The organism is Mesorhizobium sp. B2-3-15, assembly GCF_006442875.1.
GTDB classification, from domain to species: Bacteria; Pseudomonadota; Alphaproteobacteria; order Rhizobiales; family Rhizobiaceae; genus Mesorhizobium; species Mesorhizobium australicum.
In genome coordinates, this window is record NZ_VFVO01000006.1 from 55,775 (window position 1) to 165,943 (window position 110,169).

General features: G+C 63.7%; 119 protein-coding genes, 1 tRNA gene and 1 pseudogene (2 of these 121 only partly in view). 65 read left to right on the forward strand and 56 right to left on the reverse strand.

Annotated features, from left to right (window positions below; genetic code table 11):
• Positions 1-47 carry the beginning of an altronate dehydratase family protein gene (locus FJ954_RS13820; protein ID WP_140618930.1) on the reverse strand. The gene continues 1,459 nt to the left of window position 1, outside the view, so 47 of the gene's 1,506 nt are visible here — the first part of the coding sequence; it begins with the start codon at positions 45-47; its stop codon lies beyond the left edge, outside the window.
• A 206-nt stretch (positions 48-253) separates the two neighbouring features.
• On the opposite strand from FJ954_RS13820, the gene FJ954_RS13825 reads away from it, so the two are divergent.
• The 6 genes from FJ954_RS13825 to gndA all read left to right on the forward strand — a co-directional run bounded on the left by FJ954_RS13825 (position 254) and on the right by gndA (position 6,052).
• Positions 254-1,156 carry a GntR family transcriptional regulator gene (locus FJ954_RS13825; RefSeq protein ID WP_041163317.1) on the forward strand — a complete coding sequence of 301 codons (903 nt, stop codon included), beginning with the start codon at positions 254-256 and terminating at the stop codon, positions 1,154-1,156.
• Between the two features lie 118 nt (positions 1,157-1,274).
• Positions 1,275-1,631, forward strand: coding sequence for a DUF2946 family protein (locus tag FJ954_RS13830; protein WP_015315667.1), 357 nt, complete (start codon positions 1,275-1,277; stop codon positions 1,629-1,631).
• 94 nt (positions 1,632-1,725) lie between these two features.
• Positions 1,726-2,268, forward strand: a complete 543-nt coding sequence (locus FJ954_RS13835) for a copper chaperone PCu(A)C (protein WP_015315668.1) — start codon at positions 1,726-1,728, stop codon at positions 2,266-2,268.
• A 38-nt stretch (positions 2,269-2,306) separates the two neighbouring features.
• Positions 2,307-2,825, forward strand: a complete 519-nt coding sequence (locus FJ954_RS13840) for a YcnI family protein (RefSeq protein ID WP_140661681.1) — start codon at positions 2,307-2,309, stop codon at positions 2,823-2,825.
• A gap of 51 nt (positions 2,826-2,876) precedes the next feature.
• A complete protein-coding gene (locus FJ954_RS13845; protein ID WP_140661682.1) occupies positions 2,877-4,511 on the forward strand; it encodes a copper resistance CopC/CopD family protein in 1,635 nt (544 codons plus the stop codon).
• A 116-nt stretch (positions 4,512-4,627) separates the two neighbouring features.
• On the forward strand, positions 4,628-6,052 hold the full coding sequence (gene gndA, locus FJ954_RS13850) for an NADP-dependent phosphogluconate dehydrogenase (RefSeq protein WP_140661683.1): 1,425 nt from the start codon (positions 4,628-4,630) through the stop codon (positions 6,050-6,052).
• A gap of 57 nt (positions 6,053-6,109) precedes the next feature.
• Here gndA and FJ954_RS13855 read toward each other — a convergent pair whose 3' ends face one another.
• Positions 6,110-7,162 carry a LacI family DNA-binding transcriptional regulator gene (locus FJ954_RS13855; protein WP_140661684.1) on the reverse strand — a complete coding sequence of 351 codons (1,053 nt, stop codon included), beginning with the start codon at positions 7,160-7,162 and terminating at the stop codon, positions 6,110-6,112.
• 402 nt (positions 7,163-7,564) lie between these two features.
• On the opposite strand from FJ954_RS13855, the gene FJ954_RS13860 reads away from it, so the two are divergent.
• The 8 genes from FJ954_RS13860 (at position 7,565) to FJ954_RS13895 (ending at position 15,677) form a co-directional block, all read left to right on the forward strand.
• Positions 7,565-8,803, forward strand: a complete 1,239-nt coding sequence (locus FJ954_RS13860) for an ABC transporter substrate-binding protein (protein ID WP_140661685.1) — start codon at positions 7,565-7,567, stop codon at positions 8,801-8,803.
• A gap of 97 nt (positions 8,804-8,900) precedes the next feature.
• Positions 8,901-9,794: a sugar ABC transporter permease gene (locus FJ954_RS13865; RefSeq protein ID WP_140661686.1), complete on the forward strand. Its 894-nt coding sequence runs from the start codon at positions 8,901-8,903 to the stop codon at positions 9,792-9,794.
• On the forward strand, positions 9,787-10,722 hold the full coding sequence (locus tag FJ954_RS13870) for a carbohydrate ABC transporter permease (RefSeq protein ID WP_140661687.1): 936 nt from the start codon (positions 9,787-9,789) through the stop codon (positions 10,720-10,722). Before FJ954_RS13865 ends, FJ954_RS13870 begins: the two co-directional genes overlap by 8 nt.
• 5 nt (positions 10,723-10,727) lie before the next feature.
• Positions 10,728-11,825: an ABC transporter ATP-binding protein gene (locus tag FJ954_RS13875; protein WP_140619015.1), complete on the forward strand. Its 1,098-nt coding sequence runs from the start codon at positions 10,728-10,730 to the stop codon at positions 11,823-11,825.
• A gap of 55 nt (positions 11,826-11,880) precedes the next feature.
• Positions 11,881-12,627, forward strand: a complete 747-nt coding sequence (locus FJ954_RS13880; protein ID WP_140661688.1) for a sugar phosphate isomerase/epimerase — start codon at positions 11,881-11,883, stop codon at positions 12,625-12,627.
• Between the two features lie 11 nt (positions 12,628-12,638).
• Positions 12,639-13,796 carry a Gfo/Idh/MocA family oxidoreductase gene (locus FJ954_RS13885; RefSeq protein ID WP_140661689.1) on the forward strand — a complete coding sequence of 386 codons (1,158 nt, stop codon included), beginning with the start codon at positions 12,639-12,641 and terminating at the stop codon, positions 13,794-13,796.
• A 134-nt stretch (positions 13,797-13,930) separates the two neighbouring features.
• On the forward strand, positions 13,931-14,977 hold the full coding sequence (mgrA, locus tag FJ954_RS13890) for an L-glyceraldehyde 3-phosphate reductase (protein WP_140661851.1): 1,047 nt from the start codon (positions 13,931-13,933) through the stop codon (positions 14,975-14,977).
• Between the two features lie 295 nt (positions 14,978-15,272).
• A complete protein-coding gene (locus tag FJ954_RS13895; protein WP_015315682.1) occupies positions 15,273-15,677 on the forward strand; it encodes a Fur family transcriptional regulator in 405 nt (134 codons plus the stop codon).
• Positions 15,678-15,694: 17 nt separating this feature from the next.
• Here FJ954_RS13895 and polA read toward each other — a convergent pair whose 3' ends face one another.
• Positions 15,695-18,652, reverse strand: coding sequence for a DNA polymerase I (gene polA / locus FJ954_RS13900; protein WP_181177816.1), 2,958 nt, complete (start codon positions 18,650-18,652; stop codon positions 15,695-15,697).
• 420 nt (positions 18,653-19,072) lie between these two features.
• Between polA and FJ954_RS13905 the strand changes: the two genes are divergently transcribed.
• The 8 genes from FJ954_RS13905 (at position 19,073) to FJ954_RS13940 (ending at position 26,218) form a co-directional block, all read left to right on the forward strand.
• Positions 19,073-20,464, forward strand: coding sequence for a M20/M25/M40 family metallo-hydrolase (locus tag FJ954_RS13905; protein WP_031247689.1), 1,392 nt, complete (start codon positions 19,073-19,075; stop codon positions 20,462-20,464).
• Positions 20,465-20,542: 78 nt separating this feature from the next.
• Entirely contained in the window at positions 20,543-21,163 is a 621-nt protein-coding gene (locus tag FJ954_RS13910) for a ribonuclease D (RefSeq protein WP_140661691.1), read from the forward strand.
• A gap of 13 nt (positions 21,164-21,176) precedes the next feature.
• On the forward strand, positions 21,177-21,380 hold the full coding sequence (locus tag FJ954_RS13915) for a hypothetical protein (RefSeq protein WP_140661692.1): 204 nt from the start codon (positions 21,177-21,179) through the stop codon (positions 21,378-21,380).
• Positions 21,381-21,488: 108 nt separating this feature from the next.
• The gene (locus FJ954_RS13920; protein WP_015315687.1) at positions 21,489-21,743 is read left to right on the forward strand and encodes a GlsB/YeaQ/YmgE family stress response membrane protein; all 255 of its coding nucleotides are present in this window, start codon (positions 21,489-21,491) and stop codon (positions 21,741-21,743) included.
• A 25-nt stretch (positions 21,744-21,768) separates the two neighbouring features.
• Complete coding sequence (locus tag FJ954_RS13925) at positions 21,769-21,915, forward strand: hypothetical protein (RefSeq protein WP_140661693.1); 147 nt, start codon at positions 21,769-21,771, stop codon at positions 21,913-21,915.
• 25 nt (positions 21,916-21,940) lie between these two features.
• The gene (locus FJ954_RS13930; RefSeq protein WP_140661694.1) at positions 21,941-22,855 is read left to right on the forward strand and encodes a hypothetical protein; all 915 of its coding nucleotides are present in this window, start codon (positions 21,941-21,943) and stop codon (positions 22,853-22,855) included.
• Positions 22,856-23,113: 258 nt separating this feature from the next.
• Entirely contained in the window at positions 23,114-25,387 is a 2,274-nt protein-coding gene (locus FJ954_RS13935; RefSeq protein WP_140661695.1) for a transglycosylase domain-containing protein, read from the forward strand.
• A gap of 78 nt (positions 25,388-25,465) precedes the next feature.
• Complete coding sequence (locus FJ954_RS13940; protein ID WP_140661696.1) at positions 25,466-26,218, forward strand: SDR family oxidoreductase; 753 nt, start codon at positions 25,466-25,468, stop codon at positions 26,216-26,218.
• A gap of 95 nt (positions 26,219-26,313) precedes the next feature.
• Here FJ954_RS13940 and FJ954_RS13945 read toward each other — a convergent pair whose 3' ends face one another.
• Positions 26,314-28,098, reverse strand: coding sequence for a cation:proton antiporter (locus tag FJ954_RS13945; RefSeq protein ID WP_140661697.1), 1,785 nt, complete (start codon positions 28,096-28,098; stop codon positions 26,314-26,316).
• A 223-nt stretch (positions 28,099-28,321) separates the two neighbouring features.
• Positions 28,322-28,771 (reverse strand): host attachment protein, encoded by a 450-nt coding sequence (locus FJ954_RS13950; protein ID WP_015315693.1) that lies wholly within the window; start codon positions 28,769-28,771, stop codon positions 28,322-28,324.
• A 380-nt stretch (positions 28,772-29,151) separates the two neighbouring features.
• Between FJ954_RS13950 and cysG the strand changes: the two genes are divergently transcribed.
• The 6 genes from cysG (at position 29,152) to FJ954_RS13980 (ending at position 34,819) form a co-directional block, all read left to right on the forward strand.
• Positions 29,152-30,600, forward strand: coding sequence for a siroheme synthase CysG (gene cysG, locus FJ954_RS13955; protein WP_140661698.1), 1,449 nt, complete (start codon positions 29,152-29,154; stop codon positions 30,598-30,600).
• Positions 30,597-30,890 carry a DUF2849 domain-containing protein gene (locus FJ954_RS13960; RefSeq protein ID WP_015315695.1) on the forward strand — a complete coding sequence of 98 codons (294 nt, stop codon included), beginning with the start codon at positions 30,597-30,599 and terminating at the stop codon, positions 30,888-30,890. Before cysG ends, FJ954_RS13960 begins: the two co-directional genes overlap by 4 nt.
• A 45-nt stretch (positions 30,891-30,935) precedes the next feature.
• Positions 30,936-32,606: a nitrite/sulfite reductase gene (locus FJ954_RS13965; protein WP_015315696.1), complete on the forward strand. Its 1,671-nt coding sequence runs from the start codon at positions 30,936-30,938 to the stop codon at positions 32,604-32,606.
• Complete coding sequence (locus FJ954_RS13970) at positions 32,581-33,345, forward strand: phosphoadenylyl-sulfate reductase (RefSeq protein WP_140661699.1); 765 nt, start codon at positions 32,581-32,583, stop codon at positions 33,343-33,345. The genes FJ954_RS13965 and FJ954_RS13970 overlap by 26 nt, the downstream gene beginning before the upstream one ends.
• A gap of 169 nt (positions 33,346-33,514) precedes the next feature.
• Entirely contained in the window at positions 33,515-34,048 is a 534-nt protein-coding gene (locus FJ954_RS13975) for a DUF934 domain-containing protein (RefSeq protein ID WP_140618888.1), read from the forward strand.
• A 150-nt stretch (positions 34,049-34,198) separates the two neighbouring features.
• The gene (locus FJ954_RS13980; RefSeq protein WP_015315699.1) at positions 34,199-34,819 is read left to right on the forward strand and encodes a DJ-1/PfpI family protein; all 621 of its coding nucleotides are present in this window, start codon (positions 34,199-34,201) and stop codon (positions 34,817-34,819) included.
• Positions 34,820-34,864: 45 nt separating this feature from the next.
• Here the strand turns inward: FJ954_RS13980 and FJ954_RS13985 are convergent, their stop codons facing one another.
• Positions 34,865-35,887, reverse strand: coding sequence for a fatty acid desaturase (locus FJ954_RS13985; protein ID WP_140618886.1), 1,023 nt, complete (start codon positions 35,885-35,887; stop codon positions 34,865-34,867).
• Between the two features lie 89 nt (positions 35,888-35,976).
• The gene (locus FJ954_RS13990) at positions 35,977-36,177 is read right to left on the reverse strand and encodes a hypothetical protein (RefSeq protein ID WP_140661700.1); all 201 of its coding nucleotides are present in this window, start codon (positions 36,175-36,177) and stop codon (positions 35,977-35,979) included.
• 238 nt (positions 36,178-36,415) lie between these two features.
• Here FJ954_RS13990 and grpE point away from each other — a divergent pair, with 238 nt between their 5' ends.
• Entirely contained in the window at positions 36,416-37,048 is a 633-nt protein-coding gene (grpE, locus tag FJ954_RS13995) for a nucleotide exchange factor GrpE (protein WP_015315702.1), read from the forward strand.
• Positions 37,049-37,151: 103 nt separating this feature from the next.
• Complete coding sequence (locus FJ954_RS14000) at positions 37,152-37,784, forward strand: trimeric intracellular cation channel family protein (RefSeq protein ID WP_140618884.1); 633 nt, start codon at positions 37,152-37,154, stop codon at positions 37,782-37,784.
• 79 nt (positions 37,785-37,863) lie between these two features.
• Here the strand turns inward: FJ954_RS14000 and FJ954_RS14005 are convergent, their stop codons facing one another.
• From FJ954_RS14005 to FJ954_RS14035, 7 genes are all read right to left on the reverse strand, one after another.
• Positions 37,864-38,739, reverse strand: a complete 876-nt coding sequence (locus FJ954_RS14005; RefSeq protein WP_041163320.1) for a GNAT family N-acetyltransferase — start codon at positions 38,737-38,739, stop codon at positions 37,864-37,866.
• 241 nt (positions 38,740-38,980) lie between these two features.
• The gene (locus FJ954_RS14010; RefSeq protein ID WP_140661701.1) at positions 38,981-41,275 is read right to left on the reverse strand and encodes a PAS domain-containing hybrid sensor histidine kinase/response regulator; all 2,295 of its coding nucleotides are present in this window, start codon (positions 41,273-41,275) and stop codon (positions 38,981-38,983) included.
• 144 nt (positions 41,276-41,419) lie between these two features.
• Positions 41,420-42,409, reverse strand: coding sequence for an MDR family oxidoreductase (locus FJ954_RS14015; RefSeq protein WP_140661702.1), 990 nt, complete (start codon positions 42,407-42,409; stop codon positions 41,420-41,422).
• Positions 42,410-42,462: 53 nt separating this feature from the next.
• The gene (gene lspA / locus FJ954_RS14020) at positions 42,463-42,960 is read right to left on the reverse strand and encodes a signal peptidase II (protein ID WP_140661703.1); all 498 of its coding nucleotides are present in this window, start codon (positions 42,958-42,960) and stop codon (positions 42,463-42,465) included.
• 13 nt (positions 42,961-42,973) lie between these two features.
• Positions 42,974-43,831, reverse strand: a complete 858-nt coding sequence (locus FJ954_RS14025) for an RNA methyltransferase (RefSeq protein ID WP_015315708.1) — start codon at positions 43,829-43,831, stop codon at positions 42,974-42,976.
• Position 43,832: 1 nt separating this feature from the next.
• A complete protein-coding gene (locus FJ954_RS14030) occupies positions 43,833-44,915 on the reverse strand; it encodes a class I SAM-dependent rRNA methyltransferase (protein ID WP_140661704.1) in 1,083 nt (360 codons plus the stop codon).
• Positions 44,916-45,039: 124 nt separating this feature from the next.
• Complete coding sequence (locus FJ954_RS14035) at positions 45,040-45,528, reverse strand: DUF1772 domain-containing protein (RefSeq protein WP_140661705.1); 489 nt, start codon at positions 45,526-45,528, stop codon at positions 45,040-45,042.
• Between the two features lie 149 nt (positions 45,529-45,677).
• Here FJ954_RS14035 and FJ954_RS14040 point away from each other — a divergent pair, with 149 nt between their 5' ends.
• Positions 45,678-46,115, forward strand: a complete 438-nt coding sequence (locus FJ954_RS14040) for an EVE domain-containing protein (protein WP_140661706.1) — start codon at positions 45,678-45,680, stop codon at positions 46,113-46,115.
• Here the strand turns inward: FJ954_RS14040 and FJ954_RS14045 are convergent.
• From FJ954_RS14045 to sppA, 4 genes are all read right to left on the reverse strand, one after another.
• Positions 46,105-47,070 (reverse strand): ornithine cyclodeaminase family protein, encoded by a 966-nt coding sequence (locus FJ954_RS14045; RefSeq protein WP_140661707.1) that lies wholly within the window; start codon positions 47,068-47,070, stop codon positions 46,105-46,107. The two genes, FJ954_RS14040 and FJ954_RS14045, sit on opposite strands and share 11 nt — an antisense overlap.
• Before the next feature lie 37 nt (positions 47,071-47,107).
• The gene (locus tag FJ954_RS14050) at positions 47,108-47,464 is read right to left on the reverse strand and encodes a hypothetical protein (protein WP_015315713.1); all 357 of its coding nucleotides are present in this window, start codon (positions 47,462-47,464) and stop codon (positions 47,108-47,110) included.
• Positions 47,465-47,514: 50 nt separating this feature from the next.
• On the reverse strand, positions 47,515-47,799 hold the full coding sequence (locus FJ954_RS14055) for an integration host factor subunit beta (RefSeq protein WP_006200394.1): 285 nt from the start codon (positions 47,797-47,799) through the stop codon (positions 47,515-47,517).
• Between the two features lie 79 nt (positions 47,800-47,878).
• Positions 47,879-48,835 carry a signal peptide peptidase SppA gene (sppA, locus tag FJ954_RS14060; RefSeq protein WP_140661708.1) on the reverse strand — a complete coding sequence of 319 codons (957 nt, stop codon included), beginning with the start codon at positions 48,833-48,835 and terminating at the stop codon, positions 47,879-47,881.
• 353 nt (positions 48,836-49,188) lie between these two features.
• Between sppA and lptC the strand changes: the two genes are divergently transcribed.
• The 6 genes from lptC to ptsN all read left to right on the forward strand — a co-directional run bounded on the left by lptC (position 49,189) and on the right by ptsN (position 54,389).
• Positions 49,189-49,902, forward strand: coding sequence for an LPS export ABC transporter periplasmic protein LptC (lptC, locus tag FJ954_RS14065; protein ID WP_140661709.1), 714 nt, complete (start codon positions 49,189-49,191; stop codon positions 49,900-49,902).
• Positions 49,889-50,482 (forward strand): LptA/OstA family protein, encoded by a 594-nt coding sequence (locus FJ954_RS14070; protein WP_015315716.1) that lies wholly within the window; start codon positions 49,889-49,891, stop codon positions 50,480-50,482. Before lptC ends, FJ954_RS14070 begins: the two co-directional genes overlap by 14 nt.
• Positions 50,482-51,294 carry an LPS export ABC transporter ATP-binding protein gene (gene lptB, locus FJ954_RS14075; protein WP_015315717.1) on the forward strand — a complete coding sequence of 271 codons (813 nt, stop codon included), beginning with the start codon at positions 50,482-50,484 and terminating at the stop codon, positions 51,292-51,294. Before FJ954_RS14070 ends, lptB begins: the two co-directional genes overlap by 1 nt.
• Before the next feature lie 200 nt (positions 51,295-51,494).
• Positions 51,495-53,018 (forward strand): RNA polymerase factor sigma-54, encoded by a 1,524-nt coding sequence (gene rpoN / locus FJ954_RS14080; protein WP_140661710.1) that lies wholly within the window; start codon positions 51,495-51,497, stop codon positions 53,016-53,018.
• A 264-nt stretch (positions 53,019-53,282) separates the two neighbouring features.
• Positions 53,283-53,867 carry a ribosome-associated translation inhibitor RaiA gene (raiA, locus tag FJ954_RS14085; RefSeq protein ID WP_015315719.1) on the forward strand — a complete coding sequence of 195 codons (585 nt, stop codon included), beginning with the start codon at positions 53,283-53,285 and terminating at the stop codon, positions 53,865-53,867.
• A 57-nt stretch (positions 53,868-53,924) separates the two neighbouring features.
• Complete coding sequence (gene ptsN / locus FJ954_RS14090) at positions 53,925-54,389, forward strand: PTS IIA-like nitrogen regulatory protein PtsN (RefSeq protein ID WP_015315720.1); 465 nt, start codon at positions 53,925-53,927, stop codon at positions 54,387-54,389.
• Positions 54,390-54,460: 71 nt separating this feature from the next.
• Here ptsN and FJ954_RS14095 read toward each other — a convergent pair whose 3' ends face one another.
• Together FJ954_RS14095 and FJ954_RS14100 are read right to left on the reverse strand one after the other, a co-directional pair.
• Complete coding sequence (locus tag FJ954_RS14095) at positions 54,461-54,718, reverse strand: DUF1150 family protein (RefSeq protein WP_015315721.1); 258 nt, start codon at positions 54,716-54,718, stop codon at positions 54,461-54,463.
• A 64-nt stretch (positions 54,719-54,782) separates the two neighbouring features.
• Complete coding sequence (locus FJ954_RS14100; RefSeq protein ID WP_013893014.1) at positions 54,783-55,208, reverse strand: Hsp20 family protein; 426 nt, start codon at positions 55,206-55,208, stop codon at positions 54,783-54,785.
• Positions 55,209-55,540: 332 nt separating this feature from the next.
• Here FJ954_RS14100 and FJ954_RS14105 point away from each other — a divergent pair, with 332 nt between their 5' ends.
• A complete protein-coding gene (locus FJ954_RS14105) occupies positions 55,541-56,485 on the forward strand; it encodes a nucleoside hydrolase (protein WP_015315722.1) in 945 nt (314 codons plus the stop codon).
• Positions 56,486-56,530: 45 nt separating this feature from the next.
• Here the strand turns inward: FJ954_RS14105 and FJ954_RS14110 are convergent, their stop codons facing one another.
• The 10 genes from FJ954_RS14110 to FJ954_RS14155 all read right to left on the reverse strand — a co-directional run bounded on the left by FJ954_RS14110 (position 56,531) and on the right by FJ954_RS14155 (position 63,766).
• Entirely contained in the window at positions 56,531-56,938 is a 408-nt protein-coding gene (locus FJ954_RS14110) for a hypothetical protein (protein WP_181173958.1), read from the reverse strand.
• A gap of 49 nt (positions 56,939-56,987) precedes the next feature.
• Positions 56,988-57,602 (reverse strand): LysE family translocator, encoded by a 615-nt coding sequence (locus tag FJ954_RS14115; protein ID WP_140661711.1) that lies wholly within the window; start codon positions 57,600-57,602, stop codon positions 56,988-56,990.
• 91 nt (positions 57,603-57,693) lie between these two features.
• The gene (locus tag FJ954_RS14120; RefSeq protein ID WP_140661712.1) at positions 57,694-59,139 is read right to left on the reverse strand and encodes an amidase; all 1,446 of its coding nucleotides are present in this window, start codon (positions 59,137-59,139) and stop codon (positions 57,694-57,696) included.
• 1 nt (position 59,140) lies between these two features.
• The gene (locus tag FJ954_RS14125) at positions 59,141-60,046 is read right to left on the reverse strand and encodes a ribokinase (protein ID WP_140661713.1); all 906 of its coding nucleotides are present in this window, start codon (positions 60,044-60,046) and stop codon (positions 59,141-59,143) included.
• Positions 60,047-60,132: 86 nt separating this feature from the next.
• Entirely contained in the window at positions 60,133-60,615 is a 483-nt protein-coding gene (locus FJ954_RS14130; RefSeq protein WP_140618859.1) for a hypothetical protein, read from the reverse strand.
• Complete coding sequence (locus tag FJ954_RS14135) at positions 60,590-61,108, reverse strand: hypothetical protein (protein WP_140661714.1); 519 nt, start codon at positions 61,106-61,108, stop codon at positions 60,590-60,592. The genes FJ954_RS14130 and FJ954_RS14135 overlap by 26 nt, the downstream gene beginning before the upstream one ends.
• On the reverse strand, positions 61,075-61,467 hold the full coding sequence (locus FJ954_RS14140; RefSeq protein WP_140661715.1) for a hypothetical protein: 393 nt from the start codon (positions 61,465-61,467) through the stop codon (positions 61,075-61,077). Before FJ954_RS14140 ends, FJ954_RS14135 begins: the two co-directional genes overlap by 34 nt.
• 20 nt (positions 61,468-61,487) lie before the next feature.
• The gene (locus FJ954_RS14145; RefSeq protein WP_140661716.1) at positions 61,488-61,958 is read right to left on the reverse strand and encodes a hypothetical protein; all 471 of its coding nucleotides are present in this window, start codon (positions 61,956-61,958) and stop codon (positions 61,488-61,490) included.
• 222 nt (positions 61,959-62,180) lie between these two features.
• Positions 62,181-63,059 carry a bifunctional helix-turn-helix domain-containing protein/methylated-DNA--[protein]-cysteine S-methyltransferase gene (locus tag FJ954_RS14150; RefSeq protein WP_140661717.1) on the reverse strand — a complete coding sequence of 293 codons (879 nt, stop codon included), beginning with the start codon at positions 63,057-63,059 and terminating at the stop codon, positions 62,181-62,183.
• Positions 63,060-63,271: 212 nt separating this feature from the next.
• Positions 63,272-63,766 carry a DUF2244 domain-containing protein gene (locus tag FJ954_RS14155; protein ID WP_023770603.1) on the reverse strand — a complete coding sequence of 165 codons (495 nt, stop codon included), beginning with the start codon at positions 63,764-63,766 and terminating at the stop codon, positions 63,272-63,274.
• 22 nt (positions 63,767-63,788) lie between these two features.
• Here FJ954_RS14155 and nth point away from each other — a divergent pair, with 22 nt between their 5' ends.
• Both nth and FJ954_RS14170 read left to right on the forward strand, forming a co-directional pair.
• The gene (gene nth / locus FJ954_RS14160) at positions 63,789-64,601 is read left to right on the forward strand and encodes an endonuclease III (RefSeq protein WP_140661718.1); all 813 of its coding nucleotides are present in this window, start codon (positions 63,789-63,791) and stop codon (positions 64,599-64,601) included.
• 287 nt (positions 64,602-64,888) lie between these two features.
• Positions 64,889-65,422 (forward strand): GNAT family N-acetyltransferase, encoded by a 534-nt coding sequence (locus FJ954_RS14170; protein ID WP_140661719.1) that lies wholly within the window; start codon positions 64,889-64,891, stop codon positions 65,420-65,422.
• Positions 65,423-65,596: 174 nt separating this feature from the next.
• Here the strand turns inward: FJ954_RS14170 and FJ954_RS14175 are convergent, their stop codons facing one another.
• Positions 65,597-66,367: an IclR family transcriptional regulator gene (locus FJ954_RS14175; RefSeq protein WP_140661720.1), complete on the reverse strand. Its 771-nt coding sequence runs from the start codon at positions 66,365-66,367 to the stop codon at positions 65,597-65,599.
• A gap of 184 nt (positions 66,368-66,551) precedes the next feature.
• Between FJ954_RS14175 and FJ954_RS14180 the strand changes: the two genes are divergently transcribed.
• The 5 genes from FJ954_RS14180 (at position 66,552) to FJ954_RS14200 (ending at position 71,793) form a co-directional block, all read left to right on the forward strand.
• Positions 66,552-67,529: a tripartite tricarboxylate transporter substrate-binding protein gene (locus FJ954_RS14180; protein WP_140661721.1), complete on the forward strand. Its 978-nt coding sequence runs from the start codon at positions 66,552-66,554 to the stop codon at positions 67,527-67,529.
• Between the two features lie 151 nt (positions 67,530-67,680).
• Positions 67,681-68,217, forward strand: a complete 537-nt coding sequence (locus FJ954_RS14185; protein ID WP_140661722.1) for a tripartite tricarboxylate transporter TctB family protein — start codon at positions 67,681-67,683, stop codon at positions 68,215-68,217.
• A 4-nt stretch (positions 68,218-68,221) separates the two neighbouring features.
• On the forward strand, positions 68,222-69,745 hold the full coding sequence (locus tag FJ954_RS14190; protein ID WP_015315738.1) for a tripartite tricarboxylate transporter permease: 1,524 nt from the start codon (positions 68,222-68,224) through the stop codon (positions 69,743-69,745).
• Between the two features lie 15 nt (positions 69,746-69,760).
• Positions 69,761-70,945 (forward strand): CoA transferase, encoded by a 1,185-nt coding sequence (locus tag FJ954_RS14195; protein ID WP_140661723.1) that lies wholly within the window; start codon positions 69,761-69,763, stop codon positions 70,943-70,945.
• Positions 70,942-71,793 (forward strand): citryl-CoA lyase, encoded by an 852-nt coding sequence (locus tag FJ954_RS14200; protein WP_140661724.1) that lies wholly within the window; start codon positions 70,942-70,944, stop codon positions 71,791-71,793. Before FJ954_RS14195 ends, FJ954_RS14200 begins: the two co-directional genes overlap by 4 nt.
• 3 nt (positions 71,794-71,796) lie before the next feature.
• On the opposite strand, the gene FJ954_RS14205 is transcribed toward FJ954_RS14200, so the two are convergent.
• Entirely contained in the window at positions 71,797-72,273 is a 477-nt protein-coding gene (locus FJ954_RS14205) for an NUDIX hydrolase (protein WP_140618841.1), read from the reverse strand.
• A gap of 126 nt (positions 72,274-72,399) precedes the next feature.
• A complete protein-coding gene (locus FJ954_RS14210) occupies positions 72,400-72,708 on the reverse strand; it encodes a hypothetical protein (RefSeq protein ID WP_140618839.1) in 309 nt (102 codons plus the stop codon).
• A 439-nt stretch (positions 72,709-73,147) separates the two neighbouring features.
• On the opposite strand from FJ954_RS14210, the gene FJ954_RS14215 reads away from it, so the two are divergent.
• Positions 73,148-73,729, forward strand: coding sequence for an invasion associated locus B family protein (locus FJ954_RS14215; RefSeq protein ID WP_140661725.1), 582 nt, complete (start codon positions 73,148-73,150; stop codon positions 73,727-73,729).
• A 58-nt stretch (positions 73,730-73,787) separates the two neighbouring features.
• On the opposite strand, the gene coaBC is transcribed toward FJ954_RS14215, so the two are convergent.
• The 3 genes from coaBC to ubiE form a co-directional block, all read right to left on the reverse strand.
• Complete coding sequence (coaBC, locus tag FJ954_RS14220; protein WP_210243318.1) at positions 73,788-75,260, reverse strand: bifunctional phosphopantothenoylcysteine decarboxylase/phosphopantothenate--cysteine ligase CoaBC; 1,473 nt, start codon at positions 75,258-75,260, stop codon at positions 73,788-73,790.
• 88 nt (positions 75,261-75,348) lie between these two features.
• Positions 75,349-76,923: a 2-polyprenylphenol 6-hydroxylase gene (gene ubiB, locus FJ954_RS14225; RefSeq protein ID WP_140661726.1), complete on the reverse strand. Its 1,575-nt coding sequence runs from the start codon at positions 76,921-76,923 to the stop codon at positions 75,349-75,351.
• A gap of 70 nt (positions 76,924-76,993) precedes the next feature.
• Entirely contained in the window at positions 76,994-77,770 is a 777-nt protein-coding gene (gene ubiE / locus FJ954_RS14230) for a bifunctional demethylmenaquinone methyltransferase/2-methoxy-6-polyprenyl-1,4-benzoquinol methylase UbiE (protein WP_140661727.1), read from the reverse strand.
• Positions 77,771-77,903: 133 nt separating this feature from the next.
• On the opposite strand from ubiE, the gene FJ954_RS14235 reads away from it, so the two are divergent.
• The 3 genes from FJ954_RS14235 (at position 77,904) to FJ954_RS14245 (ending at position 80,334) form a co-directional block, all read left to right on the forward strand.
• On the forward strand, positions 77,904-78,878 hold the full coding sequence (locus FJ954_RS14235) for an adenosine deaminase (RefSeq protein WP_140661728.1): 975 nt from the start codon (positions 77,904-77,906) through the stop codon (positions 78,876-78,878).
• Positions 78,879-79,020: 142 nt separating this feature from the next.
• Entirely contained in the window at positions 79,021-79,650 is a 630-nt protein-coding gene (gene upp, locus FJ954_RS14240) for a uracil phosphoribosyltransferase (protein ID WP_015315749.1), read from the forward strand.
• Between the two features lie 120 nt (positions 79,651-79,770).
• Positions 79,771-80,334: a TIGR02281 family clan AA aspartic protease gene (locus FJ954_RS14245; RefSeq protein WP_140661729.1), complete on the forward strand. Its 564-nt coding sequence runs from the start codon at positions 79,771-79,773 to the stop codon at positions 80,332-80,334.
• Positions 80,335-80,340: 6 nt separating this feature from the next.
• Here FJ954_RS14245 and deoA read toward each other — a convergent pair whose 3' ends face one another.
• The 6 genes from deoA to FJ954_RS14275 form a co-directional block, all read right to left on the reverse strand.
• Entirely contained in the window at positions 80,341-81,660 is a 1,320-nt protein-coding gene (gene deoA / locus FJ954_RS14250; RefSeq protein WP_140661730.1) for a thymidine phosphorylase, read from the reverse strand.
• On the reverse strand, positions 81,660-82,469 hold the full coding sequence (locus FJ954_RS14255; protein WP_140661731.1) for a purine-nucleoside phosphorylase: 810 nt from the start codon (positions 82,467-82,469) through the stop codon (positions 81,660-81,662). The genes deoA and FJ954_RS14255 overlap by 1 nt, the downstream gene beginning before the upstream one ends.
• A gap of 13 nt (positions 82,470-82,482) precedes the next feature.
• Positions 82,483-82,875, reverse strand: a complete 393-nt coding sequence (gene cdd / locus FJ954_RS14260; protein WP_140661732.1) for a cytidine deaminase — start codon at positions 82,873-82,875, stop codon at positions 82,483-82,485.
• 65 nt (positions 82,876-82,940) lie between these two features.
• Positions 82,941-83,912 carry an ABC transporter permease gene (locus FJ954_RS14265; protein ID WP_140661733.1) on the reverse strand — a complete coding sequence of 324 codons (972 nt, stop codon included), beginning with the start codon at positions 83,910-83,912 and terminating at the stop codon, positions 82,941-82,943.
• Between the two features lies 1 nt (position 83,913).
• Entirely contained in the window at positions 83,914-85,053 is a 1,140-nt protein-coding gene (locus FJ954_RS14270) for an ABC transporter permease (RefSeq protein ID WP_015315755.1), read from the reverse strand.
• Complete coding sequence (locus FJ954_RS14275; protein ID WP_140661734.1) at positions 85,050-86,582, reverse strand: ABC transporter ATP-binding protein; 1,533 nt, start codon at positions 86,580-86,582, stop codon at positions 85,050-85,052. Before FJ954_RS14275 ends, FJ954_RS14270 begins: the two co-directional genes overlap by 4 nt.
• Before the next feature lie 216 nt (positions 86,583-86,798).
• On the opposite strand from FJ954_RS14275, the pseudogene FJ954_RS14280 reads away from it, so the two are divergent.
• Positions 86,799-87,004: pseudogene (locus tag FJ954_RS14280) on the forward strand (SlyX family protein).
• Between the two features lie 22 nt (positions 87,005-87,026).
• On the forward strand, positions 87,027-87,425 hold the full coding sequence (locus FJ954_RS14285) for a hypothetical protein (protein WP_015315757.1): 399 nt from the start codon (positions 87,027-87,029) through the stop codon (positions 87,423-87,425).
• Here the strand turns inward: FJ954_RS14285 and FJ954_RS14290 are convergent.
• From FJ954_RS14290 to FJ954_RS14305, 5 genes are all read right to left on the reverse strand, one after another.
• The gene (locus FJ954_RS14290) at positions 87,404-87,715 is read right to left on the reverse strand and encodes a GNAT family N-acetyltransferase (protein WP_246677742.1); all 312 of its coding nucleotides are present in this window, start codon (positions 87,713-87,715) and stop codon (positions 87,404-87,406) included. The genes FJ954_RS14285 and FJ954_RS14290 overlap by 22 nt on opposite strands.
• A gap of 35 nt (positions 87,716-87,750) precedes the next feature.
• Positions 87,751-87,879 carry a hypothetical protein gene (locus FJ954_RS32250; protein ID WP_281407723.1) on the reverse strand — a complete coding sequence of 43 codons (129 nt, stop codon included), beginning with the start codon at positions 87,877-87,879 and terminating at the stop codon, positions 87,751-87,753.
• A gap of 94 nt (positions 87,880-87,973) precedes the next feature.
• A complete protein-coding gene (locus FJ954_RS14295) occupies positions 87,974-88,963 on the reverse strand; it encodes a BMP family ABC transporter substrate-binding protein (protein WP_015315759.1) in 990 nt (329 codons plus the stop codon).
• Positions 88,964-89,208: 245 nt separating this feature from the next.
• Positions 89,209-89,532: a hypothetical protein gene (locus tag FJ954_RS14300; protein ID WP_140661735.1), complete on the reverse strand. Its 324-nt coding sequence runs from the start codon at positions 89,530-89,532 to the stop codon at positions 89,209-89,211.
• A 131-nt stretch (positions 89,533-89,663) separates the two neighbouring features.
• Positions 89,664-90,392 carry a DUF2569 domain-containing protein gene (locus tag FJ954_RS14305; protein ID WP_246681068.1) on the reverse strand — a complete coding sequence of 243 codons (729 nt, stop codon included), beginning with the start codon at positions 90,390-90,392 and terminating at the stop codon, positions 89,664-89,666.
• A gap of 372 nt (positions 90,393-90,764) precedes the next feature.
• On the opposite strand from FJ954_RS14305, the gene FJ954_RS14310 reads away from it, so the two are divergent.
• Both FJ954_RS14310 and FJ954_RS14315 read left to right on the forward strand, forming a co-directional pair.
• A tRNA-Ser gene (locus FJ954_RS14310) sits at positions 90,765-90,854 on the forward strand.
• A 270-nt stretch (positions 90,855-91,124) separates the two neighbouring features.
• Positions 91,125-91,427 (forward strand): DUF982 domain-containing protein, encoded by a 303-nt coding sequence (locus FJ954_RS14315; protein WP_140661736.1) that lies wholly within the window; start codon positions 91,125-91,127, stop codon positions 91,425-91,427.
• Positions 91,428-91,547: 120 nt separating this feature from the next.
• Here the strand turns inward: FJ954_RS14315 and FJ954_RS14320 are convergent, their stop codons facing one another.
• Positions 91,548-91,784 (reverse strand): hypothetical protein, encoded by a 237-nt coding sequence (locus FJ954_RS14320; protein WP_015315763.1) that lies wholly within the window; start codon positions 91,782-91,784, stop codon positions 91,548-91,550.
• Between the two features lie 219 nt (positions 91,785-92,003).
• Between FJ954_RS14320 and FJ954_RS14325 the strand changes: the two genes are divergently transcribed.
• The 8 genes from FJ954_RS14325 (at position 92,004) to FJ954_RS14360 (ending at position 101,272) form a co-directional block, all read left to right on the forward strand.
• On the forward strand, positions 92,004-92,723 hold the full coding sequence (locus tag FJ954_RS14325; protein WP_140661737.1) for a Crp/Fnr family transcriptional regulator: 720 nt from the start codon (positions 92,004-92,006) through the stop codon (positions 92,721-92,723).
• A gap of 368 nt (positions 92,724-93,091) precedes the next feature.
• Positions 93,092-93,181, forward strand: a complete 90-nt coding sequence (gene kdpF / locus FJ954_RS14330; protein ID WP_015315765.1) for a K(+)-transporting ATPase subunit F — start codon at positions 93,092-93,094, stop codon at positions 93,179-93,181.
• 20 nt (positions 93,182-93,201) lie between these two features.
• Positions 93,202-94,905, forward strand: a complete 1,704-nt coding sequence (gene kdpA / locus FJ954_RS14335; RefSeq protein ID WP_140661738.1) for a potassium-transporting ATPase subunit KdpA — start codon at positions 93,202-93,204, stop codon at positions 94,903-94,905.
• Positions 94,889-95,128 (forward strand): hypothetical protein, encoded by a 240-nt coding sequence (locus tag FJ954_RS14340; RefSeq protein WP_246681069.1) that lies wholly within the window; start codon positions 94,889-94,891, stop codon positions 95,126-95,128. Before kdpA ends, FJ954_RS14340 begins: the two co-directional genes overlap by 17 nt.
• Positions 95,125-97,218 carry a potassium-transporting ATPase subunit KdpB gene (gene kdpB / locus FJ954_RS14345; protein WP_140661739.1) on the forward strand — a complete coding sequence of 698 codons (2,094 nt, stop codon included), beginning with the start codon at positions 95,125-95,127 and terminating at the stop codon, positions 97,216-97,218. Before FJ954_RS14340 ends, kdpB begins: the two co-directional genes overlap by 4 nt.
• An 11-nt stretch (positions 97,219-97,229) precedes the next feature.
• Positions 97,230-97,793, forward strand: a complete 564-nt coding sequence (kdpC, locus tag FJ954_RS14350) for a potassium-transporting ATPase subunit KdpC (protein ID WP_015315769.1) — start codon at positions 97,230-97,232, stop codon at positions 97,791-97,793.
• 57 nt (positions 97,794-97,850) lie between these two features.
• The gene (locus tag FJ954_RS14355; RefSeq protein WP_140661740.1) at positions 97,851-100,586 is read left to right on the forward strand and encodes a sensor histidine kinase KdpD; all 2,736 of its coding nucleotides are present in this window, start codon (positions 97,851-97,853) and stop codon (positions 100,584-100,586) included.
• Positions 100,583-101,272, forward strand: a complete 690-nt coding sequence (locus tag FJ954_RS14360) for a response regulator transcription factor (protein ID WP_015315771.1) — start codon at positions 100,583-100,585, stop codon at positions 101,270-101,272. The genes FJ954_RS14355 and FJ954_RS14360 overlap by 4 nt, the downstream gene beginning before the upstream one ends.
• Positions 101,273-101,296: 24 nt before the next feature.
• Here FJ954_RS14360 and FJ954_RS14365 read toward each other — a convergent pair whose 3' ends face one another.
• The 8 genes from FJ954_RS14365 to FJ954_RS14400 form a co-directional block, all read right to left on the reverse strand.
• Entirely contained in the window at positions 101,297-102,733 is a 1,437-nt protein-coding gene (locus FJ954_RS14365; RefSeq protein ID WP_140661741.1) for an MFS transporter, read from the reverse strand.
• Positions 102,734-103,135: 402 nt separating this feature from the next.
• The gene (locus FJ954_RS14370) at positions 103,136-103,618 is read right to left on the reverse strand and encodes a DUF992 domain-containing protein (RefSeq protein WP_140618787.1); all 483 of its coding nucleotides are present in this window, start codon (positions 103,616-103,618) and stop codon (positions 103,136-103,138) included.
• Between the two features lie 91 nt (positions 103,619-103,709).
• A complete protein-coding gene (locus FJ954_RS14375; protein ID WP_023770564.1) occupies positions 103,710-104,186 on the reverse strand; it encodes a DUF992 domain-containing protein in 477 nt (158 codons plus the stop codon).
• A gap of 208 nt (positions 104,187-104,394) precedes the next feature.
• Positions 104,395-105,237 (reverse strand): tetratricopeptide repeat protein, encoded by an 843-nt coding sequence (locus FJ954_RS14380; protein ID WP_127275461.1) that lies wholly within the window; start codon positions 105,235-105,237, stop codon positions 104,395-104,397.
• A 140-nt stretch (positions 105,238-105,377) separates the two neighbouring features.
• Complete coding sequence (gene rpsU, locus FJ954_RS14385) at positions 105,378-105,644, reverse strand: 30S ribosomal protein S21 (protein WP_010911429.1); 267 nt, start codon at positions 105,642-105,644, stop codon at positions 105,378-105,380.
• Between the two features lie 175 nt (positions 105,645-105,819).
• Positions 105,820-106,206: an SET domain-containing protein-lysine N-methyltransferase gene (locus FJ954_RS14390; protein WP_140661742.1), complete on the reverse strand. Its 387-nt coding sequence runs from the start codon at positions 106,204-106,206 to the stop codon at positions 105,820-105,822.
• Positions 106,207-106,333: 127 nt separating this feature from the next.
• A complete protein-coding gene (locus FJ954_RS14395) occupies positions 106,334-107,092 on the reverse strand; it encodes an SDR family oxidoreductase (RefSeq protein ID WP_140661743.1) in 759 nt (252 codons plus the stop codon).
• A gap of 102 nt (positions 107,093-107,194) precedes the next feature.
• Positions 107,195-107,569: a DUF2568 domain-containing protein gene (locus FJ954_RS14400; RefSeq protein ID WP_224583250.1), complete on the reverse strand. Its 375-nt coding sequence runs from the start codon at positions 107,567-107,569 to the stop codon at positions 107,195-107,197.
• A gap of 197 nt (positions 107,570-107,766) precedes the next feature.
• Between FJ954_RS14400 and FJ954_RS14405 the strand changes: the two genes are divergently transcribed.
• The 4 genes in view from FJ954_RS14405 to FJ954_RS14420 are tightly spaced (at most 11 nt apart) and all read left to right on the forward strand, a layout consistent with a single transcriptional unit that may run on beyond the window.
• Positions 107,767-109,020 (forward strand): sarcosine oxidase subunit beta, encoded by a 1,254-nt coding sequence (locus FJ954_RS14405; RefSeq protein WP_140661744.1) that lies wholly within the window; start codon positions 107,767-107,769, stop codon positions 109,018-109,020.
• Between the two features lie 2 nt (positions 109,021-109,022).
• Positions 109,023-109,445: a hypothetical protein gene (locus FJ954_RS14410; RefSeq protein WP_041163669.1), complete on the forward strand. Its 423-nt coding sequence runs from the start codon at positions 109,023-109,025 to the stop codon at positions 109,443-109,445.
• An 11-nt stretch (positions 109,446-109,456) separates the two neighbouring features.
• On the forward strand, positions 109,457-109,753 hold the full coding sequence (locus FJ954_RS14415; RefSeq protein WP_015315781.1) for a sarcosine oxidase subunit delta: 297 nt from the start codon (positions 109,457-109,459) through the stop codon (positions 109,751-109,753).
• Positions 109,750-110,169 carry the 5' end (the start) of a sarcosine oxidase subunit alpha gene (locus FJ954_RS14420; protein ID WP_140661745.1) on the forward strand. 2,574 nt of this gene lie beyond the right edge of the window, so only the first 420 of its 2,994 coding nucleotides appear in the window; its start codon is at positions 109,750-109,752; its stop codon lies beyond the right edge, outside the window. The genes FJ954_RS14415 and FJ954_RS14420 overlap by 4 nt, the downstream gene beginning before the upstream one ends.

The following is a 110,169-nucleotide window of genomic DNA, read 5'->3' on the forward strand; positions in this document are numbered from 1 at the left end:
GCGACATTGTCGGCGGGGGACAGAAGAATGGTATTCGAGACGTTCACGGGCGGTTTCCTGGGTGATCCTGGGATGCGCGGATTGACACGCGCCTGTTAAGAGTTAATGTCTTTTATCGTGAAAAAACAGTTTTGCGTCAATTGTTTTTTCACGGCGGTTCCGCCCTGGGTAAGTGGTGGCGCTGCAGACGATGGAACGTCATATTGCGCTTCAAGCCGGCCGCCGCAAGCGCTGGCGTGCAACGGGTCAGGGGATGTCGAAGAGCAACAACGTCTACAAGGACGCCTATAACCGTTGTCTGAGGCTGCTCGATGAGACGCGCAGCCTGCCTTCGGAACCGGAACTTGGCGCCTTGCTGGGAGTCAGCCGCACGACCGTGCGCAGCATCCTGGCGCGCATGGAAGAGACCGGGCTGATCGCCTGGAACAAGCGCGCCAAGACGGTGCTGCGCGATCCACGTTCGGATGATTTCTTTCCCGAGGAAGAGACCGACACGCTGGCCGAGATCATCGAACGGTCCTTCATGCGCAGGCTGCTGGCCGGCGGCGCCGAGGCCGGCATGCAGATCAACGAGCTCGAACTGGCGCGCGAGATCGGCGTCGGCACCACCAGCGTACGCGAGTTCCTGATCCGCTTCTCCCGCTTCGGCCTGATCGAAAAACGCCGCAACAGCCATTGGGTGCTGAAAGGCTTCACGCGGGCCTTCGCGCTGGAACTGACCGAGATCCGCGAAATGTTCGAATTGCGCTCGGCCGCCGCCTTCACCGCGCTGCCGCAGGACAGTCCGGTATGGAGCGATCTCGATCGGCTGGAAGGGGAACACCGCGTTCTGGCACGCGAGATCGCGACGCGTTTCAATGAGTTCTCGGAGCTGGACGAGCGCTTGCACCGGCTCATTCATCGCGCCTCACGCAACCGCTTCATCGTCGATTTCTACGACGTCATCGCCATGATCTTCCACTACCACTACCAGTGGAACAAGGCGCAGGAACGCGAGCGCAACGAAGTCGCGATCGGCGAGCATCTGGCCTATATCGAGGCGCTCAAGTCGCGCGATCTCGGCAAGGTCGATGCCGCCTGCCGCAAGCACCTGAAGTCGGCCCGCCAGACATTGCTGACCTCCATCCCGGAAAGCCGGCCATCCCAAAAGAACTGATCCTGCCGTGTTGCCGCAGCATGGAATTGCCGATTTTCGACCTCTGGCTGCCGTGGTAGGGATAGTCATCGATCGTTTGAAGAGGCAAATGGTGAACCGCCGGGAGAGACGCTGGAGCATGCCGGTCGCGCTTGTCGCGGCCTGTCTGCTGTTGCTCCAGTCGACACTTGGTACGTTCGCCTTCAGCATCGGGCCTGATACCGCGCAGCTCGATGCCTTCGGCAACGTCATCTGTACCCATGACGGCGCCACACAGCTTCCCGGCGGCGACCAGCACCCGTCCCATCCGCCGGCCTGCTGCACACTCGGCTGCAGCATGTTTTCGCCGGCCTTTGCGCCGCCGGCCGATGCCGGGCTTGCGCTTGCGTCCCTTTCCTTCGAGACCGTCGCCTTCGTCTTCCCGGCGACCACGCATCTCGACTTCGCCCGCGAACGCTCCCCATCGAACCCGCGCGCGCCGCCATTGGCGGCTTGAGCCTGCTTGCTTGCGGAACCTTTCGCGAGCGTACTCATCCAAGATCAAGCATTCGCGACCGGCGACGGCGCGATCATCACGTCATGGAGCAACCATGTCCCATTCTTTCCGTATATCGGCGGGCACTTTGTTCGGCCGCACCCTGTCTCGCTTCAAAGCCGATCTCGGCATTGCCGCGTTGGCCCTCGCGCTTGTCTTCCTGGGCGCCCAGGCCGTCCTGGCGCATGAATTCAAGGTCGGCGATCTCGAAATCGAACATCCCTGGTCGCGCGCCACGCCGGCCGGCGCCAAGGTGGCCGGCGGCTATTTCACCATCGTCAACAAGGGCAGTACACCAGACCGGCTGCTGTCGATTTCCTCCGACGTCTCGGAAAAGGCCGAGCTGCATCAAATGGGCGTCAAGGACGGCGTCATGACCATGCGGCCGGTGGATGGTGGCCTGGAAGTCCCGGCAGGCGGCAAGGTGGCGCTGGCGCCGGGAGGCTACCACCTGATGTTCATCGGCCTGAAGCGGCAACCCAAGCAGGGTGAAAAATTCGCCGCCACACTGACCTTCGAGAAGGCCGGCACGGTCAATATCGAGTTCGCCGTCGAAGGCATGGGCGAAATGGGCGGCATGGACGACCACGCCAATTGATCGCGCCGATCACCAATTTTGAAATCAGAGGGACCATCATGAACAAATATCTTTTGGCGGCCGGCGCGTTTCTCGTGCTGGGGACAAATGCCGCCTTCGCGCACATCACGCTGGAGACCCAGGAGGCGGCAGTCGGCTCGACCTACAAGGCTGTGCTGCGCGTGCCGCATGGCTGCGACGGCAAGGCGACGACGGCCGTGCGCGTGCAGATCCCGGAAGGGGTGATCGCGGTGAAGCCGATGCCGAAGCCAGGCTGGACGCTGCAGGCCAAGAAGGGCAAATATGAAAAATCCTACCAGCTCTATGGTCAGGCGGTTGCCGATGGGGTCAAGGAAATCGACTGGAGCGGCGGCAATTTGCCGGATGAATTCTACGACGAGTTCGTCTTCCGCGCGACGCTGACGGCCGACCTGCCCGTCGGCCAGAAGCTGTACTTCCCGGTGGTGCAGGAATGCGGCGATGCCGCGGCCCGCTGGATCGAGATTCCGGCGGCCGGACAGGATGAGGACGCGCTGGAGAACCCGGCGCCCGGCATCAAGCTCACGCCGAAGAAATAGCTTTTCTCCCTGGCGCTCTGCCTGTCGGAGCGCCGCATCCCATGGCACGGCATGATCGCAATACCTTCCTGGATGGTCGATACGAACAGCAAGCTCGTCGGCTGGATTGCCGGCGGGCTGCTCGCCGCGGCCATGGCGCTCATCGTCATGGCCTCGACAAGCCAGGCCCTTGCCCATGCGGCGCTGATCAAGACCGATCCGGCCGACGGTGCGGTGCTGGCGCAGGCCCCGGCGCGGTTCTCGCTGACCTTCAGCGAGCCGGTCTCGCCGCTGGTGCTGACGTTGGTGATGCCCGACGGCACCCCGGTTCCGCTGACCGACTTCCGTCTCAGCGACCAGACGGTCGAGATCGACAATCCGCGGGCGCTCAAATCCGGCACGCATGTGCTGAGCTGGCGTGTCATTTCCGCCGACGGCCATCCGGTCGGCGGCTCGCTGCTGTTTTCCGTCGGCGCGCCAAGCGAGCCGCCGGCCGTCTCCGAGGCGATTGACTGGCCGTTGCGGTCGGCGATCTGGATCGGCAAGGTTTTTCTCTACATAGGCCTTTTCCTCGGCATTGGCGGCGCGTTCGCCTTTGCCTGGCTGGCCGGGGCTGGCCGTGCCGGCCAGCGCTTTGTCGCGGCCGCGATCTTGTGCGGGCTGGTGGCGGCACCCTTGTCGCTGGGCTTTCAGGGTCTCGATGCGCTGGGGGCGCCGCTCTCCCATCTGGCGCAGCCGGTGATCTGGCGCACCGGGCTCGGCACCAGCTTCGGCTGGACGGTGCTGATCGCCCTGGTCGCCTTGGGACTTGGCCTGCTGTCGCTGGCCGGACCGCGCGCGGCCGCCAGGCCGCTTGCCCTTGCCGGGCTGGCTGGCGTCGGCGTCGCGCTCGCCGCCAGCGGCCATGCCAGTGCCGCCGAACCGCAATGGCTGACACGGCCGCTGGTCTTCGTGCATGGCGTCGGCATCGCTTTCTGGGCGGGCGCCTTGGTGCCGCTCGGCTTCGCGCTGAAGCGTCAAGCGGCGGGCGCCGTCGAATTCCTGCACCACTTCTCATGGGCAATCCTGCCTGTGGTGGCCTTGCTTGCAGCGGCAGGCATCGTGCTGGCCGTGATCCAGGTGCAGATACCCTCGGCGCTGCTCGACACAGCCTATGGCCGGCTGCTGCTGGTCAAGCTCGTGCTGCTGGTCTTCCTGTTCACCCTTGCAGCAGTCAATCGCTGGAAGCTCACCGCTTCGGCCGAGGCGGGAGCGACCGAGGTGCAACGCAGGCTCACCCGCTCGGTCGGCGTCGAAGTGCTGATCGTGCTGGCGATCTTCGGAGTCGCCGCGGGCTGGCGCTTCACGCCGCCGCCACGAGCACTGGCGATCGCGGCGACGCAGCCGGTTTCGGTCCACATCCATGCGCTGCAGGCGATGGCCGATCTCAGCATCACGCCAGGCCATGCGGGGCCGGTGGTCGCCTCGATGATCATCATGACCGGCGATTTCGGACCGCTCGACGCCAAGGAGGTGACGCTGGTGCTGTCGAAGCCCGATTCCGGCATCGAACCGCTGAAGCGCGCGGCGACCAGGCCCGGCGACGGCAGCTGGCGTGTCGACAACCTCATCATCCCGGTACCCGGCCGCTGGATGGTGCGCATAGACATCCTGGTCTCGGACTTCGAGATGGTGAAGATCGAGGCGCCGGTCGACATCAGACCGTAACGTCCCAGCTACACAATCGGGCGAGGCGGTTGACGCGGGCCTGAAGGGCCGTCAATCATTCAAGCAACAATGAGCGCAAGCTCGAAAACACCAGATCCGAAAGCAGGGAAGAAACGATGGGAAAAGCCGAAATCGGCCTGATCGGCCTTGGCACTATGGGCTCCAACCTGGCGCTGAACATCGCCGAGCACGGGCACCGCATCGCCGTCTTCAACCGCACAAGGGCACGCACCGACGCTTTCGTCGAGAATTCCGGTGCGCTCAGGGACATGGTCGTCCCCTGCTACAGCCTGGAGGAACTTGCCGCCGCGATCCGGCCGCCGCGCCCGATCATCATCATGGTGCTGGCCGGCAAGCCGGTCGATGAGCAGATCGAAGCGTTGCGTGGCGTGCTGTCCGACAACGATATCGTCATCGATGCCGGCAATGCCAATTTCCGCGATACGATGCGGCGCTTCTCCGAGCTCTCTGGCTCGGGTTTGACCTTCATCGGCATGGGTGTCTCCGGCGGTGAGGAGGGCGCGCGCCACGGACCCTCGATCATGGTCGGCGGCACGGAAGACTCCTGGAAGCGCGTCGAGAAGGTGCTGACCGCGATCTCCGCCAAGTTCAAGGAGGAACCTTGCGCCGCATGGCTCGGCACCGACGGCGCCGGGCATTTCGTCAAGACCATCCATAACGGCATCGAATATGCCGACATGCAGATGATCGCCGAAATCTACGGCATCCTGCGTGACGGCCTGGGCATGGGGCCGAAGGAGATCGCCACGGTATTTTCCAACTGGAACAAGGGCCGGCTCAATTCCTACCTGATCGAGATCACCGCCAAGGTGCTCGCCGCCGACGATCCGAAGACCGGCAAGCCGGTGGTCGACATCATCCTCGACCGCGCCGGCCAGAAGGGCACCGGCAAATGGTCCGTCATCGAGGCGCAGCAGCTCGGCATTCCGGCGACCGCGATCGAAGCGGCGGTGGCGGCGCGCGTGCTGTCGTCGATCAAGGACGAGCGGCAGGCGGCGGAAAAAGCCTATGGCAATATCGGCGTGGCCAGGATTTCCGGCGACAAGGACGCGCTGCTGAAAGACCTCGAACTGGCGCTGTTCGCCGGCAAGATCGCCGCCTACGCGCAGGGCTTCGCGGTGATGAGCGGCGCTTCGAAGGAGTTCAACTGGAACCTGCCGATGCCGACGATCGCCAAGATCTGGCGCGCCGGCTGCATCATCCGCTCGCAGATGCTCGACACGATGGCCGAGGCTTTCAGTGGCGGCGCTTCCACCAACCTGCTGATGGCGCCTGCCTTCATCAGCCTGATGCAGGAGGCGCATCCGTCGCTGCGGCGCGTCGTGGCGAGGGCTTCCGAAGCCGGCGCGCCGGTGCCTGCACTGTCTTCGGCGCTTGCCTATTTCGACAGCTACCGCCAGGGCCGCGGCACCTCGAACCTGATCCAGGCGCAGCGCGACTTCTTCGGGGCGCATGGTTTCGAGCGCATCGGCGAGCAGGGTGCGTTCCATGGGCCGTGGGGCAGCGGCGCGGCTGGCTAGATCAATTCCAGGAAGATTGCGTGGCGGTTTTCCGTCCTGAATTGCGTAAAAAGGAGTCTATTCACCGAAGCGCCGATAGGCCACGACGCCCTTCGGTTCGCTCAGGCTCTGCAGCGAGCCGGGCGCGGCGCCGCCGATCCAGCCGAGCACCGAGCGGGCGAGTTCGGACCCGGCCAGGCGGAAGTCTTCGTTGACGACCAGCAATTCATGCCTGAACAGATGCAGCAGTTCCGACGACTGCTTCGACACCACGTCGACGTCGCGGCCGAGCTTGAGGCCGGCGTCCTCGATGCCGGCGACGATGGCGAGGGTCGCGGCGGCGGCGCTGCTGACGATGCCGTCCGGCCTGATGTCGCGCCGCATCAGCTGCGCGGTCCTCGTCCTGATCTGTTCGATCGAATGGTCGATCGAAACGGTGTTGAAGGGCACCTCGCTGGCGCCGACTTCGCTCAGCGCATCGGCAAAGCCGTCGACCGTGTGGCGGTAGTAGCTCAAACCCACCGGTGGCGTCACCAAAGCGAGCCGGCGGCGGCCCAGGCCGGCGAGATGGCGCACCGCCTCGGCCGCGAAGGCGTAATTGTCGAAATCATGATAGGGATGCACGAGCCCCATATCGGTGCGGCCGTGGGTCGCGAAGGGAATGCCGCGCTCCAGCATGTAGCGGGCGCGGGGATCGTTCGGCTGCGTGCGCGAAATGATGACGCCGTCGGCCGAGCCGGTCTCCACGAGATAGCGCACCGGATCCAGCGGATCCTGCGAGCGCGAATAGGGCGTGACGATCAGGTGGTAGGGCGTGTCGGCGATGACTTCCGTGACGCCATAGATGATGTCGGAAACAAAGCTCATGAGTTCGTGCTCGGTGTTGAGCACGAGGCTGATGACATTGGTCTTGCCGGTCCTGAGGCGCACGCCGGCGCGGTTCGGCCGATAGCCGATCTGCTTGGCCACGAGCTGGACTCGGCGCCTGGTCTCGGCGCCGATCTCGGGCGCGTCCTTCAAGGCCCGCGAGACGGTGGTGACGCCGAGCCCGGTCATGAAGGCAAGCGTCCTCAGCGTCGGCCGCTCCTGTGCCGTCGCCTCGTCATCCCTGGCCATGCGCTGTCTGTTCATCCGTCCCGCCCATCAGGCGCATAGCAGCCGCCGGGCAGCCCGGCAATGTTGCGGCCGCTCCCCATGGCGCGTCACCTGCAGTGGAAGTAGTATACTGAAACGTTACAGCTTGTCACGGTCGGTGTAAACGGGCGCGGGCGGACGCAAAAAGACGCCGTCAACCGCGAGGCGAAAAAGCGTTGGGATTCAGAGGGAAGCGTGCTCTTGGCAAGTTTCTTGCTGCTTTTGCCTAGAGAGCGGTGCAGTTTTGCATATTGCGTCGCACAACGCCGCGGCAGCGAGATGATTTTGTTCGCAGCTCGAAAAATGTCAAAGTGACATTCTGCCGGAAGGGGTTGCGTATGGTCTTCAATTGCCGTATCGAAAATCTGTAACGTTTCAGATTTCTGGGAGGAAGCCGAAATGCGATACAAATTCCTGACCGCTGCCTTTGCCGCGACGGTTGCTCTCAACTTTGCCGGGCCGGCGGCCGCGACTGATCTGGAAGTCACCCATTGGTGGACCTCCGGCGGCGAGGCGGCGGCGGTCGCCGAACTCGCCAAGGCATTCGACGCCACCGGCAATCACTGGGTCGACGGCGCCATCGCCGGATCCGGCGGCACGGCGCGGCCGATCATGATCAGCCGCATCACCGGCGGCGATCCAATGGGGGCCACGCAGTTCAATCACGGCAGGCAAGCGGAAGAGCTGGTTCAGGCTGGCCTGATGCGCGACCTCACCGATGTCGCCACCAAGGGCAAGTGGACGGAAGTGGTACGGCCCAAGAGCCTGCTCGATTCTTGCACCATCGACGGCAAGATCTATTGCGTGCCGGTCAACATCCATTCCTGGCAGTGGCTGTGGCTGTCGAACGCGGCGTTCGAGAAGGCCGGCGTGCCGGTGCCGAAGGACTGGAACGAGTATGTGGCCGCCGCCCCGGCGCTGGAGAAGGCAGGCATCGTGCCGCTCGCGGTCGGTGGGCAGGCCTGGCAGGCATCAGGCGCCTTCGACGTGCTGCTTGCCGCGGTCGGCGGAACCGACACCTTCCTCAAGGTCTACAAGGACAAGGACGCCAAGTTCGCAGCCGGTCCCGAAGTCGCCAAGGTGTTCAAGGCGGCCGACGATGCACGCAAGATGGCCAAGAACACGAATGTGCAGGACTGGAACCAGGCCACCAACATGGTCATCACCGGCAAGGCCGGCGGCCAGATCATGGGTGACTGGGCGCAGGGCGAGTTCCAGGTCGCCGGCAAGACCGCCGGCAAGGACTACACCTGCCTTCCCGGCCTCGGCCTGAACGAGGTCATCGCAACGGGCGGCGACGCCTTCTATTTCCCGCTGCTCAAGGACGCCGACAAGGCCAAGGCGCAGGAGGTGCTGGCCGAGACGCTGCTCGATCCCAAGACCCAGGTCGCCTTCAACCTCAAGAAGGGCTCGCTGCCGGTGCGCGGCGACGTCGACCTCAACGCGGCCAATGACTGCATGAAGAAAGGCCTCGCCATCCTGGCCAAGGGCGCGGTCATCCCGTGGACGGACCAGCTGCTCTCGCAGGACAGCCAGAAGCAGAAGGAGGACCTGTTCTCGGAGTTCTTCGCCAAGCCCGACATGAGCCTCGAAGAGGCGCAGAAGCGCTTCGCCGACATCATCGCTTCGGCTGATTGACGACCGACGAGCCGCCCGCTCCCGACCTTGCCAGACAGGGCCGGGAGCCAAGGCGTGCTGACTTTCCGCCCTTATCCGATCCAGCACGGCTGTACCGATGAGCAAGAGCGAACGCCCGAGCCAACTCTTCCGCAATCTCAATGCGAAGGTCGCTTCGATCCCGATGATCCTCACCGCAATGGTGGTCTTTGTCGGCGGCACCGCGTGGACGGTGCTCTATTCCTTCACCAATTCGAAGCTGCTGCCGCGGCTGAATTTCGTCGGGCTCGACCAGTATTACCGGCTGTGGGCGACGCCGCGCTGGCTGATTTCGATCGAGAACCTCTTGATCTACGGTGTGATCTCACTGGTGTTCTCGCTGGTGATCGGTTTTCTGCTGGCGGCCCTGCTCGACCAGAAGATCCGTTTCGAGGACACGTTCCGCACCATCTTCCTCTACCCCTTCGCGCTCTCCTTCATCGTCACCGGCCTTGTCTGGCAATGGCTGCTCAATCCGGATTTCGGCGTCCAGGGCGTAGTACGAAGCCTCGGCTGGGCCAGCTTCGATTTCAATCCGCTCTACAATTCCAGCATCGTCATCTACGGCATATCGATCGCGGCGCTTTGGCAGGGTACAGGGCTGATCATGTGCCTGATGCTGGCGGGCCTGCGCGGCATCGACGAGGACATCTGGAAGGCCGCACGGGTGGACGGGATTCCCATGTGGAAGACTTATCTGTTCATCATCATCCCGATGATGCGGCCGGTGTTCATCACCACGCTGGTGATCATCGCGTCGGGCATCGTCAAGGTCTATGACCTCGTCGTCGCGCAGACCAGCGGCGGGCCGGGCATCGCCTCCGAAGTGCCGGCCAAATACGTCTACGACTACATGTTCTTCGCCCAGAATCTCGGCCAGGGCTTTGCGGCCTCGACCATGATGCTGCTGTCGGTGATGATCGTCATCGTGCCGTGGGCCTATCTCGAATTCGGAGGCCGCAAGCGTGTCTGATCATGCCGTCTCCTTGTCCGCCACGTCGTCAAACCTCCGGGCTGGCGCCTCCGGCCCGAGCGGACCAAAGCCGCGGCACGTGTTCTCGCGCCGGAACATTTTCCTGTACGGCACGCTCATCGTGGTGGCGCTCTACTATCTCCTGCCGCTCTATGTGATGGTCGTCACCTCGCTGAAGGGCATGCCGGAGATCCGCCTCGGCAACATTTTCTCGCCGCCGCTCGAGATCACCTTCGAGCCCTGGGTCAAGGCGTGGTCGCAGGCCTGCACCGGACTCAATTGCGACGGGCTCTCGCGCGGGTTCTGGAATTCGGTGCGCATCACCGTTCCCTCGGTGATCCTGTCGATCGCAATCGCCTCGGTGAACGGCTACGCGCTGGCCAACTGGCGCTTCAAGGGCGCCGACACCTTCTTCGTCATCCTGATCGTCGGCGCCTTCATTCCCTACCAGGTGATGATCTATCCGATCGTCATCATCCTGCGCGAGATCGGCCTCTATGGCAGCCTTACCGGCCTGGTGATCGTGCATTCCATTTTCGGCATGCCGATCCTGACGCTTCTGTTCCGCAATTATTTCACCTCCATGCCGGAGGAACTGTTCCGGGCGGCGCGCGTCGATGGCGCCGGCTTCTGGGGCATCTACCTGCGCATCATGCTGCCGATGTCACTGCCGATCTTCGTCGTCGCCGTCATCCTGCAGGTGACCGGCATCTGGAACGACTTCCTGTTCGGCGTCGTCTATACGCGCCCCGACACCTATCCGATGACGGTGCAGCTCAACAACATCGTCAATTCGGTGCAAGGCGTGAAGGAATACAACGTCAACATGGCCGCCACCATCCTGACCGGGTTGGTGCCGCTGATCGTCTATTTCATTTCCGGCAAATTGTTCGTGCGCGGCATCGCCGCCGGCGCGGTGAAAGGGTGATGGCGATGGCGGCGAACGGCACCAGCGTTTCGATCCAGGACCTGTCGCTGAACTTCGGCGCGGTCTCGGTGCTGCAGACGCTCAATCTCGATGTCGCCGAAGGCGAGTTCATCGTGCTGCTCGGACCCTCCGGCTGCGGCAAGTCGACCTTGCTCAACTGCATCGCCGGCCTGCTCGACATTTCGGAAGGCCGCATCTTCATCAAGGGCAAGAACGTCACCTGGGAAGAGCCCAAGGACCGCGGCATCGGCATGGTCTTCCAGTCCTATGCGCTCTATCCGCAAATGACGGTGGAGAAGAACCTGTCCTTCGGGCTGCGTGTCGCCGGCATCGCCAAGGACGAGATCGCCAAGCGCATCGCGCGCGCCGCCGAGATCCTGCAGATCGAGCCGTTGCTGCAGCGCAAGCCGGCGGCCCTTTCCGGCGGCCAGCGCCAGCGCGTGGCGATCGGACGGGCGCTGGTGCGCGATGTCGACGTCTTCCTGTTCGACGAACCGCTGTCCAATCTCGATGCCAAGCTGCGTTCGGAGCTGCGCGTCGAGATCAAGCTTCTGCACCGCAAGCTGCAGAACACGATGATCTATGTCACCCACGACCAGATCGAGGCGATGACCCTGGCCGACCGCATCGCGGTGATGAAGGGCGGCGTCATCCAGCAGCTCGACGCGCCGCAGACCATCTACAACCGCCCGGTCAACCGGTTTGTCGCCGGCTTCCTCGGTTCGCCTGCGATGAATTTCGTCGAGGGGCAGCTGGAGACCGGCACGACGGCGGTGTTCAAGACCGGGGATTTGACCATACCGCTCGAGCGCTATGGCTTCGATGGCGCCGGCAACAAGAGCGGGCCTTGCGTGTTCGGGATTCGCCCCGAGCACGTTGCCTTTGGCGAGGCCGCGAATTCCATGCCCTTCGCCACCGATGCCGCCGTCGAGATCGTCGAGCCGATGGGCTCCGATACGCTGGTGTGGACGAAGCTCGGCGGCCGCATTTTTTCCTTCCGTGTCGAGGCGGAAAAAACGCTGCGCAATGGCGACCCGATCAGGATCGGCTTTGATCCTGCCCGCGCCTCGCTGTTCGATACTCCATCCGGCAACCGCATGTAGCTCCCAAGAAAACCATCCTCCCAAGGACAATCCCCAAGCAGAACGGACAGAGACGATGAACTGGTCATTCCAACTTTACAGCGCCCGCAATTTCTTGCCCTGGACCGATGTGCTCGAAATGCTCGGCAAGCTCGGCTACGCCGAGGTCGAAGGGTTCGGCGGCGTCTATGACGATCCCAAGGCCTTCCGCGCCGAGCTCGACAAGAACGGCCTTGCCATGCCGACCGGGCATTTTTCCATCGATGCGCTGGAGAATGATTTCGACGGTGTGCGCCGGATCGCCGAAACGCTCGGCGTCAAGCTTTTGATCTGTCCCTATCTGATGGCCGAGGACAGGCCATCCGACGCCGCCGGCTGGCGCGGCTTCGGCGAGCGCCTCGCCAAGGTCGGCGAGGTCGCCTCGAAGGCGGGCTATGGCTTCGCCTGGCACAACCATGATTTCGAGTTCAAGACACTCGCCGACGGCTCGGTGCCGCAGGACCATATCCTGTCGTCCGCGCCCAATATAGGCTGGGAAATGGACGTCGCCTGGGTAGTGCGCGGCGGCTCCGACCCGCTGCCCTGGATCGAAAAGCAGGGCCAGCGCATCGTCGCCGTCCATGTCAAGGACATGGCGAAGGCGGGCGAGGGGCTGGATGAGGATGGCTGGTCGGATGTCGGCCACGGCACGATCGATTGGGCCGGCCTGATCAAGGTGCTGCGGGCCAAGAGCGCGGCGAAATACTTTGTCATGGAACAGGACAACCCCAACGATATCGAGCGCTTCGCCCGCCGCTCGATCGCAACTGTCAAGAGCTACTAGGAACAACCACCATGGCAAAGAAGCTGGGTACTGGGAAATTGGGTGTTGGCGTCATCGGCTGCGGCAACATCTCGAAGGCGTATTTTTCGCTGGCGCCGTTGTTTCGCGGCATCGAGATGCGCGCCTGCGCCGACATCAACATGGACGCGGCCAGGGCGCGGGCGAAGGAATTCAAGCTGCGCGCCGAGACCGTCGAGGATCTGCTCAAGGCCGACGATATCGACATCATCGTCAACCTGACCATTCCGGCCGTGCATTACGAGGTGTCGAAGCAGGTGCTCGATGCCGGCAAGCATGTCTATTCCGAAAAGCCGTTCGTGCTGTCGCTCAAGGAGGGCCAGGACCTCAAGGCGCGGGCCCAGAAGAGGGGGCTGCGCATCGGCTCGGCGCCGGACACGTTCCTCGGCGGCGCGCACCAGCTGGTGCGCGAACTGATCGACGAGGGGAGGCTTGGCAAGATCACCAGCGGCACCTGCCACGTCATGGGCCACGGTATGGAGCATTGGCACCCCAATCCCGACTTCTTCTTCCAGCCCGGGGCGGGACCAGTGCTCGACATCGGACCGTACTACATCACCAATCTGATCCAGCTGATCGGGCCGGTGAAGCAGGTAGCGGCCTTCGCGACGACCCCCGCCAAGGAACGGACCATCAGCTCAAAGCCGCGCGCGGGCGAAAAAATCCCGGTCAACACGCCGACCACCATCCATGGCCTGCTGGAATTCGAGAACGGCGCCGTGGTGACGCTGAACACCAGCTGGGATGTGTGGGCTCACGGCCACGCGCCGATGGAACTCTATGGCGAGGCCGGGACGGTGTTCGTGCCGGATCCGAACTTCTTCGGCGGCGACGTGCGCTTCACCGAAGAAGGCAAGCCGGTCAAGAAGCTGCCGAAATGGAAGCATCCGCTTGGCGTTCCCAATGAGATGCATGGCCAGGGCATGATGGCCAATTACCGCACGGCGGGCCTGGCCGACATGGCGTTGGCGATCGCCGAAGGGCGGCCGCACCGCTGCTCGATGGAACTCGCGCTGCATGCCGTCGATGTCATGACCGGCCTCCTGCGCTCCGGCGAAACCGGCAAGTTCGTCGCCATGCAGACCACTTGCGAGCGTCCGGCCGCGCTTGGCGTCAAGCAGGCCAAGGAGCTGCTGGCCAAGAAGACGTAGTCGCATGGATTATCGATAATTTTGCCTTACCCCTCTCCCCGTTCCTCCGGGGAGGGGGTAAAGGATGGGGTACGGGCATGCTCATCGCCTCTGCGATGACGGTGCCCTGTCCGTTCAAATTCGAGGATTTCCCCATGCCCTATATCGCCGCTGAAAACCGCTACGAGAAAATGATCTACAACCGCTGCGGTCGGTCCGGCCTCAAGCTGCCGGCGATCTCGCTCGGGCTGTGGCACAATTTCGGCGACGACACGCCGCATCGGACCAAGCAGGCGATCGTGCGAAAGGCCTTCGATCTTGGCATCACCCATTTCGACCTCGCTAACAATTATGGGCCGCCGCCCGGCTCGGCCGAGACGGCTTTCGGCGAGATACTGCGTACTGATTTTGCCGCCTATCGCGACGAACTGATCATCTCGACCAAGGCCGGCTACGAAATGTGGGCCGGCCCCTACGGCGAATGGGGCGGGCGCAAATACATGCTGGCCAGCCTCGACCAGAGCCTGAAGCGGATGGGCCTCGACTATGTCGACATCTTCTATTCGCACCGCTTCGATCCCGATACGCCGCTCGAAGAAACCATGGGCGCGCTCGACCATGCGGTGCGTTCGGGCAAGGCGCTCTACGCCGGCATCTCGTCCTACAATTCGCAGCGCACCCGCGAGGCCGCCGACATATTGAGGCAACTCGGTACGCCCTGCGTCATCCATCAGCCGAGCTATTCGATGCTGAACCGCTGGGTCGAGGAGGACGGACTGCTCGACACGCTCGAGGGGCTCGGCGTCGGCTCCATCGTGTTCTCGCCGCTGGCGCAAGGCATGCTGACCGACAAATATCTCGGCGGCATTCCCGATGGCAGCCGGGCCTCCCAAGGCAAGTCGCTCAAGACAGCTTTCATCAACGACCGCACCATTGCCAACATCAAGGCGCTCAACGCGATCGCCGGCAAGCGCGGCCAGACGCTGGCCCAAATGGCCTTGGCCTGGGTGCTGCGCAGGGGCCGGGTTACTTCGGCGCTGATCGGCGCCAGCCGGCCCGAGCAGGTCGAGGATTGCGTCGGGGCGCTGAAGGTGCTCGACTTCAGCGACGCCGAACTGGCCGAAATCGATACATACGCGCGCGAGTCCGATATCAACCTGTGGGCTGCTTCCGCCGAACGCAAAGGCCCGCCGAGGAAATAGCTGAAGCCGGCTGGCGGAATTGCTCGCGCCGGCCTTCGCGGATGAAGTCAAGTCAGGGCGTGGCCGGCCTCCCTGAGGCGGCGTTGATCGCCGCATGGGTCGGCAGGCCAAAGGTGCCGGGCACACCCTTGGCTACCCTCGTCGAGATTTCTGCCAATATGCCCGCGCGTCATCGATCGGCCCGGGACAACAACAGAAGAGTAGCAAAGACGGCGGTTCGTCGCTATCTGAAAGGGATCGGGCCGTTTGCACGCCGGACAGCCCGCCAACAGCGCAGGACAAGTGGAACAGGACCATGGCGGCAAGGGATGTGCTGACGAAAAACCAGTTGTGCGTGCTCGAGAAACTCGAGATCGCCAGCGGGCCGCTCAGCGCCTACACCTTGCTCGATCAGCTTCGCGAGCGCGGTTTTCGCGCCCCATTGCAGGTCTATCGCGCGCTCGACACGCTGGTGAAATCAGGTTTCGTGCACCGGCTGGAAAGCATTAATTCCTTCGTCGCCTGCGCCGAGCCGCACGACCATAGCCACTCGATGACCGCCTTCGCCATATGCGATACTTGCGGGCAGGTGACCGAAATGTCCGATCACGACGTCGATCACCGGCTGAACGAATGGGTCAACTCGACCGGCTTCGCCGCCAAGAAGGCGGTGATCGAATTTCGCGGGACCTGCGCGAAATGTTTGGCGCAAGCGGCCTGAGGGCCTTCGCCAGCGCGTCAGTGTGCCTCGTCCCAGTTGCTGGCGGCCCGCGCGTCGACATGCAGCGGCACCGACATCGAGACCGCCGGCATCGCCGCGTTTTCCATGACATGGCGCACGACGGGGATCGTCGCCTCGACTTCGGCCTCGACCGTTTCGAAGATCAGTTCGTCATGCACCTGCAGGAGCATGCGGGCCGACAGCTTGGCCTTGTCCAAGGCTTCCTCCATGCGGATCATGGCGCGGCGGATGATGTCGGCGGCGGTGCCTTGCAGGCGGGCGTTGATCGAGGCGCGCTCGTTGAACGCGCGCAGCGACGGGTTCGAGGACCTGATGTCGGGATAGTGGATGCGGCGGCCGAAGATCGTTTCGACGAAGCCGTGCTCGCGGGCATAGGCCTTGGTCTCCTCGATATAATCGCGGATGCCGGGAAAGCGCTCGAAGTATTTCTTGATGTAGGCGCTCGCCTCCTCGCGCGGGATCGACAGCTGGTTGGCGAGACCGAAGGCCGAGATGCCATAGATGATGCCGAAATTGATCGCCTTGGCACGGCGGCGCACTTCCGACGGCATACCCTCCACGGGCACGTTGAACATTTCAGACGCTGTGATGGCGTGGATGTCGGCGCCATCCGCAAAGGCCTGCCGCAATTGCGGGATTTCAGCGACATGGGCGAGCACGCGCAGTTCGATCTGGCTGTAGTCGGCTGACACCAGCCGGAGGTTCTTGTCGGTGATGAAGGCGGTCCGGATCTTGCGGCCTTCAGCCGTGCGCACCGGAATGTTCTGCAGGTTCGGGTCGGAAGACGACAGACGGCCCGTCGTCGTCGCGGCGAGCGCGTAGGAGGTGTGGACGCGTTTCGTGTCGGGATTGACGAAGCCGGGCAGGGCGTCGGTGTAGGTCGATTTCAGCTTGGTCAGCTGGCGCCAATCGACGATCTTACGCGGCAGTTCGTGCCCTTCCGCGGCAAGGTCTTCGAGCAGCTGCGCCGAGGTCGACCACTGGCCGGTCTTGGTCTTGGAGCCGCCGGGCAGGCCCATGCGGCCGAACAATATGTCGCCGAGCTGCTTGGGCGAGCCGATGTTGATGCGCTCGCCGATGAGCAGGTAGATTTCCTCCTCGAGCCGGGCCGCACCTTGCGCCAGTTCCCCCGACAGCCGCGACAGGATCTGCCGGTCGACCGAAATGCCGCGCTGTTCCATGCGCGCCAGCACCGGCACCAGTGGCCGCTCCAGGCGTTCATAGACCGAGACCAGGCCCTTGGCGGCAAGCCGGGGCTTCAGCACCCGCCACAGCCGCAACGTCACGTCGGCATCCTCGGCGGCGTGAGCGGTCGCCCTGTCGATATCGACCTGGTCAAAACCGACAGAGTTCTTGCCGGAACCGGTCACGTCCTTGAGTTGAAGGGGTTTATGGCCAAGCCATTTGTCGGCAAGGGCATCCATGCCGTGGCCATGCGGCGTGCCGGCGTCGAGCACGTAGGAGATCAGCATGGTGTCGTCGAACGGCGCGACATCGATGCCGTAGCGGCTCAGGATGACCAGATCATATTTCAGGTTCTGCGCGATCTTCAGCACCGACCTGTCCTCGAACAGGGGTTTGAGGACCGCCAGAGCCTCGCGAAGCGGAACCTGGTTTTCGAGCGTGCCGCCGCCAAGCAGGTCGCCATTGCCGCTCTTATGGGCGAAGGGAATATAGCCGGCGCGGCCAGGCGCTGTGGCCATGGCCAAGCCGATCAGTTCGGCCTGCATCGGATCGGTCGAGGTGGCCCTGACGTCGAAGGCAGCGATACCGGCCTCCCGCGCCTCCGCGACCCAGGCTTTCAGCGTCGCGATATCGCGGATGCACTGATAGGCCGCGGTATCGATCTTGGCGGTCGCCGCTCTCTCCAGCCGCAATGCGGCCAGGAGGGAAGGGGTGTCACCTTGTTTTGGCGTCTCCGTCGTCTCGATTTCAGCAGCCTGGCCAGGCTCGGAGCCCGTCCCGTTCCGGGCAACGGGCGGTGTTCCGGCGCCGACATCGGGGCCATGGGCGTTATCGGCGCGTTCGACGGGCACCGCGACGGCCTGGACGTCGCCGGCCTCGGTGCCGGTCGCTTCCGCCACACGGCGCGTCAGCGAGGTGAATTCCATGGTCTTGAGGAAGCCGATCAGCTTTGGTCCGTCGGGGGCATGCAGGACGAAATCGTCCAATCCTTCTGCCACCGGCACATCGTTCTTCAGCGTCACCAGCTGGCGCGAGATGCGCGCCTTGTCGGCGTTGGCGATGATCGATTCCCGCCTTTTTTCCTGCTTGATCTCGCCGGCGCGGGCGAGCAATCCGTCGAGGTCGCCGAACTGCTCGAGCAGTTGCGCCGCGGTCTTTGGCCCGATGCCGGGCACGCCAGGCACATTGTCGACTGAGTCGCCCGTCAGCGCCTGCAGGTCGATCATCTTTTCCGGCGGCACGCCCCATTTCTCGACGACTTCGGGGATGCCGATCTGCCGGTCCTTCATCGGGTCGTACATGCCGACGGTTTCGCCAACCAGCTGCATCAAGTCCTTGTCGGAGGAGATGATGGTGGTGTCGCCGCCGGCCTCGCAGGCCAGCCGGCAATAGGTGGCGATGAGATCGTCGGCCTCGAAGCCTTCCATCTCGATGCAAGGCAGGTTGAACGCCCTGGTTGCCTGGCGGATCAGGCCGAACTGCGGGATCAGATCCTCCGGCGGCGCCGAACGGTTGGCCTTGTATTCGGGATAAAGGTCGTTTCGGAAGGTTTTCGAGGAATAGTCGAAGATGACGGCGAAATGCGTCGGCACAATGCCCACATCGGTGTTGCGGGCGTCCTGCATCAGCTTCCACAGCATGTTGCAGAAGCCGGAAACGGCACCGACCGGCAGGCCGTCCGACTTGCGGGTCAGCGGCGGCAGCGCGTGATAGGCGCGGAAGATGTAGCCGGAGCCGTCGATGAGAAAGAGATGATCGCCTTTTTTCATGCGGGCAGGGATAGCGCGGCGCGATGGCTTGGTCCATGCCAAAGACAGCGCCAGATACAACACCCTGACAGATCGCGACCCTGACGGATCAAAGGCATACAGGCCCGCTCACGGGCACGTTACAAAAGTGTAACGTTGACGCCCTTGAATCGCCACGTTCACAGACCCAAATACACGTCATCGGCAGTTTTCGCCGAAGTCCGGAGCAAGGCCCGTCCCCCGCCTATACCGGACAATTGCGGCAGCCTATCCCCCCTCTCCGGGCTGCCGCATCGTTTCGAGTAAAAGGCCGCCGTGGTTCCCCCTCCACCACGGCGGCATTTTTTTGCCCGCGGCGGCCATCCGGGTCGTGGTCCAATCGTCCCGGGCTTTTCGTTTCGCCGCTCTGCCTTTACGGTTCCGACACTGAACCGAAAGGCTATGCAAATGTCCGCAGTCTCCCCCGTCCTCGACCGTCTCGACAAGAATCTCGACCAGAGCCTGGAACGGCTCTTCGGCCTGCTCGGGATCAAATCGATCTCCACAGATCCAGCCTACGCCGCCGACTGCCGCAAGGCGGCGGAATGGCTGGTGGCGGAACTCAAACTGATCGGCTTCGACGCCAGCGTGCGCGACACGCCGGGCCACCCGATGGTGGTTGCGCATCATGATGGGCCGGCTGGCGCGCCGCATGTGCTGTTCTACGGCCATTACGACGTGCAGCCGGTCGACCCAATCGAACTGTGGGAAAACGATCCCTTCGCCCCCGCGATCAAGGAGGTCGGACCTGGTCACAAGATCATCACCGGGCGCGGCTCGGCCGACGACAAGGGCCAGCTGATGACCTTCGTCGAGGCATGCCGTGCCTGGAAACAGGTGCACGGCAGCCTTCCGTGCCGGGTCACCATCCTGTTCGAAGGCGAGGAGGAATCCGGCTCGCCCTCGCTGAAGCCGTTCCTCGAGGCCAATGCCGAGGAGCTCAAGGCCGACTTCGCGCTGGTCTGCGATACCAGCATGTGGGACCGCGACACGCCGTCGATCTGCGTCGGGCTACGCGGTCTGGTCGGCGAGGAGATCACGGTGAAGGCCGCCGACCGCGATCTGCATTCGGGCCTGTATGGCGGGGCTGCCGCCAACCCGATCCGCATCCTAGCCAAGGTACTGGCCGACATCCACGACAAGGACGGCCATATCACCATCCCGGGCTTCTATGACGGCGTCGAGGAAACCCCCTCGCAGGTGCTGAAATCATGGGAGACGCTGGGCGAGACGGCCGAGACCTTCCTTGGGCCTGTCGGCTTGTCGATCCCATCGGGCGAAAAAGGCCGCTCGGTGCTGGAACTGACCTGGGCGCGACCCACCGCCGAATTCAACGGCATCATCGGTGGCTATACCGGCAAGGGTTTCAAGACGGTCATCGCGGCGGAAGCCTCGGCAAAGGTCTCGTTCCGCCTTGTCCACAAGCAGGATCCGGCCAAGATCCGCGCGGCCTTCCAGAAATTCGTCAAGGAACGCATCCCGGCCGATTGTACGGTCGAATTCCATGCTCATGGCGGCTCACCGGCAATCCAGCTCTCTTACGACTCGCCCTTCCTGGCCAAGGCCAAGACGGCGCTTTCCGACGAATGGCCAAAGCCCGCGGTGACGACCGGCAGCGGCGGCTCCATTCCGGTGGTGGGCGACTTTCAGACCTATCTCGGCATGGAATCGCTGCTGGTCGGGTTCGGCCTCGATGACGACCGCATCCACTCGCCCAACGAGAAATACGAGCTCAGCTCCTTCCACAAGGGCCAGCGCTCCTGGGCGCGCATTCTGGATGCGCTGACACGCTGAGCGCGGAAAACACGTTTTCTTGTTGATTTTTCACCGGATCGCGGCGAGGACGGGTAACGCCGCGACCCGGAGAAAACGATGAGCGATATCCGCTTCCATAAAAACGATCTGCCCGACCTTTCGCATTACGATGTCGCGGCGGTGGCGATCGATACGGAGACGCTTGGCCTCAACCCGCACCGAGACCGGCTCTGCGTGGTGCAGATCTCGCCTGGCGACGGCAGCGCCGATGTCATCCAGATCGCGCCGGGCCAGAAGGAAGCACCAAACCTGGTCAAGCTGCTGGCAAACGACAGGGTGACCAAGCTGTTCCACTACGGTCGCTTCGACCTCGCCGTGCTCTACCATGCGTTTGGCGTGATGGCCGAGCCGGTGTTCTGCACCAAGATCGCCTCGCGGCTGACGCGCACTTACACCGACCGGCACGGGCTGAAGGACATCTGTTTCGAGCTTCTCGGCATCGGTCTGTCCAAGGCGCAGCAATCGTCGGATTGGGCGGCCGAAACGCTGTCGCCCGAACAGCTCGAATACGCCGCCTCCGATGTGCTCTATCTGCATCGTTTGCGCGATGCGCTGGCGGGACGGCTGGCGCGCGAGGGCCGCACGAAGGAGGCGGACGCCTGTTTCCGCTTCCTGCCGACGCGGGCCAAGCTTGACCTGATGGGTTGGGACGAAGAGGATATCTTCGCTCACAGCTGAGAAAAGGGATGAGATGGCGGACAGAAAACCGATATCGAGCGCGCCGACCGATGGCTCCAAGGTCACCGTCACCTGGAAGGACAGCGACGGAGTCCTCAATGAATCCTTAGCGCAATACCGCGACGGCGGCTGGTGGGTCTACACCGACAGCCATACGCAGAAGAAGGTCGAGCCGACCAGCTGGCGGCCCGCTGCCAGCGACGACGACGACCAGTGAGCGCCGCTGGCGAGGCCGGCTGCTTTCGACTAGCCTGAAGCCGTTGATATCGGGGCCGATTCGGAGCCTTCCGCTCCGCACCCGCCCTCTTGCACGGAGGAACCCGCCATGGGCGTCGAAAGCCTTCTCGTCTTCATCCTCATCGGTGCCATCGCCGGCTGGCTCGCCGGTCTCATCGTTTCGGGTTTCGGCTTCGGCCTGATCGGCAACATCATCGTCGGCATTATCGGCGCGTTCATCGCCGGCTGGCTGTTTCCGCGCATCGGCTTCTCGATCGGTGGTGGCATCATCGCCTCCATAATCCACGCCACGATCGGCGCCATCATCCTTTTGGTTCTGGTCAGGGTGCTGAAACGAGCCTGAGGTTCGGCACGACAAAAGGCGCGCCATGAAGCAGAATACGCTCTATCTCATCATTGGCGCGCTCATCGTCGTGGTCGTCGCGCTGGGCGCCTACGTCTACCGCGAGCAGGCCAGGCCGAAAGGCGTCGAACTCAAGATCGACGACAAGGGCATTTCAATCCAGCAGAACTGAACCCGCCGGGATCCAGGAGCGTGACATGGGGGCTTCCGACGCGTGGCAGAGCGGAGAGCGGCCCAGGATTACCGTGGCGGAATGGGAGAGGCTGAACCGGCCGCCACGACGCGAGGCGTTGCTGCGCTATTACTGGCGGACTTTTCGCTTCCTGAGGACATCCGCGCCGGTTAGCGAATTGCAGGGACGACAGCAATCGTTCCGTGACGCGGTCGTCGCTAGCGTTGCCTTCAACCGGCCTGATGTGATCGCATGGCAGATCCACCTCGTGCGCCGACACCTGGCCGAGCACGAGAGCTATATCGTCTTCGACAACAGCAAGAAGGAGGAGGCGAGGGAAGCCATCCGCGACCTCTGCCTGCGCCAGCACGTCCCCTATGTAGCGTTGCCGAGGAACAGGCTGACGGTCAGCAGATCGCACGGCCAGGCGCTCAACTGGATCGTGCGCAATTTCATGACCGGCTTGGCCCCGAAGGTCTTCGGCTTCATCGACCATGACATCTTTCCGACGGAATCTTTTTCAATCCGCGACCGGCTGAAGGGCAAGAGCGTTTACGGCAGTGTCCGGCGCGACACTCCGACGCCGGGCGGCTGGTTCTTGTGGCCCGCCTTCTGTTTTTTCGACGGAAGCCTGTTGCGGCAGCGGCTGGATTTCGCGCCGAGCTACAAATTCCGTATGGACTCGGGTGGCGGCAACTGGCCGCTGCTCTACCGCACGATCGACCAGGCGCTGGTCAGATTTACCGAGAACAAGTTGCTGCGCTGCGGCGAGGGCGATGACGAGCACGAGGATTTCTTCATGTCGGTCGACGGCTGGCTGCATGTAACCAATGCCTCGAACTGGCGAAGGCAGCCGGTTGACAGGCGCGAACAACTTGTCGCCTTGTTGCGGCAAGCTGCGGGTCCTGACCATCTGGATGTGAAGTTCGAGCCGATCTAGAAGGGTCGGGGTCCGTCGACCGCTCGAACAATGTCGTTGCGGTCACCTGCGAGGAGCAGGCGCTGGCCTTCTATCCGCCGGCGTCGATTGTCGGAACGGCAGGCTCGGGGATCGAGCCAGGCTTCGGAGAGAAGAGGATTAACAAATTCCTAACGGAATTCAGAGGTTTGGCCGAAGGCCTGCTTAACCCGCCCTTAAATCGCCGCATCTACTCTTCAACCCGAGCGCCATTGGCACCGGGGACATCAAGCGCAGCGCATGGCGAACCGCAGAGACAGTCGCATCGAGCCCAGCTTCGAGGGACCGCCGCGAGCGAGATCCCAGACGGGTCTTTCGGTGAGCGAGGAGGACCGCGTCGTGCCGAGCAACCGCAAAGCCTCCGCCAAACGCAAATCATCGAAGGCGAAATCGTCGCGGGGGAGGCGCGGCGGAGGCGGGCGCGGGCTGTTCGGCGTGCTCGGCCGGCTGTTCTACTGGTGCTTCGTGCTCGCCATCTGGGGCGGCATCGCGGTGGCCGGCGTCGTCATCTACTATGGCGCCAAGATGCCGGCGGCCACGACCTGGTCGATTCCCGATCGTGCGCCCAACATCAAGATCGTCTCGGCCGATGGGCAATTGCTGGCCAATCGCGGCATGAGCGGCGGCGAGGCGGTCGGCCTGCACGAAATGTCCCCCTATATCCCCGAGGCGGTCATCGCCATCGAGGACCGCCGTTTCTATTCGCATTTCGGTGTCGATCCGATCGGCCTGTCGCGCGCCATGGTCACCAACCTCATCGGCGGGCATTTCTCGCAAGGCGGTTCGACGCTGACGCAGCAATTGGCCAAGAACCTCTTCCTGACGCCGGATCGTACGCTGGAGCGTAAAGTGCAGGAGGTGCTGCTGGCCCTATGGCTCGAGCACAAGCACAGCAAGGACCAGATACTCGAAATGTACCTCAACCGGGTCTATTTCGGCTCCGGCGCCTATGGCGTCGAGGCGGCCTCGCGGCGCTATTTCGGCAAGAGCGCGCGCGACGTCACGCTGTCCGAAGCCGCCCTGCTTGCCGGCCTCTTGAAAGCGCCCTCGCGGCTGTCGCCGGCGCGCGATCCCAAGGCCGCCGAGGAGCGTTCGCAGCTGGTGCTCGGCGCCATGCGCGAGGAGGGCAAAATCAGCGAAAAGGAGCTGAAAACGGCGCTCAGCGCGCCGGCGACGCGCTCGCCATCCTACTGGACCGGTTCGGAAAACTATGTCGCCGACACCATCATGGAAGAATTGCCCGACCTGATCGGCGACGTGCGCGGCGATATCGTGATCGATTCTACCGTGGACCTGAACCTGCAGAAGCTCGCCGAAAAATCGATCCGCCGGCTGATCGACGACAGCGGCAAGAAGCTCAACGTCACCCAGGGCGCGCTGGTGTCGATCGACGATTCCGGCGCGGTACGCGCCATGGTCGGCGGCTACGACTATTCGACCAGCCAGTTCGACCGTGCCTCGGAGGCGCGCCGGCAGCCGGGCTCGGCGTTCAAGCCGTTTGTCTATATGGCGGCACTTGAGGCCGGCCGCACGCCTGACAGCATCCGCAACGATGCGCCGATCAAGATCGGCAACTGGACACCGGACAATTACGGCGGCAAGTACTTTGGCAAGGTCACCTTGGCGACAGCGCTGGCAAAATCGCTGAACTCGGTTGCCGCGCAGCTGACCATGGAAGTCGGCCCGAACGCGGTGGTGGAAGCCGCGCACCGCATGGGCATCCAGTCCGACCTGCAGGCCAACACCTCGATCGCGCTCGGCACCTCGGAAGTGACGCCATTGGAGCTGACTTCGGCCTATGTGCCCTTCGCCAATGGCGGCTACAAGCCGGACATCCATTTCATCCGCCGCGTGACGACGTCAGACGGCAAGGTGCTCTACGACAGCGCCGGCGGCAGCGCACCGCGCGTGATCAAGCCCGAGATCGTCGGCATGATGAATTCGATGATGACCGGCACGGTCGAGGTCGGCACCGCCAGGAAGGCGGCTTTCGCCTGGCCGTCGGCCGGCAAGACCGGCACCAGCCAGAATTCGCGCGACGCCTGGTTCGTCGGCTACACCGCCAATCTGACCACCGGCGTATGGTTCGGCAATGATGACGGCACGGCGATGAAGAAGGTCACCGGCGGCGCGCTGCCGGCGCAGGCCTGGCACGAGTTCATGGTCGCCGCGCATGAGGGCTTGCCGGCGCGGCCGCTGCCCGGCACCTGGAAATCGACGCCGGCCGACACCATCGTCCCGGACGAGATTCCCTCGGCCAGCAACAACCAGCCGGCACCGGTTCCGTCGGCGTCCGTCGGCCAGCAGGCGCCGGCCGCGCAGGCCGCGACACAGGCGACGCCAGCGCCGGTCCGTGCGGCGCGGCCTGCCCAGACCGTCGATGCCGATGGCTTCGATATGCCGGCGGATGACGGCACCACCGCTTCGGTCGGACATCCGGTGCCGCCAGGCAGCGTCGGCGGTCGGCTCAAGAAACGGCAGACGTCGATCCTGGATATCCTTGGCGGCGGCTGAGCAGCCGGCTGGCGGCGTCAATCCGCCTCTCGCCACCTCGGCGGCATTCGGCTACATGTCCAGCCCGGAGACCGCGACATGACCGAGACCGACACCAGAAAAACCATCGTGCTGACCGGCGCCAGCCGCGGTATCGGCCATGCCACCGTCAAGCGCTTTTCGCGCGAGGGCTGGCGCGTCATCACCTGCTCGCGCCAGGCTTTTGCCGAGGATTGTCCGTGGCCGGCAGGGCCGGAAGATCACATCAAGGTCGATCTCGCCGACCAGGAGGATGTCGGCATCGCGGTCTCGGAAATCCGCCATCGGCTGGAAGCACATGGTGGCCAGTTGCACGCGCTGGTCAACAATGCAGGCATTTCGCCCAAGCTCAAGGACGGCAACAGCCGCATGAACTCGATCGACACGCCGATGCATGTCTGGCGCGACGTGTTCCAGGTCAATTTCTTCGCGCCGATCATGCTGGCGCGCGGCCTATTCAAGGAATTGGCGGCGGCCAAGGGCTCGATCGTCAATGTGACGTCGATCGCCGGCACCCGCGTGCATCCCTTCGCCGGCACCGCCTATGCGACGTCGAAGGCCGCGCTCGGCTCGCTGACGCGCGAGATGGCGCATGATTTCGGCCCGCACGGCATCCGTGTCAACGCCATCGCGCCAGGCGAGATCGACACCGCGATCCTGTCGCCGGGCACGGAAAAAATCGTCGAGACCATCCCACTGCGGCGCCTGGGCACCACGGCTGAGGTCGCCGACATCATCTTCTTCCTGTGCTCGAGCCAAGCGTCCTACGTGACCGGCTCGGAAATCCACATCAATGGCGGCCAGCACGTGTGAACTGGTCGAGCCAAGGCCCGCTAATCTGGCCAGGGTGACAACAGCCTTCGCAGTTCATTCGTGGCTTGATCAACGCGCCTGTGGGCAGCGCCGGCTTAGGCAGCGGACGGTTCAGCGACCCGCGGCTTGTGGCCAAGCACCTCTTCGACAATGCCGCGCGCGATCTCGCGTTCGCCCATGATCACCGTATCGGCGCCGAGCCCCTTGAGATGCTCGACCTCGGCATCCGAATGGGCGCGGGCGACGACGTTGATGTTGGGATTGGCGGCGCGTGCCCGCAGCACGATCTGGCCGGCCTCGAACGCGTTGGGAATGGCAAGGATCAGCCGCGTGGCGCCTTCGGGATTGGCGGCGGCGAAGACTTCGGCGTTGGCGGCGTTGCCGGCGACGGTTTCGATGCCGTCCGTTTTCAGCTTCGCCAGCGTCTTGTCGGCATCCTCGATGACCAGGAAAGGCCTTGCTGCTTCTTTCAACGCGGCGCGGACGAGGCCGCCGACGCGGCCGTAGCCGATCAGGATAGCATGACCGGTGAGCGCCGTCCTTGGTGGCGGGCCGTCTTCCTTTTTGGGCGCTACGGCGACCGAGGCGACATGGCCCGGTTCCGTCGCAGGGGCAACCGGCTTGGCGTCCGCCGGCGGCGCCGTCCTGGCGGCGCGGGCCTCGAGCCACGGCTTCATCCAGTCGATGACCAGGAACATCAGCGGGTTGAGCACGATCGACAGGATGGCGCCGGCCAGGATGAGGTCCCGTCCCTGTTCGGGCAGAAGTTTCAGCCCGACGCCGAGTTCGGCCAGGATGAAGGAGAATTCGCCGATCTGGGCAAGGCTGGCCGAAATCATCAAGGCCGTGGCCAGCGGATAGCCGAAGGCGACGACGATGACGAACGCCGCCAGCGACTTGCCGATGACGATGATGGCCAGCGTCGCCAGGATCGGCAGGCCGTTGCTGAACAGGCTGAGGGGGTCGAACAGCATGCCGACGGAGACGAAGAACAGCACCGAGAAAGCATCGCGCAGCGGCAGCGATTCTTCCGCGGCGCGGTGGCTGAGCTCGGATTCGCTCATGATCATGCCGGCGAAGAAGGCGCCCAGCGCCAGCGAGACGCCGAACAGTTTTGCCGCGCCGAAGGCGACGCCGAGCGCTATTGCCAGCACCGAGAGACGGAACAGTTCGCGCGACCCGGTATGGGCGACATAGTGCAGGATCCAGGGAATGACCCTGCGGCCGACCACCAGCATGACGACGACGAAGGCGGCGACCTTCGCCAGCGTGATGCCGACGACACCCCAGATGCCGTAACTGGCCGGCAGCGCCAGCAGGCCGCTCGAATGGGCATCGGCCTGTTCCTGGCCGCCGAGTACGCCGGCAAGGGCCGGCAACAGCACCAGCGCCAGCACCATGGCCAGATCCTCGACGATAAGCCAGCCAACGGCGATGCGGCCGCGCTCGGTCTCGATCAAGCGGCGTTCCTGAAGCGCGCGCAGCAGCACCACGGTCGAGGCGACCGATAGCGCCAGGCCAAACACCAGGCCCGCGCCCATCGACCAGCCGAGCATCCAGGACAGCCCGGCGCCGAGCGCCGTGGCAAAGCCGATCTGGACAATGGCGCCCGGCACGGCAATGGCGCGGACCGACAGAAGGTCCTTCAGCGAAAAATGCAGGCCGACGCCGAACATCAGGAGGATGACGCCGATTTCGGCCAATTCGTTGGCAAGGCCGGCGTCGGCGACAAAACCGGGTGTGTTCGGCCCAACCAGCACGCCGGCCACGAGATAGCCGACCAGTGGCGGAATGCGGAACCGATTGGCGAGGGCGCCGAAGACGAAAGCCAGCCCCAGACCGGCGACGATGGTGGCGATAAGGGGCGTGTCATGCGGCATTGTCTATGGAGCGCCTTTCAAGCCAGCGATGTCGGATATGCGCCGCCCTAAGCCGCCGCCTGTTTGCAATATGGTGGACGGGGGGTCGGCGATGCAACCCGCAAAGCCGCGAATCAACGTCGAGACGGCAAAAACCTGACCGGCAGCTGAGTGACTGCCGGTCAGGTGCTTGGGTTCAGTGGCGACCGTGCTGCGACCCGATAGGCGCCTTCGCCGCGCGTGGTCAGGCTGCCTGCAGCAATGCCTCGATCTCGAAAATGGCGTGGTTGGTCATGGTCTTCGGGATTTCGGCCGTCACCTTGTCGCCAACCTCCTTATGCAGCTTCTTGCGCATCGCGCCGAGCACCATGGGCGGGGCGACAAGCACAAGACTGTCGAATGCACCCTCATGTGCAAGCTTGTAGAGGCGGGCGGCAATCTCCTCGGCGAAGCGTTCCTTGCCGATGCGATGCCAGTCGGTCTCCTCGACCGCGCTGCGATGCACGGATGGGCCGTCATTGTATCGACCGGGGCTGTCGCTTCCCTGTTCGCGTGTGGGCGGGTTCTCCTGTTCCATCACCTGCACGACTTCAAGGTTGGGAAACTTGGTGTCGCCGGCGTTCTTGAGCAGGAGCGCCTTTTCGCCGTCGGCCACCAAAACCCAAATGCCATGCTTCAGTTTGATCGTGTTCATAGGGACGCTCCTTGTTGAGTGGTGGCTATACCGGGAACGCATTTTGACCCGTCAACGTTCCACCCGAACGGAGGACCGAGTGGCCGTGCAGACAGGCGCTGAAGACGAAATCACCACCGGACGACTTTAATCTACTGAATTGGTAGAAATTAGAAAAAACTGTTTTGTGGGATCGGTCGCCGGCAGCTAAAAGTGCCTGAAATCAAGGCGCGTTTCAGCAGCCCGGGCGCTCCCGGTGCATGGGCATGGAATATTTTTCTCCTGCCCTTCGCGGTTGCAGAAAAGCGATTGCCTGCCATCACCGGATGCGCGAGTGCTTTGCTTCTGCTTTTTTACGCTTGGGCGTAAAACTGCGACCCTGTTCCCGGATCTGCTTTGTCATGTCGCAAGCCACCACCAAGCTCAACGCCTTCCCCGTCTTCATGCGGGTCGAGGGCGAAGCCGTGGCCATTGTCGGCGGCGGCGAGGAGGCTTTGGCCAAGGCGCGGCTGATCGCCCAGTCGAGCGCGGTCCTGCACTTCATCGCTGGGGATGCCGAACCGGATCTGTTGGCCTTCATCGCCGAGACGGGCGCGAACCATATGCCCGGCGCGTATGATGCTTCGCAGCTTGAAGGCGCCGTGATGGTGTTTGCCGCCAGTGGCGACGAGGCGCTCGACCGTCGCGTCGCCGCCGACGCGCGCCGGCTGGGCATTCCCGTCAATGCCGTCGACCGGCCGGACCTCTGTGATTTCTTCACTCCGGCGCTGGTCAACCGCGCACCGGTCGCCGTGGCGATCGGTACCGAAGGCGCGGGCCCCGTGCTTGCCCAGATGCTGCGCAGCCGCATCGAACGCATGCTGTCGCCCTCGCTCGGGCCACTGGCAGCGCTTGCGGCGTCGTTCCGCAATGCCGCCGAGAGATTGCCCAGGGGCAATGTACGTCGCCGTTTCTGGAGCGACTTCTTCGGCGGAGCGCCAGCACGCGCCGTCGAGGCCGGCGAATTTTCACAGGCGCGCGAAGCCGCCACCGATCTGCTGTTGTCCGACGCGCCCATTCGCGGCCACATCGCCCTGGTGGGCGCCGGTCCCGGCGCCGAGGACCTCCTGACCCTGCGGGCGCATCGTCTGCTTATGGAGGCCGATGTCATCGTCCATGACGCGCTGGTGCCGGAGGCGATCGTCGCCATGGGCCGCCGCGATGCCGAGCGCCTGCCGGTGGGAAAGCGCAAGGGCTGCCATACCAAGAGCCAGGCCGAAATCAATGCGCTGCTGGTGGATCTCGGCCGTCAGGGCAAGCGCGTCGTGCGGCTGAAATCGGGCGATCCGCTGGTGTTCGGCCGCGCCGGCGAGGAGATGGCCGCGCTTCGTGACGCCGGCATCGCCTATGAGGTGGTTCCAGGCGTCACAGCGGCCTTTGCCGCTGCCGCCGATTTCGAACTGCCGTTGACGCTGCGCGGCGTTTCCTCCTCGATGGTGTTCACCACCGGCCACGATCTCAAGGGCAATTCACTGCCGGATTGGGCCAAGCTCGCGATTTCCGGCGCTACCGTTGCCGTCTACATGGGCCGCTCGGTCGCGGCCGAAGTTGCTGGCCGGCTGATCGAGGCGGGCTTGTCGCCGGACACGGCGGTCGCCGTGGTCGAGAATGCCAGCCTCGCCAATCGCCGACGCTTCCACGGCACGCTTGCCGACCTGCCGTCGCTGGAAGCGGGCGCCGATCTGTCGGGCCCGGTCATGACCATCATCGGCGACGCCGTCGCCGGCGCCAATTTCGAGCGGTCCGAGCCGCTCGCGGCACACAGGCACGAGAGCGTGCCCGTAGCAGCCGCCGAGGGAGTTCAGCCATGAAGATACTGACCGCCAATCGCCTCGGCGACGGCATTGCCGTGTGGTACGCCGATGGCGGCTGGGCCGAGACGGTGGACCATGCGGACCTTGCCCACGACAAGGCGGCCGAGGATCGGCTGGAGGCGATCGGCGCCAAGGCCCATGCCGACAATGAAGTGGTCGACGTCAATCTGATCGACGCGGACATCGTCGACGGCGTTGTCGAGCCGGTGCGGCTGCGCGAGAAGATCCGCGCCGCTGGCCCGACCATCCGCAACGACCTCGGCAAGCAGGCCGAGCGGGCGGCATAGCCAGGACACCAGGTGAACGGGCGGACGCGCCCTGAAAGACGAAGCATGTACCGTTACGATGAGTTCGACCACGATTTTGTCCAGGCCCGCGTCGCCGAGTTCAGCGACCAGGTCGAGCGCCGGCTGTCCGGCGAGATCACCGAGGACCAGTTCCGGCCGCTCCGGCTGATGAACGGTGTCTATCTGCAGCTGCACGCCTACATGCTGCGCATCGCGGTGCCCTACGGCACGCTGAACGGCAAGCAGTTGCGCATGCTCGGCCACATCGCCCGCAAATACGATAAGGGCTACGGCCATTTCACCACGCGCCAGAACATCCAGTTCAACTGGCCGGCGCTGTCGGACATTCCGGCGATCCTGGCGGACCTGGCCAGCGTGGAGATGCACGCCATCCAGACCAGCGGCAACTGCATTCGCAATGTCACCGCCGATCATTTTGCCGGGGCTGCCGCCGACGAGGTCGCCGACCCGCGTCCCTATGCGGAAATCCTGCGGCAGTGGTCTTCGGTGCATCCGGAATTCTCGTTCCTGCCGCGCAAGTTCAAGATCGCGGTGACGGGAGCCGAGCGCGATCGCGCCGCCATCCAGACGCACGATATCGGCCTGCACCTGAAGAAGAACGCCGCCGGCGAACTCGGCTTCGCCGTCTATGTCGGTGGTGGCCAGGGCCGCACGCCGATGGTGGCGAGGAAGATCCGCGACTTCTTGCCCGAAGCCGACCTTCTCTCCTACTGCACGGCGATCCTGCGCGTTTACAATCTCTATGGCCGCCGCGACAACAAATACAAGGCGCGCATCAAGATCCTGGTCCACGAGACCGGCGCAGAGGAAATCACCCGCCAGGTCGAGGCCGAGTGGCAGGAATTGAAGGACGCGGAGCTGAAGCTGCCCGAGGCGGACATCCGCGCGATCGAGGCCTATTTCGCACCGCCGGCGCTGACCGGGCGGCCGGACGGCGACGCTGCCGTCAAGGTGGCGCGGCTGGATTCCAAGGGCTTCTCGGACTGGCTCGACCAGAACGTGGTGACGCACCGCCACCCCGACTACGCGGCGGTGACGATCTCGCTCAAGGGTATCGGCGAGGTGCCGGGCGATGCGACCGACAGCCAGATGGAAGCGGTCGCCGACATTGCCGAGAAATATGCCTTCGACGAGCTTCGCGTCAGCCACGAGCAGAACCTGATCCTGCCGCATGTGGCGCGTGCCGACCTCAAGGCGGTCTATGACGCGCTGGTCGACATCGGGCTGGCGACGGCTAATTCCAACCTGATCTCGGACATCATCTCGTGCCCGGGCCTCGATTATTGCGCGCTGGCGACGGCACGCTCGATCCCGATCGCACAGGAAATCTCGCGCCGCTTCGCCTCGCTGGAGCGGCAGCGCGAGATCGGCGAATTGAAGCTGAAGATCTCCGGCTGCATCAATGCCTGCGGCCACCACCATGTCGGCCATATCGGCATCCTCGGTGTCGAGAAGAAGGGCTCCGAACTCTACCAGGTGACATTGGGCGGTTCGGCCGACGAGAACACTTCGGTCGGCGAGATCATCGGCCGTGGCTTCTCTTCGGAAGAAATCACCGACGCCATCGAGCAGATCGTCGACACCTATCTCGGCCTTCGGCTCAACCCGCAGGAAAAATTCATCGACGCCTACCGCCGTGTCGGTCCCGCGCCGTTCAAGGAGGCGCTCTATGCTGGCGAAGCCAAGGCCGCTTGACCATATTGCCGATGCCGATGACGGCATCGCCGCCAAAGCGGCGGGGTTTGACGCGCTCTACGGTCATCTCAGCCCGATCGAGATCATCGAACGATCGGCCAACGATCTGTTTCACGACGAGATCGCCGCCGTGTCTTCGTTCGGCGCGGATTCGGCAGTGCTGCTGCATATGATCGCCAAGATCGACCGCACGCTGCCGGTCATCTTCCTCGATACCGGCAAGCATTTCGAAGAGACGCTCGGCTATCGCGACGCGCTGGTCGCCGATTTCGGATTGACCAACATCCGGGTGATCAAGCCGGACGAAGCGGCGCTCGAACGGATCGACCCGACCGGCAATCTGCACCAGAACAACACCGATGCCTGCTGCGACGTGCGCAAGGTCGAGCCGCTGGCACGTGGCGTCGCACCCTTTCGCGCCTGGTTCACGGGCCGCAAACGGTTCCAGGCCTCGACACGGGCCGCACTTCCGGTGTTCGAGGCGGTCGGCCCTCGCATCCGCATCAATCCGCTGGCGCACTGGACGACGTCGGACCAGGCCGACTACATGCGCGCGCATGCGCTGCGCGAAAACCCACTGGTCGCCTATGGTTATCTGTCGATTGGCTGCTTTCCCTGCACGCAGCCGGTGCAGCCGGGCGAGGATGCGCGCAGCGGCCGCTGGGCCGGCCACGCCAAGACCGAGTGCGGCATTCACCTGTCGGGACTGGAAGTGTCGCTGACCGACGCATCACTATAGGGTATGTTGCCATTCAGGTGAGGCCGGGCTGCAAACGGCGGCTTCCTGCGCTTCCGGTGCTCACGGACTTCAAGTACGTTCCGCTCCGGTTCTCGCAAGCCGCCGTTTTCGACACAGCCTGACCTGAATTTCAACACACGCTCGAACTCTTCGAATTTTAGGAATTTTGATGACTGGACCGACGACACCGGAGACACGGCTCTGGACCCCGGAGGGTTTTCGCGAGGACGAGTGGAGCCATGCCGAGAGCGCCGACGCGCTTTCCGGCAATGGCCGATTCATCTTGCCGCTGCAGGCGTTCCTCGATCTCGACCCGGAGGTGCGCCGCTCGGCGAAGGAGCGGCTCGGCGTCGTGCTGCAGCCCGGCGACCAGCTCGAGAAGATCGCCGACCTGCTCGATCAGCTGTCGCTGGTGGCGCTGGCCTTCCCGGCTTTCGGCGACGGCCGCTCCTTCTCAAAGGGCGAACTGCTGCGCAGCCGTTATCATTTCACGGGCGCGCTGCGTGCCACCGGGCAGGTCTTGGTCGACCCGTTGCCGCACATGCTGCGGCTTGGCTTCGATGAATTCGAGATCTCGAATCCAGTGCTCTTGAAGCGCCTTGAAGAAGGCCGCACCGGCGGGTTGGGGCTTTATTACCAGCCAGCCGCCATAACGGAGACCAAGGGTCCGAAATATTCCTGGCGGCGCCTTCGCAACAGCTGACGCTTTTTCCAGCAAGGCCGAAGGCCTCTCACTCGAAAAACTGGTCGTACCAATTGTGCAATTTGCGCTTTTCCTCCCGGCATCTTGCCCTTAGGATACCCCCGTTATTTCGCGACCCGAAATAAATAGCCACAAAGGGAGGAACCGGGAATGGCTGGCAAGAAGATATTGATGCTCGTTGGCGAGTTCAGCGAGGAATACGAGATTTTCGTCTTTGAACAGGCCATGCATGCCGTCGGCCATACCGTGCATGTCGTTTGCCCGGACAAGAAGGCGGGCGATGTGCTGAAGACATCGCTGCACGATTTCGAGGGCCACCAGACCTACACCGAGAAGCCCGGACACGATTACATCCTCAACAAGACGTTTTCCGAGGTTGATCCGGCCCAGTACGATGCCGTCTACGCGGCAGGCGGGCGTGGTCCCGAATACATCCGTATCGACAAGCGCGTGCAGGCGCTGGTGCGGCACTTCCATGAGACAGGCAAGCCGATCTTCACCATCTGCCATGGCGTGCAGATCCTGATCGCGGTCGACGGCGTGGTGCGGGGCAGGGAAGTGGCGGCGCTTCACTATTGCGAGCCGGAAGTCACGCTGGCCGGCGGCATCTATATCGACGTCGCGCCGAACGGGGCCCATGTCGACGGCAATCTCGTTTCGGCCAAGGGCTGGCCGGGCCTGTCCAATTTCATCCGCGAATGCCTGAAGGTGCTGGGCACGGAGATCCGCCATGGCCAGATCCTGATGCGCGACGAGCGGCAAGCGGCCTGAGAAAGGTTTGGGAAATACCGCCGCGCGCTGGCGCGGCGGTATGCTCTACGCCGCCATCCGCGCTTCGCGGAACGACACCAGTTTGTGGCTGCTTTCGTCCCACAAGGCCAGTTTGACGCAGCGCAGGCTCTCTAGGAGCGTGACGCGGCCGATGCCGCGCAGCTCGGGATAATCCCGCAGCACTTCCTGCAGCCGGTAGCCGGGCACCTTGGCGGAGAGGTGGTGGACGTGGTGAACGCCGATATTGCCGGTGAACCAGTTCAGCACCGGCGGGAGGTCGTAATAGGACGAGCCGTGCAGGGCGGCGCGCTGGAACTCCCATTCCTCATCCTTCGCCCATTCGGTCTCCTCGAACTGGTGCTGGACATAGAACAGCCAGATGCCGGCCGAACCGGCGAGAATGACGATCGGCAGATGGACGATCAGGAACGCGCCGGGACCGATGACCCAGATGAGGATGGCCGCGGCAAGCGCGATGCCAAGATTGGTGGTCATTGACGACACCCAGGGCGTCAGGCCGCCACGCATCATGCCGATAGGCAGCCTTTGCGAGAAGATGAACAGCCAGATCGGCCCCAGGCCGAACATCACCAGGGGATGACGGTAGAGGCGATAAGCCAGGCGACCCCGCCAGGACATCCGCCGGTATTCGGCGACGGTCAGCGTCCTGATGTCGCCCATGCCGCGTTCGTCGAGATTGCCGGCGCTGGCATGATGGGTGGCATGGGCACGCCGCCAGCAGTCGTAGGGCGTCAGCGTCAGGATGCCCAGTGCGCGGCCGATCCAGTCATCGGCGATGCGATTGGCAAAGAAGGAGCCATGGCCGCAATCGTGCTGGATCATGAAAATCCGCACCAGGAAGCCGGCCGCGGGCAGGATCAGGACCAGTCCCCACCAATGACCATAGGCATAGGCAGCGGAAGACAGAGCCCACAGCGTGGCGAAAGGAATGAGGGTGATGGCGAGTTCGAGTGTGCTACGCCGCCTGTCAGGCTTCTTGTAGCGCGCCAGGATCTTGAGCCAGGCGCGCTTGCTGTTGGCAGCTGCCTCGGGGGAAATCATGTTCATCAGGAAGCATAGGCAGGGTGTGCCGCCACCGCAAGCCAAGGATCACGCAAAGTTACTGTGCGTAATTGTCGCGTAAAGCCCGGGCGGTCCTACTGCCGTCGCCAGCCGGCGCCGCCATCCTCGACCCGGTCGAGATGCTCGAGCAATTGCTCAAACCGGTCCGGGATGTCAGGTTCGATGCGGAAGGCTGGCAAGGTGCGCAGAAAGCGCGTCACTGCCTCGGCGCCGAACTGGCGCCGAACCTCCGCAGCGAGCCTTTCGCCTTTTTCAAGCTTGTTGCGGGTCATCATTTCAAAAATCCTGCGTCGGCTCCGAAACTCCCCCAGCAGCGGAATGGTTCCCGCATCACCGCCTCGTGGCAAGCAAAGCCGGCAAGTACGGTAAAATTTGAATTAAAATCGAGGCGTCCCCATCGTGCTTTCCTGGTCAGGCCGCAGGCGCCTGCGGTCGCTTTCCCCTTGATTTTTGGCCTGCGAACCTCGATATCGGGCACAAAATCCATACCATTCGAGATGACGGGAAACGGCGATGAGCGACCAGGCAAAAGACGAACGCACGCCCAATGAAGCCGAGGCGGCCGAGGCCAATGCCGAGCGCACGGAAGGCAGCACCGATGGCGACTACGAAGCGCTTGTACGGCTGCTGAAGGAAAATGAAGAACTGAAGGACCGCGCGCTGCGGGTCGCGGCCGAGATGGAAAACCTGCGCCGCCGCACCGCGCGCGACGTGCATGACGCGCGCACTTATGCGGTGGCGAATTTCGCCCGCGACATGCTGTCGGTGTCGGACAATCTGCGCCGCGCCCTGGATGCCATTCCGGCCGAGGCCAAGGCATCGGGGGATGCCGGCTTCAAGGCGCTGATCGAAGGCGTCGACCTGACCGAGCGCGCCATGCTGTCGGCGCTGGAGCGGCATGGGGTCAAGAAACTCGCTCCCGAGGGCGAGAAGTTCGATCCCAATTTCCACCAGGCAATGTTTGAAGTGCCCAATCCCGATGTTCCGGCCAACACCGTGGTCCAGGTCGTGCAGCCGGGCTATTCGATCGGCGAGCGGGTGCTGCGCCCGGCCATGGTCGGCGTCGCCAAGGGTGGTCCGAAAATCGCCGCCGACGCGCCGGTCGAGCCAGGGCCGGTCAATGAGCAGGCCGAGAAGGATGCGTGATTAGTGGGGTAGCGATAGAGAGTTGTGAGTAGCAAGGACTGGGCCGGGTATGCGCCTGCTTTGCCAATTGCCATTCACTACTGACTACTTCACTACTCACTCCATGAACCCGATCGCCCTCCTCGACTATGCCGGCGTTGCGGTCTTCGCGGCGACGGGGGCGTTGGCGGCGTCGCGCAAACAGCTCGACATTATCGGCTTCCTGTTCCTGGCCAGCGTCACCGGCATCGGCGGCGGCACGCTTCGCGACGTCATCCTCAATCTGCCGGTTTTCTGGGTCGCCAACTCTAGCTACGTGCTGATTTGCGCGGCGGCCGCTGTGCTGGTTTTCTTTGCCGCGCACCGTATCGAATCCCGCTGGAAATGGCTGCTCTGGCTCGACGCCATCGGGCTGGCCGCTTTTTCGGTGATGGGTGCGGCCAAGGGACTGGCCATTACCGGTTCGCCGGTCGTCTCCGTCATCACCGGCGTGCTCACCGCCACGTCCGGCGGCATCCTGCGCGATCTGCTGGCCGGCGAACCCTCGGTGCTGCTGAGGCCGGAAATCTATGTTACGGCCGCTCTCACAGGCGCTGCCATCTTCACGGCTGGCGACGTCACAGGATTGCCGCCGATCGTTTCAGAGCTGGCCGGCTTCGCCGCGGCGTTCGCGGTGCGCGGCGGCGCGCTCCGTTTCGGCTGGACCTTTCCAGCCTACAAGAGCCGGCCCGGCCGGCGGCCGGAAGACATTCCGTGAGGAGAGGGAGTAGGGGAGTGGTCAGTAGTCGCCGAAGCGCGAATCGTGTCGTCTTGACTACTGACTACTGCCTAATCGCTCACGCGGCGAAGCGCTGCGCTTCCCCGCCATAATAGTTGACGTAGCGGGCACCGATCTCCTTGACCGGCATCACGACGAAAATGTCGACCGTGGAGAATTCGCGGTCGATGACGCAACCATCGCCGATGCGAGCGCCGACCCGCAGATAGCCCTTGACCAGAGGCGGCATCGCCGCGATCGCCGCCTTGGTGTTGACCGCCTCGATCGGCATCAGGTCCATGGAGCAATAGCGCCCGGACACAGCGCGCACGTCCCAGGCCGAGTTGGTGCGGCAGTGATGGGCAAGATAAGTGAGCGCCTCCGCATGCGCGGCCGGCACGGTGCCATGGAACGAGGCGCAGCCGGTCATCACCCCGATCTCGTAGTGATTGATGTAGGCCCAGATGCCTTGCCATAGCGCTTCGATGGTGCGCTTCGAACGGTATTCCGGCAAGACACAGGAACGGCCGAGTTCAAGGAAGCGCTGGCTGGGATGGCGGGCGATGAGCTTGGTCAGCTCGAATTCGCCTTCGGAATAGAAGCCTCCGGCGGTTGCCGCGATTTCTTGCCGCAGCAACCGATAGGTGCCGACGATGCGACGGTGCTCAGGGCCGGAAAGCGTGGTGTCGAGGACGAGCAGATGGTCGCAGAGCGGGTCGAAGCGGTCGGCATCGCGGCGGTCCTGCGCCTGGAACAGATCCTTCCTGGCGCCAAGCTCGTCATAGAATACACGGTAACGCACTTCCTGCGCGGCCGCGATCTCGGCCTCGTTGCGGGCGAGCCGCACTTCGAGATTGCCGATACGGCCGAGCGCCGCGCCCTTTATGACGGAATCGACATTACGTCCGGCGAGCAAGGCGCTGCTGGCGTTCGGCCGAGTGTCACATTCCGGCATAACTGTATGCACGAGTGATTCTCCTTCGAGCCATCCCTCTTGGCACGGGGATACGGTGTAGGTGCAACAGGATTGTGACAGTACCGTGATACGGCGTCGCGGGCAATACTTCGTCGGCTGGCGAAAACGGTCAACCGGCTACGTTGCGTCACAAGACCCCAGGCGCGTCGCGTTCGCGGGCGCCGAAAATGGGCTGGTTTTTGGCGGCCTTGACCAGCCACGCACCCCGGAAAAAGCTGGCTCAAGCGGCGACCTGGCCCTCGACGGCACTGACCAGCGCATCGGGGTCGAGCGGCTTGGTGACGAAGCCGCTGGCGCCGTGGGCGAGCACCGCATGGCGGGTCTTTTCCTGGCTGTCGGCCGACAGCACCATGATCGGCACCGGCGGCACGGAGGCCTCCTCTTCATGGCGGCGGATCGCGGCAATGGCGTCCAGTCCGTCCATGACGGGCATATGAAGATCCATCAGAACCACGTCGAAGCGGTGCTTGTGGCCGGCACCGGTGACCGCCTCGACGGCGGCCTTGCCGTTGCCGACCACCTTGACGCGATGCCCGGCCTTCAACAGCGTCGCGCGGGCCAGCATGGCATTGATGTCGTTGTCCTCGGCGATCAGCACGGACAGGCCCTGCTGGCGTTCGCCTGAGGCACGAAGCGCCGGTGCGCGGCGTTTTTCCGGCTGCGGCTGGGCCAGGACCGGTGCGTGGCTGCTCAAAAGGACACGCAAAAGTGTTCCTCCGCGCACTGGCCGGGCAAGGAAAGTCGCGTAGCCGCTGGCACGAAACTCGCCCAGCATGCCGCGGTCGGTGGGTGCGATCAGCGTGACGGCTTCGCAATCGGAAAACCCATACTGGCGAAGCCGCTTGAGCAGCCTTCCGTCACTCTCTTCCATGGCCGCGTCGACCAGAAGCACGTCGCAGCCGTCGGCAAAGGATGCGGCCTGAGCCACGGTGGTGGCGATTCCGGCCGCTCCGCCATTGGAGCGGATGGTGCGGGCGATGGCGTCGGCCTCGACGGTGTTCTTGGAGACGATCACGGCGCGTCGCCCGGCAAGCGCGTTCAACCGGCCCTGCGGCGGCTCGGTGGCTGATGTGGCGGGAATCTCGAAGACGAATTCCGATCCCTGGCCAAGCCGGCTGGAAACCGAAATCGTGCCGCCCATGGCGGCCACCAGGCGCTTGGAGATGGCAAGTCCCAGTCCAGCACCGCCATGCGTGCGCGTCGAGGTGCCGTCGGCCTGCTCAAACTCCTCGAAGATGCGCTCCATGTCCTCGTCGCGCAGGCCGGGACCGGTATCGGCGATGGTGAAGCAGATGCGGTCGCTGGTCTCGGTTCGGGCGCGCGCGACGCTGACCAGCACGCCGCCACTGTCGGTGAACTTGATGGCGTTGCCGATGAGGTTGAGCAGCACCTGCCTGACCCGGCCCGGATCGGCGGTGATCAATTGCGGCACATCCGGTTCGACATGGCAGCCAAGGCCAATGCTCTTGGCGAAGGCGCGCGCGGCCATCAATTCGATGATGTTGTCGGCGATCTCGCGCACCGACATGGGCTGCGGTTCGGGATCGAAGCGTCCGGCCTCGATCTTGGAATAATCGAGCAAGTCCTCGATCAGGGCAAGCAAGGCGCTGGCCGAGGTCGAGATGGCGCCGACATAGGTCTGCTGCTCCGGCGAAAGGCTGGTGTCGGCGAGCAGCCTGGCCATGCCCATGATGCCGTTCATCGGCGTGCGGATCTCATGGCTGACGGCGGCGAGGAAGCGCGACTTGGCCTGGCTCGCGAATTCGGCCCGCTCGCGCGCGGTGATCATGGACGACTCTGCGCGCTTGCGTGCTGTGATGTCGCGGGCGATGGCGCGATGCGAAACGGCACCGCTGTCCTTTTCGCGCACCGACAGCTCGATCCAGGAGAACCAGCGCGGGCCCGTCGGCGTGCGGATGGCAACGTCGGTGGAACTCAGGCATTCATGATCCGAGAAAGCCGCATCGGGAACGATACCGACCTCGATGCCGAGTTCGGCCAACGTCTTGCCGGCAAGATCGCGCGGATCGGTTTCGACGAGGTCGGCGAACACCTTGTTGGCGTAGACGATGTAGCCGTCGCGGTCGCGATGGATGACGAGATCGCCGAGCGCGTCGATGAGACCGCGAAAGCGCTCCTCGCTTTCCTGCATCTCCCACATGCGGTCGGCCAGCGTCTCGATCTCGGCGCGGTTACGGGCGGTGGTTTCGTCGAGCAGGACGGCAGTGCGGCGTACGCTGCGTCTGGCGCGCAGATGCATGGCCAGGCCAGCAAGGCCGGTTGCCAGCAAGGCAAGGCTGATGAAGACTGGCGCCCCCGTCAGGGATGAGAGGCCGGCCAGCAGCATGACGGCAACGAAGGTCAGGATCGGCAGGCCTTCGCGCTTGGCCGGTTGCTGATCAGGGACAAGCGGCGGCGCGGCGATAAACCGCCGCGCCGATACCGGCGGTTGTACCGATGCCGCATCGATGTCGTCGCCGGCGTCGGCCTGTTGGCTGTCGGATTCCGCGATCATGCGAAATCCTTTGCCAGACAGAGATTATGGAAAATTGCGGGGGATCGTTCGAATTTTAGCGGATCGGGCGTTTTTGGCCCGGCGGCGACGGATTTGCCAGCCAATGTGGCAATTCCGCCCGGCGCCTGCCACCCCTGAACCGGGTCACATGTCGACGACGACGCGGCCACGGATCTTGCCGTTGACGATGTCGTGTGCCGCACCGATGATGCCGTCGAAGCCGATGGTCGTGGACAGGCTGGCGAGCTTGTCCACATCGAGATCGGAGCCGATGCGCCGCCAGGCCTCGAGGCGCACGGCTTTCGGCGCCATCACCGAATCGATGCCGAGCAGGGAGACGCCGCGCAGGATGAAGGGGGCGACACTCGACGGAAGATCCATGCCGCCGGCCAGGCCGCAGGCCGCGACCGCGCCGCCATAGGAGGTCATCGACAGCACATTGGCCAGCGTGTGGCTGCCGACCGAATCGATGCCGCCGGCCCAGCGCTCCTTGGCCAACGGCTTGGCGGGCTGGTTGAGCTCGTCGCGCGATATCACCTCGGCGGCGCCGAGGTTGATCAGATAGGGGCTTTCGGCATTGCGGCCGGTCGACGCGATGACATGGTAGCCGAGGCTGGACAGGATCGAGACCGCGACCGAACCGACGCCGCCCGCAGCACCCGTCACCACGACAGGTCCGCGCTCAGGCAGGATGCCGTGCCGCTCCAGCGCCATGACGCAGAGCATGGCCGTGTAGCCGGCGGTGCCGACCGCCATGGCATCATGCGCGCTCATGCCCTCCGGCAGGGGCACCAGCCAGTCGCCCTTGACGCGGGCGCGCCCGGCATAGGCGCCGAAATGGGTTTCGCCAACGCCCCAGCCGTTCAGGATGACCTTGTCGCCCTTGCGCCAGTCGGGATTGGAAGAGGAGATGACGGTGCCGGCAAGGTCGATGCCCGGCACCAGTGGCCATCGACGGATCACCGGCGCCTTGCCCGATATCGCCAGTCCATCCTTGTAGTTCACCGTCGTCGCCTCGACCGCGATGGTGACGTCGCCCTCCATCAGATCGGCGTCGGTGAGATCGGTCACGGCGACCGACTGTTTTTTCTCGGCATCGCGCGAAACGAGGATGGCTTTGAAGGTTTCGGTCATCTTGTTCTCCGCGAACTTGCTTGGCGTGACTGTGCGGCGATGGCCGCGCGGGGTCAATCCTTGGAAGGCTTGACGTTCGGAGGCGTGGGTTCACGCCGCCAGCCGATGAGTTCGTCGAAGACGACCAGGGCCGCGCCCACCGAAATGAAGGCGTCGGCAAGGTTGAACACGGCGAAGGACCAGACCGGCGTGTGGAACAGGATGTAATCGATGACGTGGCTATAGACGGCGCGGTCGATCAGATTGCCCAGCGCGCCGCCGATGATCAGGGCAAAGCCGGTGCGGGCGATGACATGGCCCGATGGCGTGCGCGTGGCGAGGTAAAGCACGAAAGCGACGACCAGCACCGCGATGACAACCAGGCCGATGTCACCGAAGGAGGAGAACATCGAGAAGGCGATGCCGGTGTTGTAGGTGCGAAACAGCGCCAGGAAGGGCAGGAGGTCGAGCTTTTCCTGGAAGGGCAGTCCGGCTTCGACCAGTGTCTTTATCCACTGGTCGAGCGCAATGGCCACGATGACGAGCAGCGCGTAGGGAGACCATGATTTCACGATTGGGCAACCCTCATTGCTGGTCCGAAATTGGTTCGAGCTTCAGCGCGCCGCGCCGGATCTCGAACAGCATGATGCCGGTGGCGACCGCGAGATTGAGCGAATCGGCACGGCCCGCCTGCGGAATCCTGAGCAGCCTGTCGCAGCTTGCCGCCAGGCTTTCGGGCAGGCCCTGCTGCTCATTGCCCATCATCAGCAGCACCGGCCCGCGGGAAAAATCGACCGAGCGGTAGTCGACCGCGCCTTTCAGATGCGTGCCGGCAACCAGCCCTGAAAAGCCGCCGCGCCAGGCAAGGAATGCCTCCGTCGTTGCCTTGGCCACCGGTATGGCGAAGATCGACCCCATGGTGGCGCGCACCGTTTCCACCGAAAACGGATCGGTGGTGTCGCCGACCAGGATGACGCCCTTGGCGCCGACGGCATCGACGGTGCGGATGACGGTGCCGAGATTGCCGGGATCGCGCACCCGGTCGAGCGCCACCCAGACATCGCCATTGTCGGCACGGATGTCCTTCAGGGCCAGGAATTTCTGCGAGAAGACGCCGACCACCATTTGCGGATTGTCGCGGCGGGTGATGGCGACAAGCACCTTTTCCGATACTTCGAGCACGGTGCCCCCGGCGGCGACCGTGCGTGCCGCGACCTTTTCCACGGCCGCGTTGCCGCGTCCTGCCTTGGCGAAAACCAACGTCCTGATCTGCCAGCCCAAGTCGAGCGCATCGATGACCAGCTTCAGCCCCTCGGCCATGAAGGCGTTCTGCTGGTCGCGGAATTTCTTCAAGGCAAGTGCCTTGATGTCCTTGACCAGCGGATTGGCAAGGCTGGTGACTTCCTTCACCTGACCGGGCGCGCCGGCATGCCGTTCGTTCATGTCAGGCCACCCAGCGCGAAAACAGTGACGTCGAAAGCGCCCGGCCGGCGGACTTTTCACGGATGATCAGCTCACCCGATTCAACCTTGCCGCCCATGCCGGCGAACGTGTCGCGCACCAGAGCGTGGATGGCGAAGAAGGAGGCACGGATCGAATAGGCGGTCAGCACCACGGCAAGCGGTCTTGGGGTCAGGATCGAGCGACAGAGGTCCGTCAGATCGGGAAGATCTTCGAACAATTGCCAGACCTCGCCCTTGGGGCCGCGGCCATAGGCCGGCGGATCGAACAGGATGATGTCGTAGCGGCTGCCGCGACGCTCCTCGCGCTCGGCGAACTTGACCGCGTCGTCGACGATCCAGCGGATCGGCTTGCCGCCAAGTCCGGATATCTCCTGGTTTTCGCGAGCCCAGCCGATCGCCTTCTTCGAGGCGTCGACATGGGTGACCTCAGCGCCGGCGCGCGCCGCCACCAGCGAGGCAAGGCCGGTATAGCCGAACAGGTTGAGTACCTTGACCGGCCGCCTGGCGGCCGCGATCAGCCCGGCCATATGGTCCCAGTGCGAGGCCTGCTCGGGAAAGACGCCGACATGGCGAAACGAGGTGAAGCGGCCGAGATAGTCGATGCCGTCATGCTTCATCGGCCAGGTTTCGCCGAGCGGCGTCCTGGGAAAACGCCAGCGGCCGATGCCTTCCTCGTCGATGTCGCCGGTGAAGATCGCGTCGGCACGCTCCCAGTCCCTGGCCGGCAGAGCCTTCTGCCAGATCGCCTGGCCCTCGGGCCGCACGATGCGGTAGGGTCCATATTGTTCAAGCTTTTGTCCAGCGCCGCTGTCGAGCAGCGCGTAATCCGCGTTGGGTGCCACTTCGAGGATTACCGGAAGTTGCTCAGCGGGCAGGACGCCGTCGCGACGGGCAAGGTTGCGGGGCGTGGATTTCGGTGCGGGCTGGTCCGGCTTCAGGTCTTGCCGCGGCCTGACCTCCGGCCTGGCCACGCCGCGACCTTCCGGTGGACGCGATTGCGCGGCTTCGCCTTTACCCGGCTGGTGCGGGCGGCCGTCGCGGCGTTTGTCGCGAAAAGACTTCAAGAGACAGCTTCTCCGGCGGTTCGGCCCGCTTCTGCCACAGCTATGCCCATCGGCGCAACAAACCCGCGCGACATTGCGACTGCGCGATTGGGGCGATTGGGGCAATTGCGCGATTGCGGATGGCTTAGCCGCCACGCCCGATCGAAAGCAGTGCGACAACCAGCGAAACGAAGCCGGCAGCCTTGGCCGCCGTGACGGCCATGTGGCCGGTTTCCCAGCGCAGCCGTATGGCGTCGAAATTGTCTGGAATCGGCCCTGGCACCCAGGTGGCGAGAACTTTATTGGCCGGTTTGACGAGAACGAACCAAAGTACGAGGGATAGCGCATAGAGCAAGGTGGCGGCGAGTGCGAACCAGAACGCCGACCGATCCTGGCGCAGCAGCCACGCCAGCAGTCCCGGGCAGATGATTGCCGCGACATCCAGCGGCGCGCCAATGATTGCGAAGAGCAGGAACTGGCCGTTGAAAACGGTGGCCTCGCGCCAAAGCGCCGGGGACCATCGGGTGAGCCGGGGCACCGATTCCAGGACATGGGCGAAGGACGGCCCGAGGCTGAGCGCAGCGATCATGGTGGCCAAGACAGACCAGAACAGCAGGAAGCCATATAGTCGCATGACGCAACAACGGTTCCGGGCCGAAGCCGTTCCGAACGGCCGCACTTGCCATTGCCGCGGCCCCAGCCCTATCGTTTGGCGCTCCGGCACTGCGGGCCGATTAGCGGGCAAGCGTTGGCCGACGGACAACTGGCCAATTAGGAACAGAAATGAGCGCGTATTGGATCGCCGTGGCGTCGGCCGAACATGTCCGGCGCGGCCGCAAGGGCGGCTTCATGCAGGTCAACCATGGCAAGGCGGCACCGCTGCGCCGCGTCAGGCCCGGTGATGGCATCGTCTATTATTCGCCGACCAGGGTTTTGGTGGAGAAAGACGGTCTGCAGGCGTTCACGGCGATCGGCATGGTGCGGGAAGGAGAGCCCTATCAAGGCGACATGGGCGGCGGCTTCACGCCGTTCCGTCGCGATGTCAACTGGGCGCAGGCACAGGAAACGCCGATCAAGCCATTGCTTGAGAGGCTGGAGTTCACCTCAGGCAAATCGAACTGGGGTTACCCGTTGCGCTTTGGCTTGTTCCCGATCAGCGTGGCCGATTTCGCTTTGATCGCGCAGACGATGGGCGCCAAACTCGCTTTGACTAGCCCCTGAGCGCCTTGTAGACGGCAATGCCGGCGGCCAAGTCCTCCAGCGCGGCACCGACCGACTTGAACAGCGTAATCTCGTCCGGGCTGCCGCGACCTTCCTTTTGGCCGTGCGCCAGTTCGTGCAGGTCGGCGACGATGGCTTGTGGTTTTAGCACGCCTGAGGCCAGTGGCTGGACGATGTCGCCGGCTTCCTTAGTGGCGCCGGCACGGGTGTCGACATAGACGCGGGCGCGCATGATCGCGTCGTCATCGCTTTCGCGCATCGCAGGCGTAAAGCCGCCGACCAGGTCGACATGGGTTCCGGGCCGCAGCAACGTGCCCTTGATCAGAGGCGTGGTGGTGATTGTCGCCGAGGAGACGATGTCGGCCTGGCCAAGCTCGGCATCGAGATCGGTCGCGACGCTGGCCGCGAAGCCCTCGGCGCGCAGATCGGCCGCGACTTTCTCGGCGTTGGCCGGGGTGCGGTTCCAGATGCGGATGGTCTTGATTGGCCGCACGGCGCTGTGCGCCTTGGCCAGGAAGGGCGACAGCGCGCCGGCGCCGACCACGAGCAGCCGCGAGGCATCGTCGCGGGCGAGATAGGACGCCGCGAGGGCCGAGGCGCACGCCGTGCGCCACTGCGTCAGCCGCTGGCCGTCGATCAGGGCTTCCGGCTCGCCGGTGCTGCCATCGAGCAGGAGATAGAGCCCCATCACGGCGGGCTTGCCGACGGCGTTGTTGTCGGGCGAGACGGTGACGATCTTGACGCCGATATGGCCGCCGGCGGAACGGCCCGCGGCGTGAAAATCGGTCCATGCGGGCATCAGCAGCAAGGTCGACGCCGCGCCGTCAGGCCTTTCGACCGTGTGATGATGCCTGACCGGCTGCACCGCGCCCTCGCGAAATGCCGTGCGCAATGTCTCGACCAGTCCAGGAAAGGTCAGCGCACGATCGACCTCAGCGGCCGAAATGGTCAGCATGAAAAGCTCCGTGAAAAGAAACGCGCCGACCTGCGGCTCAATTGGTCGGCTTCGGCAACGCCGACCCTTGGGCCGGTGCTTGGGCTGATGCCTGCGGCACCGAGGGCGTGCGGCTGACTGCCTGGCGCAGGTTTTCGGCCTCGACACCGCGCTGGCGAGCCAGTTTGCGGTAGTGGCCCTGCTTCACCCATGTCGCCAGGCTGCCGACGACCATGCCGATGGCGAGCGCCAAGAACAGGAAGATGAACAGCGGCAAGGTGAGTGTCAGCTTCGGATTTCCGGGATTGAAGGGGTCCAGCGTGAAGGCGACGAGTTCGCGGTTGGCGACGGCCAAAGCGATCAGGATGATCGCCAGGGGTACGAAGACCACGATGAGCATGAAGCGATTGAGCATGATGTTTTCCGTCGCAAGCGGGCCGATAAGGCCGTCCGGCGCTGACGCGCCTACTTGCCGCCGTTCAGCCTTTCACGCAACTCCTTGCCGGTCTTGAAGAACGGCACCCATTTCTCCTCGACCTCGACGGATTCGCCGGTGCGCGGGTTGCGGCCGGTGCGGGCAGGTCGGTTCTTCACCGAAAAAGCGCCGAAACCGCGCAATTCGACCCGGTTGCCCTCGGCAAGCGCGTCGGTGATTTCATCGAAGATCGCGCCGACGATGTTTTCGACGTCGCGCAGGAAAAGATGCGGATTGCGCGTGGCAATAATCTGCACAAGCTCGGACTTGATCATCAGACGGGTCCCCGTGAAAGCAGTTCGGCCAAAATTATCAGGATGATTTTATTTGCTTTTTTAGCTGTCCCAACGCGTCTCAAGGGTGCCAGACGGAAACGAGACCGTCAAGAAACAAGCGGTCGGCGCCAAGTTCATGGATCACGTCGCCGCCGGAGTCCGGCAGGCCGAGCGCGCCGGCGATCGTGCGTGCCAGTGCCTTCGAGAACAGGAAACCGCCGCGCCGTTCCGTGTCCTTCCACTCGACCACCTTGAGCTTGGCATCGACACCCTTGGTCGCCAGCCAGTCGATCGCCACGGACTCGCCGCCGACGGCGTCGATCAGCCCGTTGGCAACACCCTGGCGGCCAGTGAAGATCGAACCGTCGGCCAGCGCCAGCGCCTGTTCGTGGGTCATCTTGCGACGTTCGGCGACGATGCCGACGAACCAGTCGTAGCTGTCCAGAATGAGCTTGCGGACCATGGCGCGCTCGTCGTCATTGGTCGGCTTGAAGGGCGAGGGTGAGGCTTTCAGCGGCGAGGACTTGACCTCCTCCAGCTTGACGCCGAGCTTGTCCATCAGGCCGCTTACGTCGGGATACTGGATCAGCACCCCGATCGAGCCGACGATCGAGGTCTTGCGGGCGACAATATGGTCGGCGGCACTGGCGATCATGTAACCCGCCGACGCGGCGAGCGTGCCGACCTCGGCCACGACAGGCTTGTCGGCGGCCAGCTTGCGCACCTCCTCGTAGATCGATTCCCCGCCGACGGTGGTGCCGCCAGGAGAATCGACCACAAGGATCACGCCTTTTACTTTCGGCGACTGGCGGATAGCCTCCAGCCGCTTGATCAGTTCGTCGTCCTCGGTGATGGTGCCTTCGATCCTGACCTTGGCGATGTGGTCGACGGCGGAGCCGCCGAAATCGTCGCCATAGAACCAGGCCGACACCGCAATCACCCCGAGCGCCACGATGCCGAAGGCCGCGACACGCCAGAAAGTCAGCTTGCGCCGCAAGCGGCGGCGGTCGATCAGGTCGTCGGCTCTCAATGCCATCGTCAGCCTCACAGTCATCGGGAAGAGACGCTTTTAGACCATGATGTCTTGATCGGGAAGCAGTTCCGTCCCGCACATGGCGCGGCAATCCGCGCGCGGCGGTCCGTGTTGTCTGTTTTGTGACTGGCCTGTGCGGGCGACGCAAGATAAGTGGGAAGAACTTCGGTGGTGAAAAAAGACGCAAGGGCGTCTATTTCTGTTATGAAGCACTGGCTGTTGCGCTGACCCGGGTTTCGTTTGTGCACGGCAGCTGTCACATTTTTGCGGTTTTCGTCGGCTTGTGCTTGCGCGAGGGCGCTGGCGTCCCACCTATAGGCGGTGCTCCCGGGGCAGGGTTTTAGAAGAAAGCAGTCATGTTAGCGCGACCGAATGAACCGACCAGCCCGGAGACGGAGTTGGCTCCCCCGGCGGATGACTGGACGCGGGGCGAAGCTTTCGACCGCGCCCAGCGTCATTCACGCCGCGTGCGCGTGCTCAAATTCGCCGTGCCCTTGGCCGCGGCATTGATCGCCGTCGCCTTCCCAGTCTATTCCTACCTCGCCGCGCCCGTTTCCGTCGCGGTGCAGGCCGAAGGCACCGCCTTCTCGAACGGTAAGCTGGTGATGGCCAATCCCAAACTCAATGGTTTCACCAAGCAGAAGCAGCCCTATTCGATGACGGCGCTGCGCGCCATCCAAGATGTGAGCACGCAAGGCATCATCGAACTCGAAGGCATCGACGCCAAGGTGCCGATCGCCCCCGACAATGTCGCGGCGATTAAAGCCTCGCGCGGTACCTACGATCGCGACGGCAATACGATGAAGCTGAACAGCGACGTCACCATCAGCACGACCGACGGCATGCAGGCCAAGTTCAAATCCGTCTTCCTCGACATGGGCAAAGGCACTATGAAGACGGATGATCCCGTCGATGTCAGCCGTGGCGGGTCGCAGATCAGGGCGGATTCGATGTCGGTCCAGGACAATGGCAAGATCCTGGTGTTCGAGAACAAGGTTCGTGTCAACATCGATCCCGCCGTTCTGAAGGCGGCTGAGGCAAAGGGCGAAGAAGCGAATGTGGCTCAATAATTCGACACGGCTTGCGGCCGCAACTTCGGCGCTGTTCCTGCTCAGCCTGGCGCCGTCGCTGGCGCAGTCGGGAGCGGCCAGCCAGGTGTCGGGTCTCAAACTGGCCGGCGACAAGCCGATCCAGATCGAAAGCGACAAGCTGGAAGTCCACCAGGCCGACAGCGTCGCGATCTTCACCGGCAATGTCACCGTCGTCCAGGGGCCGACGCTGATGAAGGCCGGCAAGATGATGGTCTACTACGTCAAGGACCCCAATGCGGGCGCCAAGGGCGCCGAAGCCGCCGGGGCGGCAGCCATGACCGGCTCGGCCAACATCGATCACCTGGAGATCTCCGACAAGGTCTACATCAAGTCGGATCAGCAGGTCGCGACCGGCGATCAGGGCAGTTTCGACATGAAGAGCCAGGTGCTGGTGCTTTCGGGCAAAAAGGTCGTCCTTTCGCAAAACGACAATGTGCTGGTCGGCTGCAAGCTCACCGTGCAGATGAAAACCGGGCTGGCCCAGGTCGATCCATGTGCTGGGCAGCGTGTGCAGATGTCGATCACGCCGCCGCCGAAATCGGGAGCGACGAACCCCTGATGGTCAGCCTGTCGTCGCTGACGGCACGTCTTCCGGGACGGGCCGCAGGTAAGCTTTCGGCGCCGGCCACGGTCGACAAGGCGAAGTTCAAGGGAACCTTGATCGCCAAGGGTCTGACCAAGAGCTACAAGGGCCGCAAGGTCGTCAGCGGCGTCACGCTGGGCGTGCGCGCAGGCGAGGCCGTCGGGCTGCTCGGCCCCAACGGCGCCGGCAAGACGACCTGTTTCTACATGGTCACCGGCCTGGTGCCGGTGGATGAAGGCACGATCGAGATCGACGGCTTCGACGTCACCTCGATGCCGATGTATCGTCGCGCGCGCCTCGGCATCGGCTATCTGCCTCAGGAGGCCTCGATCTTTCGCGGGCTCAATGTCGAGCAGAACATCCGCGCCGTGCTCGAAGTGGTCGAAAAGGATCGCAAGGTCCGCGAGCGCAACCTCGACGAACTGCTTGAGGAATTTCACATCAGCCATCTGCGCAAGGCGCCATCCATGTCGCTCTCGGGCGGCGAAAGGCGGCGCCTGGAAATCGCGCGCGCGCTGGCGACGCGCCCGGCCTACATGCTGCTCGACGAGCCCTTCGCCGGCATCGATCCGATCGCCGTCGCCGATATCCAGCAATTGGTGCGTCACCTGACGGCGCGCGGCATCGGGGTCCTCATCACCGACCACAATGTGCGTGAGACGCTCGGCCTGATCGACCGCGCCTACATCATCCACGCCGGCCAGGTGCTCACTCATGGCCGCGCCGACGAAGTGGTGGCAAATCCCGACGTGCGGCGGCTTTATCTCGGCGAGGGTTTTACGCTCTGAGCGTGAAATTTGTTTTCTGATACGATTTTTTGCGCGCCGGCGACCTGTTTTCCGCGATTTTGCTCCGGGATAACGCTCCGGTAAGCGGGTTTTGCTAGGCTTTGCCTTGACAAGCAAAAGCCGGGCCAGTTTCTATGGCCGGCCGTGAAATTGATTTCCGGAAGTTGGGGACGCGTAGAGGAGGCGTTTGAAACCGAACCATGGCATTGGCGGCCAAACTACAGCTCCGACAGTCGCAGTCGCTGGTGATGACGCCGCAGCTGATGCAGTCGATTCGGCTGCTGCAGTTCACCCATACCGAGTTAGAGCACTTCATCGACGAGGAGATCGAGCGCAACCCGCTTCTGGAGCGCGCCGAGCCGCAGGATGATGCCGCGAGCGACCAGGCGCAGAAGCTCGACGTAGAGCCGCAAGCGGCCGCCGATGGCGACTGGTTCGAGAACGAGGCGGGATGGAGTGCCGAAGCCATCTCGGAAAAGCTCGATACGTCCCTGGAAAACCTGTTTCCCGACGATCCCGGCACCAGCGAGCGGTTGGGCCCCGACCTGACGGCGCAATGGAAATCGGCTTCGGGCAGTGGAGGCTCCTCGTCCGAGGGGCTCGACGCCGGCGACATGGCTGCGAGCGGGATCACGCTGCGCGACCATGTCGGCGAGCAAGTCGCGCTCGCCTTCATCGATCCCGTCGCGCGGCTGATCGCCGGAGAACTTGCCGATGGGCTGGACGAAACCGGCTATGTCAGGGCCGATCTGGCGGAGATCGCCACGCGGCTTGGCACTGACGAGGTGGCGGTGGGCAAGGTGCTGGCCGTGTGCCAGACCTTCGAGCCGGCCGGCCTGTTTGCCCGCGACCTCGCGGAATGCCTTACGCTGCAGCTTGCCGTGCGTGACCGTCTCGATCCGGCCATGAAGGCCCTGGTCGCCAATCTCGAACTGCTGGCGCGCCGCGATTTCCAGACGCTGAAGCGGCTCTGCGGCGTCGACGAGGAGGATTTGCTGGACATGCTGGCCGAAATCCGGGCGCTCGACCCGCGGCCGGGCATGGCGTTTTCTGGCGGCGCCAGCGATGCGATCGTCGCCGATGTCGAGGTGCGGGCGGCCAATGACGGCAGCTGGACCGTCGAACTCAATGCCGAAACGCTGCCGCGCGTGCTCGTCGACCACATCTATTTCGCCCAGGTGTCGCCGCACGCGAAGAACCAGGCGGAAAAGGATTTCCTGGCCGAGTGCCTGCAGAACGCCAACTGGCTGACACGGAGCCTCGACCAGCGGGCCAAGACGATCCTCAAAGTGGCCTCGGAAATCGTGCGCCAGCAGGACGCCTTCCTGGTCCATGGCGTGCGCCAGCTGAAGCCACTCAACCTGCGCACGGTGGCAGACGCCATCGGCATGCACGAATCGACGGTCAGCCGGGTGACCGCCAACAAATACATGCTCACCCCGCGCGGCGTGTTCGAGCTGCGCTATTTCTTCACGGCCTCGATCGCGGCATCGGGTGGTGGCGATGCGCATTCCTCGGAAGCGGTGCGTGATCGCATCAAGCAAATGATCGACGAGGAGAAGCCCGTCGATGTGCTGTCGGACGATGCTATTGTCGACATGCTCAGGGAAAGCGGCGTCGATATCGCCCGGCGCACGGTCGCCAAGTACCGGGAAGGCATGAATATTCCCTCCTCGGTACAGCGCCGGCGCGAGAAACGGGCGCTCGCCAGCGCCGGCCGCTAGGCGTTCACGATTTCCACAGCTTTCAAGTTTCATTGACAAGCCACGGTGAAGTGGCTAGAAGCCCGCCCGCATGAGACGGGCTCGATGCCCGCTAGCGGATGGTCCGTCACGACAATGACCCGGGACGGTCAAGAAGGCGGCTTGTGATCAACCGGAAAGTTCGGATTTAAATCGGCGCGAGTGACGCCGCAAAGCTTGTGCGCACGGATCACGAGTATAAACTCGGGCCAGTTTGAAGCCTGAGCAAGGAAGGTCAGTTTTCAGATGAATCTGCGCATTTCGGGAAAGCACATGGATATCGGCGATGCGTTCCGTACACGCATCAACGATCGTGTCGGTGAAGCGATCGGCAAATATTTCGATCGCGGCTTCGCGGGGCATGTCACCGTCATCAAATCGGGCTCGCGCTATTCCGCGGATTGCATGATCCGGCTGGATTCCGGCGCCTCGCTGCAGGCCACCGGCGATGCCCAGGACCCGACACTCGCCTTCGAGGCCGCGGCCGATCGGCTGGAGACCCGGCTTCGGCGATACAAGCGCCGTCTGAAATCGCACAATTCAGGCAATGGCAACGGCGAGTTGACCGACATCGCTTACACGGTGATGGCACCGCTTGCCGATGACGATGAGGAAATCCCGGAGGATTTCGCACCGGCCATCGTCGCCGAATCGACCATGACGCTGAAGACCATGTCGGTGGCCTCGGCGGTCATCGAACTCGATACCAAGGACAGTCCCGTGCTTGTTTTCCGCAATGCCGGAACCGACCATCTCAACATCGTCTATCGCCGGCCCGACGGAAACATCGGCTGGATCGATCCGTCCACGACCAAAGTCGCACAGGGATAAAAGCCAGCCGCACGAGGGGTGGGGACTGGCGCGGCAGGCGAACAAGGATTTTCAAGCATGGATCTGAGCGATCTTATCAGCGTTCCGGCGATTTTGCCGGCGTTGAAGGCGAACTCCAAGAAGCAGCTACTGCAATTGCTGTCCGAGCGGGCAGCGACGATTTCGGGCATTCCGGAACGGGAGGTGTTCGACACCATCCTGCAGCGCGAGCGCCTGGGCTCGACCGGCGTCGGCAACGGCATCGCCATCCCGCACGGCAAGCTCGCCGGCGTGAAGCGCATCGCCGGCGTTTTCGCCCGGCTGGAGACGCCGGTCGATTTCGAATCGCTGGATGACCAGCCGGTCGATCTGGTGTTCCTGCTGCTGGCGCCCGAAGGGGCGGGTGCCGATCATCTCAAGGCACTGTCGCGCATTGCGCGCGTGCTGCGCGACGCCGACACCGTGGCCAAGGTCAGGGGCACGCGCGACGCCGCGGCGATCCATGCGCTTTTGTCGGATACGCAGGCCTCGCACGCGGCCTGAAGCCATCTTTTTAAATATCGCTCCAAGGGCCGCCATGAGCGGCCCTTTTCAGTTCAGCCAACCAATTGTCTTTAATGAATGGCGACGGTGGTCAGGTCGTTTTCCATGGCGCCGGCCAGCGCGCGGTCACGCGCGTCGGAAAGCAGGATCGGCTGGCCATTGGCCCCAAACAGGGCCCACAGCTCCATGCCGGGCGCGATTTCACCGATGTTGGGGAAGCGGCCGAGCAGTTCGTCGCTCGAGACCTTGCGCAGATAGGCGACAGAGCCTTCGCCGAGATGGGCGAATTCGCCGCTGGTCATGGTGATGGTTTCGTCAGTTCTGGTCATTTCAAGCCTCCTTGGCGCGAGGACGCCGCTCAAGGCCATCCCGCATGAGAGCCATCGGTGAAGATCAGTCTTTCACCGATATGTTTATTTTCCGTACCAGCCGTTCCGACTCCGGCCGATCAAGGTCGATCGACAAAAGGCCGTTCTTCAGCTCCGCCGCGATCACACGCATGCCGTCGGCCAGCACGAAGCAGCGCTGGAACTGGCGTGCGGCAATGCCGCGATGAAGGAATTCGCGCTCGGTATCGTCGGTCTGGCGACCGCGCACGACCAACTGGTTTTCCTCCGTTGTCACATCGAGATCGCTTTCGGCGAACCCGGCGACGGCGAGTGTAATGCGCAGCCTTTCGGCCTTGCCGTCGGCACCGCTCAGGCGCTCGATGTTGTAGGGAGGGTAGCTGTCACCGGACTTCGCCAGACGCTCCAGGGTCTTTTCCATGGCGTCGAAACCCAGGAGAAGCGGGCTGGAGAAAGGCGTCATTCGGCTCATGTTACACTGTCCTCTCAAGAGCGACATAAACTGGAAAAACCCAAATGGCATTTTTCCCGATGGTCTTGATATGGTCCGCCCCGCGACCAAGTTCAAGCCACCAAAAGACCCGCCCAAGGAGACCATGTCGCGGACCCACGGAAATAGCCCAGGATCATCGTGGACTCACAGGAATAATCGACATGGCGCTTGAATCGACGCGCGGATGCAAGGAGAAGCGCGCAGGCCGGAACCGTCCCCCGTCAAGCGGTTCAGCAGCTTTGCAGCCGGTTGGCGTCTTCGGGCGCAGGACCGGCCCGGTGAGCTGATGGCCAGCCAAACAAGGAATTGAAATGCCCCAACCACGCAAGATCATCATCGACACCGATCCCGGCCAGGACGACGCCATCGCCATTCTGCTGGCGCTTGGCAGTCCTGAACTGGAGATCGCCGGCATATCGGCCGTCGCCGGCAACGTGCCGCTGAAGCTCACCGAAAAGAACGCCCGCAAGATCTGCGAACTGGCCGGCCGGCCCGAAATCAAGGTCTACGCCGGCGCCATCCGTCCGTTGGCGCGCGAACTGGTCACGGCCGAGGAGGTCCATGGCAAGACCGGCTTGAACGGACCGGATTTGCCCGAACCGACAATGAAGCTGCAGGACCAGTATGCCGTCGATTTCATCGTCGAGACGCTGATGAAGGAAGAGAGCGGCACCATCACGCTCTGCCCGCTCGGACCGCTCACCAATGTTGCGCTGGCGCTGATCCGAGAGCCCCGGATTGCGCCGCGCATCAAGGAAATCGTGCTGATGGGCGGTGGCTTCTTCGAGGGCGGCAACGTCACGCCCACGGCCGAATTCAACATCTATGTCGATCCGCATGCCGCCGACGTCGTCTTCCGGTCCGGCATCCCGATCGTGATGATGCCGCTCGATGTCACCCACAAGGCGCTGACCACGTCCAAGCGCATCGAGGCGTTCCGCAAGCTCGGCACCAAGGTCGGCATCGCCGCCGCCGAGATGTTGGAATTCTTCGAGCGCTATGACGAAGGCAAATACGGCACGGATGGAGGGCCGCTGCACGACCCCTGCGTCATCGCCTATCTCCTGAAGCCCGACCTGTTCAAAGGCCGCCATTGCAACGTCACCGTGGAAACCGCCTCCGAACTGACCATGGGCATGACCGTGGTCGACTGGTGGGGGGTCACCTCCAGGGAAAAGAACGCCATGGTGATGCGCGACATCGACCATGATGGGTTTTTCGCGCTGCTGGTGGAAAGGCTGGGGCGGCTTAACTGACGTTTGGAATCGCCGACAAGCGCGCGGTGTCACCGGCGCGCGTTGTCACCCATTGAGCAATCGATAGGTGTCGACGCCGCGCTTGTGGTGTTGACGTTCAATAGGAACGAGTGAGCCAACAAGATGCGGTCGCTCGACGTCGTCGTCGATCGAAATCCGCGTGTTGCCGTCATCAAGGCGCACGTCGTAGGTGTAGTATAGATTGTGACCCACCATGGCATACGGGCTGACAGGTTTCACTCTGATGTATTCTACCACGGCCATCACGCGTTGAGTGGTGACGACCGGATTGGCCTGGAGCCCTACAACCGCAATGGATTTCATCAGCGCAAAGGCGCAAAAGAAAGCGGTGCCGATCACTGCGTCGCTGTACTCGTATTGCCAAATAAGCAAGCGATCCCGAAAGGAAACGTTTGATTTGCGCATAGTGAAGAGTTGTGCAGCAGCGTACAATTCTTCAATATGTCTCCGCAAAAATTTTATGGAGAAGGCGCTTTCGCCGTTACTTTGCCTTCGAAAACGCCAGCCACAGGCCGCCGCCGACCATGAAGCTGCCGCTGATCCGCGACAGGAGCTTGATGCGGCTGGCTGACAGCATGCGCCCGGCGCGGCCGGCGGCGAGCGCATAGGTCGAGTCCGACATGGCGGCGAAGATCATGGCGGTCAGGCCCATGATGACGATCTGCAGTGGGTAGTTGCCGGCGGGAGAGATGAACTGCGGAAAGAAGGCGCCGAAGAAGATCAGCGTCTTTGGATTGCTCAGCGCCACGGCCAAGCCCTGCAGGAAGAAGCCGCCGCGTGGTTTGCGGGCGGTTCCGTCGGCGTTCAGCGTGCCCTTCGAGCGGAACATCTGCACGCCCATCCAGATCAGGTAGGCCGCGCCGATCAGCCTGACCCACTCGAACCAGTGGCCCATGCCCGAAATCAGCGTGTTGAGGCCGATGCCGACGATGACGATCATGACTGCTAGGCCGGCTTGCGTGCCGGCGACATTAGCGAGACCGGCGCGAGTGCCGTGGCGGATGCTGTTGGCGATGATCAGCGTCACCGTCGGTCCCGGCACCAGTATGATGACGATGCAGGCAAGGACATAGGCGGCGTAGAGTTCCAACGACATGATTTTTCCTCGCAATGCCGCTATCGCGGCCTAGCATGCAACAATCAATGCATGACGGCGAGGACGACGCAAGCCGGCGCGCCGGTCTGGCTCAGGCTCCGGCGGGCCAGGGCAGCGTCGTCTCATAGGCAGCCGCGGCCTTCAGCACGGCGAGGTCGCCGCGTGGCCTGCCGACCAGCTGCATGCCCATCGGCCGGCCCCTGTCGTCGAAGCCGACGGGAACATTGACCGCCGGGCAACCGCCCAGGGTGGCGAAGGCCGAAACCTGCATCCAGCGATGATAGCTGTCCATTGCCCGCCCCCCGACCTCGCGCGGCCAATGGGTGCCGACATCGAACGGAAAGACCTGCGCGGTCGGCAGCGCGATGAGGTCGAAGCGGTCGAAGATCGACAGCAGCGTGCGGTACCAGGAGGTTCGGACGACCGAGGCCCCGCGTATCTGCGGCGCCGTCAGCCGCATCGCGTTTTCCACTTCCCATACGGCTTCCGGCTTCAGCAGGCCACGCCTGGCGGGGTCGTCATAGTGTACTTTCAGGGCGCAGCCGCTGCTGGCCTGGCGCAGCGTCACGAAGGCCTGCCAGAGTGCCTCGAAATCGAAATCCGGTCGCAAGGGCTCGGTCAGGAAAGATACATCCGTGAACCGTGCGAGTGCTGCCTCGCATAGGTCGAGGATGCCGGGCTCGATCGGCAGATGGCCGCCGAGATCGCCGAGCCAGGCGATACGGCCACCGGTCGCCGCCGTCGCCAGGCCTTCGAGGAAGGAGCCTTGCTTCTCATAGGAGAGAGGCGCCTGCGGATGGTAGCCGGCCTGCACGTCGAGCAAGAGCGCCATGTCGGCGACGTTGCGGCCCATCGGCCCCTCGACGCCCATCTGCGCGTGGAAGACCTCGAAGTCGGGACCGCTGGGCACGAGCCCCTGTGACGGCCGGAAACCGTAGACGTTGTTCCAGGCCGCCGGGTTGCGCAGCGAGCCGCCGAAGTCGCTGCCATCGGCGATGGGCACCATGTCCAACGCCAGCGCCACCGCCGCTCCGCCGCTCGAGCCGCCGGCGGTCAGCGCCGGATCGAAAGCGTTCAGCGTCGGCCCGAAAACATTGTTGTAGGTGTTGGAGCCGAGCCCGAATTCGGGAACGTTGGTCTTGCCGATGATGATGGCGCCGGCGTCGCGGATGCGTTCGACGAAGAAATCGTCTTCCCGCGGCACGAAATCGGCGAAGATCGGCGAGCCGAACGAGGTCCTGAGGCCGGTGGTCGAGGCAAGGTCCTTGATGGCGATGGGTAGGCCAAAGAGCGCGCCGGTGTCATCGGTCCGGCTGATATCGGCGGCATCGGCCTCGCGCAGTATGTCGGCACGGTCGCGCAACGAGACGATGGCGTTGACCAGCGGGTTGACCGCATCGATGCGATCGAGGAACGCCGTCACCACCTCGCGCACGGAGAGCTTCTTCCGGCGGATCGCACCGGCAAGTTCGACAGCCGACAGGCGGCAGATGTCGCCGGCCGCCGGTACGGCATGCTTCGTGCGGGGACGCATCATTTCAACCGGCCTCTTGCAGCGCCTGGTCGACATCCTTGGCCAGTGGGATCGCCGGTTGGGCGCCGGGCTTAAGGCAAGCCAGCGAGCCGGCGGCGCCGGCACGCGCCAATGCCTGTTCGAGCGTGAGGCCCGACGACAGGCCGGCGGCGAAATAGCCGCAGAAAGTGTCGCCGGCCCCGACCGTGTCGACCGGCGTGATCTGCAAAGCAGGGACGGTCAGGAATTCGCTTGGCGTTGCCGCCATCACGCCGTCGCCACCGAGCGTGACGACGATGATGCGTCCAGTCTTGCTGGCATAGTCGCGCATCAGCGCTGCACGATCGCGGCCTTTCAGGGCAAGGGCTTCGCCATAGAGGTCGAATTCGGTTTCGTTCGCGACCGCATAGTCGGCCTTGCCGAGGAAGGCGGCTGCCCCGCCATGGAAAGGGGCCGTGTTGAGGACAGTGATCGCGCCGGCCACCCTTGCCTGGTCGAGGGCCGCATCGACCGTCGCGAGCGGAATTTCGTGCTGCAGCAGCACGACGTCGCCCTTTGTCAGAAAAGCCTTGGAGAGGTCGCCGGGCACCACGGAAGCGTTGGCGCCGGGCACCACGGCGATAATGTTTTCGCCGTCATCGCCGACCATGATCAGCGCCGTGCCGGTCGAGGCAAAGGTCTCTCCCACGCCCGACAGGTCGACCTTGGCCTCGCGCAGCAAAGCCAGTGCCTCGGGGGCGAAATTGTCCTTGCCGACGGCGCCGACCATGCGCACCTGAGCGCCGGCACGCGCGGCGGCGAGTGCCTGGTTGGCGCCCTTGCCGCCGGGGGCCGTCGTGAAGCTGGAACCGCTCACCGTCTCACCGGGGCTCGGCAAGCGGTCGACACTGGCGATAAGGTCGAGGTTGATCGAACCGACTACGATAATCAAGAAATGCCTCCTGCTGATGCGCGGAAGCTATCCTGCCAAGCCGTTCGATGCCAGACCACGCGAATGGTCCAGCGTGATTTGCCGCGTCATTCACAAAGCACAGTGACGATGCCCTGATAGTTGCCGGCGGGAAAGATACCGCTCGACTTGGTGGCGGTGAGGTCGATCTGCATGGCGTGGGTGCCATTGGCGACCCTTTGCGGCACGCCCCCATTGTTGTCGACCCCCGAGCCATCGAGGCGGAAGACCGAGGCGAAGGTCACGTTGGTGCCGCCGCCGCTCGGCGCGGAAGAGAATGCGGCAGGCGCCGGCGCTGAAACCGAATAGCAGTCCAGCAAGTTGAGCAGCGAGCACAGCAGGGAACTTGCCACCACGGTGGCGCTGGCGCTTGATCCGCCTGCCTGCTTGGAGCCCAGTATGCCGATGGCCGGATTGGCGGTCATCGTGCCCGATGCCCCGACCATGATGGTGCAGGTGCCGATGATCGCGGCCTGCGCCGGAAGGCAGCAGCCGGCGAGCGCGGCCATCGCGAGCAGCGCGCGGCTATTTCTTCTTCTTTTTCTTGCCATCGCCGCTTCCGGTCCTGATGCTCCAGCCTTCGTTGGCCCATCCGGGTGACGCGGCCACGGGCGTAGGTGCGCTGGCGGCCACGCTCGCAGTCGGCCCGTCACCGCCCAGGCCCATCTTGAGGAGCTTCAGCTCCAGCTGCAGGCGCTCGACCTCAAGCTCGTAGAGGCGGCTGCAGTCGACGCGCTTCGGCGTACGCCCGATCGGAATCACCACGCGGCCGTAGGTGGCGATGTCGTTGTTCGCCTGATTGTTGCCTCTGATAACGCCAAGATCGAGATAGGCACCGGTGCCCGATACGGCGGAGCGGCAGGTGGTTCCGTCGGAAGCGTGGACCTCATCCTGCCCTTGCGGCAAGGTCACGCCGGGCAGGTTGAAGCCGCTCTCATTCTGATTGAGGTTGTAGACATCCTCGGCCAGAACCGGCGAGATCCCTGCCCAGGTTGCCGCAAACGCGACTGTCAGGACTTGCGGTGCCCAAAAAACTTTCCGCATATCTGTGCCCTTATCTGCGTCTGTTGATTGGGAAAGGGGATGCTCTCGGTACAGATACGCACTTTACGCTCGGCAGCGCCGCCGAAGGGCACGACCACAAGGACAGGACGGGAAGCCTGCGAGCCCAGTTGGAAAACGCTCGGAGAGATCTTGGCATCCACTGGCTGAAAATTCTGATCGTAGACGTGGATTTCGACCTTGATCTTCTGGCCGTAGGGATTGGCGGGAAACACGCGGACCGCGAAGGCGTCGGTGAAACTGTTGACCTCACCCCGCATCGGCGACATCGACTGGGCGTTGGCGGCAATGGCCGGCAGGCCGACGGCCAGCGCCGTCGCCAGGATTCGTGCATGTTTCAAGGATCCCTCCTTCGCGACGGCTATTCGCAGCGCAGTGTTACCGTTGCCTGATAGTTTCCGGTGGCGAAGCGGTTGCTGCCGCCCTTGGTGCCAGCGAGATGGACCGAGACAAGGTCGGCGCCGGGGACAGCGAGGGCGGTGGCGGCCCCCGTTTCAGCGGTCGTGTGGGCGCCGCTGGCCGAATAGGTCGGTGTCCAGGTGGTGGCGGTGCTGTCGGCGGCGGGCACGGTGGTGAGGGTCACCGGATCGACGCTAAGTGAAACACCTCCGGTGGTGGTGAGCGTGACTGTTCCAGCCGAACCGCCGCTGTTGTGGGAGCTCAGCGACTGAAGGTCGGCGCTCACCGTCATGGTGCCGTTGGTGCCGACGACAAGCGTACAGGTCGCGGTGACCGTGCCATTGAAGATGACATTCTGCGTTGTGGCCATCGCCGCGTGGTTCAGGCACGTGACCAGCAAGGCTGCACCAAACACGGTGCGGAACAACTTCATCGAGATTCTCCTATTAAGTCGGATCGCCCGAATTAATATGGGTCATCATCGCTTTATCGTGGTTAATTTAGCGTAAACTTAAATAAGATATCGAAATAACGCTCGTGAAGAAACCGGCGGTTGTCCACGGTTGTATCCAGAAGTTTCAAAACCAAGCGCAATAATACTGCGTATTTCCAAATATAAGTATATTCTCCGGGGCAGGAAGAAAAAATCGACATTTCACGACGAAATCTGCCCCGCCTCCCAGCCGAGGATGGCGCGCTTGCGGGTCAGGCCCCAGTGATAGCCGGTGAGATCGCCTGATTTGCCGATGGCGCGGTGGCAAGGCACCACGAAGGAGAGCGGGTTGGCGCCGTTGGCGGCGCCGACCGCGCGGCTGGCGCTCGGCGCACCGATGCTGGCCGCGATCGAGGAATAGGTACGGGCCTTGCCCATCGGAATCTGGAGCAGCGCCTCCCAGACGCGGACCTGGAAGTCGGTCCCGATCATGACGATATGAAGCGGCTGATCGGCGCGCCACAGCGTCGGCTCGAAGATGCGCGCGGCATAGGGCCCCGTCGCTTCCCTGTCCTCGATATAGAGCGCGTTCGGCCAGCGGCCTGACATATCGGCAAAAGCGGTGCGTTCCTCGCCTGCGTCGCAGAAGGCGAGGCCGGCAAGCCCGCGGTCGGTGGCCATGATCAGGGCAGTGCCGAACGGGGAGGTGTGGTAGCCGTAGCGGATGGTGAGGCCGGCGCCGCGCGTCTTGTAGTCGCCCGGTGACATCGCCTCATGGGTGACGAACAGGTCGTGCAGCCGGCCGGGGCCGGACATGCCCAGTTCGAAGGAGGTTTCGAGCAGAGGCATGCCGGAATCGAGCAGCCTGCGCGCATGATCCAGCGTCACCGCCTGCAGGAAAGCCTTGGGCGACAGGCCGGCCCAGCGGGTGAAGAGTTTTTGCAAGCCGGTCGGCGTCTCGCCGACCTCCTCGGCCAGTTCTTCCAGCGATGGCTGGTCGCGATAGTCGAGACTGATCTTTTCGATGGCGCGGCGTACGATTTCGTAGTCGCTGCCCTCAGGCGTGATGTCCTTCTTGAGGACTGCCGTGTGTGTGCTCATGGACTGTCTCCTTGGGCTGGAATATCGCCCCTCGGGGCGCCGATCGCCACCCGAAACCTGCCTTCTTGCAGCACTTGCCCAGATAGACTCGGGATTCGAGCCAGGGAGCCGCTGATGGCTGGCGAAAAAGTCCATCTGACAGGGGCAAAAGAGAGCTTGCTCATGACACTCTACGGCAAGGCTTTCCCAACGGAAATTTCCTGGAATTGCTTTTAGCGCGCCTTGGCGGTCGCCAGCGCGCGCGAGAAGGCGGTGGCGAAGCTCTCGCGCGAATCGGGGTCGAGGAAGCCGCCGATCGGCACGTTCTGGCCTTGTGCTTCCACGGTCATTTTGGTGATGCCGATCTCGGCGTGCCGGGCGATCGAAAACCGTACCCAGAACGGATTGAAGCGATGCGCTTCCGACTTTCCCGAGGGGGCCGTCTTGCGAATGTCGAGGCTGGTGCGCGAGACCGACACTTCCTCGCGGGCGCGTGCAGCCCGGTAATTGACGCGGAAGGCGATGTAGACGGCCACCACGTCGAGGCCGAAGAAGCCGAACACCGGCCAGGCACCGCGCGACAGGAAAAACGCACCCGTCACCAACCAGCCGAACATCAGTGCGCCCATCAGGATCAGGAAGCCCGTCCTGCCCAGCGACCGGTGCGGGGTCAGCAATGCATGAAAGAAGGGCTCGTCAGCCTGAAACGAGGCGTTTGTGTCACTCATGGCAGACTATTATAGGAGGGAAATGGCGCGTCCCAAGTCCAATGAGTCTTCCATGCCCGAAAAAGAGCTGCCGGCCGGACGGCGTGATGGCTCCAATGCCAAGCCGCGCCCTCGGCCGGCGCGGCGCTCGTCCCGCTACAGCCCGGCTGAAGTGCATGAGATTTTCCGGCGTTTTTCGGTGCAGCGGCCGGAGCCGAGGGGCGAACTCGAACACGTCAATGCCTTCACGCTGCTGGTGGCGGTGGTGCTTTCGGCGCAAGCGACCGATGCCGGTGTCAACAAGGCAACGCGGGCTCTGTTCAAGGTTGCGGACACGCCGCAAAAGATGCTGGCGCTCGGTGAAACCAAGGTCGGCGACCATATCAGGACCATCGGTCTCTGGCGCAACAAGGCCAAGAACGTCATCGCCCTATCGCAGGCGCTGATCCGCGACCATGGCGGCGAGGTGCCGGATGACCGCGATGAACTGGTCAAGTTGCCCGGTGTCGGGCGCAAGACCGCCAATGTCGTGCTCAACATGGCCTTCGGCCAGCATACGATGGCGGTCGACACGCATATCTTGCGCATCGGCAACCGGCTTGGCCTGGCGCCCGGCAAGACGCCGGAACAGGTAGAGCAGGGGTTGTTGAAGATCATCCCGGACGAATATATGCGCCATGCGCATCACTGGCTGATCCTGCACGGACGCTATGTCTGCAAGGCGCGCAAGCCGGATTGCCCGGCCTGCGTCATCGCCGATATTTGCAAGGCAGAGGTGAAGACGACCAGCATTCCGGCGCCCCTGGTGCCGATCGCCCCGCTTGAAACTGTCGCCGCCGAAGATCAGGCGCCGTAGCCGCGCGCCATCGCCGCCGCGAACACCGGGATCAGGCTCGGCCGGACTATCAGAAGAACGACTATCTCGGCTGGATCGGCCGCGCCAAGCACCCGGATACCAGGTGAAAGCGGCTCGACCAGATGCTGGATGAATTGCAGCGTGGTGGTGTCTACATGAATATGGTCTGGCAGGCTGAAGTTCTGCTTCGATTACTAGGCCTTCCCTGGATGATGGCGCGTATCCCCCTGGCCCTTGCCCCGCACCAGCGATTTGCTAAGCGCTGAAGATCAGCGAGGCATATCGTCATGAAAAATCCGCACGGTGTTCCGGTCATCGAGACCCAGCGAACCATTCTAAGGGCGCACCAACTGAAGGATTTCGACGCCTATACCGCCATGTGGGCCGACCCCGTCGTCACCCGTTTCATCGGCGGCAAGCCGCGCACGCGTGAGGAAAGCTGGATGCGCTTCCTGCGCCATGCCGGCCTGTGGTCGCTGCTTGGCTACGGCTTCTGGGCCATCGAGGAGAAAGCGACCGGCCGTTTCATCGGTGAGGCCGGGTTCCACGATCTGAAGCGCGACATGGAGCCGTCGATCGAAGGCATCCCCGAGGCGGGGTGGGCGCTCGCACCGGCCGCGCACGGCGCCGGCCTTGCCACGGAGATCGTCAGCCGCTTGCATGGCTGGGGCGACGAGACGTTCGGAGGTGCCAGAACCGTCTGCATCATCGATCCCGAAAATTCGGCTTCGCTGAACGTCGCCAGGAAGTGCGGCTATATCGAGCTGACGCAGACCCTCTATCATGATGCGCCGACCATGCTGCTGGAGCGGCTGCCCTGAGGGGTGTCAGGCGAGGCGAGGGCGCCGACAATCACCCGGCCAGGCGCTACAAACGCGCAATCCGGACGGAAAACCGCTGCACACCTTGACCTGCCGCAGCCGGCCTTGGGGGCAGCTTCCCTACAAGGCGGCGAACGGAGGTTGGAGGCCTTTCCGACGCCATCACCGCGGGAGCTAGGGCAAAGCCGCCGTCGCGAGGCTCGCCTGCTCCAGCATGGAGGCATCCTCGCCGAAGGCCCGAGTGGCGCGGGCCGCCGCCTCGAGCAGCGGGCGCTTCATGCGCTCAAGGAACGCAGCGTCGACGCGCGTGCTTGGACCAGCCAGCGTCAAGGCGCCAAGCAGCGCGTGTCCCGGCCCGAAAACCGGCGCCGAGACGCCTGCCGTTTCGGGGTCGCGGTCACCCACAGCGAGACAATTGCACGTTTTGCGGATGGTTTCGTAGGGTTCGCCCTGCTGTCCCGAAAAGGCCGCCAGCACGCGCCCGCCCGAGCCGGCCAGCAGAGGCAATACGTCGCCTTCGCGTATCGTGTAGCGGATTGGATGCTTGGATTCGACCCGGTAGAGACAGGTGCGCACGTCTCCCGAGCGGACGTAGAAGGCAACACTCTCCCAACTTCGTTCGGAGAGATCGCGCATGATCGGCAACAGGATGTCCATCGCCACCACCGAACGCTGGTAAAGCGCGCCCAGCCGAAAGGCGGCGGGTCCGACGCGATAGCGCCCATCGTCCAGGCGCTCGAGCAGTTGCCCGCGCAACAGCGAATTGGCGAGCCGCAGGATCGTGCTTTTGTAAAGACCGGTGCGCATCGCGATTTCAGCAAGACTTAGCGAGCGTTCGGCCGTGCTGAAGGCATCGAGGATGGCGATCGCCCGGTCGAGTGCCGCAACACCTTCGACGGAGGTGCGCCGGATTTCCGCATCAGCCGAGTTGCCTGGTAGGTCCATTGCGGTTCCCAATTCGGTGAAGCCCGAGCGGAACCACTCTGTCGCGCCACCGGACCGTTCTGTCCAGCAGAATGTCGTTCCTGTTGACGGAACACGGTAAAATCTGCTTGAACTTGATCACGGGTCTGTGAACAGGCGCGTTTTGGCAGGCACCGGAGGAGGTGTCGTGATCTGGAGGAATCCCATGCTGAACAGACGCAGATTTTTGATGAGTACGGCGGCGGCTGGCGCGGCCGGGCTGGTGGCATCGCATTTCTCACCCGCCTTCGCCGAAGGTGCGCCTCAAGTCCAGATCTTCGTGCCGGCGGCGCCCGGCGGCGGCTGGGACCAGACGGCGCGCACGATGGATCAGGTGCTGCGCGGCGAGAAGCTCATCTCCGGCTCGCAGATCACCAATGTCGGTGGTGCCGGCGGAACGGTAGGGCTGCCGCAGTTCATCAATCAGTGGAGCGGCAAAGGCAATGCGCTCATGGTCGCGGGCATGGTCATGGTGGGCGCCATCATCGCCAACAAGGCGGCCAACAACCTGACCCAAGTCACGCCCATCGCCCGTCTCACCGGGGAGTTCGAGGCGCTGGTGGTGCCGGCGGACTCGCCGTTCAAGACGGCCGCCGATTTCGTCGCGGCACTCAAGGCCGATCCGACGAAGGTTCCTGTCGCGGGCGGCTCGGCCGGTGGGTCCGACCACATCCTGTTCGGCCTGATCGCCAAAACGGTCGGCGTTCCGGCTCCCAGCCTCTCCTATGTACCGTTCGCGGGCGGCGGCGAAGCTCTGTCGGCATTGCTCGGCAACCAGGTGGCGGCCGGCATTTCCGGCTTCGGCGAGTTCTCCGAGCAAGTCAAGGCGGGCGCGCTCAGGCTGCTCGCCATTTCGGCCGACAAGCGTCAGGACGGCATCGACGCGCCGACGCTCAAGGAAGCCGGCATCGATGTGGAACTGTTCAACTGGCGCGGCGTCTTCGCGCCGCCCGGCATTTCCGACGCCGACAAGGCGGCGATGATCACGCTGGTCGAAACCATGGCCAAGAGCGATGCATGGGCGACCGAATGCAAGAACCGCAACTGGACGTCCATCCTGCTCACCGGCGACGACTATGCGAAATTCGTCACTGAGGATTCGGCTCGCATCGAGGCCATCCTCAAGGATCTCGGTCTCGCCTGATTTCCCCAAGGGGGCGGCTCGTGCCGCCTCCTCCTTTTCTCGACGCATCGATCGCATGCGGCCATGCAGCGTGAAGGTACGACGAAGCCGGCTGCTGGAGGCGGCTGTTTTGGCCACCAGATCGTAGCCATCCATAGCGGGGAGGACATTCATGAGCACCACCGACCAGCAGGCAGTGCCGCCGCGACTTGCCGTACCGGAATTGTTGATCGGCGTCGGCCTCCTGGCCTGCGCCGGGGCCGTCGCCTGGCAGACGCTGGCGATCCCGGTCTCGCCGCTCTATTCCAAGGTTGGTCCGACCGTCTTTCCCTATCTGACCATGGTCGGCCTGGTTGTGCTTTCCCTGCTGCTCATCCTCGCCGCGCTTCGCGGCGGCTGGCAGCCGGAGGAGGAAAAGGAAACGCCGACCGACTGGAAGGCGATGGGCTTCGTCGTTATCGGTCTGCTGGCCAATCTTGTGCTCATCCAGCCGCTCGGTTTCACCGCCGCGTCGGTCATCATGTTCGTTCTCGTCTGCTACGGCTTCGGCAGCAGGCATACGCTGCGCGATGTGCTCACCGGCCTGGTGCTGGCGCTGGCTGCTTATTTCGGCTTTGCCAAGGCGCTCGGCGTCAACATCGGCGCTGGTTTCGTCGAGAACCAGCTGAACATGGTGATCGACGCGTTCACCAGCACGCTGGGAGGCTGACGCCATGGATACGCTCGGCCATCTCGCACACGGTTTCGCGGTCGCTTTCAGCCCGACCAATCTTTTGTGGTGCCTACTCGGCACGACGCTTGGCACCGCCATCGGCGTGCTGCCTGGTCTTGGGCCAGCACTGACCATCGCGCTGCTCTTGCCGATCACCTATCAGGTGGCGCCGGAGGCGTCCTTCATCCTGTTCGCCGGCATCTATTACGGCGCCATGTATGGCGGCTCGACGACCTCGATCCTGCTCAACACGCCGGGCGAGAGCGCAACCATCGTGACGGCGCTGGAAGGCAATAAGATGGCCCGCTCCGGCCGCGGCGGCGCAGCACTCGCCACCTCGGCGATCGGCTCTTTTGTCGCTGGCACACTCGGCACGCTGGGCGTCGCCTTCCTGGCCCCGGTCGTGGTCAAGTTCGCGCTGGCCTTCGGCCCGGCGGAGTATTTCTCGCTGATGGTGCTGGCATTCATCACTGTTTCGGCGGTGCTTGGGTCGTCGTCGGTGCGAGGCTTGACCAGCCTGTTTGCCGGCTTTGTAATCGGGATGATCGGCGTCGATCTGCAGACGGGCCAGCCGCGCTTCACCTTCGGCATGACCGAGTTGCTCGACGGCGTCGACGTCATCATCGCCGCCGTCGGCCTGTTCGCGGTTGGCGAGACGCTCTACATGGCCTCGCGCCGCTATGCCGGCAAAGACGAGATCGTGCCGCTGAAAGGCTCGCTCTACATGACGGCGGCCGAATGGGGGCGTTCGTGGAAGGCCTGGCTGCGGGGAGCGGCGATCGGCTTCCCAATCGGCGCCATGCCGGCCGGCGGCGCCGAGATCCCGACCTTCCTGTCCTATGCCATCGAAAAGAAACTGTCGAAGCACAAGCAGGAGTTCGGTACGGTCGGCGCCATCGAAGGCGTTGCAGGGCCGGAAGCCGCCAACAACGCGTCCGCCGCCGGCGTGCTGGTGCCGATGCTGACGCTTGGGCTGCCGACCTCGGCGACGGCGGCGATCATGCTCTCGGCCTTCCAGAGCTACGGCATCAATCCGGGGCCGTTGCTCCTGACGACACAAGCCGACCTTGTCTGGGGCCTGATCGCCAGCCTGTTCATCGCCAATGTCATCCTGGTCATCCTCAACCTGCCGCTGATCGGCCTGTGGGTGCGGCTGCTGAAGATCCCGGCGCCGCAGCTTTATGCGGGGATCCTGGTGTTCGCCACTGTCGGCACCTATGGCATCTCGCAGTCGCCGATCGATCTCGTCATCCTCTATCTCCTGGGCGCCGCGGGCTTCCTGATGCGGCGGTTCGATTTTCCGACCGCGCCCGTCATCATCGGCATGATCCTGGGACCGCTTGCCGAAACCCAGTTCCGCCGGGCGATGACCATCTCGAACGGCGACTGGTCGGTGTTCTACAAGCATCCGTTGTCGCTGACCCTGCTGACGCTCGCCTTCATCGGCCTGGTCGGGCCGCATGTCTGGGCCTTCATCGAAAACCGGCGGCGGCGCGGTCCCGAACATGTGCCGGGCGATGCCTGAGCGATCTGAAAAGGTATGACAGACCTGCTTTCCGGTATCCGCGTCCTCGACCTGACCAATGTGCTCGCCGGGCCGTACTGTGCCTATCAGCTGGCCTTGCTGGGAGCCGACGTGATCAAGGTCGAGGGGCCGCAAGGCGGCGATCTGGCGCGCCAGCTCGGCGGCTCTCCAAAGCTCAACAATGCCGGCATGGGCGCATCCTTTCTGGCCCAGAACGCCGGCAAACGATCGGTCATGCTCGACCTCAAGAAGGACACGGATCGCGGGCGCTTCCTCGACCTGGTCGCCAGCGCCGATGCGCTGGTGGAGAATTTTCGGCCCGGCGTGATGAAACGCCTCGGGCTTGACTACGAGATGCTGAGGGCGGTCCGCCCGGGCCTCGTCTATTGCGCGATATCGGGTTTCGGGCAGAGCGGGCCGATGCGCGACAACCCGGCCTATGACCAGATCATCCAGGGTCTTTCCGGGATCATGAGCATAACCGGCACGCCGGAAACCGCGCCGCTGCGCGTCGGCTATCCCGTCGCCGACACGCTGGGAGGCTTGGTCGGCGCGTTCTCGATCGCCGCGGCGCTGGTCAGGCAGAAGACATCGGGCGAGGGCGCGTTCCTCGACGTGTCGATGCTCGAATGCACGCTTTCCGCGCTTGGCTGGCCTGTTTCCAATTACCTGACGGCAGGGGTCGATCCCAAGCCGATGGGCAATGAGAACATGACGGCGGCTCCCTCCGGCGCCTTCCGCACCGGCGACGGGCTCATCAACATCGCCGCCAACAAGCAGGAGCAGTTCGTGACGCTGTGCCGGCTGATCGGACGGCCGGAACTGGCGTCGGACCCGCGCTTTGCCGAGCGCGAGACCCGCAAGCAGAACCGTGCCGCGCTCAAGGTCGAGATCGAGGATGCTCTGGCAAGCGATCCGGCGGCAATTTGGGAAGAGACGCTCAACCGAGCCGGCGTGCCGGCGGGCCGGGTACTGACGATCCCGCAAGTGCTGACCGAACCACAAGTGCTCGAACGCCAGGTGACGGCTCGTTTCGAGGATGTGGCTGGCATGGATGGGCCGCTGACCGTCCTGCGCGGCGGGTTCATGGTAGACGGTACGGCACCGTTGCCGACGCGGCCGCCGCCTGTGCTGGGCGAGCACATGGACGAGGTGTTCGCCAGCCTGCCGCCGCGCGCCAAGGCAAAGGCCCTGACATGAGCGGCGTGGAGAAGAAAACAGGCCGCGCGCGCGGCGAGGAATGGTGGCAGACCGGCATCATCGAGATGAGCCCCGGTGTGATCCGGCTCCGCGGCTACGAGATCCAGGACCTGATCGGCCGCGTCAGCTTCCCGGCTGTCATCTGGCTGATGCTGCGTGGCGAATTGCCCAGCGAGGACGAGGCGGCACTGCTCGGCATTGCCTTGGGGGCGGCCGTCGACCACGGGCCGCAGGCGCCGTCGATCGCCATCGCCCGCATGGCGGCGACCTGCGGCGTCGGCATCAACAGCGCCATGGCCTCGGCCATCAACGTGCTGGGCGACGTGCATGGTGGCGCCGGCGAGCAGGCGCTTTCCTTCTATGGCGATATTGCCGTGGCGCTCGATGGCGGCATGGGCCTCAACGAAGCGGTTTCGACACGTCTCGACCGGCTCTTCGGGCAGGAGAAGGGCTATGTGCCGGGGCTTGGCCATCGCTTCCATCCTGTCGATCCGCGCGCGCCGCGCCTGCTGGAACTGGTCAGAGATTTTGCCGCGCGTGGCGTGGTCAACGGCCGCTTTGCCGACATTGCCGAGGCGATCGAGGCCGACGTCGCGCGGCGCAAGGGCAAAAAAATCCCGCTCAACATCGATGGCGCCACCGCCGTCATCTATGGCGAACTCGGCTTTCCGCCGCCGCTGACGCGCGGGCTCTTCGTGCTGTCGCGTTCCGTCGGCATCCTGGCGCATGCCTGGGAGCAATCTCAGCAGTCCGAGCGCAACAAGGGGCCGCTGCCGCGCGAATGGCTGTGGGCCTATAGCGGCCCGCCGGCACGGCCGCTTCCTGAAGATGAGGGCGCGGACAATTGAGGCTTATGCCTGCTCGAGCGGCGCGGGTCCGGGAAACTTCAAGGTGTTCACCAGCGTCGAGAGATCGGGCTCGTCGATGAGCATCGCGGCGTCGGCCGGCGCCAGCCAGGCCCGCTGCCGCCGCTTGGCTTCCTGCCAATCGGCAAGCTCTTCCGTCACTTCCAGCAGAAACACGACGACGTCGACGCGGACAAAGCGGTTGGCCAAACGTTTCCAGTAGGAATAGGTGCCCGCCGGCTGCTTCAGCGTCTTGCCGAGCACGCCGGCTTCCTCCAGTGCCTCGATGGTGGCTGCCTTGCGCCCGCTCTTGCCTTTCATCGGCCATCCCTTGGGCACGATGAAGCGTCTCGTGGTTCTCGATGTGACCAGCATCACCTCGATGCCGCCATGCGCATTCAGCCGGAAGGGGATCGCCGCCACCTGGCGGATCCTTTCGCCTTTCTTGGCTTGGCGTACGGTCTTTTTCTTGGTGGCTGCCATCTCGATAATCCAGTCGCTGCAATGCCCCTTAGCGTGCTGCGACGCCTTTGCAAAATCCAAACTGCCGCAGGGGCACCTGAAGTGCCCTATCATGTAAGTCGGCTAAATAAAAGAAGCTGCCGTTCGTCAGCGGCAGGTGCTCACGGCGGTGTTGCCGATTATCTGCGTCTGGCAGCTCGGCCTAACCTGCGGCACGACCGGCGGCGGTTGCTGGACGATGATGCGATCCTGGGCACGATACTGCTGTTGCTGCTGCTGAAACTGCTGCCGCTGAACCCGGTTTTGCAACGCCTGCAGATCGTTCTGCTGGATGACTGTGTTGTTTCTGACCGTGGGATTGAGCACCTGCGCGGAAGCGGGCATCGCAAAGCCGGCGCAAACCGCTCCAGCCAGCACCACCAATGTTGATATCATCGATGAACGACGCGCACACATCCATCTATTCCTGCAAAAAAATCTCATCACACCAGATATATAGGGCTTTTGCCCGACGATGCCATGCGAGAATGCCGATCACCCTCACACCAACCGCGCCCGCTCAAGGGCTGCCACCCGCGCTGACTGCGTGTTTCCGGCAAGGAAGAAGGGTCGGTTGCAGGTTTCAACTTTTTTCCACCAAGGAGTGGGAGATCGAAGGCCGCTTCGGCGCGGCGGAGAATCTGCTGGCACCCCCGCATTGCACTTGACGGAGGCGATCGATTCGCCGCTCTATCGGGTCGGCGCCGGCCTCGAGCTGAATTGCGTCGATGGCGTCATCATGTCCGTCAGATATAATGGCGCCTTCGGGGAAACGGTCAAACAGAATGCAGTCAGCGCGTCTTTCAAGGTCAGTTTCTAGGCTGGCTCGAGGCGGAGCCGGGCGGGAGAGATGTTGATGAGGAAATACGCGTATTTTGCAGCAGTGCTGGGTGCTGCCTGCATCGCAGGCCTGCCGGCCATGACGGCGCAAACCAAGGGCGACAAGGTGGCGGCAACGCCGCCCGCCGCAGCTGACGTGCCGCAACTGCCGGGTGGTGCTTCGGCCTTGTCCGAAACCCATGGCGACTGGACGGTCAATTGCCAGATATCGGGCACGAACAAGGTCTGCAGCCTGTCGCACCAGCAGTTCAACAAGCAAAGCAACCAACGACTTTTGGCGATCGAGCTGTCGAGCAAGACCGGCGAGGATGCGACCGGAACGCTTGCCCTGCCTTTCGGTCTGGCGCTTGCCAAGGGTGTCGCGCTGACCATCGACGATCAGAAGCTCGACGGCAGCCTGCCGTTCAGCACCTGCCAGGTGGTCGGCTGCCTGGTGCCGGTGGCGTTCGATGCCAATGTCACGCCGCTGCTCAAGAACGGCACCACGCTCAAGATCGATGCGTTCGCGGCCGATACGGGGCAAGTCATAAGCTTTTCCATCCCGCTCAATGGCTTCGGCGGTGCGCTTGCCCGCACGGCGGAGCTTTTGGCCAACTGACGGCTTGGCTCACCGCAAGCGACAGGATGTTGGCGGCAAACGCTTCCGCCGGCACTTGTCAGACGACGATGATTTTCAACCGCTCGGCGATGAGCGCGGCAAGCCGTGCCGCTACCTCGTCCTTGGTCATTTCAGGCCATTCCTCGACGCCGGCCTTCGACACGATCCGCACCCGGTTGCGATCACCCCCCATCACGCCTGAAGGACCGATGCCGCTTTGGTGCGACACATCGTTGGCGACGATGAGATCGGCCCCTTTCTTCGTGAGCTTGGCCTCGGCGTTGCGCAAGAGATCCTGCGTCTCGGCGGCAAAGCCGACGACTAGGCCTGGTCGCTGCTTGTGATGGCCGACACCCGCCAGGATGTCGGAGTTTTCGACCATGCGCAGCACCGGCGGGCCTTCGCCCGCGACCTTCTTGATCTTCTCACCGGCTGAATTCTCGGTGCGCCAGTCGGCAACGGCGGCGACGAACACCGCGGCGTCGGCGGGCAGAAGCTGTTCCACCGCGTCGCGCATCTCCTGCGCCCGTTCGACATGGAGGGTCTTCACTCCGGCCGGATCGGCGATGGTGACGGGACCGGAGACGAGGCGCACATCGGCGCCGAGCCTTGCCAGTGCCGCGGCGATGGCGTGGCCCTGCTTGCCGGACGAGCGGTTCGCGATATAGCGCACCGGGTCGATCGGCTCGTGCGTCGGGCCTGACGTGACGATGATCTTGCGCCCCGCCAGTGGCCTGGGGCCGGCATCGAGCAGCGCCTCGACCGCGGCGACGATCTCAAGCGGTTCGGCCATGCGGCCTTCGCCGGCCTCATTGCTCTCAGCCATCTCACCCTTGGCAGGGCCGACGAAGGTGATGCCGTCCTTGCCCAAGCTCGCGCGGTTGCGGCGGGTGGCGGGATGCGACCACATCCTGGGGTTCATCGCCGGGGCCATCAGCACCGGCTTGTCGGTGGCGATGAGCACGGTCGAGGCCAGATCGCTGGCATGGCCATTGGCGAGCTTGGCCATCAGGTCGGCAGTGGCGGGCGCCACCACCAGGAGGTCCGCCTCGCGCGACAGCCTGATGTGGCCGACATCGTGCTCATCATTGCGGTCGAACAGGTCAGTGAAGACATGGTCGGCGGAGAGCGCGCCGACCGACAGCGTGGTGACGAACTCCTGCGCCGCCGATGTCATGACGACGCGCACCGCCGCGCCGCGCTCGCGCAGCCGGCGAATGAGATCGAGCGCCTTGTAAGCGGCGATGCCGCCGCCGATGATAAGCAGGATGCGCCTGTTGGAAAGCGTGCCTCGCGGCAAGCTCTTGCCTGCTAATGCTGACGCCGGGGTCGGGGTGCCTTGCGAGGTGGCCAGTTCGTGCAGCGCTTTCTCGATCTGGTCGAGACGGCCAACAGGGCCGACCTGGCTGTCGACGGCGGCCCGGATCATCACCCGCGCCTGTTCTTCCATGGAGCGATCGTTTTCCGCGGCCAGCCGGCGCAGCAACTCCTTGACCTCATCGTCCAGGTTGCGGATCGTGATGCTGGCCATGTGATTGCACTCTACTCATCCCGCTTGATGGCGATGATAGCAATGCAATCAAATTGCCGCAAGCAGCTGGCTTGCCGCGAATACGGGCCTAATGAAGCTGCCAGGCAATGTAGACCAGCGTCAGCGCGATCACCCATAATGCGACACGGCCGGAACGGCTGTAGCGCGCTTCGGCCTTGCCTATGGCGCGGGCGGTCGCCTCATCGAAGCGCAGGCCGTGCTCGGCCATCAGGTCGATCTCTCGCGACAGCCGTTCCGTACGGGCCGCGAGTTCCGGCGCCTGGCGGATCAGCGTCAGTATTGCCTTGCCGCCGTCGCGCGCGTCGGCCAGCAGGCCGCGCGGCCCGAGGTTCCCGGCTATCCAGCCGCCGACCACCGGTTCGGCGGTCTTCCACATGTTGAAAGCCGGATCGAGCGTGCGCGCCACGCCCTCGACAACCACCATGGTCTTCTGCAGCAGGATCAATTCCGGCCGTGTCGCCATGTCGAAGAGTTCGGTCACCTCGAACAGCAGCGTCAGAAGCTTGGCCATCGAAATGGTTTCGGCGGGTTGGCCATGGATCGGCTCGCCGATGGCGCGGATCGCCTGCGCGAAGGCAGAGACATTGTGCTGGCGCGGCACATAGCCGGCCTCGAAATGCACCTCGGCGACGCGCAGATAGTCGCGTGTGATGAAGCCGTAGAGGATCTCCGCGAGGAAGCGGCGCTCCTTCTTGCCGAGGCGCCCGGCAATGCCGAGATCGACGGCGACGATGGTGCCGTTCGCCTCGACGAACAGATTGCCCGGATGCATGTCGGCGTGGAAGAAGCCGTCGCGCAGCGTATGGCGCAGGAAGGACTGGATGAGGTTGGTGGCGATTGCCTTCAGGTCATGGCCGGCGCTTTGCAGGCCGGCGATGTCGTTCATCTTGACGCCGTCGACCCATTCCATGGTCAGCACGTCGCGGCCGGTGCGTTCCCAGTCCACCGAAGGGACGCGAAAGCCAGGGTCTTCCCTGGTGCTTTGGCCAAGTTCCGAGAGCGCGGCCGCCTCGAGGCGCAGGTCCATCTCGATCCTGGTGGTCTGCGCCAGCGTCTCGGTCACCTCGACCGGCCTCAGCCGGCGCGACGACGGTATGTATTTCTCCTGCAGGCGGGCGGCGAGGAAATAGCTTTCGAGGTCCTGGAAGAAGCGGCGGCGCACGCCCGGCCGGATGACCTTGACCGCTACCTTCCTGGCGACGCCACCATCGACGGTTTCAGCGGCATGGACCTGAGCGATGGAAGCCGCGGCGACCGGGTCGCCGAATTGCTTATAAAGATCGCCGAGTTTGCGCCCGAGCGAGGCTTCGATGGCGGCGACCGCTTCGGCCGTCGGGAAGGTGTGCATCTTGTCCTGCAGCATGGCGAGATCGAGCGCCATGTCGTTGCCGACGACATCGGGCCGCGTCGCCAGGAACTGGCCAAGCTTGACGTAGGATGGGCCGAGCCGGACCACCGCCTTGGCCAGCCGATCGCTGCGCTCATAGGCGAGCGCGCGGCGGCGGGTGAACAGCCGCGCCAGCCGCCAGCCGAATTTCGGCAGGCCGGATAGTTCCTCGCCGGGCAAGGCGGCAACGACGCCCTCGCGCACCAGCACCCAACCGGCCCGTACGAGCCGGAACGCCGCGCTGACGGTGCTCATGGCCACGTCCGCCCTACCGGTTCATCGAACTGGCGCAAGGCTCGTCGCGTGAGGAAGATCGGCGACGGCTTCAAAGCTTCCAGCCCGAATGCAGGGCCGCTATGCCGCCGGAATAGTTGCGGAAGGAGACGCGGTCGAAGCCGGCCCGAGAAATCATCGCCGCGAAGTTTTGCTGATTGGGGAATTTTGCGATCGATTCGACCAGATAGGAATAGGGCTCGCCGTCCCCGGTGACCAACTTGCCGATCCTGGGGATGGCATTGAACGACCAGGCTTCGTAGACCTTGTCGAGCAGCGGCATCTCGACCTCGGAGAACTCCAGGCACAGGAGACGGCCGCCGGGCTTCAGCACGCGCAATGCCTCGCCCAGGGCCACGTCGATATGCGGGACATTTCGAATGCCGAACGCGATGGTGTAGGCGTCGAAGCTGGCGTCGGGGAAGGGCAGTTCCTCGGCATTGGCCTCGACGAAATCGGTGTTGCCGGACAATCCCTTCTTATCGGCCCTGTCGCGCCCGACGGCGAGCATCGAGCCATTGATGTCGAGCACGGTGGCATGGGCATGGCCATGGCTGGCATCGACGATGCGAAAGGCGATGTCGCCGGTACCGCCGGCAACGTCGAGCACGCGCCAGCCCGCGCGCTTGGGCGGATTGAGCCAGGCGACCATGGCATCCTTCCACAGCCGGTGCAGGCCAGCAGACATCAAATCGTTCATCAGGTCGTAGCGGTCAGCGACCTTGTGGAAAACATCGTTGACCAGGGATTGCTTCTCGCCTTTCCCTACACGCTTGAAACCATAGGAGGTTTCCATGCCGCCGGCGGCCGTGGTTCTCTCAACTGACATTTTTTTGATCCGTCATAAAACCGGCGGGACCATAGCCGATCGATGATGCGGGCGCTATTGTTTAAGGCGCGGTGTTCAGCCGCGCTTCCAGGTGGTGGGTTTCAAGACCTGGACTGACCGACGGGATGTTTGAATGCCTCTGAAAGCGGAACTGCACTGCCACATCGAAGGGGCAGCGGCGCCCGATCTCGTCATTCGCCAAGCGCAGAAATACGGCAAGGACACCTCGCCTTATATCCAGAACGGTTCTTTCGTCTGGCACGATTTCACCTCCTTTCTCGCCGCCTATGACTTCTCCGCCGACCTGTTCCGGACCGAGGAGGATTATGCGCGGCTGGCCGACCACTATCTGACCAGCCTGGCCCGCGATGGCGCCATCTACTCCGAGGTGTTCACCTCGCCCGACCACGCGACGAAAGCCGGGCTGTCACCCAAGGCCTACACCGATGCGCTCGGCGAAGGCATGCTGCGCGCCAAGGCAAAAACCGGCATCGAGGGGCGTATGATCGTCACCGGCGTGCGCCATGTCGGTGTCGAGTCGATAGAGCGCGCGGCACGCTTCGCGGCGCGCTGTGGCCATCCGCTGGTCACCGGGTTCGGCGTCGCCGGCGATGAGCGCATGGGCGAGATGGAGGACTATGTCAGGGCTTTCGAGATCGCGCGCGAGGCCGGGCTCGGCATCACCGTCCATGCCGGCGAACTGACGGGCTGGGAAACCGTCCAGGCGGCACTCGACCATATCCGCCCGTCGCGCATCGGCCATGGCGTGCGCGCCATCGAAAACCCCGACCTTGTCCGGCGTATCGCCGACCAGGGCGTCGTGCTGGAATGCTGCCCCGGCTCCAATATCGCCCTCAAGGTGTTCGACAGTTTCGCCGACCATCCCTTTCCCGCCCTGCGGGCGGCCGGCTGCAAGGTGACGCTCAACTCCGACGACCCGCCCTATTTCTGGACCTCGCTGAAGCGCGAATACGATATCGCCGCCGAACATTTCTCGATGAGCGAAAAGGCGCTTGCCGCCGTCACCAGAACCGCCATCGAAGCCGCCTTCGTCGACAGGAAGACCAAGACAGCGCTTCTTAGTCGGTTGGACGCGAAAGTTCGGTGAACAGTGAGTAGTCGGTAGTCGGTAGTGGCGGTGCACGCATCGAGCGGTTGAAGGCCGGCGCTTTCACTGACGCAGGGACTCGCAAATCGGCTCACTATTCACTACTCACTGTTCACCACTCACTATTCCGTCGGAGCACATCATGAAGGGCGTCACCGTCGTCGATCATCCGCTTGTCCAGCACAAGCTGACCATCATGCGCAAGAAGGAGACCTCGACGGCCGGCTTCCGGCGGTTGCTGCGTGAGATATCGCTGCTGCTCGGCTATGAGGTCACCCGCAATCTCGAGCTGACGACGACAACGATCGAAACGCCTATGGAGACGATGGAGGCTCCGACGCTGGAGGGCAAGAAGCTGGTCTTCGCCTCGGTGCTGCGCGCCGGCAACGGCTTGCTCGAAGGTTTGCTCGACCTGGTGCCGGCGGCCCGCGTCGCCCATGTCGGCCTCTACCGCGATCATGAAACGCTGGAGGCCGTCGAGTATTTCTTCAAGGCGCCGAGCGACCTCGCCGACCGACTGGTCATCGTCGTCGACCCGATGCTGGCGACAGCCAATTCGGCGATCGCGGCGATCGACAAGTTGAAAGAGCGCGGCGCCACCAACATCCGCTTCCTGTGCCTGCTGGCGGCGCCCGAAGGCATCGAGCGCTTTACCAAGGCGCATCCGGATGTTCCGGTCTTCACCGCGTCCATCGACCGCCAGCTCAACGAGAAGGGCTACATCATGCCCGGCCTTGGCGATGCCGGCGACCGCATGTACGGGACGAAGTAATACCGAGCAATGTGCTTGGTATTTTTTACCAGGCGTTTACGCAAAGACGTGGTTCAGGCGCGCGTTAAAGCGGCAAACACCACCCGGCGCTAATGATCAGCTCTTCACAAGGGCCGATCCATGCTGCGCAAGCTTCTCATTCTCAGCGCCTTTGCCGGTGCGTCGGCATCGATCCCGGTCGTCTACCAGTCGAATCCGCGAATATTCGAAAACCTGCTGAAATCGGCGGTGACGGCCAAGCCAGCGGCCGAGACGCAACCGGATGTCAGCCTGGCCTCCGTTCCCGACAAGCCGGTAGCGCCGCTGCCGACCGGCCGGAAGGTCGTGGTCGCGGCGGACGGGCGCGGACACTTCTCGTCGACCTTCAGGCTCAACGGCCGTCAAGTCGACGGCATGATCGACACCGGTGCGACGCTGGTCGCGGTCAATATGTCGACGGCACGCCGGATCGGACTGTCGCTCAATCCCTCCGATTTCAGCCACGAAGTCAACACCGCCAACGGCACCATCAAGGCAGCCGTGGTGACGATTGATCGCTTGCAGATCGGCAGCATCAGCGTCGAAGGTGTGCAGGCGATCGTACTCGACGACAGGGCACTGCGCACCAACCTGATCGGCATGAGCTTTCTCAACAGACTCGGCAAATACCAGGCCGAAAACGGCACATTGCTGCTGGTTCAGTAGGTCCACTCAGCCACGCGGCAGAATCCGCCGGATGACCGACTTGTCGGCGGCCGGCTTCGAAGCACCGATCGCATACGCTGAAAGCACGGTCGCGGCTGCCGTCTCGGCATCTAACGGTGAGCGGGCGTGGATCAGAGCCAGCGCATCTCCGGCGTGTACTTCCGCGCCTATGGGCAGCAGCCTGGTGATGCCGACCGAGGGGTCGATCCTGTCCTCGGGCCGGGTGCGCCCGCCGCCCAGGCCGACGACCGCGAGACCGATGTCGCGGGTGGCGATGCCAGTGACGAACCCCTCCGACGTCGCCTTCACCGCGATTTCCGTTGCTGCTTCCGACAGATATTTCTCTGGCTTCTCGATGAAATCGGCGGGGCCGCCAAGCACCGTCACCATGCGCGCGAAGGTGGCGGCGGCGCGGCCGCTGGCGAGCGTCTCGGTGGCGCGGCGCATGCCGTCCTGGTTCGACGACACCAGTCCCGCCGACTGCAGCATTTCGGCGGCCAGCGCCAGCGTCACGTCCTCCAGCCGCCGGTCGCGCAGGCGGCCGGTCAGGAAATCGACGGCATTGCGCACCTCGACGGCATTGCCGGCGGCGGAGGCAAGCGGTTCGTTCATGCCGGTGATCAGTGCCGAGACTTTCAGTCCGGCGCCGCTGGCGACCTCGACGAGGCTGTTGGCAAGCGCGGTCGCATCCCGGGATTTCTCCATGAAGGCGCCATTGCCGACCTTGACGTCGAGCACCAGCGATTGCAGGCCCGCCGCGAGCTTCTTCGACAGGATCGATGCGGTGATCAGCGGCACGGACTCCACGGTTCCTGTCACGTCGCGGATGGCGTAGAGCCGGCGATCGGCAGGTGCCAGGTCGGCGGTCTGGCCGATGATGGCGCAGCCGGTTTCCAGCACGGCTTTGCGGAACAGCGTGATGTCGGGTTGGCTGATATAGCCGGGAATGGCATCCATCTTGTCCAGCGTGCCGCCGGTATGGCCGAGGCCACGGCCCGAGATCATCGGCACATAGGCACCGCAGGCGGCAACGATCGGCGCCAGCATCAGCGAGACATTGTCGCCGACACCGCCCGTCGAATGCTTGTCGGTGACAGGGCCTGGCAAATCCGACCAGTCGAGCACGTCGCCGGAATCGCGCATGGCCAGCGTCATCGCCACCGCCTCGTCGCGGTTCATGCCGTTGAAGAACACCGCCATGGCAAAGGCCGCGGCCTGGCCGTCGGTGACGGTACCGGACGTCACGCCGTCGATGAAGGCGGCGATCTCGTGAGGCGCCAGCCTGTGGCCGTCGCGCTTGTGACGGATGATTTCCTGTGGAAGCATCAGCTCTCCAGCAGCCCGTCACGGAACACGCGCTGCAGCACCGTTGCCAGCCGCGATCCGCCAACCGGCGCCATGTCCTTGGTTTCCTGGTGCGAAAGCTCGGCTCCGGTCATGCCGGCGGCCAAATTGGTGATGACCGAACAGGCAGCGACGCGAAGGCCGAGGAAACGCGCGAGAATCACTTCCGGCACGGTCGACATGCCGACGGCGTTGGCGCCCATGATGCGCGCCATGCGGATTTCGGCCGGCGTCTCGAAGCAGGGGCCCGAGAACCACATGTAGACGCCCTTGTGAAGCGCAGTGCCGGTCGCCTTCGCCGCGCCTTCGATCGCGTCGCGGATGCCGGCATCATAAGCTCCGGTGAGGCCGACGAAACGGCGGTCGCTGGGCTCGCCGATCAGCGGGTTGGTGCCGGAGAAGTTGATATGATCGGTGAGCAGCATCACCGAACCCGGCGGCATATCCGGATCGACCGAGCCGGCCGCGTTGGTGAGGATCAGTTTCGTGATGCCGATGCCGGCGAGCACTTCCAGCACCGGACGCATCGCCGCGGCGTTCCCATGCTCATAGTAGTGGGCGCGGCCGGACAGCATGAGCACGGGAACGCCGGCAAACAGCCCGGCGACCACTTGGCCGGCGTGGCCGCTGACACCGCTCCTGGGGAAGCCGGGCAGGTCGGCATAGGAGACGCGGATCGGATTCTCGATCCGGTCGACCAGGCCGCCCAGGCCCGAACCCAGCACAAGCGCGGTCGACGGCGCCAGGCCGTCCAGCCTTTCGATAAGGTGGTCGACCGTTTTTTGCGTCATATCAGCCAGCTCTTCATTTCAGGATGTCGCCGCGGAAGCCGTAGGGCAGCATGTCGCCCATGGTCACGGTTTCGGCCACGCCGGTGTTGTCGCAGAGATAGAGCTTCGTTTCCGGGCGGCAGAATTCGGCCAGTCGCTGGCGGCAGCCGCCGCAAGGCGAGCATTTGGCCATGCGTTCGGCAAGGACGGCGATTTCAACGATCTTGCCGCCGCCGCCCATGATATAATGGCCAAGCGCGGTGGTCTCGGCGCACCAGCCTTCCGGATAGGAGGCGACCTCGACATTGGCGCCGGTGAAGACGCGTCCGTCCTCGGTGCGTATGGCGGCACCCACCGGGAACTTGGAATAGGGCGCATAAGCCTTGGCCATGGCGGCCTTGGCCGCTTCGAACAGATCATGCGACATTCAGGTGTTCTCTCCGATGATCGTGTCCAAAACCCGGCGCTTCGTCTGCGCCGAACTGTCGACCTTTAGCGTTCCTTGACATAGGGCACGCCGCCGGCGCGCGGCGGGATGGCCTTGCCGATGAAGCCGGCAAGCAGGACGACGGTGAGGATATAGGGCAGGGCCTGCATGAACTGCACCGACACCTTGCCGACAATGGGCAGCGGCGTTCCCTGCAGGCGGATCGACGCCGCGTCGAGGAAACCGAACAGCAGACAGGCGAACATGGCGTTGACCGGCTTCCATTTGGCGAAGATCAGCGCGGCCAGCGCAATGTAGCCCTTGCCCGCGGTCATGTCCTTCACGAAGCCGCCATTCTGCACCATCGAAAGATAGGCGCCTGCAAATCCGGTCAGGATGCCCGTGCAGATCAGCGCGCGATAGCGCAGCCAGGCGACCGAGATGCCGGCGGTGTCGACCGCGGCCGGATTCTCGCCGACCGCGCGCAGCCTGAGGCCAAAACGCGTGCGAAACAGCACCCACCAGGTGAACGGCACCATCGCAAAGGCGAAATAGACGAGGATCGAATGGCCGGAGATCAGTTCGGCATAGATCGGACCGATGATCGGCACGCCCCTGATTGCATCGGCGCCGGGCCAGATGATCGCCTCGAATCGTTCGCCCGGTTGCAGCGCCGGCGTGCGGCCACCCTGCTGGAACCATGCCTGGCCAAGAATGATGGTCGATCCAGCGGCGACGAAGTTGATCGCAACGCCCGAAACGATCTGGTTGCCGCGATGGGTGATCGAGGCAAAGCCGTGCACCAAAGCGAAGGCGACAGAGATCAGGATCGCCATGCCGAGACCGATAAGCGCCGAATGGAACACGGAAGCCGCGGCAGCACCCGCGAAGGCGCCGACCAGCATCTTGCCTTCGAGGCCGATGTCGAAAATGCCGGCCCGCTCCGAATAGAGGCCGGCGAGGCAGGCAAGCAGCAGCGGCACCGACAGGCGGATGGTAGAGTCCAGCACCTGGATGATCGCGTTGAAGATATCCATCTCAGGCGCCCTTCCCGTTGACAGCCTGCATGCCCACCGATTTCGGGCTGAACGAGGCGAACAGAGCCTGGATATAGGGCCTGAACATATGCTCCAGCGCGCCGGCGAAGAGGATGACCAATCCTTGAATGATGACGATCATGTCGCGGCTGATTGCCGGCATCTCGAAGGCGAGTTCGGCGCCGCCCTGGTAAAGCATGCCGAACAGGATCGCCGCCAGCACGATGCCGACCGGATGCAGGCGGCCCATCAGCGCCACGGCGATGCCGACGAAACCGGCGCCCGAAACGAAGTCGATCGCGACATTGTGCTGGTCGCCCATCACAGGGTTGAGCGCCATCATGCCGGCCAGCGCGCCCGAGATCATCATCGCTGTGATGATGATGCGCGTTTCCGAAATACCGGCATAGCGGGCCGCCTTCGGGCTGTGGCCATAGGTGCGCATCTCATAGCCGAGCTTGGTGCGCCAGATCAGCAGCCAGACCAGGAAAGCCATCACCAGCGCCAGCAGGAAGCAGATGTTGAGCGGGGCCGAGCGGATCTTGGCGCCGAACAATTCGATGATCCAGTTCAGTTTCGGCAGCTCCGCACCGGCGAGGAAGTTGCGCGTCTGCGGCGCCTGCGACCCTGCCGGCTTCAGCGGACCGACCAGCAGGTAGACCATGATCGAGGCGGCGATGAAGTTGAACATGATTGTCGTGATGACGATGTGCGAGCCGCGCTTGGCCTGCAGGTAGGCGGGGATCAACGCCCACAATGCGCCCACGAGCGCCGAAGCGACGATTGCCAGCGGAAATGTCAGCCACCAGGGCAGTGTGCTGTCGAAGGAAAGGCAGACGATGGCGATGCCGAGGCCAGCGATGTAGGCCTGTCCCTCGGTACCGATGTTGAACAGGCCGCAATGCGCCGCCACCGCCACCGAAAGCCCGGTGAATATGAAGGTCGTGGCGTAGAAGAGGGTGAAGGCGATGCCGGTGCCCTTGCCGAAGGCGCCTTCGACCAGGATGACGGCGGCACGGAAGGGGTTTTCGCCGACGAGCATGACGACGAAGCCAGCGACGATGAAGGCGACCGACAGGTTGATCAGCGGGATCAGCCCGTAGTCGGCCCAGGCCGGCAATTTGGCGTAAGGCGTGCTCATTGCGCCGCCTCCCGATGCTCGACACCGGCCATCAGCAGGCCAAGCTCGCCTTCGGTCGCGTCGGGGCCGCGCTCGCCGACGACCCGGCCGGCAAACATCACCAGGATGCGGTCGGAGAGCGAGCGGATCTCGTCTAGCTCGACCGAGACCACCAGCACCGCCTTACCCTGGTCGCGCATGGCGATCAGGCGCTTGTGGATGAACTCGATGGCGCCGACGTCGACGCCCCGCGTCGGCTGGCCGACGATCAGCACGCCGGGGTCCTGCTCGATTTCACGCGCGAGCACGATCTTCTGCTGGTTGCCGCCGGAAAAATTGGCCGTCTTCAGGCGCGGATTGCCGGGACGAATGTCGTATTTCTCGATCTTGTCCCTGGCATCGGCCATGATGGCATCGATGTTGAGAAACGGTCCCCTGAGGTAACGGGGATCGTCGTGGTAGCCGAGGATGGAATTCTCGTTCTCCTCGAAGGCCAGCACCAGCCCGACATGGTGGCGGTCTTCCGGTACGTGGGCGAGGCCACGGTCGCGCAATTCGCCGGGATCGGCCTTGCCGGTGAGATCGATCGGCTTGCCGTCGAGCGTCACGGAACCGGAAACGGCGTGCCTGATGCCGGAAATCGCCTCAAGCAACTCGGATTGCCCGTTGCCGGCAACGCCGGCGATGCCGACGATCTCGCCGGCGCGCAAATCGAAGGAGACGTCGTCGACCATGGTGACGCCACGGGAATCCCTGACCGTCAGGTTCTTGACCGCGAGCTTGACGGCACCGGCCTCGGCTTCGCCCTTTTCGACCCTCAAGAGGACACGCCGCCCGACCATCAGTTCGGCCAGTTCCTCGACGGTGGTTTTCCTGGTCTCCCGGGTCGCCACCATCGTGCCCTGACGCATCACCGACACGGTGTCGGTGATGGCCATGATCTCGCGCAGCTTGTGGGTGATCAGCACCACCGTCTTTCCCTGTTCCTTCAACTGCCTGAGGATGCGGAACAGGTGGTCGGCCTCGGCCGGCGTCAAAACGCCCGTCGGCTCGTCGAGGATCAGGATTTCGGCGCCGCGATAAAGCGCCTTCAGGATTTCCACACGCTGCTGCAGGCCGACCGGCAGTTCTTCGATGATCGCATCGGGATCGACGTCCAGCCCGTATTCGCGCTCCAGCCGGTCAAGCTCGGAGCGCGCCTTGGCGATGCTGCTCTTCAGAAGCGCATCGGTTTCGGCGCCGAGGATGATGTTCTCCAGCACCGAGAAATTGTCGACCAGCATGAAATGCTGGTGCACCATGCCGATGCCGAGCGCGATCGCGTCGTTGGGTGTCTTGATCGATGCCGGCTTGCCGCCGACGCGGATCTCGCCGCTGTCGGCCTGGTAGAAACCGTAGAGGATCGACATCAGCGTCGACTTGCCGGCGCCGTTCTCGCCGACGATGCCGTGGATGGTGCCGCGCGCGATCTCCAGATTGATGTCGCGGTTGGCGCGCACCGCGCCGAAACTCTTGTTGATGCCGATCAGTTCGATTGCGGCTTGCGCCATGCAGCCTGTCCCACTCTTATTTTTTTATCGCTTGGTCAAAACGCCTAGCATGGCGCTCCGCCCATGCCAATTGTCCGGAGCAGCATCCACTCTCGACAAATCCCCGCGCGCTTGTCAATTTCGAACGTGGCCGAAGCTCTCACATTCGCTACTATGGCGAGGTCGATTTGACGTTGCGGCGCAAGGTGTCGCGGTACAAACTGGGGACTTTGCATGATCATGCCCGCCGACCGGCTGACGACGCTGGAAATCCGCGCAGCGGAGCAGGAGAAGACCATCGAGGAACTGTCGGGCCAGATCGCCGAGCAGTGGAAGGTGATCGACCGCATGCAGCGCAAGCTTGATGCGCTGACAGACCGCTTCCTCGCGCTTGAAGAGCAGGCGGCACCGGATGTGCGGTGACCAAGCCGCCACACTGGTGAGGAGAGGGGGAGGGCACGGATCATGGCCGGTGAGAGCGACCGTATCGCAAGGGCCGGCGACTATGTGCTGGGCCTGATGAACGATGCCGAGCGCGAGCGGGCCGAGCGCGATCTCGAGATCGACCCTGCGTTCCGCGACGCGGTGGTGCAGCTGGCCGAGCGCATGCATGTCTTCGATCGCGCCGAAAAACCAGCCGGCGTCAATCATTGGGAACTGGTTACGCAGCGACTCGCCGAATTGCCGCAGATGCGAGGCGTTGGCTTGGGCGGCAACGATGCCAAGTCGCCGACAGTGATCCGAAGCCTGTCCCGACAGCCGTACGGCGTTGGCGTGCATTCGCTCGGCGGTAGGCGTGGACTTGTCGTCATGGCCGGGCTGATTGCGGCCTTCGCGCTCGGCTATCTCCTGGGCACATTGTGATCGAGCCGGCGCGACATCAGCATCATCGTTTCGCCGTCCTGTTCGCACAGCTCGATCGCGTCCCAGCCGAGCGCCACGTAGAACTCGCGCGCTTGCCAAGTGTAGAGGTAGAGCGTCTCGACGCCGGCTGACGCCGCATGCGCTTCGATCGCCTTGACCAGCGCGGTGCCGGTTCCCTTGCCTCGATGGCCGGCATCGACGACAAGCCCGGCCAGCCACGGTGTCAGATCATGCGCCGGTTCCAGTTCGTGGCGGACCAGCAGGCAGGTGCCTATCGGCACATCGTTCACACGGGCAACCAGAGCCTTTTCGAGGCCGTCGCTGGTCAGCAGGTTGCGGAGCCCTGCCGCATCCTCTTCCAGCGTCCTTCCGTGCCCTCGAAGAAGGCGGCAATCCGCAGTCGCGCGACGACTTCGATGTCATGCCCGCGGATGGGTTCGATCGTTGGCTGCATTCCTCGCTCCATGCCTGCTTCGTTCGATCGGCAAAAGCAAAACCGCCGGGCTTTCGCCCGGCGGTTGCAGATCATGGCCGTACGGTGCCGCCGATCAATAGGGGCAGGCGTTGTCGGCGGTGTAGTCGTGCACCTTGACAGTACCGGCGATGATGTCGGCCTTGGCTTTTTCGACGGCCGCCTTCATTTCGTCGGTCACCAGTGCCTTGTTGTTGTCGTCCATGGCGTAGTCGACGCCGCCTTCCTTGAGGCCGAGATTCTCGACGCCACCCTTGAAGGTGCCGTTCTTGCCATCCATGAAGGCGGTGTAGACGGCAACGTCGACGCGCTTCAGCATCGAGGTCAGCACCTTGCCGGGCTGCAGGCCGTTCTGGTTGGAATCGACGCCGATGCCGAGCTTGCCGGCATCGGCCGCCGCCTGCAGCACACCAACGCCGGTGCCGCCGGCGGCCGCGTAAACCACGTCGGCGCCCTGGTCGATCTGCGTCTTGGCGATCTCGCCACCCTTGGCCGGATCGTTCCACGCCGCCGGCGTATCGCCAGTCATGTTCTGGATGACGTCGGTCGCGCCAGCGGACTTGGCGCCGCCGACATAGCCGCATTCGAACTTGCGGATCAGCGGGATGTCCATGCCGCCGACGAAGGCAACCTTCTTCGACTTCGACGCCATCGCGGCCATGATGCCGACGAGATAGGAGCCTTCATTCTCCTTGAACACCAGCGAGCGGACATTGGGCAGGTCAACCGCATCGTCGATGATGGCGAAGTTGAGGTCCGGGTATTCGGCCGCGACCTTCTTCAGCGCATCCTCCCAGGCAAAGCCGGCCATGACGATCGGGTTGTGGCCGTCCTCGGCGAAGCGGCGCAGCGCCTGCTCGCGCTGCGAGGCGTTGGACACTTCGAACTCGACATAGGCGACGCCGGTCTCGGTCTTGAATTTTTCGGCGCCATGGTAGGCAGCCTCATTGAAGGATTTGTCGAACTTGCCGCCGAGATCATAGAGGATGGCCGGCTGGACATCCGCGGCGAAAGCCGGAAGAACCATTGCGGTTGCGGCCAGGAGGCCGAGAACGATACGTTTCATGTGATCCACACCCTGTCGGTTATTTTTTCCGTTGCACACCGCCTGCCTGCCCGGTTCTCCGGCAAGCAAACGACGTTAGCCAGGAGTGTATTGCCCTCCCGCTCCCGGGCAATCTGGCACGGCCCGAAACAAAATTCACGCGGAATTTTGACCTTTTGGAAAAGCGTGCCACGGGCAAGCCACGCCGCGATCCGATCTTGCGTGCAAGCTTTCAGCAGCCGGCCGGAATGGTGCGGGAGATGGGTTCAGTTGGCGGCGAACTGTCCTGTGCGCCGCTGCCGCCGATAGCCGATGGCGTACAGCAGCAAGGCCAGCACCGCGAAGACGGCAAAGCCCGGCTGGTTGAGCACCCAGGCGATGACCGTGTCCCACAGCAGCGGACTGGCCTTGGCGCGCACGAAGGTTTCGAAGGCGGCCCGCGTGTCCGGCGAGACGGCCAGCCAACTGGCGTTGAGCGGGGTCAGCACAAGGGCCGAAGCCGCCACCGTGCGCGTCGTGTCGAGCACCGCCATGATGACGGAAACCGATAGCGCGACCATGGCCGCAAGACGAAAGACGAAGCGAAACATCAAGGCTCTCCCCCGGTTCCCCCTGGACGCTGACCAGAAGACCGCCGGCACATGTCCGAAACAGAAATAGAATGCGTGCGGTTCAGCTGCAATCGCGATACGCGAATTTAAGGCCCGCGCTTTTCTGGGCCCTATGCGACCGGCTCGCGCCTGGGGCGGTGAACGAGCCAGACGGCAAGAATGCCTCCGGCAATGGCGCCGACCACCAGCCCGGCCAATCCGATGAAGGCGGCAAAGTAGCCGCAGCCGCCCTCGAAGCAACTGACCTCGGCGACATCGGCGATCACCGAGCCAGCCAGGAAGCCGCCAACCGCGCCAATGATCGCGCCCAGGACGATGCCGAGCAAGGCAGCCACGATGGAAACGAAGACCGACGGCGCTTCGATCAGCGACCTGGCATAGACGCCCTCGGCGCCGGACCCACGGCGCAGCAGATAGATGCAGAGCAGGCCGATGGCGATTTCGACGCCGCCGATAAGCAGGCTCCTGGCGGAAAAGACGAAATCGGGCACGGCGAGCACATAGGCCTGCCTCGCCAGCACCCAGGCGATGGTCGCCACCTGCCAGATGATGAACTGGCGCGGGAAGCGCGCCGAGCGGCCAAAGGCAAGGCCGAGCAAATAAAGCCCCCACAGGATGGTGATGACGTCGACGGCAAGCCCGCCAAGGAGGAAATAGAAAATCCTGTCCGGCAGGCCGGAATTGCCGGTCAGCCACCAGGCGGAGGCCAGGCCGTAGACCGACCACGCCATGACGAAGATGAGCCAGCCCACCGGCACGTAGGACAGCCCGCTGTCCGGGCGCCCGATTGGCGCCTGCCCCGGCATCCCGCCGCCCGGTTGTTCACTGCCTGATGTCATGCCCGGACGATGCCCCCCCGCAAAGCCTCCGTTTCACTCGACAGGTGGCCCGCGACGAAGTCAAGCGCGGCCGGCCTTGCGGGCTCGCCTGTGCACATCATTCGGGGCGTCGGCACCTCGAAACGGATGCCGCGGCGGCCTCGCGAAGCGCTGTGTGGCCGGCAAAGCGAATAGACTGTCGTTATGGCTTGGCATTCGGCGCGGGATCGACTAGATGAGCCCCGCGCCTGTTGCTTTGACGGCTCAGGTGCCGGGGAGAGGTGTCCGCTGGTTGGCGGCACCCATAGCGCGGAAATCGCTACTCCTCCCTGAAGGGACTGCATTGTCCCCAACCCGCGCGGCGAAACCGGCCGTCGCGAAAAATGCAAGGACGGAGAGGTGGCCGAGTGGTTGAAGGCGCACGCCTGGAAAGTGTGTTTACGGGAGACCGTAACGCGGGTTCGAATCCCGCTCTCTCCGCCAGCTTCCCTTTTCGCCGGGCGCCTCTGGGTGCAGTCTAGCATACTAGCATCTCGACTATCGAACCTTAATCCGTCTTCTCGCCGGTCCGACGGAGTAGCAGCCATGGCCGGTGGATCAGGATGCAAGATTTCCGGCGCACTCAGGCGTGCGTTTCGCAAACGGTCCTGTTTGCTCCGGAACCTCCCAGCTCGCGATGCGTTACCCGGCGTCTCATCATAGATCCCCGCCAGGATTTTCTCCGAGAACCGCGTCCAATCAGGAGCCCGCTTCATGTATGACAAGCTGTTTCATTCGCCCGTCGCACTGACCGTCGGTCTCGGCTTCAAGCGCGAAATCGCCTCGCTGGCCGAAATGCACGATTTCCTGACCAACTGGACGACCTCCCGACGTGGTCCGCTTTATCGCAATGCCGTCGAGGCGTGCAGCCTGGCCTTGGAAGGCTGCATCACGAGGGACGAGGCGCGCCATGCGCTTGTTGAATTCGCGGAAGCCACCGGTATTCTCTGGCCCGAGATCGAGCCGGTCATCGTGGCGAGGGCCGTCGCACGCGGCCATGGCGGCTACGCCGCCTGATCGTTCGAGCTGTCATTGCGATGGCCGGTTCGTACGGCCGCTCCCCCGAAAGCCCGGCTTGGCCCTCCGAGCCCGGCTTTTCCGTTCCATCTTGCGGAGGGTCCGCAGACCAGGCCGCGGTCAATCGCACCAACTCGATGAGATGACGAGCGATGCTTCGAAGACATGGCGCCCGCTCTCGTCCCGCACCTTCACGGTGATGGCCGTTCGGTCGTTTTCGATCATCTCGTCGCGAATGATGTCGGGCAGGATAAGGATTGCCTCGCGCCGCAGACGCTCGCGCGTATCGAACACCTGACCATGGTCATCCACCGTCAGGCCATCGCCATTGTAAAGGTCGAGAAAGTATCTGGGCATGATGCGGCCGGATCCCGAGCTGATGAAATTTCCAAAAGAGACTTGAGCGACAATTCGCGGGCTAAGCCGTTGTTCCATCAGAGATGATCTTCGTTGGCGAATAAGCGCCTTCTAACAAATGTTAATGCCCGCCGGCGCCCGACGACCTAGTGCTTCGGTAGCCGCCCCTTGCTTTCGACAGTTGGCGATCGGCTCTGAGCCCTTTCGCTGGAGATAGCGGTGCTGGAATCCCTGTATCTGAATCTCGCCCAGCACGACGCGCTTTCCGATGCCGAAAAGGCGCTGCTGGCTGAGGCCATGACTTTCGAGCGGCATTTCGCGGTCGGCCAGGATATCGTCGCATCGGGCGCGCGGCCCACCTATTCGACCCTGATCCTCGACGGTTTGGCGGCGCGCTACAAGGTGCTCGAGAATGGCGGCCGGCAGTTCACCTCGCTGCAGGTGCCTGGCGATTTCGTCGATCTCCACGCCTTCCTTCTGAAGACGATGGATCACGGCATCGTTGCCATGTCGCCCTGTCATGTCATGTTCGCCGATCACAGCCGGCTTCGCGCCATCACCGAGGAAGCGCCGCATCTGACGCGGCTGCTGTGGCTGGACACGCTGGTCGACGGCGCCATCCATCGCGAGTGGATCGTGGCGATGGGCCGCCGCTCCAAGACCTCACACCTGGCCCATCTCCTCTGTGAGCTTTTCGTACGGCTGCAGGTGGTGCAGCGCACCAACGGCATGAGCTTTCACCTGCCGCTCTCACAGGCCGAGCTGGCCGATGTGCTCGGTCTTTCCGTCGTACACATGAACCGCGTCATCGGCGCCTTGCGCAAAGTCGGCGTCGTCAACTGGGCAAATCACACGGTGACAATCCTGGATTGGCACAGGCTCCAGGAAATCGCCGAGTTCGATCCGACCTATCTCAGCCTGACGCGGGAGCCGCGGTAGAGCGTTCCCAGCAAGGCCGCAAAGCGCGGCGGCATATCCTTCCCGGCAATCCGCGTCGACAAGCTGCTCTTCGACGGCGAGCCGCGCCGGAAACCTTTATAGAATTCCTATTTCTTTCCCATCCGCCCCGTCTCGAACCTTTATGGCGATCGGGTCCATATTCACGTCGAGCAAAGCCGTCGACGCCGCCCAGTGCGGCGCGCCGTCTCACAGTATTGCCGCCCTGTCTTTGGCAGGAGACCAGTAAAAAATTGGAAGCAAGGAGAACAGAATGGACATCATTGTTCTTGGGGTCGGGGCTTTGTTCTTCGGTCTGTCCATCGTCTACGTCAAAGCTTGCGACAGGATTTAGGCTGAAGGATCGAACCATGCTTGTCGATTACATCCTCGGCGGTGGCGTGACCTTGTTCCTGCTCGCCTATCTGACATACGCCCTCATTCGTCCAGAACGCTTCTGAAGGCACGGAAAGCCACAGCCATGACACTGAACGGATGGATACAGATCCTCCTCTATTGCGGGATCCTCGTTTTGCTGGTGAAGCCGCTTGGCTTCTACATGCACCGCGTCTTCAATGGTGATCGCACGCCGCTTTCACCGGTCCTCGGCCCGCTCGAGCGCGGGCTCTACCGCATTTGCGGAACCAGCGAGCGCGAGGAGCAGCACTGGACCACCTATGCGGTGGCTCTCCTGCTGTTCAACCTGGCGGGCTTCCTGGTGCTCTATGGCCTGCAACGCCTGCAAGGCAGTCTGCCCTACAATCCGGCCGGCATGAGCGCGGTCGACCCAGCGCTCGCCTTCAATACCGCCGCCAGCTTCATGACCAACACCAACTGGCAGAACTACGGTGGTGAAAGCACGATGTCCTACCTCGTGCAGATGGTCGGGCTGACGGTCCAGAATTTCGTTTCGGCCGCCACCGGCATCGCCATTGCAATCGCGCTGATCCGCGGCTTCGCCCGGGCGTCGGGCAAATCCATCGGCAATTTCTGGGTCGATATGACGCGCGCCACACTTTATGTGCTCTTGCCGCTCTGCGTCGTGCTCACCCTGGTCTATGTCTGGCTCGGCATGCCGCAGACGCTGGGGCCTTACGTCGACGCCACGACGCTTGAGGCCGACAAGCAGACCATCGCGCTGGGGCCGGTCGCCTCGCAGGTCGCCATCAAGATGCTCGGCACCAATGGCGGCGGTTTCTTCAATGCCAACGCGGCACATCCCTTCGAGAATCCCGACGCCATCTCCAACCTGATCCAGATGCTGTCGATCTTCGTCGTCGGCGCCGCATTGACCAACGTCTTCGGCCGCATGGTCGGCAATCAGCGCCAGGGCTGGGCGATCCTCGCCTCAATGGGCGTGCTGTTCATCGTTGGCGTCGCCGTCTGCTACTGGGCGGAAGCCGCGGGCAATCCGCTGGTGCATGCGCTGGGCATCGACGGCGGCAACATGGAAGGCAAGGAGACCCGCTTCGGCATCGCGCTCTCGGCTTTGTTCGCCGTCATCACCACGGCCGCTTCCTGCGGCGCGGTCAACGCCATGCACGATAGCTTCACCGCGCTCGGCGGCATGGTTCCGCTCATCAACATGCAACTCGGCGAGGTCATCGTCGGCGGCGTCGGCGCCGGCTTCTACGGCATGCTGATGTTCATCCTGATCGCCGTCTTCGTTGCCGGCCTGATGGTCGGCCGCACGCCCGAATATCTCGGCAAGAAGATCGAGGCGAAGGAGGTCAAGATGGCGATGCTGGCCATCCTGTGCCTGCCGCTGGCGATGCTGATCTTCACGGCGACCGCGGTGGTGCTGCCGAGCGCGGTGGCGTCGATCGCCAATGGTGGGCCGCACGGCTTCTCCGAGATTCTCTACGCCTACACCTCGGCGGCGGCCAACAATGGTTCGGCTTTCGGCGGCCTCAGCGGCAACACGCCCTGGTACAACATCACGCTCGGCATCGGCATGCTGATGGGCCGCTTCCTGGTCATCATCCCGGCGCTTGCCACCGCCGGCGCGCTGGCGGCGAAGAAGACCGTCCCCGCCTCAGCCGGCACCTTCCCGACCGACGGTCCGCTGTTCGTCGGGCTGCTGGTCGGCGTCATCGTCATCGTCGGCGGCCTGACCTTCTTGCCTGCGCTCGCCGTCGGACCTGTCGTCGAGCACCTGGCGATGATCCATGGACAGACATTCTGAGGCAGACATGTCCTGGTTCAGCAACAAGCGCCGCAATATCAGGCATCGGGCCGATCCGGGGAAGGAGGGGCTGCCGCCTCCCTTCCCGACCATGTCGACGTTTCTTGGGCTTGCCGCCGCCATGATCGCGCTTTGGCTGCTGGCCTACGGGCTTCCTCATCTTTTTTCGGCATCCGACCAGTCGCCGCCGCACACCAACACTGAAGCCGGAGCTTCAAAATGAGTCAGTCAAAGTCAGCCAGCATCATGGATGCCGGCATCCTGTGGCCCGCCATCGGCGGCGCCGTCCGCAAACTCGATCCGCGCACGCTCGCCCGCAACCCGGTGATGTTCGTCGTCGCCGTCGTCTCGGCGCTGACATCGGTGCTGTTCGTCAAGGACCTCGTCACCGGCGGCGGTGATTTGCTGTTCACGCTGCAGATCATCATCTGGCTGTGGTTCACGGTGCTGTTCGCCAATTTCGCCGAAGCCGTCGCCGAAGGGCGCGGCAAGGCGCAGGCGGATTCGCTGCGCAAGGCTCGCACCGAAACCCAGGCCAAGCTTTTGACGGGCGTGGACCGCACCAGGTTCAAGCTGGTACCCGGCACCAGCCTGAAGGTCGGCGATATCGTTCTCGTCGAAGCCGGCGACATCATCCCGTCCGATGGCGAGGTGGTGGAAGGCGTCGCCTCGGTCAACGAGGCGGCGATAACAGGCGAATCCGCGCCGGTGATCCGCGAATCCGGCGGCGACCGATCGGCCGTCACCGGCGGCACGCAGGTGCTGTCGGACTGGATCCGCGTGCGCATCACCGCCGCCGCCGGCCACACATTCCTCGACCGCATGATCTCGCTGGTCGAAGGCGCCGAGCGCCAGAAGACGCCCAACGAGATCGCGCTCAACATCCTGCTCGTCGGCATGACGCTGATCTTCGTGCTGGCTACAGCGACCATCCCGAGCTTTGCCCACTACTCGGGTGGCTATATTTCGGTGACCGTGCTCGTCGCGCTGTTCGTGACGCTTATCCCGACCACGATCGGCGCGCTGCTGTCGGCCATCGGCATTGCCGGCATGGACCGGCTGGTGCGCTTCAATGTGCTGGCCATGTCGGGTCGCGCCGTCGAAGCCGCCGGCGACGTCGACACGCTGCTCCTCGACAAGACCGGCACCATCACGCTCGGCAATCGCCAGGCGACGGAATTCCGCCCGGTCAAGGGCGTCAGCGAGCAGGAACTGGCGGACGCGGCACAGCTTGCCTCGCTCGCCGACGAGACGCCTGAAGGCCGCTCGATCGTGGTGCTGGCCAAGGAGAAATATGCCATCCGTGCCCGCGACATGGCGACATTGCATGCTGCTTTCGTGCCCTTCACCGCCCAGACCCGCATGAGCGGCGTCGACATCGACGGTTCGTCGGTACGCAAGGGCGCGGTCGATTCCGTGCTCGCCCATGTCAGCCAGGCGACATCGGCCAGCCGCGCGACGCGCCCGAACAGCGACACGATCAGGGATTTACAGGCGATCGCCGACGAGGTTGCGAAATCCGGCGGCACGCCGCTGGCGGTCGAGCGGGACGGGCGCCTGCTGGGTATCGTGCACCTCAAGGACATCGTCAAAGGCGGCATCCGCGAGCGTTTCGCCGAGCTGCGCAAGATGGGCATTCGCACGGTCATGATCACCGGCGACAACCCGATGACGGCAGCCGCCATCGCGGCCGAAACCGGCGTCGACGACTTCCTTGCCCAGGCGACACCGGAGGACAAGCTGAAGCTGATCCGCGACGAGCAGGCCAAGGGCAAACTGGTCGCCATGTGCGGCGACGGCACCAACGATGCGCCAGCCCTTGCGCAAGCCGATGTCGGCGTCGCCATGAACACCGGCACGGTCGCTGCTCGCGAGGCCGGCAATATGGTCGACCTCGACAGCGATCCGACCAAGCTCATCGAGATCGTCGAAATCGGCAAGGCGCTGTTGATGACGCGCGGCTCGCTGACTACCTTCTCGATCGCCAATGACGTGGCCAAGTATTTCGCCATCATCCCGGCCATGTTCGCGGTCTTCTACGTCGCGCCCGGCCAGACCACAGGTCCGCTGCAAGCGCTCAACATCATGCATCTGGCGACACCGCAGAGCGCCATCCTGTCGGCCATCATCTTCAACGCGCTGATCATCATCGCGCTGATCCCGCTGTCGCTGCGCGGTGTGAAGTACCGGGCGATCGGCGCGGGTGCGCTGCTCAGCCGCAACCTTCTCGTCTACGGTCTCGGCGGCATCGTCGTGCCGTTCGTCGGCATCAAGACAATCGACATGGCCGTCACCGCCCTTGGCCTTGCATAAGGATCATTCCGATGCTCAAGCAGATCAGACCCGCGATCATCATGATCGTTTTCTTCACCGTGCTGACCGGGCTCGTCTATCCCATCGGCATGACCGGCATCGCCCAGGCGCTGTTCCCGCGCCAGGCCAATGGCAGCCTGATCGAGAGGGGCGGCAAGGTGATCGGCTCCGAACTGATCGGCCAGGCTTTCGCCAGCGACACGTATTTCCACGGACGGCCGTCGGCTGCCGGCAACGGCTACGATGCCAGCGCCTCCGGCGGCTCCAACCTCGGTCCGACCAACCCGAAGCTGATCGAGCGCATCAAGGGCGACGCGGAAAAGCTGATGGCTGAGAACCCGGACCAGCCGGTGCCGATTGACCTGGTGACGACGTCCGGCAGCGGCCTTGATCCGCAGATCAGTCCCGAGGCCGCTTATTTCCAGGTTCCGCGCGTGGCCAAGGCAAGGCGCATCGACGAGGCCAAGGTCAAGGCGCTCGTCGACGGCCAGGTCGAGGACCGGGAATTGGGCGTGCTCGGCGAGCCGGCGGTTAATGTGCTGGCCCTCAACCTGGCGCTGGATGCCGCGAAGTAGGTGATGTCCGGCGCCGGGGATCGACACGGTCCCCGGCGCCATTCATGATCGGACCCGATGCCGGACGACAGAAGCTACGTCGAAAACAGACCATCTCCCGACGCGCTGCTAGAGCATGCCGTGCGGGAAGGGCGCGGCCGTCTGCGCATATTCCTGGGCGCGGCACCTGGTGTCGGCAAGACTTACGAGATGCTGATGTCGGGTCGTGCCAGGGTGGCCGACGGTGCCGACGTGGTGATCGGCGTGGTCGAGACGCATGGCCGCAAGGAAACACAGGCCCTGGTCGAGGGGTTTGAAGTCATTGCCCGCCGCAGGGTCGACTACAAGGGGCGCATCCTTGACGAGATGGATATCGATGCCATCCTTGCCCGGCGTCCGGCGCTGGTCCTGGTCGACGAACTCGCCCACACCAACGCGCCCGGCAGCCGCCACCCCAAGCGCTATCTCGATGTCCAGGAAATCCTGGCGCGGGGCATAGACGTCTATACGACGCTGAACATCCAACATGTCGAAAGCCTGAACGACGTCGTCGCCCAGATTACCCGGGTCAGGGTGCGCGAGACGGTTCCAGACTCCATCATCGACCAGGCGGATGATGTCGAGATCATCGATCTGACGCCCGACGACCTGATCAAGCGGCTGGAGGAGGGCAAGGTCTATTTCCCCAACACCGCGCAGCGCGCCGTCGAGAACTATTTTTCGCCCGGCAATTTGACGGCGTTGCGGGAACTGGCGCTGCGCCGAACCGCCCAGCGCGTCGACGAGCAACTGCTCAACCACATGCAGTCCCACGCCATCCAGGGTCCGTGGGCGGCGGGGGAGCGGGTTCTTGTCTGCGTCGATGCCCGTCCGGGCGGGGCAGCCCGCATTCGCTACGCACGCAGGCTGGCTGACAGGCTTCGTGCGCCATGGATGGCGCTTCATGTCGACACGCCCCGCTCCGCCGGCATGTCCGAGGACGACAAGGACAGGCTCGCCACACTGCTGCGCCTCGCCGAGCAGCTCGGTGCCGAGGTGACGACCATCCCGGGCCAGAGCGTCGCGCAGGACATCGTTCGCCATGCGACGGCCAACAATTTCACCCACATCGTGGTCGGCAGGCCGACCCGCTCGCGCTGGCGCGAACTGATCGAAGGGTCGCTCACCTATGATCTGATCCGCAATGCCGGCGACATCAGCGTCCATGTCATCTCCGGAACGGAGCGGGACACCGAAACGTCTTCCAGGAGAGTGAACGCGGCAGCCGAGGAAAGGCATTTCCAGGCCAAGCCGTATTTGCTCGCCACGGCTTACGTTGCCGGATCATTGGCCGTCAGCACCGTTCTCGACCAGTTCCTCGACGTTCGCAATCTGGCGATCGTCTTCCTGCTCTCCGTGCTGACGTCGGCGGTGGCTGGTGGTCTCTGGCCGGCGCTTTACGCCTGTTTCCTCAGTGTCCTTGCCTTCAACTATTTTTTCCTCGAGCCACGCTACACGCTGACGATCCGCGATCCCGAGAGCATCGTCGCGATTGCCGTCTTCGTCGCCGTTGCCGTCATTGCCAGCAACCTGACGGCGCGCGTGCAGCGTCAGGCCGCCGCCGCCCGCTCGCGGGCGCGGGCAACCGAGGACATCTATCTGTTCTCCAAGAAGCTCGCGGGCGCCGGCACGCTCGACGACGTGCTCTGGGCCACCGCCTTCCAGATCGCCTCGATGCTAAAGCTGCGCGTGGTGCTGCTGCTGCCGGAAGATGGCACGATCACCGTCAAGGCAGGCTATCCGCCCGACGACACGCTGGCCGAGGCCGACATTGCCGCCGCACGCTGGGCCTGGGAGCACAACCGTGCCGCCGGACGCGGCGCCGACACGCTTCCTGGCGCCAAGCGCCTCTATCTTCCCTTGCGCACGGGACGCACCGCAATCGGCGTCGTCGGCCTCGACAATGACAAGCAGGGCCCGCTTCTGACGCCCGAGCAGCAGCGGCTGCTCGACGCGCTGGCCGATCAGGCGGCGGTGGCGATCGAACGCATCCAGCTCGTCGCCGATGTCGACCGCGCCAAGCTCGCGGCCGAAGCCGACCGGCTGCGCTCGGCGCTGCTGACCTCGATTTCGCATGACCTGAAAACGCCGCTCGCCGCCATCATGGGCGCGGCCGGCACGCTCAAGGAATTCGCGCCCGACCTCCCCGAGCAGGACAGGGCGGAGCTGCTGTCGACCGTGATCGACGAATCGGAGCGGCTGAACCGCTTCATCGCCAACCTGCTCGACATGACCAAGATCGAATCCGGGGCGATGGAGCCGAACTACGCCCTCCATTATGTCGGCGATATCGTCGGCACGGCGCTCGACCGTGCCCGCAAGATCACCAGCGAGCACAAGATCGAGGTCGATATTCCGCCCAACTTGCCGATGCTGCGGCTCGATCCCGTGCTGTTCGAACAGGTCCTGTTCAACCTTCTCGACAATGCCTCGAAATATTCGCCGCCCGGCTCGACGATCCGCGTCCAGGCCTGGGCGGACAATGGCTCCGTCATCGTGCGGATCATGGACGAGGGATCGGGCATTCCGGCGCAGGACCTGGAACGCGTCTTCGATACCTTCTACCGGGTGCGCAAGGGCGATCAGGTGCGCGCCGGCACCGGGCTCGGCCTGTCGATCTGCCGTGGCTTCGTCGAGGCGATGGGCGGCACGATCGCGGCCGCCAACCGGACCGACCGCCCCGGTGGCGCCTTCACCGTCACGATGCCGGTGCCGGCGCAAGCGCGCGATATCGGCAACCGCGGCGACGAGCCCGGCATGGATCAGCCTCGATGACCAATTCGAATGTCAGGATACTGGTCGTCGACGACGAGCCGCCGATCCGCAAGCTGCTGCGGGTCGGCCTTGGCAGCCAGGGTTACGCGGTCAGCGAGGCGCCGAACGCCAAGCTGGCGATCGAGCTGATGGAACAGGAGAAGCCGGACCTGGTGCTGCTCGATCTCGGCCTGCCCGGCATGGGGGGCCATGACCTCCTGCGCAAATGGCGTGAGGAGGGCGTCGACGTTCCCGTTGTCATCCTCTCCAGCCGCACCGACGAGGCCGGCATCGTCAGCGCGCTCGAACTCGGCGCCGACGACTATGTCACCAAGCCGTTCGGCATGAACGAACTGGTGGCACGCATCCGGGTGGCGCTGCGCCACAAGTTCCAGCAGCAGGGTGAGAAGCCGATATTCCAGAGCGGTGACCTCAGCGTCGATCTGGTCAAGCGCGTCGTCAAGGTCGAGGACAGGGAGGTAAAGCTCTCGCCGAAAGAGTACGACATACTGCGCATCCTGGTGCAGCATGCCGGCAAGGTGCTGACCCACCACTTCATCCTGAAGCAGATCTGGGACGATTCGACAGACGTGCAGTACCTCAGGGTCTATGTCCGTCAGCTCAGGCAGAAGATCGAAAAAACCCCCGACCAGCCGCGCTACATCACCACCGAGACCGGTGTCGGCTATCGCCTGCGTGTCGAGTGAAATAGCCTGTCCGATAAACCTGCGTCAGCCGATCGCCTCCAGAGGCCGATTTGCCGCCGCCGATATCCGCAAGGCGGCGAGACAGCCCAGAATGCCGAGCGGCACGAAGGCAAGGAACAGCCAGCTCGCGACATTGGCCGCGGCGTCGTGATTCAGGCCCTGCGAAAAGCCGCTGGCGTTGGCGACGATGCCGGCAATGGCGGCGCCCACTGCATAGCCGATGCGCTGCATGGTCGGCACCGCGGCCGAGGCGATGGTCTGCTCCTCGGCCGGTGCGGAGGCGACGATGACGCGGGTCAGGAACGGCCAGGCAATGCCGAAGCCGCCGCCCTGCAGCAGGGCGCAGACCAGGATCAGCGGGATCGAGCCCAGCGGTATCGTGTAGGCGAAGCCGGCGATGCCCGCCGCGATCATCAGCGCGCCGCAGACAATGATCAGCCTTTCGCGCCGCGGCGGCGCGTTGGCGACGAGGATCGACAGGATCGACCAGGCGATCGATTCGGCGGCGATGATGTAGCCGGTGGTCAGCAGCGGAATGTCGTGCAGGCTGGTCAAGAGCAGCGGCCCGTAAACGCCGAAGGAGCAGGTCGCGATGGAAAAGGCGGCGACCATCGTCATGCCGGCGCCGACCGGCGTGCGCCAGGAGAACAGCCGCGCCGGGAACAGCCTGGAGCGCGGCTTCAGCGCGTCGACGTAGAAAAACAGCGCGAGGCCCGTCAGGCCCAACACGATCAGCAGCGAGGAACGCAACAGGGCGATGTCGACGCCGGCCGAGGCGATCAGCACCACGGCGACGGCAAGACAACCAAGCGCCACGAAAGGGAAGGGCGGCGCCTTGCCGGCACTCGTGCTGGGTTTCTTCGCCTCCGGCGTGTTGAGTACGAGGAAGCTTGCCAGCGCCATGGCGGTGCCGCCGAGTGTGAAGACGCCGAAGGCCCAGCGCCAGGACAGCAATTCGGTCATAACAGCGCCGAGCAACGGTCCGCTGAACGCGGCGACGCCCCAGATAGCCGACATGATGCCGAAAAGCTGCGGCCAGATGGCACGCGAAAACAGCCGCTCCACAGAGACGAAGGCCAGCGACACCAGCGCGCCGCCACCGAGGCCCTCGATCAAGCGGCCGGCAAGGAACAATTGCATCGAGGGCGAGGTGGCGCAGATCAGCGCCCCGGCGGCATAAAGCAGGGCCGCGACCACCATGTTGGTGCGCAGCGGAACATAACTCACCAGGCGTCCGGCGGCGGCACCGGCGACGATGGCGCCGAGTTCGTAGATCGCCAGGGACCAGCCGACGAGCTGTACGCCGGCCAGTTCGCCGACCATGGCCGGCATGACCGTCGCCACCATCGTCTCATTGGTGGCGTGCAGCAGGATGCCGAGGCTGATGAAGCAGAAGCGGGCGAGGTCGCCGCTTGCCCACAATGCGCGCCAGTCTACCTTGTTGCTGGTGATTTCAGTCATGTTCACCCCTGCCTTTGCCTATCTCGCTTGTAGCGCATGGTGCCAGAGGCCAGTGCGGGCTTCCGGCAGGACCATAAGGATCGACAGCGCCGTATCCAGGCGCTGTCTACCCAAGGGCAGGCTTCTAAAACCTCAAGCATGGTTGAGTTCAAGCGGCGTTTTTGCAGACGTTCGCGAAGCCTCTCAATTTCGTCATCCACGGGCGGAGCAGCCGCGTAGCGGCGTGGCGAAGACCCGAGGATCCATGCCACGACCTGGCTGAGGGGTGCAGCGGTGCTGGGTCCTGGACCGCTGCAGCGCTTCGGAGCCCCGGCATGGATCCTCGGGTCTGCGCCGCGTCGCTACGCTCCTAGCTCCGCCCGTGGATGACGAATCGCTGCGGAAGCCGCCCTCATGGCCCAGTCAATTCTCGGTGCTGCGCAACTGGAATTGGCTGACGCCGATGGCGAGATTGATGCCGGTCTGCGTCTGCAGGCTGAGCGGCTGCAGGGTAAAGGCCTGCGAGGAGCCGCCGACCAGGAGATTGGCGCCGGCGCCGACGGCGGCGGTCACTTCGGCGCTGGCGCCGATATAGTCGCCCGCCAATGCACCCGGCGCGTAGATGTTCTTCAGCGGCGTCAGCACCAGCCAGCGCATCACCGCCTGCTTGGTCGTGCCAATATCGAGTCCGTATTTGTTGACGGCGCCGAAATAGGCTTCCGGCGCGAAGCTCCTGTCGGCCGGGGTGAAGGTGCAGCTCAAATCCTTGCTCGAGCCGAAGATGAAGCCGGTGCCGCCTGAAATGGCGCATTCAAGCGCACCGAGTTCGATACCCTGGTCCTGCGCTCGTGCGGCGCCCGCAAGCATGATCGTGGTCGCGGCAGCGGCGATGGCTGTCCTGAACATGGCGGTCCCCTCAAAATCAAACGGCGCGGAACCATACTATCTGGTTCCGCGCCGCAGGGTGAGGGGTCGTGGAGCGCGTGGCTCCGTGCAATCACTTGAGCGAGTGGATCAGCTCCAGCGAGGTGACGGCGACCGCCAGGTTGACGCCGGTCTGCGCCTGGACGCTGAGTGGCTCCAGCATGAAGGCGCTGTCGAAGCCACCGACCAGCAAGTTGGCGCCGCCACCGGTGACGACGCTCGCCTCGGCGTTGACGCCGTAGTAGCTGCCGGCAAGGTCGCCCGCGTCACGGTCGCGGGTCGCGGCAAACACCGCCCAGACCAACTGGCCCTGGTGCGTCTTGCCGAGATCGACGCCGAGTTTCGAGATGACGCCGGTGTAAATTTCAGACGGCCCGTGATGATAGGGCCGGAACACACAGGACACGCCCTTGTTGGAGGTCACGAGATAGCCGGTGCCGCCATCGATGGTGCAGTCGAGCGTGCCGAGCTGCAACCTGCCGGCGCTGGCCGGGGCGGCAGCGAACATTGTCGTTGCAAGGGCGGCGGCGCAGACGAGTTTCTTGATCATGGGAGGGTCCTTTCGCAATCAGTCTTCAGTAACGTCTCGAGCGCCGCGACCGTTCCGCCGAAAACTTGGCGCGAACAAGGCGAGGGTTAACGGCTTGTCGCGGGGGTTAACACAGGGTTGCCGGATTGGCGGCGGTCTCCAACGCCGCGTATCCTTTCGGACACGCACGATGCAGTGAGCGCCTTGCTGCAGGCCTGATGAGCCGACGTCAGCTGACCCGGGCGAGGCCGTCCTTGGCCGGCTGGTAGCTGGGGTTGAGGCGCACAGCCTCGCGATAGGCCTTCGCCGCCTTTGCCTTGTCGCCGCGCCGTTCGTAGATCAGCGCCTGGTTGGCCCAGGCCTCGGCGTTCTGGCCGTCGAGCTTGATGGCCATGTTGAAATCGGAGAAGGCGTTGTCCTCGTCGCCGGTCGCCAGATAGGAGAGGCCGCGGCCGTTATAGGGTTCGGCGGCGTCAGGAGCCAGCGAGATGGCGGTCGAGAAATCCTCGATGGCGAATTTGTGCTGGCCCTGGCTCTGGTAGATCAGGCCGCGATTGTGGTAGGCGCGGGCGTCCGTCGTGTCGAGCTGGATCGCCTTCTGGAAGTCGTTGAAGGCATCCTGGGTGCGGCCGGCCTTGCGGTAGAGATTGCCGCGGCCGATATAGGCGGCGTCGTAATTGCCGTTGATCTGGATCGAGCGATTGTAGTCGGCAAGGGCTGCTTCCTGGTTGCCGAGGAAACGCTGGATGAGGGCCCGGTTCGAATAGGCCTGGTAGAAATTCGGATTGAGCTGGATGGCCTGGTTGAAATCCTTGAGCGCCGCCTGGTACTGGCCGCCGCGGCCATAGGCCGAGCCGCGGACATTATAGCCTTCCGGATCCTGGGGATTGCGCTGGATGACCGCCGACAGCGAGGAGATATTCTCGCTCGACCCTTGCGCCTTGTCGATGTTGTTGAATTCACCGGCCGGCCCCGATGTCTGGCAGCCGGCAAGCACCAGTCCGGAAAGCAGGGCCGCTGTCAGGGCGAAACCACGCAATGCGGTCCCGCGCTCCACGCTTGTTGCGTTCATGTCTGCCCTGTCCTCACTTGCGCCGTCGTTCAGGTCCGGTTCCCCCCTCCGGGCCGGGTCACATCAAAATAAAAGGGTGGCGGCGATTCCGCATCGCGCCACCCTGGTATCCTTCGAAAAGGACGAAATATTGGCGATAATCAGCGCGGCGGACGCGCTGCACCGGCGGCACCGCCAGCAGCGACCGGACGCGGGGTCATCGGCAGCAGGCCTTCGCGCTGTGCGCGCTTGCGGGCCAGCTTGCGGGCGCGGCGAACGGCTTCGGCCTTTTCACGGGCGCGCTTCTCGGAAGGCTTCTCGTAGTGGCCGCGCATCTTCATTTCGCGGAAAATGCCTTCGCGCTGCATCTTCTTCTTCAGCGCGCGAAGCGCCTGATCAACGTTATTGTCGCGGACGAGTACCTGCACGGGCAATCCTGTCTTTCGGGTTTGATATCAACAGGCAAGCAGCCATAGCCGCAAGCCTCCGCGGCGCTCGACACCACGAATTGTGGCGGCTGATAGCAGAATCAAGCCTCGCTGTCCACAGTCGAAATGAGAGACGACAGCCAAATTGCCACGTCGCCTTGAGATAGTGTGCCCGTTACGCCGTCGCCAGGTGCAGCCGCTCGAAATCCTCGAAGAACTCACCGTAGTCGCAGGTGATCTCCTCGTCGACGGCGATATCCCGGGTCGCGGTCGCACCGCCATATTGCGAAAAGTCGGTGTTCGGTGTCGCCGAATGGTTCATGAAGCGGCCATTGTCGACCTCGTAGACCATGAAACCGGGCTTGTCCGGGCTCGGATAGGCATAGCGGTCGAGCAATTCCTTCAGGGGCTGGGGTGCGGCCTCATATTTGTCCATCGGAATCAGCCGGTCGAAATCCGGATCCAGGCGCCAGATCGAGGCGCCCTTCCGGATTGGTTCGGCGGCGAACATGCCGACGCCTTCGATTGCGCTCTGGGCGACATAGGTTCGGACCAGCATCATGGTTTCACAACCCGTCTTGGCAAGAAGACCCGTTTCGACAGGAAACGGAATCGCCAAATCGCGCCGAAAAAGCAAGAGCGGCGGCCTGCGTCACAACGACGAACAGGCCCGTTCACCGCAAAATCCTTCACGTCCGGTTGATCGACACACCGCCATCGGCAAACAACGCGGTACCCGTGGTGAAGCTCGAGGCGTCAGAGGCAAGGTAAAGCGCCGAGCGGGCGATCTCTTGCGGCTGGGCCATGCGTTTCAGGGCATGGAGGCCCTCGACGAAGGCGCGGGCCTCGGGTGTGGTCGTCGTCGCACCCGGTGTGTCGGTGCCACCCGGCAGCAGCGCGTTGACGCGCAGTCGCTTCGGTCCATATTCGGCGGCCAGCACCTGCGTCAAACCGATCAGGCCTGCCTTGGCGGCAGCGTAGGCGGCCATGCCCGGCATGCCGGCGGTATAACCGACAAAGCTCGATGTGAAGATCAGCGAGCCGCCGCCGCGCTCCAGCATGGCCGGTATCTGATACTTCGCGCCGAGAAAGGCGCTGGTCAGATTGGTATCCATCGTCCCGTGCCATGTCTGTGCCGACATGTCGGGGACGGAGCCCATCAATCCGACGGAGCCGGCATTGTTCAACGCGATGTCGAGCCCGCCGAAGCTGCCGACCGCCAACTCGACGAGGGCTTTCGCATAGGTCTCGTCGGTGACATCTCCCGCGAGAACGACGGCCGTGCCGCCGGCGTCCTCGATTTCGACTGCGAGTGCATCAAGCGCCGTTTGGCGGCGAGCGGAAATGACGAGCTTGGCGCCTTCCTCGGCGAACAGCTTTGCCGTGGCGCGGCCGATGCCGGAACTGGCACCGGTGACGATGGCGATCTTGTTGGCGAGTGCGAGCATGTTTGGCATCCTTGTCCTTCGCGCCAGCTTCGCCGGCGATCGGATGCTTGGTCGCAAATCGGCAGAACAGCAGCCACCCGAAAGCTGCAGAGATTCGCGCCACTACCGCCGCAGCAGCCATGCCAGACGATCCAGCGAGAACGCGTAGCTGATGACGATCAGCAAGGCCATGATGATGGCCGTAATGGTATGGCCCGCCAAATGGAAACCCGCGGCGCCGCCGAACAGGACGATGAATTCCAGCGCCAGCCTGACAGCGCCCGGTACAGGCACCGGTGCCCGGCCCGACCGGCTTGGATCGTTGAGGACCGCGAAGATACCCCATGCCGCGGCTGCGGCGAGCGGCAAGGCAATGGCGAGGACCCAACGCCACGCTTCGTCCGAAAGGCTCCAGCCTGCCATGCCGAGGCCGAGCAAGGCGGCAAGCTCCAGCAGGAAGCGCAATGTGAGATTCCACCAGGCGTTGCCCATCATCATCCTCCGAATCCCAGCGCCGAGAAGTGTGACTGAAGGCAATCGTGGGAGCCAGGCCGGATAGCTCTTTTTCAGCGCGGCGCAAAACGGCAAGCGCCGTCGCAAACAGCGCAAGGGTGGCAGCGCTGTTTCGCTAGTGATACACCTCGCGCGCCGGGGCTTGATGATGAACGCCCGGCTGCCATTTGCGAGGCTGGAACGTGAAGAAATATTCGGTATTCGCCATCGCCCGCGAGGCCATGCGCGGCCACAAGGGCTGGGAGGAACAATGGTCCTCGCCGGAGCCGAAGAAGGAATACGACGTTATCATCGTCGGCGCCGGCGGCCATGGGCTGGCAACCGCCTATTACCTCGCGACCGTGCACGGCATCACCAATGTCGCGGTGCTGGAAAAGGGCTGGCTGGGCGGCGGCAATACCGGCCGCAACACCACCATCATCCGTTCCAACTATCTCTATGACGAGAGCGCCGGGATTTATGACCATGCGCTGAAGCTCTGGGACGGGCTCTCCCAGGAGCTCAACTACAACGTCATGTATTCGGCGCGTGGCGTCATGATGCTGGCGCACAATGTGCACGACATCCAGGTGCTGAAGCGCCATGTGCACGCCAACCGGCTCAACGGCATTGACAATGAATGGCTGACACCCGAGCAGGCGAAAGCATTCTGCCCGCCGCTCAACACCTCCAAGGACGCACGCTATCCGGTGGTCGGTGCGGCGCTGCAGCGTCGTGGCGGCACGGCGCGCCATGACGCGGTCGCCTGGGGTTATGCGCGCGGCGCCTCGGCGCGCGGCGTGCACATCATCCAGAACTGCGAGGTGACCGGCGTCAAGCGGGCCGCCAATGGCGCGGTGACGGGCGTCGACACGACGCGCGGCTTCATCGGCGCCAAGAAGGTTGGCGTCGTCGCCGCCGGACACTCCTCCGTCATCATGAACATGGCCGGCGTGCGCATGCCGCTGGAAAGCTATCCGCTGCAGGCGCTGGTGTCGGAGCCGATCAAGCCGGTCGTGCCTTGCGTTGTGATGTCGAACACGGTGCACGCCTATATCTCGCAGTCCGACAAGGGCGAGCTGGTGATCGGCGCCGGCACCGACCAGTATGTCTCCTATTCGCAGACCGGTGGGCTGCACATTCTTCAGCATACGCTCGACGCCATCTGCGAAATGTTCCCGATCTTCACGCGCATGAAGATGCTGCGGTCGTGGGGCGGCATCGTCGACGTCACACCCGACCGCTCGCCGATCCTGGCCAAGACGCCGGTGCCCGGCCTCTACGTCAATTGCGGCTGGGGCACGGGCGGCTTCAAGGCGACGCCGGGGTCCGGGCATGTCTTTGCCCACACCATCGCCAAGGACGATCCGCACCCGATCAACGCGCCCTTCACCATCGAGCGCTTCCGCACAGGCCGCCTCATCGACGAGGCGGCGGCCGCGGCGGTGGCGCACTGATGATGATGGCCGAGGTGGCAGTCGCGGTGCCGCTGATGCTGGCGGGGGAACAGGGCATGTTCCATGTTCCGACGGCGCAGGAAGTGCGGCTGCAGCCGATCAGCCGTGCGGGAAACGAGACCGGCTGGCCGTTTTCTGTCGACGAGGGAATGCTCGCCTGCGTCTGGAGTGTCGGCCAGAAAGTGGTGATGTTCTTCGAAGGCAGGCCGTATGGGCTGGATGAAGACGAGGATTTCCAGCCGCGTGGCGTCATCGTTACGACAGATCCGATGCAGCTGACGCTCGGCAACATGGCCAACCGCGATCTGTTCAGCGCGGCGACGAGCGTCGAGGAGCGGCTGCGGCTCGTCGCTCCCTTCATGACTATGGGCCAGAAGCTTTGCGATCAACCGGCTGGCGCGCGCGTCGGCCACGGCGAATTGTAGGAACAAACACGATGCTTCTCATCCGCTGCCCCTATTGCGAGGAAGAGCGCCCGGAACTCGAATTCCGCAACGCCGGCGAGGCGCACATCGCACGCTCGGCCAACATATCAGGCGAGAGCGACGACGACTTCGAGAAGTTCTTCTTCATTCGCTCCAATCCAAAGGGCATTATCTATGAGCGCTGGCGCCACATGCATGGCTGCGCGCGCTTCTTCAACGCGGTGCGAGACACCGTCACCGACAAGTTCGTCATGACCTACAAGGCCGGCGAACCGAAACCCTCCAAGCTGCCCGGAGTAGCGAAATGAGCGGCGCGTTGCGCATTCCCGGCGCCGGACGCCTCAGCCAGGCCAAGACCGCGCGGTTCAGCTTCGACGGCCAGTCCTATGAGGGCATCGAGGGGGACACTCTGGCCTCGGCGCTGCTCGCCAATGGCGTGCATCTGGTCGGCCGATCGTTCAAGTACCACCGCCCGCGCGGCATCCTGTCGGCCGGCGCGGAAGAGCCCAACGCGCTGGTGCAGATCGTGCGTGACGACGCGCGCAAGACGCCGAACGTGCGCGCCACCGTGCAGGAGCTCTATGACGGGCTCGCCGCCAATTCGCAGAACCGCTGGCCGTCGCTGTCCTTCGATGTCAGCGCGGTCAACGACCTGGCCTCGCCGCTGTTCTCGGCCGGTTTCTACTACAAAACCTTCATGTGGCCGAAGGCGGCCTGGAAGAGC

Bases quoted from the DNA above. Each gene is read 5' to 3' on its own strand.
- FJ954_RS13825 (WP_041163317.1), top strand. From the start codon at position 254: ATGTCGAAGAGCAACAACGTCTACAAGGACGCCTATAACCGTTGTCTG.
- FJ954_RS13830 (WP_015315667.1), top strand. From the start codon at position 1,275: ATGCCGGTCGCGCTTGTCGCGGCCTGTCTGCTGTTGCTCCAGTCGACA.
- FJ954_RS13835 (WP_015315668.1), top strand. From the start codon at position 1,726: ATGTCCCATTCTTTCCGTATATCGGCGGGCACTTTGTTCGGCCGCACC.
- FJ954_RS13840 (WP_140661681.1), top strand. From the start codon at position 2,307: ATGAACAAATATCTTTTGGCGGCCGGCGCGTTTCTCGTGCTGGGGACA.
- FJ954_RS13845 (WP_140661682.1), top strand. From the start codon at position 2,877: ATGATCGCAATACCTTCCTGGATGGTCGATACGAACAGCAAGCTCGTC.
- gndA (WP_140661683.1), top strand. From the start codon at position 4,628: ATGGGAAAAGCCGAAATCGGCCTGATCGGCCTTGGCACTATGGGCTCC.
- FJ954_RS13855 (WP_140661684.1), bottom strand. From the start codon at position 7,162: ATGAACAGACAGCGCATGGCCAGGGATGACGAGGCGACGGCACAGGAG.
- FJ954_RS13860 (WP_140661685.1), top strand. From the start codon at position 7,565: ATGCGATACAAATTCCTGACCGCTGCCTTTGCCGCGACGGTTGCTCTC.
- FJ954_RS13865 (WP_140661686.1), top strand. From the start codon at position 8,901: ATGAGCAAGAGCGAACGCCCGAGCCAACTCTTCCGCAATCTCAATGCG.
- FJ954_RS13875 (WP_140619015.1), top strand. From the start codon at position 10,728: ATGGCGGCGAACGGCACCAGCGTTTCGATCCAGGACCTGTCGCTGAAC.
- FJ954_RS13880 (WP_140661688.1), top strand. From the start codon at position 11,881: ATGAACTGGTCATTCCAACTTTACAGCGCCCGCAATTTCTTGCCCTGG.
- FJ954_RS13885 (WP_140661689.1), top strand. From the start codon at position 12,639: ATGGCAAAGAAGCTGGGTACTGGGAAATTGGGTGTTGGCGTCATCGGC.
- mgrA (WP_140661851.1), top strand. From the start codon at position 13,931: ATGCCCTATATCGCCGCTGAAAACCGCTACGAGAAAATGATCTACAAC.
- FJ954_RS13895 (WP_015315682.1), top strand. From the start codon at position 15,273: ATGGCGGCAAGGGATGTGCTGACGAAAAACCAGTTGTGCGTGCTCGAG.
- polA (WP_181177816.1), bottom strand. From the start codon at position 18,652: ATGAAAAAAGGCGATCATCTCTTTCTCATCGACGGCTCCGGCTACATC.
- FJ954_RS13905 (WP_031247689.1), top strand. From the start codon at position 19,073: ATGCAAATGTCCGCAGTCTCCCCCGTCCTCGACCGTCTCGACAAGAAT.
- FJ954_RS13910 (WP_140661691.1), top strand. From the start codon at position 20,543: ATGAGCGATATCCGCTTCCATAAAAACGATCTGCCCGACCTTTCGCAT.
- FJ954_RS13915 (WP_140661692.1), top strand. From the start codon at position 21,177: ATGGCGGACAGAAAACCGATATCGAGCGCGCCGACCGATGGCTCCAAG.
- FJ954_RS13920 (WP_015315687.1), top strand. From the start codon at position 21,489: ATGGGCGTCGAAAGCCTTCTCGTCTTCATCCTCATCGGTGCCATCGCC.
- FJ954_RS13925 (WP_140661693.1), top strand. From the start codon at position 21,769: ATGAAGCAGAATACGCTCTATCTCATCATTGGCGCGCTCATCGTCGTG.
- FJ954_RS13930 (WP_140661694.1), top strand. From the start codon at position 21,941: ATGGGGGCTTCCGACGCGTGGCAGAGCGGAGAGCGGCCCAGGATTACC.
- FJ954_RS13935 (WP_140661695.1), top strand. From the start codon at position 23,114: ATGGCGAACCGCAGAGACAGTCGCATCGAGCCCAGCTTCGAGGGACCG.
- FJ954_RS13940 (WP_140661696.1), top strand. From the start codon at position 25,466: ATGACCGAGACCGACACCAGAAAAACCATCGTGCTGACCGGCGCCAGC.
- FJ954_RS13945 (WP_140661697.1), bottom strand. From the start codon at position 28,098: ATGCCGCATGACACGCCCCTTATCGCCACCATCGTCGCCGGTCTGGGG.
- FJ954_RS13950 (WP_015315693.1), bottom strand. From the start codon at position 28,771: ATGAACACGATCAAACTGAAGCATGGCATTTGGGTTTTGGTGGCCGAC.
- cysG (WP_140661698.1), top strand. From the start codon at position 29,152: ATGTCGCAAGCCACCACCAAGCTCAACGCCTTCCCCGTCTTCATGCGG.
- FJ954_RS13960 (WP_015315695.1), top strand. From the start codon at position 30,597: ATGAAGATACTGACCGCCAATCGCCTCGGCGACGGCATTGCCGTGTGG.
- FJ954_RS13965 (WP_015315696.1), top strand. From the start codon at position 30,936: ATGTACCGTTACGATGAGTTCGACCACGATTTTGTCCAGGCCCGCGTC.
- FJ954_RS13970 (WP_140661699.1), top strand. From the start codon at position 32,581: ATGCTGGCGAAGCCAAGGCCGCTTGACCATATTGCCGATGCCGATGAC.
- FJ954_RS13975 (WP_140618888.1), top strand. From the start codon at position 33,515: ATGACTGGACCGACGACACCGGAGACACGGCTCTGGACCCCGGAGGGT.
- FJ954_RS13980 (WP_015315699.1), top strand. From the start codon at position 34,199: ATGGCTGGCAAGAAGATATTGATGCTCGTTGGCGAGTTCAGCGAGGAA.
- FJ954_RS13985 (WP_140618886.1), bottom strand. From the start codon at position 35,887: ATGAACATGATTTCCCCCGAGGCAGCTGCCAACAGCAAGCGCGCCTGG.
- FJ954_RS13990 (WP_140661700.1), bottom strand. From the start codon at position 36,177: ATGATGACCCGCAACAAGCTTGAAAAAGGCGAAAGGCTCGCTGCGGAG.
- grpE (WP_015315702.1), top strand. From the start codon at position 36,416: ATGAGCGACCAGGCAAAAGACGAACGCACGCCCAATGAAGCCGAGGCG.
- FJ954_RS14000 (WP_140618884.1), top strand. From the start codon at position 37,152: ATGAACCCGATCGCCCTCCTCGACTATGCCGGCGTTGCGGTCTTCGCG.
- FJ954_RS14005 (WP_041163320.1), bottom strand. From the start codon at position 38,739: ATGCCGGAATGTGACACTCGGCCGAACGCCAGCAGCGCCTTGCTCGCC.
- FJ954_RS14010 (WP_140661701.1), bottom strand. From the start codon at position 41,275: ATGATCGCGGAATCCGACAGCCAACAGGCCGACGCCGGCGACGACATC.
- FJ954_RS14015 (WP_140661702.1), bottom strand. From the start codon at position 42,409: ATGACCGAAACCTTCAAAGCCATCCTCGTTTCGCGCGATGCCGAGAAA.
- FJ954_RS14025 (WP_015315708.1), bottom strand. From the start codon at position 43,831: ATGAACGAACGGCATGCCGGCGCGCCCGGTCAGGTGAAGGAAGTCACC.
- FJ954_RS14035 (WP_140661705.1), bottom strand. From the start codon at position 45,528: ATGCGACTATATGGCTTCCTGCTGTTCTGGTCTGTCTTGGCCACCATG.
- FJ954_RS14040 (WP_140661706.1), top strand. From the start codon at position 45,678: ATGAGCGCGTATTGGATCGCCGTGGCGTCGGCCGAACATGTCCGGCGC.
- FJ954_RS14045 (WP_140661707.1), bottom strand. From the start codon at position 47,070: ATGCTGACCATTTCGGCCGCTGAGGTCGATCGTGCGCTGACCTTTCCT.
- FJ954_RS14050 (WP_015315713.1), bottom strand. From the start codon at position 47,464: ATGCTCAATCGCTTCATGCTCATCGTGGTCTTCGTACCCCTGGCGATC.
- FJ954_RS14055 (WP_006200394.1), bottom strand. From the start codon at position 47,799: ATGATCAAGTCCGAGCTTGTGCAGATTATTGCCACGCGCAATCCGCAT.
- sppA (WP_140661708.1), bottom strand. From the start codon at position 48,835: ATGGCATTGAGAGCCGACGACCTGATCGACCGCCGCCGCTTGCGGCGC.
- lptC (WP_140661709.1), top strand. From the start codon at position 49,189: ATGTTAGCGCGACCGAATGAACCGACCAGCCCGGAGACGGAGTTGGCT.
- FJ954_RS14070 (WP_015315716.1), top strand. From the start codon at position 49,889: ATGTGGCTCAATAATTCGACACGGCTTGCGGCCGCAACTTCGGCGCTG.
- lptB (WP_015315717.1), top strand. From the start codon at position 50,482: ATGGTCAGCCTGTCGTCGCTGACGGCACGTCTTCCGGGACGGGCCGCA.
- rpoN (WP_140661710.1), top strand. From the start codon at position 51,495: ATGGCATTGGCGGCCAAACTACAGCTCCGACAGTCGCAGTCGCTGGTG.
- raiA (WP_015315719.1), top strand. From the start codon at position 53,283: ATGAATCTGCGCATTTCGGGAAAGCACATGGATATCGGCGATGCGTTC.
- ptsN (WP_015315720.1), top strand. From the start codon at position 53,925: ATGGATCTGAGCGATCTTATCAGCGTTCCGGCGATTTTGCCGGCGTTG.
- FJ954_RS14095 (WP_015315721.1), bottom strand. From the start codon at position 54,718: ATGACCAGAACTGACGAAACCATCACCATGACCAGCGGCGAATTCGCC.
- FJ954_RS14100 (WP_013893014.1), bottom strand. From the start codon at position 55,208: ATGAGCCGAATGACGCCTTTCTCCAGCCCGCTTCTCCTGGGTTTCGAC.
- FJ954_RS14105 (WP_015315722.1), top strand. From the start codon at position 55,541: ATGCCCCAACCACGCAAGATCATCATCGACACCGATCCCGGCCAGGAC.
- FJ954_RS14115 (WP_140661711.1), bottom strand. From the start codon at position 57,602: ATGTCGTTGGAACTCTACGCCGCCTATGTCCTTGCCTGCATCGTCATC.
- FJ954_RS14120 (WP_140661712.1), bottom strand. From the start codon at position 59,139: ATGATGCGTCCCCGCACGAAGCATGCCGTACCGGCGGCCGGCGACATC.
- FJ954_RS14130 (WP_140618859.1), bottom strand. From the start codon at position 60,615: ATGGCAAGAAAAAGAAGAAGAAATAGCCGCGCGCTGCTCGCGATGGCC.
- FJ954_RS14135 (WP_140661714.1), bottom strand. From the start codon at position 61,108: ATGCGGAAAGTTTTTTGGGCACCGCAAGTCCTGACAGTCGCGTTTGCG.
- FJ954_RS14145 (WP_140661716.1), bottom strand. From the start codon at position 61,958: ATGAAGTTGTTCCGCACCGTGTTTGGTGCAGCCTTGCTGGTCACGTGC.
- FJ954_RS14150 (WP_140661717.1), bottom strand. From the start codon at position 63,059: ATGAGCACACACACGGCAGTCCTCAAGAAGGACATCACGCCTGAGGGC.
- FJ954_RS14155 (WP_023770603.1), bottom strand. From the start codon at position 63,766: ATGAGTGACACAAACGCCTCGTTTCAGGCTGACGAGCCCTTCTTTCAT.
- nth (WP_140661718.1), top strand. From the start codon at position 63,789: ATGGCGCGTCCCAAGTCCAATGAGTCTTCCATGCCCGAAAAAGAGCTG.
- FJ954_RS14170 (WP_140661719.1), top strand. From the start codon at position 64,889: ATGAAAAATCCGCACGGTGTTCCGGTCATCGAGACCCAGCGAACCATT.
- FJ954_RS14175 (WP_140661720.1), bottom strand. From the start codon at position 66,367: ATGGACCTACCAGGCAACTCGGCTGATGCGGAAATCCGGCGCACCTCC.
- FJ954_RS14180 (WP_140661721.1), top strand. From the start codon at position 66,552: ATGCTGAACAGACGCAGATTTTTGATGAGTACGGCGGCGGCTGGCGCG.
- FJ954_RS14185 (WP_140661722.1), top strand. From the start codon at position 67,681: ATGAGCACCACCGACCAGCAGGCAGTGCCGCCGCGACTTGCCGTACCG.
- FJ954_RS14190 (WP_015315738.1), top strand. From the start codon at position 68,222: ATGGATACGCTCGGCCATCTCGCACACGGTTTCGCGGTCGCTTTCAGC.
- FJ954_RS14195 (WP_140661723.1), top strand. From the start codon at position 69,761: ATGACAGACCTGCTTTCCGGTATCCGCGTCCTCGACCTGACCAATGTG.
- FJ954_RS14200 (WP_140661724.1), top strand. From the start codon at position 70,942: ATGAGCGGCGTGGAGAAGAAAACAGGCCGCGCGCGCGGCGAGGAATGG.
- FJ954_RS14205 (WP_140618841.1), bottom strand. From the start codon at position 72,273: ATGGCAGCCACCAAGAAAAAGACCGTACGCCAAGCCAAGAAAGGCGAA.
- FJ954_RS14210 (WP_140618839.1), bottom strand. From the start codon at position 72,708: ATGTGTGCGCGTCGTTCATCGATGATATCAACATTGGTGGTGCTGGCT.
- FJ954_RS14215 (WP_140661725.1), top strand. From the start codon at position 73,148: ATGAGGAAATACGCGTATTTTGCAGCAGTGCTGGGTGCTGCCTGCATC.
- coaBC (WP_210243318.1), bottom strand. From the start codon at position 75,260: ATGGCCAGCATCACGATCCGCAACCTGGACGATGAGGTCAAGGAGTTG.
- ubiB (WP_140661726.1), bottom strand. From the start codon at position 76,923: ATGAGCACCGTCAGCGCGGCGTTCCGGCTCGTACGGGCCGGTTGGGTG.
- ubiE (WP_140661727.1), bottom strand. From the start codon at position 77,770: ATGTCAGTTGAGAGAACCACGGCCGCCGGCGGCATGGAAACCTCCTAT.
- FJ954_RS14235 (WP_140661728.1), top strand. From the start codon at position 77,904: ATGCCTCTGAAAGCGGAACTGCACTGCCACATCGAAGGGGCAGCGGCG.
- upp (WP_015315749.1), top strand. From the start codon at position 79,021: ATGAAGGGCGTCACCGTCGTCGATCATCCGCTTGTCCAGCACAAGCTG.
- FJ954_RS14245 (WP_140661729.1), top strand. From the start codon at position 79,771: ATGCTGCGCAAGCTTCTCATTCTCAGCGCCTTTGCCGGTGCGTCGGCA.
- deoA (WP_140661730.1), bottom strand. From the start codon at position 81,660: ATGCTTCCACAGGAAATCATCCGTCACAAGCGCGACGGCCACAGGCTG.
- FJ954_RS14255 (WP_140661731.1), bottom strand. From the start codon at position 82,469: ATGACGCAAAAAACGGTCGACCACCTTATCGAAAGGCTGGACGGCCTG.
- cdd (WP_140661732.1), bottom strand. From the start codon at position 82,875: ATGTCGCATGATCTGTTCGAAGCGGCCAAGGCCGCCATGGCCAAGGCT.
- FJ954_RS14265 (WP_140661733.1), bottom strand. From the start codon at position 83,912: ATGGATATCTTCAACGCGATCATCCAGGTGCTGGACTCTACCATCCGC.
- FJ954_RS14270 (WP_015315755.1), bottom strand. From the start codon at position 85,053: ATGAGCACGCCTTACGCCAAATTGCCGGCCTGGGCCGACTACGGGCTG.
- FJ954_RS14275 (WP_140661734.1), bottom strand. From the start codon at position 86,582: ATGGCGCAAGCCGCAATCGAACTGATCGGCATCAACAAGAGTTTCGGC.
- FJ954_RS14285 (WP_015315757.1), top strand. From the start codon at position 87,027: ATGGCCGGTGAGAGCGACCGTATCGCAAGGGCCGGCGACTATGTGCTG.
- FJ954_RS32250 (WP_281407723.1), bottom strand. From the start codon at position 87,879: ATGCAGCCAACGATCGAACCCATCCGCGGGCATGACATCGAAGTCGTC.
- FJ954_RS14295 (WP_015315759.1), bottom strand. From the start codon at position 88,963: ATGAAACGTATCGTTCTCGGCCTCCTGGCCGCAACCGCAATGGTTCTT.
- FJ954_RS14300 (WP_140661735.1), bottom strand. From the start codon at position 89,532: ATGTTTCGCTTCGTCTTTCGTCTTGCGGCCATGGTCGCGCTATCGGTT.
- FJ954_RS14305 (WP_246681068.1), bottom strand. From the start codon at position 90,392: ATGACATCAGGCAGTGAACAACCGGGCGGCGGGATGCCGGGGCAGGCG.
- FJ954_RS14315 (WP_140661736.1), top strand. From the start codon at position 91,125: ATGTATGACAAGCTGTTTCATTCGCCCGTCGCACTGACCGTCGGTCTC.
- FJ954_RS14320 (WP_015315763.1), bottom strand. From the start codon at position 91,784: ATGCCCAGATACTTTCTCGACCTTTACAATGGCGATGGCCTGACGGTG.
- kdpF (WP_015315765.1), top strand. From the start codon at position 93,092: ATGCTTGTCGATTACATCCTCGGCGGTGGCGTGACCTTGTTCCTGCTC.
- kdpA (WP_140661738.1), top strand. From the start codon at position 93,202: ATGACACTGAACGGATGGATACAGATCCTCCTCTATTGCGGGATCCTC.
- FJ954_RS14340 (WP_246681069.1), top strand. From the start codon at position 94,889: ATGGACAGACATTCTGAGGCAGACATGTCCTGGTTCAGCAACAAGCGC.
- kdpB (WP_140661739.1), top strand. From the start codon at position 95,125: ATGAGTCAGTCAAAGTCAGCCAGCATCATGGATGCCGGCATCCTGTGG.
- kdpC (WP_015315769.1), top strand. From the start codon at position 97,230: ATGCTCAAGCAGATCAGACCCGCGATCATCATGATCGTTTTCTTCACC.
- FJ954_RS14355 (WP_140661740.1), top strand. From the start codon at position 97,851: ATGCCGGACGACAGAAGCTACGTCGAAAACAGACCATCTCCCGACGCG.
- FJ954_RS14360 (WP_015315771.1), top strand. From the start codon at position 100,583: ATGACCAATTCGAATGTCAGGATACTGGTCGTCGACGACGAGCCGCCG.
- FJ954_RS14365 (WP_140661741.1), bottom strand. From the start codon at position 102,733: ATGACTGAAATCACCAGCAACAAGGTAGACTGGCGCGCATTGTGGGCA.
- FJ954_RS14370 (WP_140618787.1), bottom strand. From the start codon at position 103,618: ATGTTCAGGACAGCCATCGCCGCTGCCGCGACCACGATCATGCTTGCG.
- FJ954_RS14375 (WP_023770564.1), bottom strand. From the start codon at position 104,186: ATGATCAAGAAACTCGTCTGCGCCGCCGCCCTTGCAACGACAATGTTC.
- FJ954_RS14380 (WP_127275461.1), bottom strand. From the start codon at position 105,237: ATGAACGCAACAAGCGTGGAGCGCGGGACCGCATTGCGTGGTTTCGCC.
- FJ954_RS14390 (WP_140661742.1), bottom strand. From the start codon at position 106,206: ATGATGCTGGTCCGAACCTATGTCGCCCAGAGCGCAATCGAAGGCGTC.
- FJ954_RS14395 (WP_140661743.1), bottom strand. From the start codon at position 107,092: ATGCTCGCACTCGCCAACAAGATCGCCATCGTCACCGGTGCCAGTTCC.
- FJ954_RS14400 (WP_224583250.1), bottom strand. From the start codon at position 107,569: ATGATGATGGGCAACGCCTGGTGGAATCTCACATTGCGCTTCCTGCTG.
- FJ954_RS14410 (WP_041163669.1), top strand. From the start codon at position 109,023: ATGATGGCCGAGGTGGCAGTCGCGGTGCCGCTGATGCTGGCGGGGGAA.
- FJ954_RS14415 (WP_015315781.1), top strand. From the start codon at position 109,457: ATGCTTCTCATCCGCTGCCCCTATTGCGAGGAAGAGCGCCCGGAACTC.